General features: G+C 55.0%; 102 protein-coding genes, 4 tRNA genes and 1 other annotated feature (1 of these 107 running past the window's edge). Of the genes, 69 read left to right on the forward strand and 37 right to left on the reverse strand.

What is annotated here, in order from left to right; all coding sequences use genetic code 11:
* Positions 1-230: 230 nt before the first annotated feature.
* The 10 genes from yegS to yegD form a co-directional block, all read right to left on the reverse strand.
* Entirely contained in the window at positions 231-1133 is a 903-nt protein-coding gene (gene yegS / locus SOM48_RS06030) for a lipid kinase YegS (RefSeq protein ID WP_128482608.1), read from the reverse strand.
* Between the two features lie 252 nt (positions 1134-1385).
* Entirely contained in the window at positions 1386-2747 is a 1362-nt protein-coding gene (gene trhP, locus SOM48_RS06035) for a prephenate-dependent tRNA uridine(34) hydroxylase TrhP (RefSeq protein WP_320511605.1), read from the reverse strand.
* Between the two features lie 117 nt (positions 2748-2864).
* A complete protein-coding gene (locus SOM48_RS06040; RefSeq protein ID WP_023479124.1) occupies positions 2865-3596 on the reverse strand; it encodes a tetratricopeptide repeat protein in 732 nt (243 codons plus the stop codon).
* 18 nt (positions 3597-3614) lie between these two features.
* A complete protein-coding gene (gene baeR / locus SOM48_RS06045) occupies positions 3615-4337 on the reverse strand; it encodes an envelope stress response regulator BaeR (RefSeq protein WP_054804665.1) in 723 nt (240 codons plus the stop codon).
* Positions 4334-5806, reverse strand: coding sequence for an envelope stress sensor histidine kinase BaeS (gene baeS, locus SOM48_RS06050; protein WP_312479909.1), 1473 nt, complete (start codon positions 5804-5806; stop codon positions 4334-4336). The genes baeR and baeS overlap by 4 nt, the downstream gene beginning before the upstream one ends.
* Positions 5803-7218 (reverse strand): MFS transporter, encoded by a 1416-nt coding sequence (gene mdtD / locus SOM48_RS06055; protein ID WP_305208092.1) that lies wholly within the window; start codon positions 7216-7218, stop codon positions 5803-5805. Before mdtD ends, baeS begins: the two co-directional genes overlap by 4 nt.
* Entirely contained in the window at positions 7215-10292 is a 3078-nt protein-coding gene (gene mdtC / locus SOM48_RS06060; protein WP_076770138.1) for a multidrug efflux RND transporter permease subunit MdtC, read from the reverse strand. The genes mdtD and mdtC overlap by 4 nt, the downstream gene beginning before the upstream one ends.
* A complete protein-coding gene (locus SOM48_RS06065) occupies positions 10293-13415 on the reverse strand; it encodes an MdtB/MuxB family multidrug efflux RND transporter permease subunit (protein ID WP_320511607.1) in 3123 nt (1040 codons plus the stop codon).
* Positions 13415-14638, reverse strand: a complete 1224-nt coding sequence (locus SOM48_RS06070) for an MdtA/MuxA family multidrug efflux RND transporter periplasmic adaptor subunit (protein WP_320511608.1) — start codon at positions 14636-14638, stop codon at positions 13415-13417. Before SOM48_RS06070 ends, SOM48_RS06065 begins: the two co-directional genes overlap by 1 nt.
* 175 nt (positions 14639-14813) lie before the next feature.
* Positions 14814-16166: a molecular chaperone gene (gene yegD, locus SOM48_RS06075; protein WP_320511609.1), complete on the reverse strand. Its 1353-nt coding sequence runs from the start codon at positions 16164-16166 to the stop codon at positions 14814-14816.
* A 133-nt stretch (positions 16167-16299) separates the two neighbouring features.
* Here yegD and alkA point away from each other — a divergent pair, with 133 nt between their 5' ends.
* On the forward strand, positions 16300-17145 hold the full coding sequence (gene alkA, locus SOM48_RS06080; RefSeq protein ID WP_320511610.1) for a DNA-3-methyladenine glycosylase 2: 846 nt from the start codon (positions 16300-16302) through the stop codon (positions 17143-17145).
* Positions 17146-17248: 103 nt separating this feature from the next.
* Here alkA and SOM48_RS06085 read toward each other — a convergent pair whose 3' ends face one another.
* Complete coding sequence (locus SOM48_RS06085; protein ID WP_320511611.1) at positions 17249-20578, reverse strand: diguanylate cyclase; 3330 nt, start codon at positions 20576-20578, stop codon at positions 17249-17251.
* A gap of 353 nt (positions 20579-20931) precedes the next feature.
* On the opposite strand from SOM48_RS06085, the gene udk reads away from it, so the two are divergent.
* From udk to asmA, 3 genes are all read left to right on the forward strand, one after another.
* A complete protein-coding gene (gene udk / locus SOM48_RS06090) occupies positions 20932-21573 on the forward strand; it encodes a uridine kinase (protein WP_023479149.1) in 642 nt (213 codons plus the stop codon).
* 85 nt (positions 21574-21658) lie between these two features.
* The gene (gene dcd, locus SOM48_RS06095; RefSeq protein WP_023479188.1) at positions 21659-22240 is read left to right on the forward strand and encodes a dCTP deaminase; all 582 of its coding nucleotides are present in this window, start codon (positions 21659-21661) and stop codon (positions 22238-22240) included.
* Between the two features lie 25 nt (positions 22241-22265).
* The gene (gene asmA / locus SOM48_RS06100) at positions 22266-24116 is read left to right on the forward strand and encodes an outer membrane assembly protein AsmA (protein WP_320511612.1); all 1851 of its coding nucleotides are present in this window, start codon (positions 22266-22268) and stop codon (positions 24114-24116) included.
* A 335-nt stretch (positions 24117-24451) separates the two neighbouring features.
* Here the strand turns inward: asmA and SOM48_RS06105 are convergent, their stop codons facing one another.
* Together SOM48_RS06105 and SOM48_RS06110 are read right to left on the reverse strand one after the other, a co-directional pair.
* Positions 24452-25036, reverse strand: a complete 585-nt coding sequence (locus tag SOM48_RS06105) for an NUDIX domain-containing protein (RefSeq protein WP_320511613.1) — start codon at positions 25034-25036, stop codon at positions 24452-24454.
* A gap of 156 nt (positions 25037-25192) precedes the next feature.
* The gene (locus SOM48_RS06110) at positions 25193-26776 is read right to left on the reverse strand and encodes a TerC family protein (RefSeq protein WP_320511614.1); all 1584 of its coding nucleotides are present in this window, start codon (positions 26774-26776) and stop codon (positions 25193-25195) included.
* Positions 26777-27462: 686 nt separating this feature from the next.
* Between SOM48_RS06110 and SOM48_RS06115 the strand changes: the two genes are divergently transcribed.
* The 39 genes from SOM48_RS06115 (at position 27463) to wzzB (ending at position 71925) form a co-directional block, all read left to right on the forward strand.
* On the forward strand, positions 27463-28605 hold the full coding sequence (locus SOM48_RS06115) for a polysaccharide export protein (RefSeq protein WP_023479113.1): 1143 nt from the start codon (positions 27463-27465) through the stop codon (positions 28603-28605).
* A gap of 5 nt (positions 28606-28610) precedes the next feature.
* Positions 28611-29054 carry a low molecular weight protein-tyrosine-phosphatase Wzb gene (gene wzb, locus SOM48_RS06120; protein WP_023479231.1) on the forward strand — a complete coding sequence of 148 codons (444 nt, stop codon included), beginning with the start codon at positions 28611-28613 and terminating at the stop codon, positions 29052-29054.
* 2 nt (positions 29055-29056) lie between these two features.
* On the forward strand, positions 29057-31225 hold the full coding sequence (gene wzc, locus SOM48_RS06125; protein WP_076770132.1) for a tyrosine-protein kinase Wzc: 2169 nt from the start codon (positions 29057-29059) through the stop codon (positions 31223-31225).
* A gap of 106 nt (positions 31226-31331) precedes the next feature.
* Positions 31332-32177: a colanic acid biosynthesis glycosyltransferase WcaA gene (gene wcaA / locus SOM48_RS06130; RefSeq protein ID WP_054803228.1), complete on the forward strand. Its 846-nt coding sequence runs from the start codon at positions 31332-31334 to the stop codon at positions 32175-32177.
* Positions 32177-32668, forward strand: a complete 492-nt coding sequence (wcaB, locus tag SOM48_RS06135) for a colanic acid biosynthesis acetyltransferase WcaB (protein WP_023479173.1) — start codon at positions 32177-32179, stop codon at positions 32666-32668. The genes wcaA and wcaB overlap by 1 nt, the downstream gene beginning before the upstream one ends.
* Entirely contained in the window at positions 32665-33882 is a 1218-nt protein-coding gene (gene wcaC / locus SOM48_RS06140; RefSeq protein WP_054803227.1) for a colanic acid biosynthesis glycosyltransferase WcaC, read from the forward strand. Before wcaB ends, wcaC begins: the two co-directional genes overlap by 4 nt.
* Positions 33857-35077 (forward strand): colanic acid polymerase WcaD, encoded by a 1221-nt coding sequence (wcaD, locus tag SOM48_RS06145; RefSeq protein WP_076770131.1) that lies wholly within the window; start codon positions 33857-33859, stop codon positions 35075-35077. The genes wcaC and wcaD overlap by 26 nt, the downstream gene beginning before the upstream one ends.
* A 13-nt stretch (positions 35078-35090) precedes the next feature.
* Positions 35091-35837, forward strand: a complete 747-nt coding sequence (gene wcaE / locus SOM48_RS06150; protein WP_023479138.1) for a colanic acid biosynthesis glycosyltransferase WcaE — start codon at positions 35091-35093, stop codon at positions 35835-35837.
* Positions 35838-35859: 22 nt separating this feature from the next.
* Positions 35860-36414 carry a colanic acid biosynthesis acetyltransferase WcaF gene (wcaF, locus tag SOM48_RS06155; RefSeq protein WP_042712841.1) on the forward strand — a complete coding sequence of 185 codons (555 nt, stop codon included), beginning with the start codon at positions 35860-35862 and terminating at the stop codon, positions 36412-36414.
* A gap of 25 nt (positions 36415-36439) precedes the next feature.
* The gene (gene gmd / locus SOM48_RS06160; protein WP_023479093.1) at positions 36440-37561 is read left to right on the forward strand and encodes a GDP-mannose 4,6-dehydratase; all 1122 of its coding nucleotides are present in this window, start codon (positions 36440-36442) and stop codon (positions 37559-37561) included.
* Positions 37562-37563: 2 nt separating this feature from the next.
* The gene (fcl, locus tag SOM48_RS06165; RefSeq protein ID WP_023479152.1) at positions 37564-38529 is read left to right on the forward strand and encodes a GDP-L-fucose synthase; all 966 of its coding nucleotides are present in this window, start codon (positions 37564-37566) and stop codon (positions 38527-38529) included.
* Positions 38530-38531: 2 nt separating this feature from the next.
* Positions 38532-39005, forward strand: a complete 474-nt coding sequence (locus SOM48_RS06170) for a GDP-mannose mannosyl hydrolase (protein WP_023479130.1) — start codon at positions 38532-38534, stop codon at positions 39003-39005.
* On the forward strand, positions 39002-40309 hold the full coding sequence (gene wcaI / locus SOM48_RS06175; protein WP_312201310.1) for a colanic acid biosynthesis fucosyltransferase WcaI: 1308 nt from the start codon (positions 39002-39004) through the stop codon (positions 40307-40309). Before SOM48_RS06170 ends, wcaI begins: the two co-directional genes overlap by 4 nt.
* Positions 40306-41742: a mannose-1-phosphate guanyltransferase gene (gene cpsB, locus SOM48_RS06180; RefSeq protein WP_054803225.1), complete on the forward strand. Its 1437-nt coding sequence runs from the start codon at positions 40306-40308 to the stop codon at positions 41740-41742. Before wcaI ends, cpsB begins: the two co-directional genes overlap by 4 nt.
* 107 nt (positions 41743-41849) lie before the next feature.
* A complete protein-coding gene (gene cpsG, locus SOM48_RS06185) occupies positions 41850-43220 on the forward strand; it encodes a colanic acid biosynthesis phosphomannomutase CpsG (protein ID WP_139568106.1) in 1371 nt (456 codons plus the stop codon).
* Positions 43221-43275: 55 nt separating this feature from the next.
* Complete coding sequence (gene wcaJ, locus SOM48_RS06190; protein WP_312277938.1) at positions 43276-44670, forward strand: undecaprenyl-phosphate glucose phosphotransferase; 1395 nt, start codon at positions 43276-43278, stop codon at positions 44668-44670.
* Positions 44671-44679: 9 nt separating this feature from the next.
* On the forward strand, positions 44680-46158 hold the full coding sequence (gene wzxC, locus SOM48_RS06195; RefSeq protein ID WP_124967870.1) for a colanic acid undecaprenyl disphosphate flippase WzxC: 1479 nt from the start codon (positions 44680-44682) through the stop codon (positions 46156-46158).
* Between the two features lie 32 nt (positions 46159-46190).
* Positions 46191-47471: a colanic acid biosynthesis pyruvyl transferase WcaK gene (wcaK, locus tag SOM48_RS06200; RefSeq protein WP_320511615.1), complete on the forward strand. Its 1281-nt coding sequence runs from the start codon at positions 46191-46193 to the stop codon at positions 47469-47471.
* Complete coding sequence (gene wcaL, locus SOM48_RS06205) at positions 47468-48688, forward strand: colanic acid biosynthesis glycosyltransferase WcaL (protein WP_054803223.1); 1221 nt, start codon at positions 47468-47470, stop codon at positions 48686-48688. The genes wcaK and wcaL overlap by 4 nt, the downstream gene beginning before the upstream one ends.
* Positions 48689-48699: 11 nt before the next feature.
* Positions 48700-50115, forward strand: a complete 1416-nt coding sequence (gene wcaM / locus SOM48_RS06210) for a colanic acid biosynthesis protein WcaM (RefSeq protein WP_128482625.1) — start codon at positions 48700-48702, stop codon at positions 50113-50115.
* Positions 50116-50292: 177 nt separating this feature from the next.
* Positions 50293-51186 (forward strand): GalU regulator GalF, encoded by an 894-nt coding sequence (galF, locus tag SOM48_RS06215; protein WP_128482626.1) that lies wholly within the window; start codon positions 50293-50295, stop codon positions 51184-51186.
* A gap of 397 nt (positions 51187-51583) precedes the next feature.
* Entirely contained in the window at positions 51584-52666 is a 1083-nt protein-coding gene (gene rfbB / locus SOM48_RS06220; RefSeq protein ID WP_320511671.1) for a dTDP-glucose 4,6-dehydratase, read from the forward strand.
* Positions 52667-52668: 2 nt separating this feature from the next.
* Positions 52669-53568 carry a dTDP-4-dehydrorhamnose reductase gene (gene rfbD, locus SOM48_RS06225; RefSeq protein WP_320511672.1) on the forward strand — a complete coding sequence of 300 codons (900 nt, stop codon included), beginning with the start codon at positions 52669-52671 and terminating at the stop codon, positions 53566-53568.
* Between the two features lie 47 nt (positions 53569-53615).
* Positions 53616-54494, forward strand: coding sequence for a glucose-1-phosphate thymidylyltransferase RfbA (gene rfbA, locus SOM48_RS06230; RefSeq protein ID WP_320511616.1), 879 nt, complete (start codon positions 53616-53618; stop codon positions 54492-54494).
* Between the two features lie 2 nt (positions 54495-54496).
* Positions 54497-55045 (forward strand): dTDP-4-dehydrorhamnose 3,5-epimerase, encoded by a 549-nt coding sequence (rfbC, locus tag SOM48_RS06235; protein WP_320511617.1) that lies wholly within the window; start codon positions 54497-54499, stop codon positions 55043-55045.
* Positions 55046-55089: 44 nt separating this feature from the next.
* Positions 55090-56088 (forward strand): UDP-N-acetylglucosamine 4,6-dehydratase (inverting), encoded by a 999-nt coding sequence (pseB, locus tag SOM48_RS06240; RefSeq protein WP_320511618.1) that lies wholly within the window; start codon positions 55090-55092, stop codon positions 56086-56088.
* A complete protein-coding gene (gene pseC, locus SOM48_RS06245) occupies positions 56088-57239 on the forward strand; it encodes a UDP-4-amino-4,6-dideoxy-N-acetyl-beta-L-altrosamine transaminase (RefSeq protein ID WP_320511619.1) in 1152 nt (383 codons plus the stop codon). The genes pseB and pseC overlap by 1 nt, the downstream gene beginning before the upstream one ends.
* Positions 57240-57950 (forward strand): pseudaminic acid cytidylyltransferase, encoded by a 711-nt coding sequence (gene pseF, locus SOM48_RS06250; protein WP_320511620.1) that lies wholly within the window; start codon positions 57240-57242, stop codon positions 57948-57950. It abuts the gene before it with no gap.
* Positions 57928-59454: a UDP-2,4-diacetamido-2,4,6-trideoxy-beta-L-altropyranose hydrolase gene (gene pseG / locus SOM48_RS06255; RefSeq protein ID WP_320511621.1), complete on the forward strand. Its 1527-nt coding sequence runs from the start codon at positions 57928-57930 to the stop codon at positions 59452-59454. Before pseF ends, pseG begins: the two co-directional genes overlap by 23 nt.
* Positions 59455-59457: 3 nt before the next feature.
* Positions 59458-60507 (forward strand): pseudaminic acid synthase, encoded by a 1050-nt coding sequence (gene pseI / locus SOM48_RS06260; protein ID WP_320511622.1) that lies wholly within the window; start codon positions 59458-59460, stop codon positions 60505-60507.
* A gap of 16 nt (positions 60508-60523) precedes the next feature.
* Positions 60524-61684 (forward strand): hypothetical protein, encoded by a 1161-nt coding sequence (locus SOM48_RS06265; protein WP_320511623.1) that lies wholly within the window; start codon positions 60524-60526, stop codon positions 61682-61684.
* Positions 61681-63087 carry a DUF6418 domain-containing protein gene (locus SOM48_RS06270; RefSeq protein ID WP_320511624.1) on the forward strand — a complete coding sequence of 469 codons (1407 nt, stop codon included), beginning with the start codon at positions 61681-61683 and terminating at the stop codon, positions 63085-63087. The genes SOM48_RS06265 and SOM48_RS06270 overlap by 4 nt, the downstream gene beginning before the upstream one ends.
* Entirely contained in the window at positions 63032-64144 is a 1113-nt protein-coding gene (locus SOM48_RS06275) for a glycosyltransferase WbsX family protein (RefSeq protein WP_320511625.1), read from the forward strand. Before SOM48_RS06270 ends, SOM48_RS06275 begins: the two co-directional genes overlap by 56 nt.
* 2 nt (positions 64145-64146) lie before the next feature.
* A complete protein-coding gene (locus SOM48_RS06280; protein ID WP_320511626.1) occupies positions 64147-65370 on the forward strand; it encodes a lipopolysaccharide biosynthesis protein in 1224 nt (407 codons plus the stop codon).
* Positions 65363-66292 carry a glycosyltransferase family 2 protein gene (locus SOM48_RS06285; RefSeq protein ID WP_320511627.1) on the forward strand — a complete coding sequence of 310 codons (930 nt, stop codon included), beginning with the start codon at positions 65363-65365 and terminating at the stop codon, positions 66290-66292. The genes SOM48_RS06280 and SOM48_RS06285 overlap by 8 nt, the downstream gene beginning before the upstream one ends.
* 59 nt (positions 66293-66351) lie before the next feature.
* Entirely contained in the window at positions 66352-67737 is a 1386-nt protein-coding gene (gene wbaP, locus SOM48_RS06290; RefSeq protein WP_320511628.1) for an undecaprenyl-phosphate galactose phosphotransferase WbaP, read from the forward strand.
* Positions 67738-67880: 143 nt separating this feature from the next.
* Positions 67881-69287: an NADP-dependent phosphogluconate dehydrogenase gene (gndA, locus tag SOM48_RS06295; protein WP_076770117.1), complete on the forward strand. Its 1407-nt coding sequence runs from the start codon at positions 67881-67883 to the stop codon at positions 69285-69287.
* A gap of 266 nt (positions 69288-69553) precedes the next feature.
* Positions 69554-70720 (forward strand): UDP-glucose 6-dehydrogenase, encoded by a 1167-nt coding sequence (gene ugd, locus SOM48_RS06300; protein ID WP_320511629.1) that lies wholly within the window; start codon positions 69554-69556, stop codon positions 70718-70720.
* A gap of 221 nt (positions 70721-70941) precedes the next feature.
* Entirely contained in the window at positions 70942-71925 is a 984-nt protein-coding gene (gene wzzB, locus SOM48_RS06305; RefSeq protein WP_320511630.1) for an LPS O-antigen chain length determinant protein WzzB, read from the forward strand.
* Between the two features lie 42 nt (positions 71926-71967).
* Here wzzB and hisIE read toward each other — a convergent pair whose 3' ends face one another.
* From hisIE to hisL, 9 genes are all read right to left on the reverse strand, one after another.
* Entirely contained in the window at positions 71968-72579 is a 612-nt protein-coding gene (gene hisIE / locus SOM48_RS06310; protein WP_279793101.1) for a bifunctional phosphoribosyl-AMP cyclohydrolase/phosphoribosyl-ATP diphosphatase HisIE, read from the reverse strand.
* Positions 72573-73349, reverse strand: a complete 777-nt coding sequence (gene hisF / locus SOM48_RS06315) for an imidazole glycerol phosphate synthase subunit HisF (protein WP_042711632.1) — start codon at positions 73347-73349, stop codon at positions 72573-72575. Before hisF ends, hisIE begins: the two co-directional genes overlap by 7 nt.
* Positions 73331-74068 carry a 1-(5-phosphoribosyl)-5-[(5-phosphoribosylamino)methylideneamino]imidazole-4-carboxamide isomerase gene (gene hisA, locus SOM48_RS06320; RefSeq protein ID WP_054803235.1) on the reverse strand — a complete coding sequence of 246 codons (738 nt, stop codon included), beginning with the start codon at positions 74066-74068 and terminating at the stop codon, positions 73331-73333. The genes hisF and hisA overlap by 19 nt, the downstream gene beginning before the upstream one ends.
* Positions 74068-74658 (reverse strand): imidazole glycerol phosphate synthase subunit HisH, encoded by a 591-nt coding sequence (hisH, locus tag SOM48_RS06325; protein ID WP_023479202.1) that lies wholly within the window; start codon positions 74656-74658, stop codon positions 74068-74070. The genes hisA and hisH overlap by 1 nt, the downstream gene beginning before the upstream one ends.
* Positions 74658-75725: a bifunctional histidinol-phosphatase/imidazoleglycerol-phosphate dehydratase HisB gene (gene hisB, locus SOM48_RS06330; protein WP_320511631.1), complete on the reverse strand. Its 1068-nt coding sequence runs from the start codon at positions 75723-75725 to the stop codon at positions 74658-74660. Before hisB ends, hisH begins: the two co-directional genes overlap by 1 nt.
* Positions 75722-76783, reverse strand: coding sequence for a histidinol-phosphate transaminase (gene hisC, locus SOM48_RS06335; RefSeq protein WP_128482647.1), 1062 nt, complete (start codon positions 76781-76783; stop codon positions 75722-75724). The genes hisB and hisC overlap by 4 nt, the downstream gene beginning before the upstream one ends.
* Positions 76780-78084: a histidinol dehydrogenase gene (gene hisD / locus SOM48_RS06340; protein ID WP_320511633.1), complete on the reverse strand. Its 1305-nt coding sequence runs from the start codon at positions 78082-78084 to the stop codon at positions 76780-76782. The genes hisC and hisD overlap by 4 nt, the downstream gene beginning before the upstream one ends.
* A 52-nt stretch (positions 78085-78136) precedes the next feature.
* Complete coding sequence (hisG, locus tag SOM48_RS06345; protein ID WP_023479108.1) at positions 78137-79036, reverse strand: ATP phosphoribosyltransferase; 900 nt, start codon at positions 79034-79036, stop codon at positions 78137-78139.
* 35 nt (positions 79037-79071) lie between these two features.
* Positions 79072-79194 (reverse strand) — a sequence feature (His leader region).
* Entirely contained in the window at positions 79170-79220 is a 51-nt protein-coding gene (gene hisL / locus SOM48_RS06350) for a his operon leader peptide (RefSeq protein ID WP_128484015.1), read from the reverse strand. (Overlaps the previous feature by 25 nt.)
* 175 nt (positions 79221-79395) lie before the next feature.
* Between hisL and SOM48_RS06355 the strand changes: the two genes are divergently transcribed.
* The 4 genes from SOM48_RS06355 (at position 79396) to tsuB (ending at position 83396) form a co-directional block, all read left to right on the forward strand.
* A complete protein-coding gene (locus SOM48_RS06355) occupies positions 79396-80220 on the forward strand; it encodes an SDR family oxidoreductase (protein ID WP_320511634.1) in 825 nt (274 codons plus the stop codon).
* Between the two features lie 339 nt (positions 80221-80559).
* Positions 80560-81921, forward strand: coding sequence for an APC family permease (locus tag SOM48_RS06360; protein ID WP_023479165.1), 1362 nt, complete (start codon positions 80560-80562; stop codon positions 81919-81921).
* A 175-nt stretch (positions 81922-82096) separates the two neighbouring features.
* Positions 82097-83152 carry a thiosulfate utilization transporter TsuA/YeeE gene (tsuA, locus tag SOM48_RS06365; RefSeq protein WP_054803206.1) on the forward strand — a complete coding sequence of 352 codons (1056 nt, stop codon included), beginning with the start codon at positions 82097-82099 and terminating at the stop codon, positions 83150-83152.
* 16 nt (positions 83153-83168) lie between these two features.
* Positions 83169-83396 (forward strand): thiosulfate utilization sulfurtransferase TsuB/YeeD, encoded by a 228-nt coding sequence (tsuB, locus tag SOM48_RS06370; protein ID WP_023479141.1) that lies wholly within the window; start codon positions 83169-83171, stop codon positions 83394-83396.
* A gap of 34 nt (positions 83397-83430) precedes the next feature.
* Here the strand turns inward: tsuB and sbcB are convergent, their stop codons facing one another.
* Entirely contained in the window at positions 83431-84855 is a 1425-nt protein-coding gene (sbcB, locus tag SOM48_RS06375; protein WP_320511635.1) for an exodeoxyribonuclease I, read from the reverse strand.
* A 209-nt stretch (positions 84856-85064) separates the two neighbouring features.
* Here sbcB and dacD point away from each other — a divergent pair, with 209 nt between their 5' ends.
* The 7 genes from dacD (at position 85065) to cobT (ending at position 91045) form a co-directional block, all read left to right on the forward strand.
* Positions 85065-86225 (forward strand): serine-type D-Ala-D-Ala carboxypeptidase DacD, encoded by a 1161-nt coding sequence (dacD, locus tag SOM48_RS06380; RefSeq protein WP_320511636.1) that lies wholly within the window; start codon positions 85065-85067, stop codon positions 86223-86225.
* Positions 86226-86346: 121 nt separating this feature from the next.
* Positions 86347-86820 carry a DNA gyrase inhibitor SbmC gene (gene sbmC / locus SOM48_RS06385; RefSeq protein ID WP_320511637.1) on the forward strand — a complete coding sequence of 158 codons (474 nt, stop codon included), beginning with the start codon at positions 86347-86349 and terminating at the stop codon, positions 86818-86820.
* Between the two features lie 124 nt (positions 86821-86944).
* Positions 86945-88003, forward strand: coding sequence for an FUSC family protein (locus tag SOM48_RS06390; RefSeq protein ID WP_023479166.1), 1059 nt, complete (start codon positions 86945-86947; stop codon positions 88001-88003).
* 166 nt (positions 88004-88169) lie between these two features.
* Positions 88170-88505 (forward strand): DUF496 family protein, encoded by a 336-nt coding sequence (locus tag SOM48_RS06395; protein ID WP_054803203.1) that lies wholly within the window; start codon positions 88170-88172, stop codon positions 88503-88505.
* A 179-nt stretch (positions 88506-88684) separates the two neighbouring features.
* Positions 88685-89230, forward strand: coding sequence for a bifunctional adenosylcobinamide kinase/adenosylcobinamide-phosphate guanylyltransferase (gene cobU, locus SOM48_RS06400; RefSeq protein ID WP_312479934.1), 546 nt, complete (start codon positions 88685-88687; stop codon positions 89228-89230).
* Positions 89227-89967 (forward strand): adenosylcobinamide-GDP ribazoletransferase, encoded by a 741-nt coding sequence (gene cobS, locus SOM48_RS06405; protein ID WP_042717286.1) that lies wholly within the window; start codon positions 89227-89229, stop codon positions 89965-89967. The genes cobU and cobS overlap by 4 nt, the downstream gene beginning before the upstream one ends.
* A gap of 19 nt (positions 89968-89986) precedes the next feature.
* A complete protein-coding gene (cobT, locus tag SOM48_RS06410) occupies positions 89987-91045 on the forward strand; it encodes a nicotinate-nucleotide--dimethylbenzimidazole phosphoribosyltransferase (protein WP_320511638.1) in 1059 nt (352 codons plus the stop codon).
* A gap of 100 nt (positions 91046-91145) precedes the next feature.
* Here cobT and SOM48_RS06415 read toward each other — a convergent pair whose 3' ends face one another.
* The gene (locus SOM48_RS06415) at positions 91146-91457 is read right to left on the reverse strand and encodes an ArsR/SmtB family transcription factor (RefSeq protein ID WP_054803200.1); all 312 of its coding nucleotides are present in this window, start codon (positions 91455-91457) and stop codon (positions 91146-91148) included.
* 218 nt (positions 91458-91675) lie between these two features.
* Here SOM48_RS06415 and fusA point away from each other — a divergent pair, with 218 nt between their 5' ends.
* The 6 genes from fusA (at position 91676) to SOM48_RS06445 (ending at position 98729) form a co-directional block, all read left to right on the forward strand.
* On the forward strand, positions 91676-93778 hold the full coding sequence (fusA, locus tag SOM48_RS06420; RefSeq protein WP_320511639.1) for an elongation factor G: 2103 nt from the start codon (positions 91676-91678) through the stop codon (positions 93776-93778).
* A 180-nt stretch (positions 93779-93958) separates the two neighbouring features.
* On the forward strand, positions 93959-94261 hold the full coding sequence (locus tag SOM48_RS06425; protein ID WP_076770110.1) for a helix-turn-helix domain-containing protein: 303 nt from the start codon (positions 93959-93961) through the stop codon (positions 94259-94261).
* A gap of 63 nt (positions 94262-94324) precedes the next feature.
* Entirely contained in the window at positions 94325-95281 is a 957-nt protein-coding gene (gene ldtA, locus SOM48_RS06430; protein WP_320511673.1) for a L,D-transpeptidase, read from the forward strand.
* A gap of 121 nt (positions 95282-95402) precedes the next feature.
* Positions 95403-96428 (forward strand): LLM class flavin-dependent oxidoreductase, encoded by a 1026-nt coding sequence (locus SOM48_RS06435; RefSeq protein ID WP_054803199.1) that lies wholly within the window; start codon positions 95403-95405, stop codon positions 96426-96428.
* 362 nt (positions 96429-96790) lie between these two features.
* On the forward strand, positions 96791-97648 hold the full coding sequence (locus SOM48_RS06440) for a glucose 1-dehydrogenase (RefSeq protein WP_320511640.1): 858 nt from the start codon (positions 96791-96793) through the stop codon (positions 97646-97648).
* Between the two features lie 16 nt (positions 97649-97664).
* A complete protein-coding gene (locus tag SOM48_RS06445) occupies positions 97665-98729 on the forward strand; it encodes a class I mannose-6-phosphate isomerase (RefSeq protein ID WP_320511641.1) in 1065 nt (354 codons plus the stop codon).
* A gap of 59 nt (positions 98730-98788) precedes the next feature.
* On the opposite strand, the gene SOM48_RS06450 is transcribed toward SOM48_RS06445, so the two are convergent.
* Positions 98789-98864, reverse strand: a tRNA-Asn gene (locus SOM48_RS06450).
* Positions 98865-98869: 5 nt separating this feature from the next.
* Between SOM48_RS06450 and SOM48_RS22660 the strand changes: the two genes are divergently transcribed.
* The 3 genes from SOM48_RS22660 to SOM48_RS06460 all read left to right on the forward strand — a co-directional run bounded on the left by SOM48_RS22660 (position 98870) and on the right by SOM48_RS06460 (position 100671).
* Positions 98870-99028: a DUF5951 family protein gene (locus SOM48_RS22660; protein ID WP_219846320.1), complete on the forward strand. Its 159-nt coding sequence runs from the start codon at positions 98870-98872 to the stop codon at positions 99026-99028.
* The gene (locus SOM48_RS06455; RefSeq protein WP_288882835.1) at positions 99028-100515 is read left to right on the forward strand and encodes an EmmdR/YeeO family multidrug/toxin efflux MATE transporter; all 1488 of its coding nucleotides are present in this window, start codon (positions 99028-99030) and stop codon (positions 100513-100515) included. The genes SOM48_RS22660 and SOM48_RS06455 overlap by 1 nt, the downstream gene beginning before the upstream one ends.
* 80 nt (positions 100516-100595) lie before the next feature.
* Positions 100596-100671: transfer RNA gene (locus SOM48_RS06460), tRNA-Asn, on the forward strand.
* 211 nt (positions 100672-100882) lie between these two features.
* On the opposite strand, the gene SOM48_RS06465 is transcribed toward SOM48_RS06460, so the two are convergent.
* From SOM48_RS06465 to SOM48_RS06495, 7 genes are all read right to left on the reverse strand, one after another.
* On the reverse strand, positions 100883-102337 hold the full coding sequence (locus SOM48_RS06465) for an AMP nucleosidase (protein WP_320511642.1): 1455 nt from the start codon (positions 102335-102337) through the stop codon (positions 100883-100885).
* 133 nt (positions 102338-102470) lie between these two features.
* Positions 102471-103448 carry an acrylyl-CoA reductase (NADPH) gene (acuI, locus tag SOM48_RS06470; RefSeq protein ID WP_320511643.1) on the reverse strand — a complete coding sequence of 326 codons (978 nt, stop codon included), beginning with the start codon at positions 103446-103448 and terminating at the stop codon, positions 102471-102473.
* Entirely contained in the window at positions 103445-104146 is a 702-nt protein-coding gene (gene acuR / locus SOM48_RS06475) for an acrylate utilization transcriptional regulator AcuR (RefSeq protein WP_139965325.1), read from the reverse strand. The genes acuI and acuR overlap by 4 nt, the downstream gene beginning before the upstream one ends.
* A 104-nt stretch (positions 104147-104250) precedes the next feature.
* Complete coding sequence (locus SOM48_RS06480; RefSeq protein ID WP_054803193.1) at positions 104251-104439, reverse strand: YjfB family protein; 189 nt, start codon at positions 104437-104439, stop codon at positions 104251-104253.
* Positions 104440-104544: 105 nt separating this feature from the next.
* Entirely contained in the window at positions 104545-104853 is a 309-nt protein-coding gene (locus SOM48_RS06485) for a YciI family protein (protein ID WP_320511644.1), read from the reverse strand.
* Positions 104854-104863: 10 nt separating this feature from the next.
* On the reverse strand, positions 104864-105478 hold the full coding sequence (locus SOM48_RS06490) for an FMN-dependent NADH-azoreductase (protein ID WP_289745580.1): 615 nt from the start codon (positions 105476-105478) through the stop codon (positions 104864-104866).
* Between the two features lie 16 nt (positions 105479-105494).
* A complete protein-coding gene (locus SOM48_RS06495; protein WP_139569368.1) occupies positions 105495-106259 on the reverse strand; it encodes an alpha/beta fold hydrolase in 765 nt (254 codons plus the stop codon).
* 118 nt (positions 106260-106377) lie between these two features.
* On the opposite strand from SOM48_RS06495, the gene SOM48_RS06500 reads away from it, so the two are divergent.
* Positions 106378-107370 carry a GlxA family transcriptional regulator gene (locus tag SOM48_RS06500; RefSeq protein WP_320511645.1) on the forward strand — a complete coding sequence of 331 codons (993 nt, stop codon included), beginning with the start codon at positions 106378-106380 and terminating at the stop codon, positions 107368-107370.
* Between the two features lie 45 nt (positions 107371-107415).
* Here SOM48_RS06500 and SOM48_RS06505 read toward each other — a convergent pair.
* Positions 107416-107491 (reverse strand) — tRNA-Asn (locus SOM48_RS06505).
* Positions 107492-107832: 341 nt separating this feature from the next.
* Here SOM48_RS06505 and nac point away from each other — a divergent pair.
* The gene (gene nac, locus SOM48_RS06510) at positions 107833-108750 is read left to right on the forward strand and encodes a nitrogen assimilation transcriptional regulator NAC (RefSeq protein WP_054803190.1); all 918 of its coding nucleotides are present in this window, start codon (positions 107833-107835) and stop codon (positions 108748-108750) included.
* 101 nt (positions 108751-108851) lie between these two features.
* The gene (gene cbl / locus SOM48_RS06515; protein ID WP_054803189.1) at positions 108852-109802 is read left to right on the forward strand and encodes an HTH-type transcriptional regulator Cbl; all 951 of its coding nucleotides are present in this window, start codon (positions 108852-108854) and stop codon (positions 109800-109802) included.
* A gap of 50 nt (positions 109803-109852) precedes the next feature.
* On the opposite strand, the gene shiA is transcribed toward cbl, so the two are convergent.
* Entirely contained in the window at positions 109853-111160 is a 1308-nt protein-coding gene (shiA, locus tag SOM48_RS06520; RefSeq protein WP_320511646.1) for a shikimate transporter, read from the reverse strand.
* Positions 111161-111403: 243 nt separating this feature from the next.
* Between shiA and SOM48_RS06525 the strand changes: the two genes are divergently transcribed.
* The 3 genes from SOM48_RS06525 (at position 111404) to SOM48_RS06535 (ending at position 112802) form a co-directional block, all read left to right on the forward strand.
* On the forward strand, positions 111404-111943 hold the full coding sequence (locus SOM48_RS06525; protein ID WP_139965332.1) for a DUF2058 domain-containing protein: 540 nt from the start codon (positions 111404-111406) through the stop codon (positions 111941-111943).
* Positions 111944-112051: 108 nt separating this feature from the next.
* Positions 112052-112528, forward strand: a complete 477-nt coding sequence (locus tag SOM48_RS06530) for a cold-shock protein (protein ID WP_023479132.1) — start codon at positions 112052-112054, stop codon at positions 112526-112528.
* 28 nt (positions 112529-112556) lie between these two features.
* Positions 112557-112802: a DUF2543 family protein gene (locus SOM48_RS06535; RefSeq protein ID WP_289745586.1), complete on the forward strand. Its 246-nt coding sequence runs from the start codon at positions 112557-112559 to the stop codon at positions 112800-112802.
* A 75-nt stretch (positions 112803-112877) separates the two neighbouring features.
* Here SOM48_RS06535 and SOM48_RS06540 read toward each other — a convergent pair whose 3' ends face one another.
* The 3 genes from SOM48_RS06540 to mtfA form a co-directional block, all read right to left on the reverse strand.
* Complete coding sequence (locus SOM48_RS06540) at positions 112878-114851, reverse strand: PhoX family protein (protein ID WP_320511647.1); 1974 nt, start codon at positions 114849-114851, stop codon at positions 112878-112880.
* A 171-nt stretch (positions 114852-115022) separates the two neighbouring features.
* Positions 115023-115098 (reverse strand) — tRNA-Asn (locus SOM48_RS06545).
* A 99-nt stretch (positions 115099-115197) separates the two neighbouring features.
* Positions 115198-115343: the 3' end of a DgsA anti-repressor MtfA gene (gene mtfA, locus SOM48_RS06550; RefSeq protein WP_128482674.1), read on the reverse strand. It continues 652 nt past the right edge of the window; the window shows 146 of its 798 coding nt (coding positions 653-798); the start codon falls outside the window, past its right edge; it ends in the stop codon at positions 115198-115200.

The raw sequence follows: 115343 nt of genomic DNA on the forward strand, positions 1-115343 counted from the left end.
ATGTCGAGTCGAGCCGGCCGCAGTCAGGCACGCGGGAGGTGAGCGCAGTGCGTAGCACCGATTTCCTCGCGGGGCCGCGGGGATTGACAAGGGGAGCGCGGCCGCTTCCCTTGTCCCGTTCACCGCATAAGAGATGAATGAAACTCCCGAACGCATGGTGAACGGAACCATTCCACCAATCCAGCCCCATTGCCGGATGGCGCGTAAACGCTTATGCGGCCTACGAGATGCTATCGCAGCAACGGGCAATCCGGTGGCAGGCGGCACTGCAATGCGTTAGGCAGCACTTCCATGCGGAAATGCTCACCGCGCAGCGGTTCGCCGTCGAGGTTAAAGGTCATTTCATGGGGCGCGCTGATCTCAAACCACGCCGAGTGACCGTCGATAATATGCGGATTATCCTCCTCCTGCTGCGTCAGCGTAGTGAAGAGGGCGGGGATAATCTCTTCGCCGGTAAAAATCCGCAGCTGCAACTGACCATCATTAATCAGCGCTTCCGGGCAGAGCTGCTGACCGCCGCCAGCCTGGCGACCATTGCCAATGCCGATCACCAGCGCGTCACCCTCCCAGTGGAAATCCTCGCCGCGAATCACGCAATGGTCAGATTTCAGCATATCCATACGCATCAGGCCGTGAATCAGATAGGAGACGCCGCCGAGCGCGGCTTTCAGTTTTTCCGGCGTTTCGCTGGTGATGCGCGTACCGAAACCGCCCGTCGCCATATTGATAAAGCAGGTCTCGTTGTTCACTTTCGCAATATCGATCGGTACCGCTTTACCGACAATCGCCAGTTGCAAGGCTTTATCCAGCGCTTCCGGGATGGCGGTACTGGTGGCGAAATCATTGGCGGTGCCAAGGGGCAGAATACCCAGCACCGGTTTATGCTCTCCCGGACAATTTACCAGCGCGGTAGCCACTTCATTGATGGTGCCATCACCGCCGCCAGCAATCACCGTCGCGACGCCAAGCTGCTGTGCTTCTGCAACATAGCGTGCGGCATCGCCTTTTTCCCAGGTGACGCGCACCTGAATATCCATACCCTCATCGCGCAGCAAATTTATCGCTTCGCGCAGCGGCTCGTCACCGGCGCTTTTGCCGTTAAGGATCAATAAGCTTGTGGGAAATGTACTCATTCTCTTCGTCCTGACAAAAAATCCATGACGAAAGTGTATCTCAGGAAAAGCGAAGGCGTGGAAAAAGCAGATAAAGGGAGAAAAAAATAAGCCTGCGTAAGGGAGATTACGCAGGCTAAGGAGGTGGTTCCTGGTACAGCCAGCATTTATGGGTTATGTTTTTTTCAGCGGAGTGCATAATAACCGCATTAAACGTGGCGGTGTGTGATCCGATTCTAAGAATCTTCGCACCGTAAGAATAACCCTGCTAAATTACTTTCCGTGCGGGTTTCTGGTTGTCTGACCAGTGAAATTACGCATCAAAAGCGCGTACTCCAGAGGCATATCCTGGGGAACCGGCAGCCATACGGTATAACCATCTCCTGGTGCCACAGACATCGCTTCGCCTTTGCCGCTCTCCATCTGCTCCAGCGTAAAGTTGACGTTGCCCTGCGGCGTCATCAATTCGAGGCTGTCGCCAACGGAGAACTTATTTTTCACCCGCACCGCCGCGAGATCGCCTTTGCGCTCGCCGGTAAATTCGCCGACAAACTGCTGGCGCTCAGAGAGCGAGTAGCCGTAGTCGTAATTCTGGTAATCATCATGAGTATGACGACGCAGGAAGCCTTCGGTATAGCCGCGGTGCGCCAGCCCTTCCAGCGTCTCCAGCAGTGAGGTGTCGAACGGTTTACCCGCTGCGGCATCGTCAATCGCTTTGCGGTAGACCTGCGCGGTGCGCGCGCAGTAGTAGAAGGATTTGGTGCGGCCTTCGATTTTCAGCGAGTGCACGCCCATCTGCGTCAGACGTTCAACGTGGGCAATCGCGCGCAGATCTTTGGAGTTCATGATGTAGGTGCCGTGCTCATCTTCAAAGGCGGTCATGTACTCGCCCGGCCGCTGCGCCTCCTCAATCATAAATACCTTATCGGTCGGCGCGCCAACGCCGAGAGTCGGCTCAACGTTCTGTACCGGGATTGGCTCGTGAACGTGCACGATATTACCGACCGCGTCCTCTTTCCCTTCCTGGACGTTATACTCCCAGCGGCAGGCGTTGGTGCAGGTGCCCTGGTTCGGATCGCGTTTATTGATATAGCCCGACAGCAGGCAGCGGCCGGAGTAGGCCATGCACAGCGCGCCGTGGACAAAGATCTCCAGCTCCATCTCCGGCACCTGGGCGCGGATTTCGGCAATCTCTTCCAGCGACAGCTCGCGGGAGAGGATCACGCGCGTCAGCCCCATCTGTTGCCAGAACTTCACCGTCGCCCAGTTGACGGCATTCGCCTGCACCGAGAGGTGGATCGGCATCTGCGGGAATTGTTCACGGACCATCATGATAAGCCCCGGATCGGACATAATCAGCGCATCCGGCCCCATCTCTACCACCGGTTGCAGATCGCGGATAAAAGTTTTCAGCTTGGCGTTATGCGGCGCGATATTCACCACCACGTAGAACTGCTTACCCAGCGCGTGGGCTTCGTTAATGCCGATCTGCAGATTTTCGTGATTGAATTCGTTATTACGTACGCGCAGCGAGTAGCGTGGCTGGCCTGCGTAAACGGCGTCCGCGCCGTAAGCGAAAGCGTAACGCATATTTTTCAGCGTTCCCGCCGGGGAGAGAAGTTCCGGTTTAAACATGATGATCTCATTCTGATGACAGGTCAGATCGCCCCATTCTCATGGGGCGGCAGGGGAGTTCCCCTGAATTTAGGGCGGGAATTGTAGCGCTGCGCGCCGGGGGAGTAAACCGGCGTCTCAGTTGACGCGCAGATAGGTGCCGTCGGCGCTAACGTTATGACCAAAAGCGCAGTTGTCGATGTTGTCGGTTTTCATGGCGAGACTTTTACCATCCGGCGAAAGCGCCAGCGAAATCTTACAGGTGGTGCCTAAATCCGAAATGACGATATCGCCTTTACCCTCTTTCAGCGTCACTTTTTCACTGAACTCGCCGATATTCGGCCCGGAGTAGAGCCCCATCAGACCGTAGTAGGCACCTTCCCAGTCAGCTTTATAGGTGTCGTTGCCCTGCGATGTCAGTTTGAGGGTCTGGAAACCACTGCGACCGGAGTATTGCCAGTATTCACCGGCAGGGGAGGTCGGCTTGGGCAGCGCGTCCAGCTTGTCCTGAATGCGCGACAGGTTATATTTCGACTTCTCGTCATCTGGCATGATGGTCAGCCACGCCTGCGCTTTGCGATACTCGCCCTGGCGGATCCAGGTCAGCGCGACGTTATTGTAGGCGGTAGCGATCAGCACATCATTGGGATCATTCTTGCCAAACTCGCACTGCTCAAGCCACGCCGCCTGCTGCTCAAAGGCCTCCCGCGCTTTCGGATAGTTTTTCGCGCTGTAGAAGGTCTCGCCCTGTTTTGCGTAGCTGCTGATTTTGGCGCAGTCAGCCTTAATTTGCGCTTCGGTAATCTCTGCCTGGCAACCGAAGGCCGCGAACATCAGCGCCAGCGCGCCGTAGGTATATTTCCTCACCATCCCATCCTTATAAAAAAGTTACGCCAGTTTGCAGGCGTCCGCCTCCCAGCGATAGCCCACGCCGTAGACCGCGCGAATAAAGGATTGCTCCTCGTCCAGCGCTTCCAGTTTGCGACGCAGGTTTTTGATATGACTATCGATAGTGCGGTCGGTCACCACGCGGTAGTCATCATACAGATGATTGAGTAATTGTTCGCGCGAGAAAACTTTACCCGGTTCGCTGGAGAGGGTTTTCAGCAGGCGGAATTCGGCAGGCGTTAAATCGAGCAGCTTGCTGTGCCAGCTTGCCTGGAAGCGGCCTTCATCGACAATCAACGGGCTTTCGGCGTCAAGCTGCTGCAATTCGCGCTGCGGTTTGCAGCGGCGCAAAATGGTCTTCACCCGCGCTACCACTTCACGCGGGCTGTAGGGTTTGCAGATATAATCGTCGGCACCGATCTCCAGCCCCAGCAGGCGGTCGATCTCTTCGATCTTGGCGGTCACCATCACAATCGGCACATTGGAGAAACGGCGAATTTCGCGACAGAGCGTCAAGCCATCGACGCCAGGCAGCATCAAGTCGAGCAGGATCAGATCCGGCGGCGTCTGGCGCACGTAACTGAGCACCTGATCGCCATGGCTAATCAGCGAAGGCGCATAACTTGCCGCGCGCAGATAGTCGATCAGCAGTTGTCCAAGCTTCGGTTCATCTTCGACGATCAGGATGCGCGGCGTGTTTTCATCAATGGGTAACTCTGTCATACATCTCTCGATTTTTCGCGTTCAAGCGGAAGTTCAACTGTAATGCTAACCCCGCCAAATGGCGAGTGCGCCGCATGGATAGCGCCACCGTGCGCCTCCACAATATTCAGACAGATTGCCAGCCCCAGCCCGGAGCCACCGCTGGCGCGGTTGCGCGAGCCTTCCGTGCGGTAGAAGCGCTCAAACAGGCGCTGCAACTGCTCGTCGCTCACCCCAGGGCCGCTGTCGGCAAAGCGCAGTAGCAGGGTGTTATCGCGCGGGATAAGCTGGATAAGCGTTCGCCCGCCGCTGTCGGTGTAGCGCAGGCTGTTTTCCAGCAGGTTATTAAATAGCTGCATCAGACGATCGGGATCGCCAAACACCGTCGCGCTCTCCGGCAACTCCAGCGACAGCGTCAGATTGCGGCTGACGAAGCGTTCACGAAACGCGCCAGCGGCTATCTCCACCAGTGAGACGGCATCCACCGATTTTTTCTGATAGGCCAGCGCGCCCTCATCGGACATAGAGAGCTGATGCAGATCGTCCACCAGCTTGGTCAGCGTGGCGACCTCGGCCTGCAACGACGTGACCGACTCGGGGGTGAACTGGCGCACGCCATCCTGAATCGCCTCCAGTTCGCCGCGCAGCACCGCCAGCGGCGTGCGCAGTTCATGGGAGATATCGGCCATAAAGTCGCGGCGCATCTGCTGGTTCTTCTCAAGGGTGCTGGCGAGCTGGTTAAAGTCCTGCGCCAGCCTGCCAATCTCATCCTGGCTGCCCGGTTTGACGCGGGTAGAAAAGTCGCCCGAGGCGAGTTTATGCGTACCGTCCACCAGCCGTTTCACCGGGGCCAGCAGCCCGCGCGCCAGCGGGAAGGTGGCAATAGCGGCCAGCAGGGTGGCGAGACCGACGATCACCCAACTGGTGCGCCGCTGCTGGCGGTCAAAGTTGATATCGGTGTTGCGCGTCAGCTTCTTCACCGGCGAGGCGATCACCCAGCCGACGGTGGCGTTATTCACTTTGATTTCGCGCTGCGTGCCATCCACCGGCACCGGCGAGTGCGGGCCAACCAGCACCCGTTTTTGCTGATCCAGCACCCAGAAGCGGGTGCGCCAGCCGTGGGGCGGCATATCCGGGCGATCCGGCGGGCCTGCGTCCTCTTGCGGACCAGGGCCGCGCCCGCGATCGGGGCCGCCGGGGCCGGGACGCCCGTCATCATGCTCATTCTCCCGGTCAAAGGAGCGCAGGATCTGGAAAATCATCCGGTCGTTGTGGCGCAGAAATTGCCAGTCGCCGTGCTGGGTGTACTGCTCGGCAAGGGTATCCGTCAGCATCTGCAAGCGCAGATCGTTGCCGCGCTTGATGTAGTTCATAAAGTCATGCTCAAAGCTGATGCGCACCGCCCAGTGGGTAGCGAACAGCAGCAGAATGCAGGTGGTGAGAATGGCGAGAAAGAGTTTGGCCGTGATCCCCGGCCGCCAGAACCTCATGATGTTCTCCTGTTGCGACGGGCAATCACCGCATTTTGGCTGGCGTCATCGGGCACGCGGGCAAAAAGGGCCGCCGGCAGTGCAATAATCACCGCCATCGTCAGATAGGTATAAAGAAAGACCTCGTGCGCCACGCCGCTGTCCGCCGAGAGATGCTGCTGACCGAAGAGGCCGAGCAGCAGACCGGCGACGCTGACGCCAATACTCATCGAGAGCTGCATAATCATCGACAGCATACTGTTGCCGCCGCTTGCCAGTTCATCGGGCAGATCCTTCAGCGTCAGGGTATTCATCGACGAGAAGCGCATCGAGTTAATCATCCCCTGGCAGAAGAGCACCACCGGCAGCAGGTAATACCAGCCAAGCAGCGCCGTCGCCATAAACAGCAGGCTCACCAGCGCGAGGCCAATGGTTGAGGCGACCAGTACGCGGCGATAGCCAAAGCGGTTAACCACCTGCACAACGATCCGCTTCATCCCCATGCTACCAAGCACCATCGGGATCATCATCAGCCCGGCGTGAAACGGCGAAAAGCCGAGGCCAATCTGCAAAAAGACGGGGGTCATAAAGGGCAACATGCCGCTGCCGATCCGCCCGGCGAAACTCCCCGCCAGCCCCAGCGAAAAGCTGCGGGTGCGGAACAGGCGCAAATTAAACAGCGCCCGGTCATTGCCCCTCGCGTGCAGCAGGTAAAAGAGGATCGCCGCCGCACCTATTGCCACCAGACCGCCCAGTTGCCAGAGCGTCAGGCCAAGGCCGCGGCTGCCGTCGAGTGCCAGCGTCAGGGTTGCCATGCCGCCCGCCAGCAGTACGAAACCGGAGAAATCGAAGCGGCGGGTTTGCAGGGTGTAGTTCGGCATCAGGCTAAGAGTGGCAATCGCGCCAATAATGCCCACCGGCAGGTTAATCAGGAAGATCCAGTGCCAGGAGGCGTACTCCACCAGAATGCCGCCGAGCGCCGGGCCAAGCAGCGGGCCGACCTGGCCTGGCAGCGTCACAAAGGTCATCGCCGCCATATAGTGGGTGCGCGGCACGATCTTCATCACCGTTAAGCGCCCGACCGGCACCATCATCGCGCCGCCAAAGCCTTGCAGCACGCGCGCCAGGATCAGCTGATCGAGCGTGGCGGCCAGCGCGCAGAACAGCGACCCGGCGGTAAAGAGCACAATCGCCACGCAGAAGATATTGCGCACGCCAACCCGGTCAGCCAGCCAGCCGCTGGCGGGCAGCATCACGGCAACGGTCAGCACATAGGAGACCACCACCATATGCATATGCAGCGGGCTTTCGCCGAGGCTTGCCGCCATTGAGGGGAGGGCAGTGTTAACAATGGTGGTATCCAGCGACTGCATAAAGAAGCCAAAGGCGACTATCCATAACTGCCAGCGGATCTGTTTCGGTAACTCATTCATTCACTTACGGGCTCTCTCACTTTGCGACTAAACCGCGCGCGCAGACGATCAAAGAAGAGGTAGACCACCGGCGTGGTATAGAGCGTCAGCAGCTGGCTCATCACCAGCCCGCCAACGATGGTAATACCGAGCGGCTGGCGCAACTCTGAGCCATCACCACTGGAGATCACCAGCGGCAGGGCACCAAACAGCGCCGCCAGGGTGGTCATCATAATCGGGCGAAAACGCAGCAGGCAGGCCTGGAAAATCGCCTCTTCGGCGCTCAGTTGCCCCTTGCGCTGCGCCTCGAGGGCGAAGTCGACCATCATAATGGCGTTTTTCTTCACAATCCCGATAAGCAGCATAATACCAATCAGCGCAATCAGGCTAAACGGCGCGCCAAACAGCTCCAGCGCCAGCAGTGCACCAACGCCCGCCGACGGCAGGGTCGACAGAATGGTCAGCGGGTGGACATAGCTCTCATAGAGAATGCCAAGCACGATATAGACCGTGGCGATGGCGGCAAGGATCAGGATCACCTGTGAGTTCATCGTCTCCTGGAACACCTGCGCGGTACCGGCAAAACTGCCGCGCACGCTGTTCGGCACGCCAAGCTGCGTCATGGTGCGGTCAATCGCCTCGCTGGCCTGCGAAAGTGAAACGCCTGCCGGCAGGTTAAAGGCAATGGTTGAGGCCGCCGACAACCCCTGGTGGTTGACCGACAGCGGCGCATTGGCCGGTTGCCAGTGGGCAAAGTAGGAGAGGGGAATCGACGCGCCCGCATCGTTGATGATGTACATCTTATCCAGCGCGCTGACATCCTGGGTGTAGCGCGGGTCGACCTCCATCACCACTTTGTACTGGTTAAGCGGCTGGTAGATGGTGGAGATCTGCCGCTGGCCAAAAGCGTTATTCAGCAGGCTGTTCGCCGCCTGCACGCTGATGCCAAGGCGGGTCATGGTTTCCCGGTCGTAGACCAGGTTCATCTCTGCGCCATTATCCTGCTGATCCGAGTTGACATCCGCCAACTCCGGCAGCGCCGCAAATGCTTTGCGGATCTTCGGCTCCCATTCACGCAGGTCACTTAAGGAATCTGACAGCAGCGCAAACTGGTAGCTGGCATTGGCCTGGCGGCCGCCGACGCGAATATCCTGCACCGCCATCAAAAAGAGGCTCGCGCCCGGCTCTTTTGCCAGCTTACTGCGCAGGCGGTCAATCACCTCCTGCGCGGTGGCGTGGCGCTGGTCGCGCGATTTGAGGGTGATAAACATCATCCCGCTATTAACCCGCGAGCCGCCGGTAAAGCCGGTAACGTTATCTACTGCCGGATCCTCGCGGATGATCTGCATAAAGTCCTGCAACTTGCCGCGCATCGCCTGGAAGGAGATGCTCTGATCCGCCTGAATACCGCCCATCAGCACGCCGGTATCCTGCTCCGGGAAGAAGGTTTTCGGAATCGAGATATAGAGCCAGATATTGAGCGCGATGGTGCCAAGCAGCACCACGCCAACCAGCCGGGCGTGGTTAAGCACCCATTTCAGCGAGCGGGCATACTGCTGCTGGATGCGGGTCAGCAGGCGGCCAACGCCTCTCTCCCGCGTACGGCTATGCGGCTTATGGGCTTTGAGCAACCAGCCGCACATCATTGGCGTCAAAGTGAGTGAGATCAGCAGCGAAATGCCAATCGCCACTGAGAGCGTGACGGCAAATTCGCGTAGCAACCGCCCCGGCAGCCCGGCCATCAGCAGCAGCGGCAGGAACACCGCCACCAGCGACAGGCTCATCGACAGCACCGTAAAGCCCACTTCCCGTGTCCCTTGCAGCGCCGCCTGCAACGGCTTCATCCCCGCTTCGAGATGGCGGGAGATATTCTCCAGCACCACAATCGCATCATCGACCACAAAGCCAGTGGCGATGGTCAGCGCCATCAGCGACAGGTTGTTGAGGCTAAAACCGCACAGATACATAGCGGCAAAGGTGCCAACCAGCGACACCGGCACGGCCACCGCCGGGATAAAGGTCGCACGACCTGAACGCAGAAAGAGGAACACCACCAGGATCACCAGCGCGACGGAGATCACCAGCGTCTGCTCCACCTCCTCCAGCGAGGCGCGGATGGTCGGCGAGCGATCCTGAGCGATTTGCAAATCAATGGCGGCGGGAATGGTCTTTTGCAGCTCCGGCAGGCGGGCACGAATGCTGTCCACCGTCTGGATAATATTGGCTTCCGGCAGCTTACGGACCATCAGCAAAATCGCCGGTTTGGCGTTGGTCATCCCGGCGTTGCGCACATCCTGCACCGAGTCGGTGACCGTGGCGACATCGCTTAAGCGTACCGCAGCACCATTTTTATGGTGAATAATCAGCGGCTGATACTCCGCCGCGGTTTTTAACTCATCATTGGTCTGCACCTGCCAGCGGTGCGTGCCATCCTCCAGCGCGCCCTGCGGTTTGCGTACGTTGGCATTGCTGATGGCCGTACGCACCGCATCAAGAGAGACACCCTGGTTAAACAGCGCCTGCGGATTGAGATCGACCCGCACGGCGGGCAGCGAGCTACCGCCGACATCGACATCGCCGACACCGTCGATTTGCGACAGGGTTTGCGCCAGCTGCGTTGAGGCAAAGTCATACAGCTCACCCTGAGAGTAGGTATCTGAGGTGAGGGTCAGGATCATGATCGGCGCAGCGGAGGGGTTCGCTTTGCGATAGGTCGGGCGGCTCGGCATGCCGCTCGGCAGCAGGCTCTGCGCGGCGTTGATTGCCGCCTGCACATCGCGCGCCGCGCCGTTGATATCGCGGTCGAAATTGAACTCAAGAATAATGCGCGTACTGCCAAGCGAGCTGGAGGAGGTCATCTCGCTCACTCCGGCAATGCGCCCCAGCGAGCGCTCAAGCGGCGTAGCGACCGACGAGGCCATGGTCTCCGGCGAAGCACCGGGCAGCGAAGCGCTGACCATGATCACCGGAAAATCAACTTGCGGTAGCGGGGCGACCGGCAGCAGCCGGAAGCCGAGAATGCCGCACAGGGTGATGGCGAGCGAAATCAGGATCGTCGCCACCGGGCGGTAAATGAAGAGGGCGAAGAACTTCACTTACGCCTCCTCTTCACGCTGCGGAAAACGCTTTTTCGCCGCCAGTGCCAGGCGGTCGAAGAGCAGATAGATCACCGGCGTGGTAAACAGCGTCAGCACCTGGCTCACCAGCAGGCCGCCGACCATGCCGATCCCCAGCGGGCGACGCAGCTCTGCGCCAACGCCGGTGCTGAGCATCAGCGGCAGCGCGCCGAGCAGCGCGGCCAGCGTGGTCATCAGGATCGGGCGAAAACGCAGCAGGCAGGCCTGGAAGATGGCATCGCGCGGCGACATGCCCGCTTCGCGCTCGGCGGCGAGGGCGAAGTCGATCATCATGATGGCGTTCTTCTTCACAATGCCGATCAGCAGGATGATGCCGATAATGGCGATCACATCCAGCTCGCTGCCGGAGATCATCAGCGCCAGCAGCGCGCCGACGCCCGCCGTTGGCAGCGTCGAGAGGATGGTTATCGGGTGGATAAAGCTCTCATACAGCACACCGAGCACGATATACATCGCCGCTATCGCCGCAACAATCAGCCAGATGGTGCTGCCGAGCGCCGCCTGGAACGCCAGCGTGCTGCCCTGGAATTCGGTGCGGATATCGGTCGGGAAGTGGAGGGTTTTCTCGCTCTCCTGAACCGCGTCAACCGCATCGCCCAGCGAGTAACCGTCGGCAACGTTAAAGGAGATGGTGGTCGACGGGAACTGATCGAGATGGTTGATGCTTAACGGTGCATAGCGCTGCTCGATTTTGGCAATCGACGACAGCGGCACCACGCCGCCTTCGCTGCTGGTCAGGCGAATATTATCCAGCCCTGCGAGGCCCGGCGTCTGCGTAGTGTCATGCTCCAGCACCACCCGGTACTGGTTCGCGTGAGTGTAGATGGTGGAGATCAGGCGCTGACCAAAGGCGTTGTAGAGGGCGTTATCAACATCCGCCATGCTGATACCGAGGCGGCTGGCGCTGTCGCGATCCACATTGACATACGCCACCAGCCCTTTGTCCTGCCAGTCGCTGCTGACATCCGCCAGCTGCGGCATCGCCTGCAGTTTACTCACCAGCTGCGGTACCCAAGTGCTGAGCGCCTCAAGGGAGTTTGCCTGCAGGGTGAACTGGTACTGGGTGCGGCTGACGGTCGTATCAATGGTCAGATCCTGCGTCGGTTGCAGGTAGAGCGACATACCCGGCACATTGCCCGCCGCCTGCTGCAACCGCTCGATCACCGGCTGGACGCGATCGTCGCGCTCATCAAGTGGTTTGAGGTTGATCTGCAACCGCGCGCTGTTCAGGGACGGGTTAGTACCGTCGACGCCGACGAAAGCGGTGAGGCTCTCAACGGCCGGATCGCGCAGGATAATATCCGCCACCTGGCGCTGGCGCTCCGCCATGCTGGCAAAGGAGGCGGATTGCGGCGCCTGCAGTGTGCCCTGAATGATGCCGTTGTCCTGGATCGGGAAGAAGCCTTTCGGAATAAAGATCCACAGCATTACCGACAGCAGCAGCGTGCCGAGGGCGACGCCAAGCGTCAGCCACGGGTGATTAAGCACCCGGCTCAGAAGGCGGCCGTAACCGGCAATCACCCGCTCAAAAAAGCGCTCCGAGGCGCGGGAGAAGCGGTTCTGCTTGCGCAGGGATTCCGCGCTCAGCATGCGCGCACACATCATCGGCGTTAAGGTCAGCGACACTACGGCGGAGATAAGGATGGCAATTGCCAGCGTGACAGCAAACTCGCGGAACAGCCGCCCGACGATATCGCCCATAAACAGCAGCGGGATCAGCACCGCAATCAGCGAGAAGGTGAGCGAGATGATGGTAAAGCCGATCTCGCCTGCGCCTTTCAGCGCCGCATTCAGCGGTTTTTCACCCTTCTCGATATAGCGCGAGATGTTTTCGATCACCACAATCGCATCATCGACGACAAAGCCGGTGGCGATGGTCAGCGCCATTAGCGTCAGGTTATTGATGGAGAAATCGAGAAACACCATCGCCGCAAAGGTGCCAATCAGCGACAGCGGCACCGCAACGGCGGGGATAATCGTCGCCGGAATATTGCGCAGGAAGAGGTAGATAATCATCACCACCAGCGCAATCGCCAGCATCAGCTCAAACTGCGTGTCGCTTACCGAGGCGCGGATATTGTTGGTGCGATCCGAGAGCACCTTCACGGTGACGGATTTCGGCAGGCTCTCGGTAAGCTGCGGCAGCAGGGCATGGATGTTATCGGCGGTATCGATAATATTAGCGCCCGGCTGGCGCTGCACATTCATCACGATCGCCTGCTGTTTGTTCGCCCACGCGCCGAGCCAGCTGTTCTCAGCACCCTGTTCAACGGTGGCGATGTCGCCGAGGCGGATCGGCGCGCCGTTCTGGTAAGCGATAATCAGCTTGCGGTACTCCTCGGCGGACTGCATCTGGTCATTGGCCGAGAGGGTGACGGCGCGGGTCGGGCCATCAAGGCTACCCTTCGCCGAGTTGACGTTAGCGTTACTGATGGCGGTGCGCACGGTTTCACTGGTTAATCCCAGCCCGGCAATCGCCTGCGCGTTGAGTTTGACGCGCACCGCCGGACGCTGACCGCCGGAGAGCGTCACCAGCCCGACGCCGGAGACCTGGGAGATCTTCTGCGCCACGCGCGTTTCCACCATATCCTCTACCCGCGTCATCGGCATGGCGGAGGAGGTGACCGCCAGTGTCATAATTGGCGGGTCGGCGGGGTTCACTTTGTTGTAGACCGGCGGGTTAGGTAAGTCCGAAGGCAGCAGGCTGTTGGCGGCGTTCATTGCCGCCTGCACTTCTTGTTCGGCGACATCCAGCGGCAGGCTCAGCTGGAATTGCAGCGTGACGACCGACGCGCCGCCGGAACTCTGCGAGGACATCTGCTTTAAGCCCGACATCTGGCCGAACTGGCGCTCAAGCGGCGCGGTAATGGCAGAAGTCACCACATCCGGGCTGGCGCCAGGGTAGAGCGTCACCACCTGAATGGTTGGATAATCCACTTCCGGCAGCGCCGAAACGGGCAGAAAGCGGTAGCCGATGATTCCGGCCAGCAGGATCGCCACCATCAACAGCGTGGTGGCGACCGGACGCAGAATAAAGAGACGCGAAGGGCCACCCGTCCGGCCCGGCGGTAACAGCTGCATCAGCCTTGTGCTCCTTTCGCCGGACGTTCACGCTTCGCGGGCAGGGTTTCTGTGTTGCTGGCGTCAACCACTTCCACCTGCGCACCCTCTGTCAGGCGGTCGATACCGTCTGTGACGACGCGATCGCCTGCCGATAACCCGGCGCTAATCACCACTTTCTGGCTGTCCTGAATGCCTGGCGTTACCGTGTGTTTGCTGACCTTGTTCTTATCGTTCAGCACCCAGACGAAGTTGCCTTCATTACCCATTTGCAGCGCCGCAGCGGGGATCACCACCGCATCCTGCTGGGTGGCGACCAGCATCCGGGCGTTAACAAATTGATTCGGGAAGAGGGCGTCGTCCTGATTGTCGAAACGCGCTTTCAGCTTGATGGTGCCGGTGGTGGCGTCGATCTGGTTATCCAGGCTTAACAACGTACCGCTGCTGAGCTTCTGCTTATTGGTGCGATCCCAGGCTTCCACCACCAGTTTCTGCGCACTTTTCTGCGCCTGCACTACGGTCGCGATGTCGCTCTCCGGCAGGGTAAAGATGAGATCGATAGGGTGGGTTTGCGTTAGCACCACAATACCGGTGGTGTCGCTGCTGCTTATCTGGTTGCCGACATCGACCTGCTTCAGGCCGACGCGTCCGCTAACCGGCGCGGTGATGCGGCTCCACTCCAGCTGCAACTGGGCGCTGGCGACGGAGGCTTCATCCGCTTTCACCGTGCCTTCGGATTCGCTGACCAGCGCCTGCTGGGCATCGAGATCCTGGCGAGAGACGAGGCTGGTTTTCGCCAGCTGCTGGTAGCGGGCAAGATCGCGGCGAGCGTTGGCAAGGGTGGCTTTATCTTTCGCCAGCTGGCCCTGCGCCTGCGCCAGCGCGACGTTGAATTCGCTGGGGTCAATCTCCGCCAGCAGATCGCCAGCGTTAACCTGTTGCCCCTCCTGGAAATGGATCGCCTTAAGCTGACCCGAGACGCGGCTGCGCACGGTAACGGTATTCGCCGCGGTGATGGTGCCGAGGCCGGAGAGATAGCGCGGAACGGATTCGCTGGTGGCGGTGGCCGCCTGCACCGGCGGCAGTGCGCCGCGCATGCCGTGACGTCCGCCGCCTGAAGGCGCTTGTTGTCCGCTTGCCGTGGTGGTTGAGGCGCTGTGCGCAAAATAGTACCAGGCCGCACCAGCCAGTGCGATGACCAGTGCCGCGACAACGGTGCGGCGAAAAGTGACTCGTCCTTTCATCGTTATAGGTATCTCTTTAAATCGAATGGCGAAGTAATAGTAGTGTAGTCACCCTGAAGCGCAGAATAATGGAGGAAAAATGAAACACTGTCTGGAAACGTAGTCACGACAGATAATTTGCGTTAGGGAGATTTTGTAGCAGAAAGCGTGCCGGGTGAAGCCACCCGGCAGATAATCAACGGAAGACGACCTGCGCCCAGCGGGCCAGCCCGGCGGTCACCGAGCCGAAGTCATCACCGCCAGCAATGGTGATGCCGGGCAGCGTCTCCGCCAGCGCTTTTTTGATAATCGGCGAACGGGCGCTGCCGCCGGTTAAGTAGATCACGTCCGGCGTCTCATTACTGGTTGCCAGTGCCAGCTGCACCTGCTCAATAATACGCTGTAACGGCTGGTTAAGGGCGTTTTCCAGCCCCTGCTGATCGATGGCAGTGGCGAGGCTGTCGCTGATAAAGGGCAGTGAAGCGGTCACCTGCTGCGTGTCGGAGAGGGCGATTTTGCTCTCTTCCGCGCTGCGTACCAGCCGGTAGCCGAGGCGCTGCTTCCACACTTTCACCAGCAGAGCGACCTTTTCTGCGTCGCGCGCATCGCGCAGCAAGTCGTTTAACAGGCGGCCGTTTGCCGTGCTGTAGAACTCCGTCTGTGCCGGAACATCGTTGATCGCCACCGCGTTCCACCACGGCAGGATCGGCAGCGCAATGCCTTTTTCCGTCTGTCCGCCCATGCCGAGCAGCGGCATCAGGTTTTTGAACGCCAGCGCGATATCAAGATCGTTCCCGCCAACGCGGCAGCCGCTGTGGCCGAGCAGGCTGGCGCTGCGATCCGCTTTCTCGCGCCACTGCGGACCCATCAGGATCAGCGAGCAGTCGGTGGTACCGCCGCCGATGTCGACCACCAGCACGCGCTTCTCTTCATCTAATGTCGCTTCAAAATCGAGGCCAGCGGCAACCGGTTCGAACTGGAACACCACCTCTTCGAAGCCTGCACGCGTTGCGGCGCGCTCAAGGATGCCCTGTGCCTGGGCGTTAGCCTCATCGCCGCCGAGCCCCTGGAAGTTGATCGGCCGGCCAATCACCGCCTGGCGAATCGCCTCCGGCAGCTGGCTCTCTGCCTGCTTGCGGATATGCAGCATCATGGCGCAGACCAGATCCTCAAACAGCGCGATCTGCTGCGGTTTCAGGCCGCTGGCACCAAGAAACGACTTCGGGGATTTGACGAAGTAGACCTCCTCCGGATCGCTCACATATTGGCGCAGTGAGGCGAGACCGAACTGGACGCTGGTAGCGTTGACCTCAATGTCCTCTTCGCGGTTGAAGCTCACCGCCCGGCGCAGCAGCGCCTGGGTTTCACTCCCCGTTGCCGGGACCTGATGGTGACGATAGAGCCACTCGCTCACCGCTTCGCGCGTCGGCGCGCAGAGCATCGACGGCAGCAAGGTGCTGTTATTTTCCATGGTCAGCAGCTGTGGCGCGTTATCGCGCATCACCGCTACCGAGCAGTTTGCCGTACCGTAGTCAAAACCAATAAACACCGTGCAATCCCCATGCCTGTGAAGAAGGGGGGCGACTTTAGCGGAATGCGTGCAGGGCGACAACCGGAATATGAAAGCAAGGCGAAAATTCCCTGAGTTGTTATGCTTTTAGCATTATCAGCGGGGAGATGGTATGTACACACTGCACTGGCAGCCGCCCTATGACTGGGCGTGGATGTTGAGTTTCTTAGGCGCGCGCGCCGTCGCGGGCGTGGAAGTGGTGAGCGAGTCGCGCTATGTGCGCTCCTGTGCCTTTGGCGGCCATCGCGGGATTATTACCGCCGAGCCGGATGAGACAAGCGCGACGCTGAAGGTCACTTTAAGTGAGGGGCTTGAACCGGTTGCTGAACACTGTTTGCAGCGGCTGGAGAGGTTATTTGATCTCTCCTGCGAGCCGGAGCGTATCAATACGCGGCTTGGCGATCTCGCCGCCGCGCGCCCTGGCCTGCGGCTGCCCGGCTCGATCGATCCCTTCGAACAGGCGGTGCGTGCGGTGCTTGGGCAACTGGTGAGCGTGGCGATGGCGGCAAAGCTGACGGCGAAAGTCGCGCATCGTTATGGCGAAGTGATGGAGGAGGCACCGGGCTTTATCACCTTTCCCACTGCACAGCAGATTGCCGCCGCCGATGCACAGGTGCTGAAAAGTCTCGGGATGCCGCTAAAGCGCGCCCAGGCACTGATTACGGTTGCCGAGGCTGCCTGCGACGGCACCTTTCCACTCCAGAGGCCAGATGATGTGGAGCAGGGGGTGAAAGCGCTGATGAACTATCCGGGGATTGGGCGCTGGACGGCGAACTACTTTGCGCTGCGCGGCTGGCAGGCGAAAGATATCTTCTTAGCGGATGATTATGCGATTAAGCAGCGTTTCGCCGGGATGACGCCCGCGCAGACGCGGCGTTATGCCGAGCGCTGGCAGCCGTTTCGCTCTTACGCCCTGTTGCATATCTGGTTTACGCAGGCGTGGTCGCCCGAGCCATAACGCAATGCCCGATGGCGCTGGGCTTATCGGGCCTACGGGAAGTGTGCATACGGTTGCGGGGCGGGTTTTGTAGGCCGGATAAGGCGTAGCCGCCATCCGGCAGTTAGTTGATGGCGAAATAACTGGTATTGAGCATCAAATCGAGCGGGTGCGCCTGGGAGATGGTATCGCCATAAATCAGATCAATGCCAATCCCGGAGAGCGTATCCATTATCATTGGCTGATGCGTCGGCCCGGCAATGCTCTTCAGCCCAAGGCGCTGCGCATGCCCCTGAATAATGGTCACCATCATCTCATCCATCAAATTGCCGTGCACGTTAGAGACCAGCTCCGGCTCCAGCAGCAGATAATCAGCCATATGCGGTGTGATGTGCTCGAAAACATCGAGATCGTGCCCGACACGGCTGAGGATAATGCGACACCCCGCATGACGCAGACGTCTGAGGTTTTCAATCCGGGCATGGCCTTCGCGCACCAGCGCATCTGCCGGGATCACCAGATGCAGCAGACGCCCCGGCATCGGGCCGCTCTCAAGCAGAGATAACAGTTCATCCACCAGGCTACTGCTTGCCAGACCGTGCACGGAGAGGGGCAGGGCGACGCCCAACCCTTTGGCGGTGATGGCGGCCGCATGCTTACTGAAAAACTCATGGAAGACGCGTTGGTCGAGGGCGCGAATCAGCTCCGGCTCATGGAGCCCGGCGCGAAACGCATGCTCCTCCATCACTTCCCCTTCGCTGGTCCACAAGCGCAGGGAGAGCAGCCAGAAGTTGCACGCTTCCGGCACCCGCGGCGAAGCGACGCCGCGCGCAATCATTAACAGATGGTTCTCTTTGATGATGCGCCACTGCTCCTCCAGCGACATCATCGAGCGCTCATGCTGCATCAGCCCCTGTTTCGGTTCATAGACCGTCACCCGACCACGACCGCTGTGCTTCGAGGCATAACAGGCGATATCGGCCTGCGACATCACCTCGGAAGCCTGATGGTTATACTCATCGATAATCGTTATCCCGGCGCTGGCACCGATACGGTGCTCGCGACCCTCCCAGCTAAAGCGATAATCATTGATCGCTTCAATCATACGACCGGCGATATAACGCGCGCTTTCGACATTACACTCCGGCAGCAGCAGGCCAAACTCATCGCCGCCCAGACGGGCAAGAATATCCGTTGAGCGCAGCAGGCTGAGCATCAGCGTTGAGATCTCGCGCAGCAGCGTATCGCCAGCGGCATGCCCGGCGCTATCGTTAACCGCTTTAAAGCGGTCGAGATCGATAAACACCAGCGCATGGCGTTGATGGTACTCCTGTACCGTCGACAGGAGGCGTTTAAGGTTCGCCTCGAAACTGACGCGGTTCGCCAGATGGGTAAGGGCATCGTGCGAGGCGCTGTAGCTCAGCTGGCGCAGCATTTTGCGCGACTCGGTCACATCCTGGATAACCAGCACCGAGCCGATATTTTGCCCGTCGAGGGTGCTGAGCGGGGTAATGGTGTAGTGAATGTCGAAGCTACCGCCCGCGCGGCAGTGCAGCACCACGTCCTGTTCTATATCCGTGCGTGACATATCCCCGCTGTGAATATTTTCCAGTACCGGGCCGCTATCGCCAAAAGTGATGTGCAGCACCTTCAGCAGAGGCTGACCCATAGCGCTCTCTTGCGACCAGCCGCTCATCTTCTCGGCGACCGGGTTCATAAAGGTGACTTTCATTTCGACATCGGTACAGAGCACCGCTTCGCCGATGGAGTCGAGAGTGATATGCAGCCGCTCCTTCTCCTGGTAAAGCGCTTCGTTAAGCTGTTTTACCTCCGTCATATCCATACTGACGCCGAGCAGCCGTTCGACCTCGCCCTGTTTATTAAGGACGCGGTTGGCCAGCGAGCGAATATGGCGGATACCGTCTGTCACGGCAATGCGGAACTCAAGCTTGAACGCGATGCGCGATGCCAGCGCGTCACGGATCACCCGCTCGGTTTCCGGGCGGTCTTCCGGCACAATCCTTTCGTACCACAGCTGCCAGGTCGGTTTGAGATGCGCAGGCACTTCATACATCTCGAACATCCGTTTATCCCAACTGATGATGTCCGGCTCCAGCTCCCACTCCCAGATGCCGATGCCGCCCGCTTCGTTAGCGAGGGTAATGCGCTCCATCAGCCGTTTGTTGACCCATTCGGTCTGCTTGAGATCGTTAATATCTTCAACCTGGGCAATAAAGTAGAGCGGAGTGCCGTTGGCGTGACGCACCACCGAGACCGCCAGCAGGCCCCACACCAGATCGCCGTTGCGCGTGTAGTAGCGTTTTTCCATCGAATAGCTGGCAATTTCGCCGCGCGTCAGCTGCTGCAACTGCGCCATATCCCGCGCCAGATCTTCCGGCCAGGTGAGCTGCTGGAAGGTCATCAGACGCAGCTCCTCCTGGCTGTAGCCAAGAAACTGGCACAGGGCTTTGTTAGCCTGTAACCACTGGCCGTCGGTACCGACCAGCGCCATACCGATGGCTGAATACTCCATGGCGTTACGAAAACGCGCTTCGCTCTCGATGATGTGCTTGCGCTCGGTGCGAAAGGCGTACATCACCATGGTCATGACATGCACCGGCAAAAGAATCATCAAAAAGGGCAGCCACGGCGCATTCATCATCACGCCGCTCTTCGGCATACTCACGACATTAGGATCGATAGCCAGCACCAGCGAGGCCACCATCACCGTCGCGAGATAAATTAAGAAGGCTTCCATGCGCGGCAGGCGTACCGCGCTCCACATCAGCAGCACAATCACGGCGGTAAAGGGCCACGGCAGATAGTGCAGCGCCAGCCAGCTCAACAGCAGCGTCAGGGTCAGGGTAACCAGGCTTTCCAGCAGGAGTTTGGGGTTACGATGGCGTAGCAGATAGTGGGGTTTGAAGAGCAGGCCGAGTGGCACCAGCGCCAGCGCGCCGATCGCTTCCGACAACACCCAGATAATAAAGGTGCGCAGCAGATTATCCGTCGGCACCAGCAAGCAAATCAGCACGCCGCCAATCAGCGGCGGTATCAGCACGCTGCCAATGGCAAGGCGTATCCAGTCGGTAAGATTTTTAAGCGGATTATAGGAAGGCAGCAGTTTGCGCAGCAGGATCGCGCCTGCAACGGCTTCAACAATATTGACCAGCGCATAACGCAAATCGAGAAACGACGGCGAAAAGAGCGCAATGGTGGCAGCGACATTACCCAGCGCGCAGGCAAGGGCGATGCCCGGCCACATCTTGCCGGCATGGCGGTAAAACGCAACGGTCATGATGGCGGTGGGGAACCAGAGCGGCGCAATAATGGTGCCAAATCGAATCAGCTCAAGAGAGAAGAGCGTGAAGAAAAAAGAGAGCAGTCCAAGACTTATTAGCCGCAGCACGGGATGTGGTGTGGTAACCAAAACGTGTTGGTATTGTTTTTTCATTACCGCTTTATCCGCAACCCTGTGCCGTCCGACACGGCGGCCGACGAATGAAATGAGAATTTCGGATTATGCTAGTACAAACAATTTACAATTCCTATGGCGTGCGCTCATAAATTGACATCATAGGGTTATTAATTACTTAGTGAATGCATAAAACGCGCCCGGTGCGTCATTTTTACCCACCTTGCTGAGAAAAAAAGCGCGCAGATTGGCGAAAAATGCCGCCATTTTTGCTTATCGCCCGGAGCCGCGCTTTCGACTGGTATCGCGGCGGTGAAATCCCTATAATTGCCGCGTTTGACGCCAAGGCGTCTTCCTTCCTTTACATCCAGGTTAATCAGGTCCCTAAATTTATGACTGATCAGTCACATCAGTGCGTCATCATCGGCATCGCCGGCGCATCTGCTTCAGGTAAAAGTCTTATTGCCAGTACGCTTTACCGCGAGTTACGCGAGCAGGTGGGTGATGAACACATTGGCGTTATTCCCGAAGACAGCTACTACAAAGATCAAAGCCATCTGTCGATGGAAGAGCGTGTTAAAACCAACTATGACCATCCAAGCGCGATGGATCACAGTCTGTTATTCCAGCATCTTCAGTCGCTTAAACGCGGCGAATCCATTGAATTACCGGTCTACAGCTATGTTGAGCATACCCGCACCGCCGAGACCATTCGTATCGAAGCCAAAAAAGTCATCATTCTGGAAGGGATCCTGCTGCTGACCGACTCTCGCCTGCGCGATGAGATGAACTTCTCTATTTTTGTCGATACGCCGCTGGATATCTGCCTGATGCGCCGCATCAAGCGTGACGTGAATGAGCGCGGGCGTTCGATGGATTCGGTGATGGCGCAGTACCAGAAAACTGTGCGTCCGATGTTCCTGCAATTTATCGAACCCTCCAAGCAGTATGCCGACATCATCGTGCCGCGCGGCGGCAAGAACCGTATCGCCATCGACATTCTGAAAGCCAAAATCAGCCAATTTTTTGAATAATACATGTTAGGCTGTCAAACTCAGTGTTAACTACCCGTCCCCTGAGGCTTTTTCAGGGGCGTGTCGCACCAAAGGAGAATGTGCCATGCGTCTTTGTGACCGCGATATCGAAGCCTGGATGAATGAGGGCCGACTCGCAATTAACCCGCGTCCGCCGGTAGAACGAATTAATGGCGCGACGGTGGATGTCCGTCTGGGCAACAAATTCCGCACATTCAGTGGTCATACCGCAGCATTTATCGATCTGAGCGGGCCGAAACAGGAAGTGACCGCCGCCCTCGATCGCGTGATGAGCGATGAGATTGTCCTCGCCGATGGCGAAGCCTTTTTCCTCCATCCGGGCGAGCTGGCGCTGGCAGTGACCTATGAGTCCGTTACCCTGCCTGCGGATCTGGTTGGCTGGCTCGATGGTCGCTCGTCGCTGGCGCGATTAGGCCTGATGGTGCACGTCACCGCACACCGTATCGATCCCGGCTGGTCTGGCTGCATCGTGCTGGAGTTCTATAATTCAGGCAAACTGCCGCTGGCCCTGCGCCCCGGCATGCTGATCGGCGCGCTGAGCTTCGAGCCGCTCTCCGGCCCGGCCGAGCGCCCTTACAACCGCCGCGAAGATGCGAAGTATCGCGATCAGCAGGGCGCGGTTGCCAGCCGTATCGATAAAGACTGAGCAAGTTATCTCTGCAGAGGACGCCATGAGAAGAGTGTTAACCACGCTGATGATCCTGTTGGTCGTGCTGATTGCCGGCCTGTCAGCGTTGGTGTTGCTGGTCAACCCCAACGATTTCCGTGCTTATATGGTGCGTCAGGTTGAAGCGCGCAGCGGCTATCACTTACAGCTTGATGGCCCCTTGCGCTGGCACGTCTGGCCGCAGCTCAGCATTCTCTCAGGGCGCATGACGTTAACCGCGCCGGGCGCGCAGACGCCCGTGGTTAAAGCAGACAATATGCGTCTCGACGTCAATCTCATACCTCTGCTCTCCCACCAGTTGCATGTTAAGCAGGTGATGTTAAAAGGCGCGGTGATCCAACTGACGCCTGAAACCCAGGCCAGGGTGGATAAAGACGCACCTGTCGCACCGCGTGAAAACACGCTGCCGCAGGCGGAAGAGGATCGCGGCTGGTCCTGGGATATCGGCAGTCTGCAGGTAGCGGACAGCGTGCTGGTGTTACAGCATGAGAACGATGAGCAGATGACGGTGCGCGATATCCGGCTGCAGATGGAGCAGGACGATCAGCACCAGGCGGCGCTGGAGTTCTCCGGGCGCATCAACCGTAATCAACGTGATTTAACCCTGGCGCTGCGCGCGAATCTCGACGCGCGCGACTATCCACATAACCTCTCTGCGGTGGTGGATAGCGTCAAGTGGCAGCTGCGCGGCGGCGATGTGCCATCACAAGGTATCGAAGGTGAGGGCGAGTTGCAGGCGCAGTGGCAGGGCGACCAGCAACGCCTGGCGCTAAGCGCGCTGAAGCTGCGCGCCAATGACAGCGTCCTGACCGGACACGGTAGCGTGACTTTTGGCACCCTGCCGGTATGGGCACTGGATTTGCAGTTCGATAATCTCAATCTCGATAATCTGCTGCCGCCGCAAAATAGCGCAGCGGATAGCAGCGCACCGGATCAACAGGGCCAGGCGCAAAGCCGTCCGCCGCGTCCGGTAATCGCTAACAGCGCCGATGTGCCGCATTTTAATGGCCTGCGTGATTTCACCGCCCAGGTGGGGATAACCGCAAAAGCCGTGCGCTGGCGCGGGATGCAGTTTGCCGATGTCAGCGGCCAGTTCAACAATGACGCTGGCCTGCTCTCCATTCCGACCCTGCAGGGCAAAATGGGCGCCGGGCAGATCTCTCTTCCGGGGCAGCTGGATGTGCGCCGCGATGCATCGCGGGCGGTGTTCCAGCCGCGCCTCGACAATGTTGAGATTGGCGACATTCTGAAAGCCTTTAATTATCCCATCGCGCTTACCGGTAGCCTGTCGATGGCGGGTGATTTCTCCGGCCCAAGTATTGATGCAGAAGAGTTTCGCCGTCTGTGGCAGGGCGAGGCGCACGTTGAGCTGAAAAATAGCCGCATGGAAGGGCTCAACTTCCAGCAGCTGGTGCAGCAGGCGGTGGCGCGCAGCACTGATGTGCAGACGCAGGAAAAATATGACACGGCGACGCGGCTCGACAGCTTCAGCAGCGATCTGGCGCTGAAAGCGGGGCAGATGACGCTGAGTAATATGCAGGGCAGCTCGCCGCTTATTGCCCTCACCGGTGAAGGCAAAATGGATCTGGTGAAAGAGCAGGCGGATACCCGCTTTAATATTCAGGTGCTGGGCGGCTGGCAAGGGGAGAGCGAGCTTATCGACTTCCTGAAAACCACGCCGATTCCGCTGCGTGTTTATGGACCGTGGCAGGCGCTCAACTACACCCTGCAGGTAGATCAGCTGCTGCGTAAGCATCTGCAGGATGAGGCGAAACGCCGCCTGAGCGACTGGGCCGATCGCAACAAGGATAAGCAGAGCAGCAAAGATGTGAAGAAGCTGCTCGATAAGATGTGAGTGTAGCGCCATCGGGCGAAATGCCTGATGGCGGCTGCGCCTTATCAGGCCTACGGCGATGATGCAGGGCGAAATGCCTGATGGCGGCTGCGCCTTATCAGGCCTACGGCGATAGTGCAGGGCGACATGCCTGATGGCGGCTGCGCCTTATCAGGCCTACGGTGATGGTGCAGGGCGACATGCCTGATGGCGGCTGCGCCTTATCAGGCCTACGGCGATAGTGCAGGGCGACATGCCTGATGGCGGCTGCGCCTTATCAGGCCTACGGCGATAGTGCAGGGCGACATGCCTGATGGCGGCTGCGCCTTATCAGGACTACGGGCGTTATGAGGGGATTAAAGCATGCCTTCTAAGGCCAGGTGCTGGAGCAGCATAATCGTTTTGCCATCGGCAATCTCTCCGCTGCGGATAGCGGCCAGCGCATCGGTAAAGGTCATCTCCACTACTTCAATATCTTCTCCTTCCTCGATCAGACCGCCGCCGTTGCCGGTACGGCGGCTCTCGTCATACTCGGCGATAAAAAAGTGCAGCTTTTCACTAACCGAGCCGGGGCTCATCCAGGCTTCGAATACCTTTTCGACCCGCTCAAGACGGTATCCGGTCTCCTCTTCAGCTTCCTGCTTTATGCGCGTCTCCGCATCCAGCTCATCCAGCAGCCCGGCGGCGGCCTCCAGTAAAAAACCGGCATGATCGTTCACGAACAGCGGTAAGCGAAACTGCCGGGTAAGGATCACGCTGCGTTTACTGCGGTTGTATAACAGGATTGTTGCGCCATTGCCGCGGTCGTATACCTCCCGGCTTTGACGCTGCCACTCCCCGTCGCGGCGGCGAAAATCGAAGGTGTATTTCGTCAGCTTTCCCCAATCCTGCGACAGCGGGATTGCCGTAATAATGCGTGCTTGTGCCTGTTCTGTTTGCATAGATGCTCCTTTGTACGTTTTCAGGCATCATATCGCGCGTATTCGTGCGTAAACAAGAGATTTCGTGCAGCGCATCGCCAGCGAAGGCCTGCGCGATCCATGTTAAAGCGAGGAAGAAAAGAGGGGAGGAGTGAGCCGGGGCGAACCCCGGCTGGTTTACACTTCGTAGTCGGAAGAAACGTCGCTTGCTATGGGGATAAGCTGCACTTTCTGCACCCGGTGGCTCTCAACCTCCAGGGTTTTCAGGCGGAAATCGCCAATCGTCACCTCTTCGCCAGGAGCGGGAATACGCTGCAGATGCTCCATCAACAGCCCGGCGATGGTGTGGTAATCGCGTTTATCATCCAGCGGCAACGGCACATACTGCACCAGATCTTCCAGCGGCATATGACCGTTGGCGGTCCAACTGCCGTCGCTGTTTTTCTGGATATCATGGCGGGCGTCAATCTCCTCCACCTCGTTGGGCAGATTACCGGCGATGGTCTCCATCACATCACTTAATGTCACCACCCCTTCGACCGAGCCGAACTCATCGACCACGAAAGCGAAGTGGGTACGGGCATTACGGAACTGTTCCAGCGCCTGCAACAGCGGTAACCCCTCAGGGAAGACCAGCGGCTGGCGCACCAGCACGCGCAGATCCAGCGGTTCGCCATGCAGGGACTGCTGCAACAGATCGAGAATATGCACCACGCCGAGCAGCGACTCCTCCTGCTCGCCGCCGGTCACCACAATGCGGGTGTGCTGGTTTTTATCCAGCAGGGCACGCACCTCTGCTTCCGGCGCGTTGAGATCGATATGTTCGATATCGTGACGCGAGGTCATGATGCTGCTCACCGTGCGCTGATTGAGGTTCAGCACGCGCTCAATCATCCGCCGCTCCTGCGGATTAAAAATCTGCGCATCGTCGCTGTCGCGCAGCATTGAGGCGGTTTGCGCATCCAGCTCCGCATCCTCTTTCCGCCCGCTGAGCAGGCGCATCACCGCTTCGGTGGTGCGCTGGCGCAGTGTATGGTTGGCAAACAGGAAACGGCGGCGGTTAAAGATGGCCAGCTGATTGAGGGACTCAATCATCACCGAGAAGCCAATCGCTGCATAGAGATAGCCTTTCGGGATATGGAAGCCAAAGCCTTCCGCCACCAGGCTAAAGCCGATCATCAGCAGGAAGCTGAGACAGAGGATGACAATTGTCGGGTGATTATTGACGAAGCGGGTGAGGGCTTTGCTCGCCAGCAGCATCAGCGAGATGGCGATAATGACCGCGGCCATCATCACCGCAAGATGATCGACCATGCCGACGGCGGTGATCACCGAGTCGAGAGAGAAGACCGCGTCGAGCACTACGATTTGCGCGACCACCGCCCAGAATTTTGCCCCGCGCCGCTGGCTGGGGTTGTCACTGTCTTTCCCTTCAAGCCGCTCGTTCAGCTCTACCGTGGCTTTAAACAGCAGGAACAGGCCGCCGAACAGCATGATGAGATCGCGGGCGCTAAAGCTTAAACCGCGCAAGGTGAACAGCGGTTGCGTGAGCGTCACCAGCCACGAAATGGAGGCCAGCAGCACCAGGCGCATCAGCATAGCAAGGATTAAACCCGTCACGCGGGCGCGGTCGCGCTCTGCAGGGGGGAGTTTTTCCGCCAGGATGGCGATAAAGACCAGGTTATCGATACCGAGCACTAACTCAATGACCACCAGTGTGATCAGCCCGGCCCAGATTGATGGATCAGCAATCCACTCCATTGTTAGCGTAAAACCTTATATAAGTTGAGCATTGTGATGAGGAGATCATGGGTAACTTTCAGCACGAATGCAATGCCGCCTGCGATTAATCTTATTTAATAAGATATTTAAGAGTTATTTAATTACATTCCCGCACGGTGATTATGTTTATTTGTTGCTGTTTAAGGTGCGAATTTAGGAACTATCGTATGGGGCGGGCTGCATCCCTAAGTTGTCAATATAAGTTAATTCCTAAAAACCTGAAAACCCGACGTTAATATTATTCTTAAAAAAGCTTCTGTCAGGAGATGCCGCCTTGCCTGCCTTAGGCTTAGCTGCAACAATTCCATCGGCATCTTTCAAATATACCTGCGATGTTAATTTCCGCGTTGTTATTCGATGTGGAAAAGGATACCCGCCGTATTTAGTGCGCGCCGCAGCTGGCGCCCTGACGAGGATGTAAAGGATGACTATCAACGACATATCGATGATCAGTGCATTGGTAACTGGAAGCCAGGGGCGGTAGCATGCCTGTAGGCATGACTGCAGCCGGATTATTCTGTAATGTCATGGGGTTGGATAAATGCTTTTTAGGACTGATGCTAGTTATATTCCTGGTGAATTAACTGCATTCTGATTCTGTGTACTGCTTGAGCGCTTATTTAAATCGCACAGGATAATTACTCTGCCATAGTGATAATTAATCAATGATGAAATCTAAAATGAAATTGATGCCATTATTGGTGTCCATAAGCTTAATGAGTGGCTGCACCGTATTCCCGGGTAGCAATATGTCGACATCGGGAAAGGACGTGATTAAACAGCAGGATGCTGACTTTGATTTAGACAGTATGGTGAACGTTTATCCATTGACCCCGCGTCTGATTGAGCAGTTACGCCCACGCGTAAACGTTGCTCAACCTAACATGTCGCTGGATCAAGAGATCTCCTCTTATGAATACCGCGTTGGTCCAGGCGACGTCCTGAGCGTCACTGTGTGGGATCACCCGGAATTAACCACCCCTGCCGGTCAGTATCGCAGCTCCAGCGATACCGGCAACTGGGTGCAGCCGGATGGCACCATGTTCTACCCCTATATCGGCAAAGTCCGCGTGGTGGGTAAAACCCTGGCCGAAATACGTAGTGATATTACCAGCCGCTTAGCGACCTATATTGCCGACCCGCAGGTGGACGTTAATATCGCCGCGTTCCGCTCGCAAAAAGCCTATGTCTCTGGCCAGGTGAATAAATCAGGCCAGCAGGCGATCACCAACGTGCCGCTGACCGTGCTTGACGCGATCAACGCCGCAGGCGGTCTGACCGATCTTGCCGACTGGCGCAACGTCGTGCTGACCCACAAAGGCAAAGAGGAGCGCATCTCTCTGCAGGCGCTGATGCAAAACGGCGACCTCAGCCAGAACCGCCTGCTCTACCCGGGCGACATTCTGTTTGTTCCGCGCAATGACGATCTGAAAGTGTTCGTGATGGGCGAAGTGAAAAAACAGAGCACCCTCAAAATGGACTTCAGTGGCATGACGCTGACCGAAGCGCTTGGCCAGGCAGAAGGTCTCGACCTGACCTCCTCCAACGCCAGCGGTATCTTCGTCATCCGTCCGATCAAGAACGGCGAGGGCGGTCGCGGCAACAAGATTGCCAACATCTACCAGCTTGATATGTCGGATGCCACGTCGCTGGTGATGGCCACCAACTTCCGCCTCCAGCCTTATGACGTTGTTTATGTCACCACCGCACCGGTATCGCGTTGGAACCGTCTTATCAACCAGTTGCTGCCAACCATCAGTGGCGTTCGCTACATGACGGATACGGCCAAAGATATTCATACGTGGTAACAGGCATGTTCAACAAAATTCTGGTGGTTTGTGTGGGGAACATTTGTCGTTCCCCGACAGCGGAACGGCTACTGAAAAAATACCACCCCGGGCTCACGGTTGAGTCCGCCGGGTTGGGCGCACTGGTCGGGCATAGCGCAGATGCCAACGCCACGGCCGTGGCGGCAGATAACCAACTCTCGCTGGATGGGCATGTCGCACGCCAGATCTCCGGGAAATTGTGTCGTGAATTCGATCTGATTCTGGTCATGGAGAAGCGACACATCTCCCGCTTGTGCGAACTTACCCCCGAGATGCGTGGAAAGGTCATGTTGTTTGGCCACTGGGATAACGAACGGGAGATCCCCGATCCGTATCGCAAAAGTCGCGAAGCTTTTGAAGCCGTTTACACCTTACTTGACCAGTCTGCCCGCCTTTGGGCGCAGGCATTGCAAGCTCAGCAGGGATAATAATGACAGAGAAAACACACCATTCGCATTCTGCTACGTCGGCAGTGGGCAATGACGAAATCGATATTGGCCGTCTACTCGGCACAATCATTGAGGCTCGCTGGTGGGTGCTGGGCATTACCGCGCTATTTGCCCTCGCCGCGCTCGTTTACTGCATGTTCGCCACGCCCATTTACAGCGCCGATGCGCTGGTGCAGATCGAGCAGAATACCGGCAGTTCGCTGGTGCAGGATATTAACAGCGCGTTGAGTAACAAACCGCCGGCGTCGGAAGCGGAAATCCAGCTGATCCAGTCCCGCCTGGTGCTGGGCAAAACCGTTGACGATCTCGACCTCGACATCTCGGTGGTGAAAAACACCTTCCCACTGTTCGGCGCCGGTTGGGATCGCCTGATGGGGCGGCAGAATGAGACTGTTAAGGTCACCTCATTCGAACTGCCGAAAGGGTGGGCGGATCAAACCTTTACTCTTAAAGTGCTGAGCCCGAAAACTTATCTGCTGAGCAGCGACGGCGGGTTTGAAGCGCGCGGTGAAGTGGGCAAACCGTTGAGCAAAGAGGGCGTCACCATGATGGTGAGCGCGATTCAGGCCTCTGACGACAGCGAGTTTACCGTCACCAAGTTCTCGACCCTTGGCATGATCAACAATCTGCAAAACAACCTGACGGTTGTGGAGAACGGTAAAGACACCGGCGTGCTGAGCCTCAGCTACACCGGCGAAGATCGCGACCAGATCCGTGCCATTCTCAACAGCATCACCCGCAACTATCTTGAGCAGAATATTGAGCGCAAATCGGAAGAAGCGGCAAAAAGCCTGATCTTCCTCGATAAGCAGCTGCCGGAAGTGCGTCATAACCTCGACGTCGCGGAAGATAAGCTCAACGCCTATCGCCAGACGAAAGACTCCGTCGACCTGCCGCTCGAAGCCAAATCGGTGCTCGACTCGGTGGTCAACATTGATGCGCAGTTGAACGAACTGACCTTCAAAGAAGCGGAGATCTCCAAGCTCTACACCAAAGCGCACCCGGCGTACCGCACGCTGCTGGAGAAACGCCAGGCGCTGGAAGATGAGAAGGCCAAGCTCAATAAACGCATTACGGCCATGCCGCAGACGCAGCAGGAAATTGTGCGCCTGACCCGCGACGTTGAATCTGGTCAGCAGGTCTATATGCAGTTGCTGAATAAACAGCAGGAGCTGCGTATCACTCAGGCGAGCACCGTGGGCGATGTGCGCATCGTTGACCCGGCAATCACTCAGCCTGGCGTGCTGAAGCCGAAAAAAGCGCTGATTATTCTCGGCAGCATTATTTTCGGTCTGATTATCTCCGTCGTTGGCGTGTTGCTGCGTTCCCTCTTCAACCGCGGTATCGAAAGCCCGCAGGTGCTGGAAGAGCACGGTATCAGCGTCTATGCCAGCATCCCGCTCTCCGAGTGGCAGAAGGAGCGTGATAACGCGCAAGTCGCCAAAGGGGCACGCCGCTTCAAGCAGAGCCAGTTGCTGGCGGTGGGTAACCCGACCGACCTGGCGATTGAAGCGGTTCGCAGCCTGCGTACCAGTCTCCACTTCGCCATGATGCAGGCCAACAACAATGTGTTGATGATGACCGGGGTCAGCCCCTCCATCGGTAAAACCTTTGTCTGTGCCAACCTTGCGGCGGTTATCAGCCAGACCAACAAGCGCGTGCTGCTGATCGACTGTGATATGCGTAAAGGCTACACCCACGAACTGCTGGGTACCGACAATATCAACGGTCTGTCAGATGTGCTGGCAGGGAAGGGCACCATCGAGAGCTGCGCGAAGCCGACCTCTATCAGCAACTTCGACCTGGTTCCGCGCGGTCAGGTGCCGCCTAACCCATCTGAGCTGCTGATGAGCGAACGCTTTACCCAGCTGATTGAGTGGGCGAGCAAAAACTACGATCTGGTGCTGATCGATACCCCGCCAATCCTCGCGGTGACCGATGCGGCTGTAGTAGGTCGCCACGCGGGCACCACGCTGATGGTGGCGCGTTACGCGGTCAACACCCTGAAAGAGATCCAGACCAGCCTGAGCCGCTTCGAGCAGAACGGCATCCAGGTGAAAGGCGTCATCCTGAACTCCATCTTCCGCCGCGCAACCGGCTATCAGGATTACGGCTACTACGAGTACGAATACAAGTCCGACTCGAAATAACAAGACTTATACCTCTACCCTCAGCGTGCTTCGCCCTTCCCCTTAACGGGGGGAGGGCGTAAGCGAGGGCGAAAAGCGGCATGTTGAACGCATTAGGGATCGCATCATGAGCACAACAGCAAACCCATTAATTTCAATTTATATGCCTACCTGGAACCGTCAGCAGCTGGCCATCCGCGCCATTAAATCGGTGCTGCGCCAGGATTACCCGCACTGGGAAATGATCATCGTTGATGACTGCTCCGCGTCGTTCGATCAGCTGCAGCAGTTTGTTGACGAACTGGGCGACCCGCGCGTCAGCTATACGCGCAACGACTTCAACTCCGGAGCCTGCGCCGTGCGCAACCAGGCCATTCTGCAGGCGCGTGGTCAATACATTACCGGTATCGATGATGATGATGAGTGGACGCCAAACCGCTTATCGGTCTTCCTTGCCCATAAACATCTGCTTAACACCCGCGCGTTTCTCTACGCCAATGATTATGTGTGTCAGGGCGAAGTCTACGCGCAGCCGGCGAGCCTACCGCTCTACCCGAAATCGCCGTTCTCCCGCAAACTCTTCTACAAACGCAATATCGTCGGCAACCAGGTTTTCACCTGGGCGTGGCGGTTTAAAGAGTCGCTGTTTGATACCCAACTGAAAGCCGCCCAGGATTACGACATCTTCCTGCGCATGGTGACCGAGTATGGCGAGCCGTTCAAAATTGAAGAGGCGACGCAGATCCTCCATATCAACCACGGTGAAATGCAGATCACCTCTTCACCGAAGAAGTTCTCCGGCTACTTCCACTTCTATCGCAAGCACAAAGATAAGTTCGACCGTGCCAGCAAGAAGTACCAACTCTTCACCCTCTACCAGATCCGCAATAAGCGGATGAACTGGCGCACGCTGCTGACGCTCTTTTCCGTGCGCAACGGCAAACGTCTGGCTGATGGGCTGCGGGGTAAATAATGCGACTGGAAGATTTTCGCGCAAACCACTGGAACTTGCGCCCGTGTTGCATGGTTGCAGCCTACCGTATCGCACACTTCTGCTCGGTGTGGCGCAAAAAGCATGTGATTAACAATATCTGGGCCGCGCCGGTCATTCTGCTCTACCGCTTTATCACCGAATGTCTGTTTGGCTATGAGATCCAGGCGGCGGCGACTATTGGTCGGCGTTTCACTATTCACCACGGTTATGCGGTGGTGATTAATAAAAATGTCGTAGCGGGTGATGATTTTACCATTCGCCATGGTGTGACCATCGGCAACCGCGGCGCCGACAGCCTGGCCTGCCCGGTGATTGGCAACGGCGTTGAGCTGGGTGCGAATGTGGTGATGATTGGCGATATCACCATTGGCAACAATGTCACCATTGGCGCAGGCAGCGTGGTGCTCGACAGTGTGCCGGACAACGCGCTGGTGGTGGGTGAAAAAGCGCGCGTGAAGGTGATTAAATGAATATTTTGCAGTTTAACGTACGCCTCGCAGAGGGCGGTGCTGCCGGTGTTGCGCTGGATCTCCACCAGCGAGCGCTGCAGCAGGGTTATCAGTCGCGCTTTATTTATGGCTACGGTAAAGGCGGCAAAAAGAGTGTCAGCCATGACAACTATCAGAACGTCTATAAACAGACGCCGCGTCTGACCTCGATTGCCAACCTGGCGCTGTTCCGCCTCTTTAACCGCGATGTTTTCGGCAATCTCAATAATCTTTATCGCAACGTAACCCGCAGCGAAGGGCCGCTGGTGCTCCATTTCCATGTGATGCACAGCTACTGGCTCAACCTTGAGGATCTGGTAGCGTTTTGCCAGCGCGTAAAAGCCCACAAACCGGACGTCACCTTCGTCTGGACGCTGCACGACCACTGGAGCGTCACCGGCCGCTGCGCCTTTACCGATGGCTGCGAAGGGTGGAAGAGCAACTGCCAGAAGTGCCCGACGCTGAGTAACTATCCGCCGGTCAAAATCGATCGCGCGCATCAGTTAGTGGGCCGCAAGCGCCAGCTGTTTAACACCATGCTGTCACTGGGTTGCCAGTTTATCTCCCCAAGCCAGCACGTGGCTGATGCCTTTAATAGTCTGTATGGCGCTGGCCGTTGCCAGATTATCAACAACGGTATTGATGTCGCGACAGAAGAGATCCTCGCCCAGCTCGCGCCGGTAAAAGTGACGCAGGGAAAACCGAAGATCGCTATCGTCGCCCACGATTTACGCTACGACGGGAAAACCAACCAAAAGCTGGTGCGCGACATTATGGCCCTTGAAGATCGCGTCGAGTTACACACCTTCGGCAAATTTTCCCCGTTTGAGGGGCCGCAGGTGGTTAACCACGGTTTTCTTACTGATAAGCGTAAATTGATGAGCGAGCTCAATGAGATGGATGCGCTGGTCTTTAGTTCGCGCGTCGATAACTACCCGCTTATCCTCTGCGAAGCCCTCTCCATCGGCGTGCCGGTGATCGCCACCCACAGCGATGCGGCGCGCGAAGTACTGCAAAAGTCAGGCGGGAAAACCTTCAGTGAAGAGGAGGTGCTGCCGCTGGTGCAGTGCCATAAAGCAGAAATTGCCCAGGCGGTGTTTGGCGAGAGCCTCGACGCGTTTCGCGCGCGCAGCCGCCAGGCCTATAGCGGTCATCAGATGCTGGAGGAGTATGTCTCGTTCTATCAGAGTCTGTAGCTATCTGCTGCTGCCGTTGATCTACCTGCTGGTCAACGTGAAATTATTCCAGCTCGGTGAGAGCTTCCCGATCACGATTGTGACGTTTTTACCGGTGATGCTGCTGCTCTACGTTGAGCGCATCAACCTGAAAAAATTGATGTTAGCGCTGATGCTCGGTGCAGGATTAACGCTCTTCAACTTTATTTTCGGTAAGTCACTGGATGCCAGCAAATATGTCACGTCGACAATGCTGTTTGTTTACATCGTGATCATTATTGGCATGGTGTGGAGTATTCGCTTCAAAACGATCTCGCCGCATAACTACCGAAAGATTTTGAGATTTTTCTATATGGTGGTGGCGTTAATTGTCACGCTGGCCGCAATGGAGATGGCTCAGATCATTCTTACTGGCGGCAGTAGTTTGATGGAAATAATTTCGAAATATCTTATTTACAGCAACAGTTACGTGCTGAATTTTATCAAGTTCGGCGGTAAGCGAACCACGGCGCTCTATTTCGAACCGGCATTCTTCGCTCTGGCGTTAATCTCAATTTGGCTCAGCATCAAACAGTTTGGTATCAAAACGCCGAAGACCGATGCTATGATTCTGGCAGGGATAGTTCTCTCAGGATCGTTCTCCGGGGTAATGACATTTATCATGTTTTACCTGCTGGAATGGGCGTTCCAGTATCTCAATAAAGAGGCGATTCAGAAGAAATTACCGCTGGCAATTATTTCACTTGCGGTGTTTGTTGTGGGCCTCGTATTTGCTTTTCCTTATATTGCAACGCGTATTGGCGATTTGGGAACGGAAGGCTCCTCCTCTTATTACCGAATTATCGGTCCGCTTGTGATGGTTGGATATTCGCTGACCAATATTGATGGCGTAGTAAGATTCGGCTCACTTTATGAATATGTCGCATCATTCGGAATCTTTAACGGTGCAGACGTCGGGAAAACAATAGACAATGGGTTGTATCTGCTGATCATTTATTTTTCATGGTTAGCGGTAATACTGACCGGATGGTACATGTTTAAAGTCGCTAAAATGACGATGAATGCTTTTGGCAACAATCAGAATTTTCGCGTTCAACTTTTCTTGTTTACCCCGATCTCGTTGTTTTTTACGGGGTCAATTTTTAGTCCGGAATATGCATTTTTAATTGTTTGTCCATTTATTCTTCGTAAAGCGTTGAATATTGTCAGTTCATGAGAAGGTGGGTCACATGCTGCTAAGTGTTATTACTGTCGCGTTTCGCAATTATGAAGGTGTGATGAAGACCTGGCAGTCGCTGGCTCACCTGGCGAAAGCGCAAGATATTGAGTTCGAGTGGATCGTGGTTGACGGCGGTTCACAGGACGGCACTGAGGATTTTCTGAAAAGCCTCAATGGACAATATAATTTACGTTTCATAAGCGAACGCGATAAAGGTATTTACGATGCCATGAATAAAGGCATCGATATGGCCTCAGGACGTTTTGCGATATTTCTTAATTCTGGCGATATTTTCCATGAAGAGATCGTCGACGTTGTTCGCCAGTTAAGCGAAGCGAAAGAGACCGCGATGTATATCGGCGATGCGCTGCTTGATTTCGGCGACGGCAGCAAGCTGCGTCGCAATGCGAAAAGCGGCTGGTATATTTATCACAGCCTGCCGGCCAGCCACCAGGCCATCTTTTTCCCGGTGCACGGGTTAAAAACGTACCCCTACGATCTGCAATTTAAAGTCTCATCCGATTACGCGTTAGCGGCCAGAATGTTTAAAGCGGGCTTTCCGTTTAAGCGTCTGAAAGGGCTGGTATCTGAATTTTCGATGGGCGGTGTATCCACTTCTAATAATCTCGAATTATGTCAAGACGCCCGTAAAGTTCAGCGCATGATATTACACGTCCCGGGCTTCTGGGCAGAATTATCCTATATGTTGCGTTTACGGACGACGGGTAAAGCAAAGGCTTTATATAACAAAGCTTAACGCCCGGACATAAGGAAAGAATATGCAAGATTTAAACGGATTCTCCGTGCCGAAAGGCTTTCGGGGCGGGAACGCTATTAAGGTTCAACTGTGGTGGGCGGTGCAGGCGACATTATTTGCCTGGTCTCCGCAGGTGCTTTATCGCTGGCGCGCCTTCTTATTACGCCTGTTCGGCGCGAAGGTGGGAAAAGGCGTAGTGATTCGACCATCAGTCAAAATTACCTACCCATGGAAATTAACCCTGGGTGATTACAGCTGGGTGGGGGACGACGCGGTGTTATATACGCTCGGCGACATCACCATCGGCGCAAATTCTGTGGTGTCACAGAAGTGTTATTTGTGCACCGGCAGTCACGACTATATGAGCGCGCATTTCGATATTAACGCGACGCCTATCGTGATTGGCGAGAAGTGCTGGCTGGCGACGGATGTGTTTGTTGCTCCCGGCGTTTCTATCGGCGACGGCACGGTCGTCGGTGCGCGCAGCAGTGTTTTTAAATCGCTACCGGCAAATGCGATTTGTCGGGGCAATCCCGCAGTGGTAACGCGCGAACGCGTTGAAAAGGTAACTCCCTAACAGGGAACATTGAGGAAAATAAATTATGTCTAAAGTCGCTCTCATCACCGGCGTTACCGGGCAAGATGGCTCTTATCTGGCAGAACTGCTTCTGGAAAAGGGTTACGAAGTTCACGGCATCAAACGCCGCGCTTCCTCTTTCAATACTGAGCGTGTTGATCACATTTATCAGGATCCGCACACAAGCAACCCGAAATTCCACCTGCACTACGGCGATCTGACCGATACGTCCAACCTGACCCGTATCCTGCAGGAAGTGCAGCCGGATGAAGTGTACAACCTGGGCGCGATGAGCCACGTTGCGGTCTCCTTCGAATCCCCGGAATACACCGCTGATGTCGACGCTATGGGTACGCTGCGTCTGCTGGAAGCGATCCGCTTCCTGGGTCTGGAGAAGAAAACCCGTTTCTATCAGGCATCCACCTCTGAGCTGTATGGCCTGGTGCAGGAAACCCCGCAGAAAGAGACCACGCCGTTCTACCCGCGCTCTCCGTATGCCGTTGCCAAACTGTACGCTTACTGGATCACCGTGAACTACCGTGAATCCTACGGCATGTACGCCTGTAACGGCATCCTGTTCAACCACGAATCCCCGCGTCGCGGCGAAACCTTCGTGACCCGTAAAATCACCCGCGCGATCGCCAACATCGCTCAGGGCCTGGAATCCTGCCTCTATCTCGGCAACATGGACTCCCTGCGTGACTGGGGCCATGCCAAAGACTACGTGAAAATGCAGTGGATGATGCTGCAGCAGGAACAGCCGGAAGACTTCGTTATCGCCACCGGCGTGCAGTACTCCGTACGTCAGTTCGTGGAAATGGCTGCCGCTCAGCTCGGTATCAAACTGCGCTTCGAAGGCACTGGCGTAGAAGAGAAGGGTATCGTTGTTTCCGTAACTGGCCACGATGCGCCGGGCGTGAAACCGGGTGATGTGATTGTTGCCGTTGACCCGCGTTACTTCCGTCCTGCTGAAGTGGAAACCCTGCTGGGCGACCCGACCAAAGCGCACGAAAAACTGGGCTGGAAACCGGAAACTACCCTGCAGGAGATGGTCTCCGAAATGGTGGCAAAAGATCTGGAAGCAGCGAAAAAACACTCACTGCTTAAGGCCCACGGTTACGAGGTTGCCATCGCGCTGGAGTCCTGAGCATGACCAAACAACGTGTTTTTGTGGCTGGCCATCGCGGGATGGTGGGGTCAGCCATCGTACGGCAGCTCGAACAGCGTGCGGATATCGAACTGGTGCTGCGCTCCCGCGAAGAGCTGAACCTGTTGGATGCCGCGGCGGTAGACGCGTTTTTCGCCAGCGAACGTATTGACCAGGTCTACCTGGCGGCAGCGAAAGTGGGCGGTATTGTGGCGAACAATACCTACCCGGCGGACTTCATCTACGAAAATATGATGATTGAGAGCAACATCATTCACTCGGCGCACAAGCACGACGTGAACAAGCTGTTGTTCCTCGGTTCGTCCTGCATCTACCCGAAACTGGCGAAGCAGCCGATTGCTGAAAGCGAGCTGCTGCAAGGGACGCTGGAGCCGACGAACGAGCCGTACGCGATTGCCAAAATCGCCGGGATCAAACTGTGCGAATCGTACAACCGCCAGTATGACCGCGATTACCGCTCGGTGATGCCGACCAACCTGTATGGTCCGCACGACAACTTCCACCCGAGCAACTCGCACGTTATTCCTGCGCTGCTGCGTCGTTTCCACGAAGCGACCCAGGAGAATGCGGCAGACGTGGTGGTGTGGGGCAGCGGTACGCCGATGCGTGAATTCCTCCATGTGGATGATATGGCAGCAGCCAGCATCCATGTGCAGGAGCTGGCGCGCGAAGTGTGGCAGGAGAATACCGAACCGATGCTGTCGCACATCAACGTCGGTACCGGCGTTGATTGCACCATTCGCGAACTGGCGCAGACGGTTGCAAGCGTTGTGGGCTACAAAGGCCGCGTGGTGTTTGATGCCACCAAGCCGGACGGCACGCCGCGTAAGCTGCTGGACGTGACCCGTTTGCATCAACTGGGCTGGTATCACGAGATCTCACTGGAAGCGGGGCTGGCAAGCACCTACCAGTGGTTCCTTGAAAACCAGCACCGGTTCCGGGGGTAAGCATGTTTTTAAGTCATGAAGATTTTGCCACGGTGGTGCGTTCCACCCCGCTGATCTCCATCGATCTGATCGTGGAGAACTCACGCGGCGAGTTTTTACTCGGCAAACGCACTAACCGTCCGGCCCAGGGATACTGGTTCGTGCCGGGCGGACGCGTGCAAAAGGACGAGCCGCTGGCAGCCGCTTTCGAGCGGCTGACTCAGGCGGAACTGGGACTGCGCCTGCCGATGTCGGCAGGTGAGTTTTACGGCGTCTGGCAGCACTTCTATGACGATAACTTCTCCGGCCCCGATTTTACGACCCACTACATCGTGCTTGGCTTCCGTCTGCGCGTGGACGAGGAGACCCTCGCCCTGCCAACGGAGCAGCACGATGACTATCGCTGGGTTTCGCCGGAGGCGTTGATTGCCGACCCGCTGGTGCATGACAACAGCCGCGCCTATTTCCTCGACGCGCAGGGAGTGCCGGGCTTATGAAAATCCTGGTTTATGGCATCAACTATTCGCCGGAACTGACCGGGATCGGTAAGTACACCGGCGAAATGGTGGAGTGGATGGCCCGTCAGGGCCATGACGTTCGCGTCATCACTGCGCCGCCGTACTACCCGGAGTGGAAAGTCGGGCACCCTTACAGTGCCTGGCGCTGGCGTAAAGAGCAGGGCGCCGCCACGGTGTGGCGCTGCCCGCTCTACGTGCCGAAGCAGCCGTCGACCATCAAGCGTCTGCTGCACTTAGGCAGCTTTGCCGTCAGCAGCTTTTTCCCGCTGATGGCCCAGCGCAGCTGGAAGCCGGATCGCATCATCGGTGTGGTGCCGACGCTGTTTTGCACGCCGGGCATGCGCCTGCTGGCAAAACTGAGCGGCGCGCGCACGCTGCTGCATATCCAGGATTATGAAGTGGACGCCATGCTCGGGTTAGGCATGGCGGGCAAAGGTAAAGGCGGCCTGGTGGCAAAACTGGCGGCCGCGTTTGAACGCAGCAATCTGCATAACGTTGACAACGTCTCCACCATCTCCCGCTCGATGATGAACAAAGCGCGTGAGAAGGGCGTGTCAGCCGACAAGATTATCTTCTTCCCGAACTGGTCCGAAGTGGCGCGTTTTCGTGATGTCGACGCGGCAAGCGTTGCGCAGTTACGCCGCGACCTCGGTCTGCCGGATGACAAAAAAATCATTCTTTACTCCGGCAATATTGGTGAGAAGCAGGGATTAGAAAATGTGATTGAAGCCGCTGCGCGACTGAAGGGCCATCCGTGGCTGTTCGCCATCGTCGGGCAGGGCGGGGGCAAAGCGCGGCTGGAGAAAATGGTCAGCGAGCGCGGCCTCGACAATGTGAAATTCTTCCCGTTGCAGCCTTATGAAGCGCTGCCTGCCTTGCTCGCGCTCGGCGATTGCCATCTGGTTATCCAGAAGCGCGGCGCGGCGGATGCGGTATTGCCCTCCAAGCTGACCAACATTCTGGCGGTGGGCGGTAATGCGGTGATCACCGCCGAAGAGAGTACCGAACTTGGCCAGCTCTGCCTGAATGAGCCTGGCATTGCGGTCTGCGTCGAACCGGAATCGGTCGATGCGCTGACCTCGGGCATTGAACGCGCGTTAGCGCTGCCCACAAACAACACGGTGGCACGTGAATATGCCGAACGCACGCTCGAAAAAGAGAACGTGTTAAGCCAGTTTATTGCAGATATTAGCCCGGAGAAATCCGCGACGCCCGCAGCCGCCCACGATGGCGCGGCGCATGAGGCGCGCCTCAATTTCGACGGCAATGGGGATAAATCATGAGTCAAACGCAACTCTATCCGGTCGTAATGGCCGGTGGCTCCGGCAGCCGTCTGTGGCCGCTTTCCCGCGTGCTTTACCCTAAACAGTTTCTCTGCCTGAAGGGCGATCTCACCATGTTGCAGACCACCGTCTGCCGCCTGAACGGCGTTGAGTGCGAAAGCCCGGTGGTGATTTGTAACGAGCAGCACCGTTTTATCGTCGCAGAACAGCTGCGCCAGCTTAACAAGCTGACGGAGAACATCATTCTTGAACCGGCAGGCCGCAACACCGCACCGGCGATTGCGCTGGCGGCGCTGGCGGTCAAACGCCACAACCCGGATAGCGATCCGCTGATGCTGGTGCTGGCAGCGGACCACGTTATTCAGGATGAAGAGGCGTTCCGTACTTCAGTACGTAATGCCATGCCGTATGCCGAGGCGGGCAAACTGGTCACCTTCGGCATCGTGCCGGATATGCCCGAAACCGGTTACGGCTACATCCGCCGCGGCGAAGTCAGCCCAGGACAGGTTGATACTGTGGCGTTTGAAGTGGCGCAGTTTGTTGAAAAACCGAACCTGGAAACCGCGCAGGGGTATGTCGCCAGCGGCGAATACTACTGGAACAGCGGCATGTTCCTGTTCAGCGCCGGTCGCTACCTGGAAGAGCTGCAAAAATATCGTCCGGACATTCTTGAAGCCTGTGAAAAGGCGATGGATGCCACCGACCCCGATATGGACTTTATCCGCGTCGATGAAGAGGCGTTCCTCGCCTGCCCGGAAGAGTCTATCGACTACGCGGTGATGGAGCGCACTGCCGATGCGGTGGTGGTGCCGATGGACGCAGGCTGGAGCGATGTTGGCTCCTGGTCTTCGCTGTGGGAGATCAGCCAGCAGACGCCGGAAGGCAACGTGCACCACGGCGATGTGATCAGCCACAAAACCGAAAACAGCTACGTCTATGCCGAATCCGGTCTCGTGACCACCGTTGGCGTAAAAGATTTAGTGGTGGTGCAGACCAAAGATGCGGTGCTGATCGCCGACCGTAATGCCGTGCAGGACGTGAAAAAGGTGGTCGAGAAGATCAAAGCCGAAGGGCGTCACGAGCACCATATTCACCGCGAAGTTTACCGCCCGTGGGGTAAATATGACTCCATCGACGCAGGCGATCGCTATCAGGTGAAACGCATCACCGTGAAACCGGGCGAGGGGCTGTCGGTACAGATGCACCACCACCGCGCCGAGCACTGGGTGGTGGTTGCCGGTACGGCAAAAGTCACCATCGATGATGAAGTCAAACTGCTGGGCGAAAACGAATCTATCTACATTCCGCTCGGCGCGCGCCACTGCCTGGAAAACCCGGGCAAGATCCCTCTCGACCTGATTGAGGTACGCTCCGGTTCGTACCTGGAAGAGGATGATATTGTGCGCTTCGCCGATCGTTACGGGCGGATTTAACGCCCATTGCCGGCCCGCCGCGCGCGGGTTCGGCCAGAACAACTATTGATAACATTTATGTGGCCAGTTGCGGTCAAGGCTGACTGTTGCCTGAAGAAGAGGTAATGATGGAAAAATTAACCTGTTTTAAAGCTTACGATATTCGCGGAAAGCTGGGCGAAGAACTCAATGAAGATATAGCCTGGCGTATTGGCCGCGCCTACGGGGAGTACCTGAAGCCGCAGACCATTGTGCTCGGCGGTGATGTGCGTCAGACCAGCGAAGCGCTGAAGCTGGCGTTAGCCAAAGGCTTGCAGGACGCCGGCGTTGATGTGCTGGATATCGGTCTGTCAGGTACCGAAGAGATCTATTTCGCCACCTTCCATCTCGGCGTTGACGGCGGTATCGAAGTGACCGCCAGCCACAACCCGATGGACTACAACGGCATGAAACTGGTGCGCAAAGGCGCGCGCCCCATCAGCGGCGACACCGGCCTGCGCGACGTACAGCGCCTGGCAGAAGCCAACGACTTCCCGCCGGTTAACCCGGATAAACGCGGCAGCTACAAGCAAATCTCCCTGCGCGATGACTATATCGACCATCTGCTCGGCTACATCAACACCGCTAACCTCAAACCGCTGAAACTGGTGATCAACTCCGGTAACGGCGCCGCAGGCCCGGTGATCGACGCCATTGAAGCGCGCTTCAAGGCGCTGAATGTGCCGGTGAGCTTTATCAAAGTGCACAACGAGCCGGATGGCACCTTCCCGCACGGTATTCCTAACCCGCTGCTGCCGGAGTGCCGCGACGATACCCGCAACGCGGTGATTGAGCATCAGGCGGATATGGGCATCGCCTTTGATGGCGACTTCGACCGCTGCTTCCTGTTCGACGACAAGGGCCAGTTTATTGAGGGCTACTACATCGTTGGCCTGCTGGCAGAAGCGTTCCTCGAAAAACACCCGGGCGCGAAAATCATTCACGATCCGCGTCTCTCCTGGAACACCGTTGATGTAGTAGGCCGCGCAGGCGGTACGCCGGTGATGTCAAAAACTGGCCACGCTTTTATCAAAGAGCGCATGCGCGAAGAGGACGCCATTTACGGCGGCGAGATGAGCGCGCACCACTACTTCCGCGATTTCGCCTACTGCGACAGCGGCATGATCCCGTGGCTGCTGGTTACTGAGCTGCTGTGCCTGAAAGGCAAAACCCTGGCCGAGCTGGTGGGCGATCGCATGGTGGCCTTCCCGGCGAGCGGCGAGATCAACAGCAAGCTGGCCGATCCGGTTAGCGCCATCAAACGCGTTGAAGATCGCTACGCGCCGGACGCGCTGGAGGTGGATTACACCGACGGCATCAGCATCGCCTTTGCCGATTGGCGCTTTAACCTGCGCTCCTCCAATACCGAGCCGGTGGTGCGTCTGAATGTCGAATCCCGACACGACGTGGCGTTGATGGAGGCGCGAACGCAGGAAATTCTGGCGCTGTTGAATCAGTAACTCTTAGTCGTTCTCCTCCCCATGAGGGGAGGAGGGCAAACAGGCAGGTACAACGATGACAAATCTAAAAAAGCGCGACCGGGCCAAAACGAATGCATCGTTAATCTCTATCGTGCAGCGATTCTCAGACATCACCATTATGTTCGCTGGGTTGTGGCTGGTGTGCAAAGTTAATGCGTTGCCATTTTTCTACATGCATCTGCTGATGGCGCTGACCACGCTGGTAGTATTCCAGATGATCGGCGGCATGACCGATTTCTACCGCTCCTGGCGCGGCGTCAGAATGATGACCGAACTGACGCTGCTGTTGCAGAACTGGACGCTAAGTATCATCTTCAGCGCCGGTTTGATGTCGTTCAACTCGGACTTTGATGTCACCTTCTCGCTTTATCTTACCTGGTATCTGTTAACCAGCCTCGGCCTGATGTTTAGCCGGGCGGTGATCCGCTTCGGTGCTGGCTGGATGCGTAATCTTGGGTATAACACCCGTCGCGTTGCCGTGGCGGGTGATATGCCGATGGGGCAGGCGCTGCTCGACGGTTTTCGCAACGAGCCGTGGCTGGGCTTCGATGTGGTCGGGGTCTATTACGATCCAAAACCGGGTGGCATTGATACCGGCTGGGCGGGCAACCTCGAACAACTGGTTGAAGATGCCCGCAGCGGCAAGATCCATAACGTCTACATTGCAATGTCGATGAACGACGCCGTCTGCATCAAAAAACTGGTGCGCGATCTCGCGGACACCACCTGTTCGGTGATCCTGATCCCGGATGTATTCACCTTCAACATCCTGCATTCACGCATTGAAGAGGTGAACGGCGTGCCGATTGTGCCGCTGTATGACACGCCGCTCTCCGGGGTCAACCGCATCCTGAAACGCCTGGAAGATATTGTGCTCTCGTCGCTGATTCTGCTGCTGATTTCGCCGGTGCTGCTGGCCATCTCTGTAGCGGTGAAGATGAGTTCGCCGGGGCCGATCATTTTCCGCCAGACGCGCTACGGCATGGATGGTAAGCCGATCAAAGTGTGGAAGTTCCGCTCAATGAAGGTGATGGAGAATGACAAAGTGGTGACTCAGGCGACGCAGAACGACCCGCGAGTCACCAAAGTGGGCAGCTTCCTGCGCCGCACCTCCCTTGATGAGCTGCCGCAGTTTATTAATGTGCTCACCGGCGGGATGTCGATTGTTGGCCCGCGTCCTCACGCTGTGGCGCATAACGAGCAGTATCGTGCGCTGATTGAGGGCTACATGCTGCGTCATAAAGTGAAACCGGGCATTACCGGCTGGGCGCAGATTAACGGCTGGCGCGGCGAGACCGACACGCTGGAAAAAATGGAAAAACGCATTGAGTTCGATCTGGAGTACATCCGCGAATGGAGCCTGTGGTTCGATATCAAGATCGTTTTTCTGACCATCTTTAAAGGCTTTGTGAACAAAGCGGCGTATTAAGGAAAGGTCATGAGCCTGAGAGAAAAAACCATCAGCGGAGCAAAGTGGTCAGCCATGGCCACTCTGACCATTATCGGTCTGGGGCTGGTGCAGATGACGGTGCTGGCGCGCATTATCGATAATCACCAGTTCGGTCTGCTGACCGTCTCGCTGGTGATTATCGCGCTGGCGGATACGTTGTCGGATTTTGGTATTGCTAACTCGATTATTCAGCGCAAAGAGATCAGTCACCTCGAGCTGACCACGCTTTACTGGCTCAACGTCGGGCTGGGGATCGTGGTCTGCATCGCGGTCTTCTCGTTAAGCAACATGATTGCTGACGTGCTGAACAACCCGGATCTGGCACCGCTGATCAAAACCCTGTCGGTGGCGTTTGTGGTGATCCCGCACGGGCAGCAGTTCCGCGCGCTGATGCAAAAAGAGCTGGAGTTCAACAAGATTGGCGCGATTGAAACCCTGTCGGTGATGGCGGGCTTCAGCTTTACGGTGATCAGCGCCTTCTTCTGGCCGCTGGCGATGACCGCGATCCTCGGTTATCTGGTTAACAGCGCCGTGCGTACGCTGCTGTTCGGCTACTTTGGCCGCAAGATCTACCGCCCCGGTCTGCACTTCTCCCTTGCTTCCGTCAGCTCCAACCTGCGTTTTGGCGCATGGCTGACCGCAGACAGCATCATCAACTACGTGAACACTAACCTCTCCACGCTGGTGTTGGCGCGTATCCTCGGTGCGAGCGTCGCCGGGGGTTACAACCTCGCCTACAACGTGGCGGTAGTACCGCCGATGAAGCTCAACCCGATCATTACCCGCGTGCTCTTCCCGGCGTTCGCCAAGATCCAGGATGACACCGAGAAGCTGCGCCTGAACTTCTACAAGCTGCTGTCGGTGGTGGGGATTATCAACTTCCCAATCCTGCTCGGGCTGATGGTGGTGTCGAATAACTTTGTGCCGCTGGTGTTTGGCGAGAAGTGGAACAGCATCATTCCGATCCTGCAACTGCTGTGCATCGTTGGTCTGCTGCGCGCGGTCGGTAACCCGATCGGTTCGCTGCTGATGGCGAAAGCAAGAGTCGATATCAGCTTTAAATTCAACGTCTTTAAAACGTTTCTCTTTATTCCGGCGATCATTATTGGCGGCCATATGGCCGGTGCGCTGGGCGTTACGCTCGGCTTCCTGCTGGTGCAGATTATCAACACCATTCTGAGCTACTTCGTGATGATTAAACCGGTGCTCGGCTCGAGCTACCGCCAGTACATCCTCAGCCTGTGGCTGCCGTTCTACCTGTCGCTGCCGACGCTGGTGGTCAGTTATGGCCTCGGCCTGGCGCTCAACGGCCATCTGCCGCTTGCCGCCATGCTGGCGATTCAGGTTGCTGCGGGTGCCATCGCCTTCGCCATTATGCTGATTTTGTCGCGTAACGCGCTGGTGGTGGAGATGAAGCGTCAGTTTTGCCGCAACGAGAAATTGAAAACACTGCTTCGCGCAGGATAAGAAACCTTATTGAACCCCTTTATGAGGTCGTTATGAAATTATTGATCCTTGGCAATCACACATGCGGCAACCGTGGTGACAGCGCAATTTTACGTGGATTGTTGGACGCTATTGCCCGCCTGAATCCTGAGGCGGAAGTGGATGTGATGAGCCGCTATCCGGTCAGCTCCTCCTGGTTACTCAATCGCCCGGTGATGGGTGATCCGCTCTACAGCCAGATGAAAGCGCACAATAACGCTGCTGGCCTGATGGGGCGCGTGAAGAAAGTGCTGCGCCGTCGCTACCAGCACCAGGTGCTGCTCTCCCGCGTGACCGATACCGGCAAACTGCGCAATATCGCCATCGCTCAGGGGTTTACCGATTTTGTGCGCCGCCTGGCGGATTACGATGCGATTATTCAGGTCGGCGGCTCCTTCTTTGTCGATCTCTATGGTGTGCCGCAGTTTGAACATGCGCTCTGCACCTTTATGGCGAAAAAGCCGCTGTTTATGATTGGTCACAGTGTCGGGCCGTTCCAGAACGACGACTTCAACAAGCTGGCGAACTACGTCTTTGGCCATTGCGATGCGCTGATCCTGCGCGAGCATGTCAGCCTCAATCTGATGAAGCAGAGCGGCATCACCACCGATAAAGTGGAGCAGGGCGTCGATACCGCCTGGCTGGTGGATCACCATCAGGAGGATTTCACCGCCAGCTATTCCGTGCAGCATTGGCTGGACCTGGCGGCAAAAGAGAAGACCGTTGCCATTACCCTGCGTGAACTGGCGCCGTTTGATAAACGCCTTGGCACCACCCAGCAGGCGTATGAAAAGGCCTTTGCGGATGTCGTCAACCGCGTGATTGACGCCGGTTATCAGGTGATTGCGCTCTCTACCTGCACCGGCATCGACAGCTATAACAAAGATGACCGCATGGTGGCGCTCAACCTGCGCCAGCATATCCAGGATCCTTCCCGCTACCACGTAGTGATGGATGAACTGAACGATCTGGAGATGGGGAAAATTCTTGCGGGATGCGATTTAACCATCGGCACGCGCCTGCACTCAGCGATCATCTCCATGAACTTCGGCACGCCGGCGATTGCCATTAACTACGAACACAAGTCAGCCGGGATCATGCAGCAGCTCGGCATGCCGGAGATGGCGGTGGATATTCGCCATCTGCTGGACGGTTCGCTGGCGTCAATGGCGGCAGATACGCTGGGCCAACTACCGGCGATCAACGCACGGCTGGCAACGGCGGTGGCAGCCGAGCGAGAGCAGGGCATCAAGATGGTGCAATCGGTGCTCGAGCGCGTGCAGGGGGTGAAATGAAAGTCGGCTTCTTTTTGCTGAAATTTCCTCTCTCGTCCGAAACGTTTGTCCTCAACCAGATTGTCGCCTTTATCAATATGGGATTTGAGGTTGAGATCGTCGCCCTGCACAAGGGCGATATGAACAATACTCACGCCGCGTACAGTGAATATAAGCTGGCGGAGAAGACGCACTGGCTGCTGGCGGAGCCGGAAGGGAAACTGGCGAAGCTGGGCTATCGCGGGCAGGCCATCGCCCGCGGCATGTTCAAGTCGTCGACCTGGAAAGCGCTCAACCTCTCCCGTTACGGTGATGAGGCGCGCAACCTGATCCTGCCAGCGATTTGTGGTCTGGCACCGCAAACTTTTACCGCCGATGTTTTTATCGCCCACTTTGGCCCGGCGGGCGTCACCGCGGCGAAACTGCGCGAACTTGGCGTGCTGAAAGGCAAGATTGCCACCGTCTTTCACGGGATCGATATCTCGCACCGCGATGTGCTTACGCACTACACCCCGGAGTATCAGCAGCTCTTTAAGCGCGGCGATTTGATGCTGCCGATAAGCGATCTGTGGGCCGGGCGGCTGCTCACCATGGGCTGTCCGCAGAATAAGATTGCCGTCTCGCGTATGGGCGTCGATATGACGCGCTTTAGCCTGCGTGAAGTGAAATCGCCTGGCCGTCCGCTGCAAATTATCTCGGTTGCGCGTTTAACGGAGAAAAAAGGGCTGCATGTTGCCATTGAAGCCTGCCGCTTGTTGAAAGCGCGCGGTGTGGCGTTCAAATACCGCATTCTGGGCATCGGCCCCTGGGAGCGCCGTTTGCGCACCCTGATCGAGCAGTTCCAGCTTGAGGATGTGATTGAGATGCCCGGCTTTAAGCCAAGCCATGAAGTAAAAGCGCTGCTCGATGAGGCGGATGTCTTTCTACTCCCCTCCATTACCGGCACCGATGGCGATATGGAAGGTATCCCGGTCGCGCTGATGGAGGCGATGGCCGTTGGGATCCCCGTGGTCTCAACCGTTCACAGCGGTATTCCGGAACTGATCGACGCCGGACGTTCCGGCTGGCTGGTGCCGGAAAACGACGCCGAAGCGCTGGCTGAACGTCTCGCCTCCTTTGGTCAGATGGCGAGTGAGGAGCTTACGCCGGTGGTGACCCGCGCCCGGGAGAAAGTTGAAACGGACTTTAATCAAACGATTATCAACCAGCAACTGGCCAGTCTGCTGCAAACGCTTTGATGAGAGGCTTTATGACTGCGAAACGACGCTCAACCGCGCTGACGCGCCGATCCTTCCTGACCGCCGGCTCTGCGCTGGCGGCGCTTCCCCTGCTGCATATGCCCGCCGCGCGTGCCCTTGGGCGCAGTGACACGGTAAAGTTAAGCGATTACAACCACAATGACTGGCCGGCTGCGCTCAATAAGGCGTTTGCCGACGCGCAGACGGTGGAGGTTCCTGCCGGGCTGGTGTGCGAAAACATAAATACCGGTATTTTCATTCCCGCCGGGAAAACGCTGCTGGTGCGCGGGGCGTTAAAAGGCAGCGGACGCGGGCGTCTTGTCCTGCAGGACGGCAGCCGTGTAATCGGCGAGCAGGGCGGCAGCCTCTATAACGTTATGCTTGATGTGCGCGGCTCAGACTGCACCATTAAAGGTGTCAACATGAGCGGTTATGGCCCGGTAATGCAGATCTATATTGGCGGTAAAGAGAAGCGCGTGATGCGCAATCTGGTGATTGATAACATCAACATCAGCAAAGCTAACTACGGCATTTTACGCCAGGGCTTCCATAACCAGCTGGACGGCGCGCGCATTACCCATAGCCGCTTTAGCGATCTGCAGGGCGATGCCATCGAGTGGAACGTGGCAATCAACGATCGCAATATCCTTATCTCCGATCATGTGATCGACAATATCAACTGCACCAACGGCAAAATTAACTGGGGGATTGGCATCGGGTTAGCGGGCAGCACCTATGACAATAACTACCCGGAAGATCAGTCGGTGAAAAACTTTGTCGTAGCAAATATTACCGGCAGTAATTGCCGCCAGCTGGTGCATGTGGAAAACGGTAAACATTTTGTTATTCGCAATATCAAAGCGAAAAACATTACGCCGGACTTCAGTAAAAAAGCGGGGATTGATAACGCGACGGTGGCTATTTATGGCTGTGATAATTTCGTTATCGATAATGTCACGATGGAAAATAGTGCCGGCATGCTGATTGGTTACGGCGTGATCAAAGGCGATTATTTATCCATTCCGCAAAATTTCAAACTCAACGATATTCAGCAGGATAACAGCAGCAGTAAATATAAGCTGCGCGGTATCCAGGTCTCCTCCGGTAACGCGACCTCGTTTGTCGCCATCACCAACATCAAGATGCAGCAGGCTACCCTTGAGCTACACAATAAGCCGCAGCACCTCTTCCTGCGCAATATTCACATTACGCAGGATGCGTCCGTAGGCCCGGCGCTTAAGCTCAACTTTGACCTGCGCAAAGATGTGCGCGGCCGTTTTATGGCGAAAAATGAGACCCTGCTGTCGATGGCGAATATTCACGCAGTGAATGAGAACGGTCAAAGCTCCGTTGATATCGATCGTGTCGATCAGCACACCGTAAATGTCGAAAATTTAAACTTCCGCTTACCCGCTAAACGGTCTTAAGCCTCTTTTGAGGCTTTTGCGAGGAATCCTGGAGATTAAACCGGGGCGTTAGGATTACATCAGATGTCATGAGGGAGCATCACTCGTCGCCATTTTCATACCTGTTTGCCATGAACGTACTGGCGAAAACAGGTCAAGGGTTTATAATTCATCAATAAATTATAGGTGGAAGAAATAATGGTTAATTTAAAGGCAGTTATTCCGGTAGCCGGACTTGGGATGCATATGCTTCCCGCTACAAAAGCGATTCCAAAAGAGATGCTGCCGATTGTCGACAAGCCGATGATTCAATACATTGTCGACGAAATTGTCGCCGCGGGGATCAAAGAGATTGTTCTGGTCACCCACTCGTCAAAAAACGCGGTTGAAAACCACTTCGACACCTCCTACGAGCTTGAAGCGCTGCTTGAACAGCGCGTTAAGCGCCAGCTGCTGGCGGAAGTGCAGTCCATCTGCCCGCCGGGCGTTACTATCATGAACGTGCGTCAGGCACAGCCGCTGGGCCTGGGTCACTCCATCCTTTGCGCGCGACCGATTGTGGGTGACAATCCGTTTATCGTGGTCCTGCCAGATATCGTGCTGGACACGGCAACCGCCGATCCGCTGCGTTATAACCTCGCCGCAATGGTGGCGCGCTTTGACGAGACCGGCCGCAGCCAGGTGCTGGCAAAACGCATGAAGGGCGATCTCTCTGAGTACTCGGTTATCCAGACCAAAGAGCCGCTGGATAGCGAAGGTAAAGTAAGCCGCATCGTGCAGTTTATTGAGAAGCCGGATCAGCCGCAGACGCTGGATTCCGATCTGATGGCAGTAGGGCGCTATGTGCTCTCTGCGGATATCTGGGCAGAGCTGGAAAACACCGAGCCGGGTGCATGGGGACGTATTCAGCTGACTGATGCTATTGCGCGTCTGGCTGAAAAACAGTCCGTCGATGCCATGCTGATGACTGGCGACAGCTACGACTGCGGTAAGAAAATGGGCTACATGCAGGCATTTGTGAACTATGGCCTGCGCAACCTGAAAGAAGGTCAGAAATTCCGCGATAGCATCCAGAAATTGCTGGCACAATAATCAAATAGATACATCAAGTCCTGCAAATCTGATTACATGGGCAGTAAAGAGTGGCGCTGGGAGAAATTGCTCTCAGGTTATTCTTACTGCCCTTAATTTTTTTAACCTTGGAAATCAACAGTTAAAAAAGATAGTACGCTCATTTTTTGGGCTTAAGAGCAAAGGATTTTCCCTTGTTTCCGGGGCTATTTCAGCGGAGAATAGCCGCTTAGCCTTTCGTGCCTGTGTTAGCTGCAATACGCTACTGTCGGCGCGGGCAAAATTTATGTCAACTGTCTCACACAGCGTACGGGTAGCTGGAAAGCCTGGGGCGGTAGCGTGCCTTTTGTTTCTTACTCTTTTCCTTTTGCCCGTTGAGCGCGTTCTAAACATTGCCAAGCAAGTACGGATAATTCTCGTGAAAATACTGGTCACCGGTGGCGCAGGCTTTATTGGCTCTGCAGTCGTGCGTCATATTATTAATAACACCCAGGATTCTGTGGTTAACGTTGATAAATTAACCTATGCAGGAAATCTTGAGTCTCTTAGCGATGTCAGCGAAAGCCAACGTTATTTTTTCGAGCAGGCTGATATCTGTGACGCTGCTGCGATGGCGCGTATATTCGCAGAGCATAAACCGGACGCAGTAATGCACCTGGCAGCTGAAAGCCACGTTGACCGTTCAATCACCGGGCCTGCCGATTTTATTGAAACTAATATCGTCGGCACCTATGTTCTGCTTGAAGCGGCGCGCGCGTACTGGTCGATACTTGATGAAGACGCCAAACAGGCGTTTCGTTTCCACCATATTTCAACGGATGAAGTCTATGGCGATCTGCCTCATCCGGATGAAGCGCAACCCGGTGAGCCGCTTCCGCTCTTTACCGAAAACACCGCTTATGCTCCAAGCAGCCCTTATTCAGCGTCAAAAGCGTCGAGCGACCATCTAGTTCGCGCCTGGCTGCGTACCTACGGCATGCCGACTCTTGTGACCAATTGCTCCAATAATTACGGCCCTTATCATTTCCCGGAAAAATTGATTCCGCTGGTGATCCTCAATGCGCTTGAAGGTAAACCGCTGCCTATTTATGGTAAAGGCGATCAAATCCGTGACTGGCTCTATGTAGAAGATCACGCTCGCGCGCTTTACACCGTTGTGACGCAAGGCGTGGCTGGTGAAACCTATAACATTGGTGGCCATAACGAGAAACAAAACCTCGATGTTGTGCACACCATTTGCGATCTGCTTGATGAAATCGTGCCTAAAGAGGGCTCCTATCGCGATCAAATCACCTACGTAACTGACCGCCCGGGTCACGATCGCCGTTATGCCATTGATGCTGATAAGATTAGCCGCGAGCTGGGCTGGAAACCGCAAGAGACCTTTGAGTCCGGCATTCGTAAAACCGTGCAGTGGTACCTGGATAATCAGCGTTGGGTTGAGAACGTCAAAAGCGGTGCTTACAAAACCTGGATCGAGCAAAATTACGAGAAACGTTAATGATGAATATTCTGTTGTTCGGTAAAACCGGACAGGTAGGTTGGGAACTACAGCGTGCGCTGGCCCCCTTGGGTCATGTGATCGCTGTCGATGTTCACTCCACTGATTACTGTGGCGATTTCAGTAATCCGGAGGGCGTGGCAGAAACGGTTCGTCGCGTTCGCCCCGGCGTCATCGTCAATGCGGCTGCCCACACGGCGGTTGATAAAGCGGAATCAGAACGGGATTTTGCCCAGTTACTCAATGCGACCAGCGTTGAAGCCATTGCGCGCGAAGCGGCAGCGATAGATGCCTGGCTGGTGCACTACTCAACAGATTATGTTTTTCCGGGCAGCGGCGAAACGCCGTGGCGCGAAACCGACGAGCCTTCGCCGCTCAACGTCTATGGTGAAACCAAATTGGCAGGTGAAAAGGCTATTCAGCAATATTGCCCGAAGCATCTGATTTTCCGCACCAGTTGGGTCTTTGCTGCGAAGGGGAATAACTTTGCTAAAACGATGCTCAAATTGGCGAAAGAGCGCGAAACGCTCTCCATTATCGGCGACCAGTTTGGTGCCCCGACAGGGGCAGAACTGCTGGCTGACTGCACGGCCCATGCTATTCGCACTGCTCTGCACAAACCGGACGTCGCCGGACTTTATCATCTCGTAGCATCAGGTACGACCAACTGGCATGCGTTTGCCCAACTGGTGTTTGCTGAGGCGCGTGCTGCTGGCATCACGCTGGCGGTGCAAAATGTGAATGCTATCGCGACAGAAGCGTATCCTACCCCCGCAAAACGTCCTCATAATTCACGACTCAATACAGAAAAATTTTCCCGTGAATTTAACCTTGTACTTCCGCATTGGGAGAATGGGGTGAAACGTATGCTGGCGGAGTTATTTGCGATGGGCTCGGCTTAATTAATTTGAGATGCCTCTGGGGAGGTGTTTTAGCGTGAGAGAACGAAATGAAAACACGTAAAGGGATTATTCTCGCTGGTGGCTCTGGTACGCGCCTCTATCCGGTGACGATGGCCGTCAGTAAACAGTTGCTGCCTATCTTCGACAAGCCGATGATTTACTACCCGTTATCTACGCTAATGCTGGCGGGTATTCGCGATATTTTGATCATCAGTACGCCACAGGACACGCCGCGTTTTGAACAGTTGCTCGGCGATGGCAGCCAGTGGGGGCTTAAGCTGCACTATAAAGTGCAGTCAAGTCCGGATGGGCTTGCGCAGGCGTTTATTATCGGTGAAGAGTTCATTGGTAACGATGATTGCGCATTGGTCCTCGGCGATAACATTTTCTACGGCCATGATTTGCCGAAACTGCTGGATGGCGCGGTCAATCAGGAGGGCGGTGCAACGGTCTTTGCTTACCATGTCAACGACCCTGAACGTTATGGTGTTGTTGAGTTTGACAAGCAGGGTACTGCCATCAGTCTTGAAGAAAAACCGCTTGAGCCGAAGAGTAATTACGCTGTAACCGGGCTCTACTTCTATGACAACCGTGTGGTTGAGATGGCGAAAAGCCTGAAACCCTCCGCCCGAGGTGAGCTGGAAATTACGGATATTAACCGTTTGTATCTGGAGCAAGGTAATCTTTCAGTTGCGATGATGGGGCGTGGTTATGCCTGGCTGGATACAGGTACACACCAAAGCCTGATTGAAGCAAGTAACTTTATTGCCACTATTGAAGAGCGCCAGGGGTTAAAGGTCTCTTGCCCGGAAGAGATCGCGTTCCGTAAAGGCTTTATTGATGCCGAGCAGGTAAAAAAACTGGCTGAGCCTCTGAAAAAGAATGCCTATGGCCAGTATCTGCTAAAAATGATTAAAGGTTATTAAGCATGAATGTGATCAAGACTGATATCCCCGATGTATTGATTTTTGAGCCGAAAGTCTTCGGCGATGAGCGGGGCTTTTTCTTCGAAAGCTTTAGCCAAAAACTATTCGAGGAAGCTGTCGGACGGAAGGTTGAGTTTGTTCAAGACAACCACTCTAAGTCGGCAAAAGGGGTATTACGCGGATTGCATTATCAGCTTGATCCTTTTGCGCAGGGTAAGCTTGTGCGTTGCGCCGTCGGTGAAGTTTTTGATGTTGCGGTGGATATTCGCAAAAGCTCTCCAACTTTTGGTAAATGGGTTGGAGTCCATCTTTCAGCAGAAAATAAACGTCAACTTTGGCTCCCGGAAGGTTTTGCTCACGGCTTCCTTGTTCTCAGCGAGACGGCAGAGTTTCTCTACAAAACTACAAATTATTATGCGCCGGCATTCGACCGTGGCATCAAATGGGATGATCCTCATTTAGATATTAGTTGGCCGTACGCTGGCGAATTAAGCCTGTCTGAAAAAGATAAAGCGCAACCCCTCTGGAATAGCATTCAGTATTTTGACTGAAATTACTACAGACATGTCTAACATTTTCTTTAGAGTATATCCATATGTTTAATGATAAAGTAATTCTTGTAACTGGCGGTACTGGGTCGTTTGGTAATAAATTTGTTCGCATGACGCTTGAAAAATATAATCCGAAAAAAATTATCATTTACTCTCGTGACGAAATGAAGCAGTGGGAAATGGCTAAACATTTTAAAGATGAAAGCCGCATTCGCTTTTTCATTGGTGATGTTCGTGATAAAGAGCGCCTTTACCGCGCGCTGGATGGCGTCGATTTTGTCGTGCACGCCGCTGCGACTAAGATTGTCCCCACTGCCGAATATAATCCATTTGAGTGTGTCAAAACTAATATCAATGGTGCGATGAATGTTATTGATGCCTGTATTGATAAAGGCATTGAACGTGTGGTTGCCCTTTCAACAGATAAAGCAAGTAGCCCGGCCAATCTTTATGGCGCTACTAAACTAGCTTCCGACAAGCTGTTTGTTGCCGGAAACTCCTACTCTGGCGCGTATAAAACTCGCTTCGCCGTTGTACGTTACGGTAACGTAATGGGATCACGTGGTTCCGTAATTCCTTTCTTTCTCTCAATTAAAGAGAAAGGCGAATTACCTATCACTGACGATCGTATGACCCGCTTTATGATCACCCTCGAACAAGGGGTCGAGTTAGTGTGGCATGCCTTCCAGGACATGGTTGGCGGTGAGATCTATGTGAAAAAAATCCCATCCATGAAAGTTACGGATGTTGCGACAGCAGTAGCGCCAGAAGCGACGCAAAAAGTCGTTGGTATTCGTCCCGGCGAAAAGCTGCATGAGCAAATGATCAGCGCAGAAGATGCGCATTACACCTACGAATATCCGGAACATTTTAAAATCCTGCCTGCTATTCACAACTGGTGCGATTCACCTGAGCGTATTAAGGATGGTAAGCGCGTGCCGGAAGGCTTTGTCTATGAAAGCGACAGCAATACGGAATGGATGAGCGTTGAAGAGCTGCGCCAGTGGATCGATGTGAACCGCGATAAAGTAGGCAATATCTGATGAAATTTATTCCCTATGGACGTCAGGATATTTCTGGTGAAGATATCCAGGCCGTCGTTGATGTACTGCAATCTGACTTTTTAACGCAGGGACCGTGTGTTCCTCAGTTTGAGCAGGCAATCGCGAATTACGTAGGTGTGAAACACGCGCTGGCTGTTAATAGCGCAACCTCAGCGCTCCACATAGCTTGTATGGCGTTAGGAATGGAAGAGGGCGACTGGCTGTGGACGACGCCGAACACGTTTGTGGCGTCTGCAAACTGCGCGCGTTACTGCAATGGGAATGTTAGTTTCGTGGATATCGATCCTGCGACCTATAACATGAGCGTTGCTGCGCTCGAGACAAAACTCAGCTATGCAAAAGCAGAAGGCACCTTACCGAAAGTTGTGGTACCCGTTGCATTTGCTGGCCAGTCCTGCGAAATGGAAGCGATTCACAAACTTTCACGTGAATACGGCTTTGCCATTATCGAAGATGCTTCGCATGCCATTGGCGGCAAATATCAGGGCGAGCAAATCGGTAATTCAAAATATGCCGATGTCACTATTCTCAGTTTTCACCCGGTCAAAATCATCACTACCGCTGAAGGCGGAATGGCATTAACCAATAATGATGAGCTGGCGGAAAAACTGGCGTTGCTGCGTAGCCACGGTATCACCCGTGATGCGGACAAAATGACAAAAGAGGCAGAAGGCGGCTGGTATTATCAGCAGGTAGATCTGGGTCTTAATTACCGGATGACCGAACTGCAAGCTGCGCTCGGTGTGAGCCAATTAAAACGTATTGATGAGTTCGTTGCTGCACGCCACCGTTTAGCGAAGCGTTACGACGCGCAGCTTGCTGGCGTACCTCTGACACTTCCTCATCAGGCGGAGAGCGGTTATAGCGCACTGCACCTCTACCCGATAATGGTTAACGATTCTGCAAAACGTAAACCGCTTTTCGATTATCTGCGTGAGAAAGGCATCGGTGTGAATGTGCATTATATTCCTGTACATACACAGCCCTATTACCAGCAGTTAGGTCATAAAGTTGGCGATTATCCCGCAGCTGAAGAGTATTACTCGCGCGCGATCAGCATCCCGATGTATTCAACGTTATCGGAAGATGAACAGGATTTCGTCATAAATGCTATTCGGGAGTTTTTCTAAATGAACGTGGCAATCATCCCTGCGCGTGGTGGTAGCAAGCGCATACCGCGAAAAAATATTAAAGAGTTTTGTGGTAAACCTATGATTGCCTGGTCAATTGAAGCCGCTCTAAAGAGCGGCGTTTTTGACCACGTTATCGTGTCGACAGATGACGAAGAAATAGCTGACGTGGCGCAAAACTATGGTGCAGAAGTACCTTTTGTACGACCAGCAGAGCTGTCGAATGATTATGCTGGCACGATCCCCGTCATTCGGCATGCCACTGTTTGGCTTGTTGAGCAGGGGTATGACGTGCAGAACGTTTGTTGCATCTATGCTACCGCTCCTTTTATTACGCATGACGATATTATTCGTGGGCTTGAAATCCTTAAAAGCCATGAGGCTGATTACGCTTTTACGGTCACACGGTTTCCTTATCCTATCCAGCGAGCGCTGAAAATAAACCAGCATGACAAAATCGGCATGTTCAATCCCGAGATGTTCCATGTTCGCTCCCAGGATTTAGAAGAGTCATGGCACGATGCCGGGCAGTTGTATTGGGGTACTCGCGAAGCGTGGGAGCAGGAAAAACCGATTTTCACCTCTAACGCCTATCCAGTGATCCTTCCCGCGGAGCGTGTACAAGATATTGATACACCAGAGGACTGGCGAGTAGCGGAGTGGTTGTTCAAAGCCATGGAATTCAAGAATGAACATTTTTCTGCGAGTTGACTCCTCACTATCAATTGGTACGGGTCATATCGTCAGAAGCCTGAATCTGGCGAATGCGCTCCGTAATACTGGGGCTGAATGTCATTTTATTACCAAGCAGCATACCGGCCACATCATTCCCAAAATCGAGTCTCAGGATTTTAATGTCAGCATTATTCCGGGCGCACCAGAGTCTGAAGGTTATATTGTTGATGAAAAGTCCTGGCTTAACGGTACGCAAGCTCAAGACGCCTGCGAATTTATTGCACTGGTTGAGCAGGCGGCGGTAAAACCTGAGGTTATTATTGTTGATCACTACTCACTGGATTATGAGTGGGAATACGCTATCAAAAAGCAGTATCCCTCGGCCCGAATAGTGGTTATTGACGATCTGTGTAATCGGCAGCATTGGGCCGATATGATTATTGATCAAACATTTAAGCGCACACCTGAAGAGTATGGGGCGCTAAACAAAGCGAATGGGCAGATATATTCAGGCACATCATACGCACTCATCAATCCTGCTTTCGTTGCATTAAGCGCAAAATCGATTAAAAGAAAAAAAGCGCTACAAGAGCCGAAATCAGTGTTGATCACCATGGGAGGCGTCGACGCACAAAACGTGACTGAGACGATACTTACCTGGTTGAATGAAAATGAGACCACCTTTTTCGACAAAATCACCATCGTAATGGGACGCGCGTCACCGCATCAATCTGCGGTGCGAGAGGCTGCGAAACACGCACGTTTCCCTGTTGAGGTGCTTATCGATGTCGATACCATGCCTGAACTCATGCTTGAGCATGATCTTGCTATTGGAGCTCTGGGTGGAACGACATGGGAGCGTTGTGTGATGGGGTTGCCTGCAGTAAACATCGCGATAGCGGATAATCAAATGACCATCGCAGAATCGTTACGCAGCAGTGGCGCTATTGTTTTATACGCAGACTCGCTTCAATCTCAGACCTTTATGTCGGCACTGATCGACCTGATAACGCGTTACAAAGAACATATGCTGCTGGCTATGAATATTTGTGATGGGCATGGCATGTCGCGAGTCGTACAAAACATTCTTTCGCAACCTGCCAGAGAGGGGAAAAATGTGATTCTCAGACCTGCGACAGAAAGAGATATCGATTTTGTCTATAAATTACAGTGCGAGCCGCAAACCAGAGAGTTTGCCAGAAATCCTGAAATTCCCGCTTATGACGATCATGTTGCATGGATGAAGCGCAAACTCAACGACGAGCGGGTAAAGTTCTACATTATCGAGTGCGAAATTGCTTGCGGAGTATTACGACTCGATCCTATTGAGCATAGCGGTGCAGATTTTGAAATATCCATTTTCATGACTGAAAAAAGTCAGGGGAAGGGCATTGCAAGTGCCGCTATTAAGCGAGCCATGATGCTAAACAATGACGTCAAAATGCTTGCAACAGTGCTGGCAGCAAATACCGCGTCGCACCTGCTATTTCAACGATTAGGTTTTACTAAAATTTCCAATAGCGAATACTTAAGTGAGTAAGTAATGAATAATTTTATCACTATCAATGGACGCAAAATCGGCAAAGACTATTCGCCATATATCATCGCAGAACTTTCGGCCAACCATAATGGCGATATCAATCGTGCATATAAAATCATGGAAGAAGCCAAAGCCGCAGGCGCAGATGCAATCAAATTACAAACCTATCGCGCTGATACCATTACGATTGACCATGATAGTGAAGATTTCCAGATCCATGGTGGATTGTGGGATGGGCAAACGTTATTCAATCTCTATAAAGGCGCGCAAATGCCGTGGGAATGGCATGAGCCGCTTTTTGCAAAAGCGAAAGAACTGGGCATCACCATTTTTAGTAGCCCGTTTGATTTTACCGCTGTTGATCTCTTGGAAAAATTAGATGCACCGGCCTATAAAATCGCCTCATTTGAAGCTATTGACCTGCCATTAATTAAGTATGTCGCCAAAACAGGCAAGCCGATGATTATTTCGACCGGCATGGCCGATGAGGCAGAAATTCAGGAAGCTATCGACGCTGCTTATGAAGGCGGTTGTAGGGAATTGGTAGTTTTACATTGCGTAAGTGGCTATCCGGCTCCCGCGGCAGATTATAATCTCGCCACTATTCCGGATATGGCGCAGCGGTTTAATGTGATTCCTGGCCTGTCTGACCATACCATCGATAATACCACCGCTATTGCAGCTGTTGTATTAGGTGCCAGCGTGATTGAGAAACACGTTACTCTCGATCGTAATGGTGGGGGCCCTGACGATAGTTTTTCACTAGAGCCTTCAGAACTGCACGCTTTATGTCGCGATGCGAAAACTGCATGGCAAGCGCTTGGTCGTGTTAATTACGAGCGTAAGGAGAGCGAAAAGGGGAATGCGAAATTCCGTCGATCTCTCTATGTCGTCAAAGACATTAAAAAAGGTGAACTGTTCACTACAGAAAATATTAAAAGTATACGTCCAGGTTTCGGTGTTGCGCCTAAATTTTATGATCATTTTATTGGTAAAGTAGCAACTTGTGACATTAAACGTGGTGAGCCACTGAAATTCGATTTTATCGAATAGTTGAACAGAGAGCAGCATGTCGAACTTTGATGATCTTTATGCCTATGTTGAAGAAAGAGATTTAAGAGATAAAAATTTCAAAACTAATATTAGAAGTTTATATCTGAAAAACGCAAAATGGATATTTCCGTTTAATGATGTTCTTTCTTCAATATTTTTTTTCTGGTTACGTCCAGCTAAGAAAAAGAAATACTTCTTTCTTGGGACAAGATTTACGCATCTTATCTCTGCCCTTCCAGTAGAGGAAGTATGTATCATTGGCGGTCCAAAGCAGTTATTGTATTGCCTTAGAAATAATATCCACTATATTCCAAATGGAGTGTTTTGGAAATTATTGAGTAAAGGCTTTATTGTCAATAATTTCAGTAAAATAAAACAGACTGCATACAAACAGGGTAAACTGCTCGGGAAAATACGTCACGATACCCAGCAAGCACTAATGATCGTTGAAAATGACTCGCTTCCTATTCAACGCTTATATTGTAATATAGCAGCAGAATCAAATATTAAAACGGTTTGTATTCAGCATGGCCTCTTTCAGTCGAGAACAGACCCTAAAACCATCGATGGTTGGAAATGCGATTACTTCATTTGTTACGATGACAAACAAAAAGAAGTGCTTTCAGGTTTAGGTATAGATCGTCATAAAGTGATGATAGGTGGATTCTATGAACCTATTATTCAAGTGAAGACATATTCCAAAAAACCTCCGCTCAAAGTTTGTTTTTTAGGGCAGCCATGGTTTAAGTATGGGGATGTTTATAAAAATAAATATCAGCACATTGTTAATGTTCTTAGCACCTCTCTTCGCGAGCCTGAAAGTCATTTTTACTTTAAGCCTCATCCTTGGGAAAAGGATGCTGAGTATCTTAAAAATATGAGCAATGTCTTTATGGGAAGTATGCAAGAGGCTATCGAAAGCTACGATGTTTTTTTCTCTTTTACCTCAACTGCTTTGCTAGAAGTTACGATGGCGGGAAAAGTTGCAATACAAATTTATGACGACTTATTTGCTTGTGATAACTTTGAAACGCTCGGCTATGCTTACTCTGTCAAAAGTGATGAGTTGAAGGAAAATATTCCCGCTTTGCTACGACACACGCCGTATCCATTAGAATTACCGTCCTTTGACCACTTGGTTAACCAAATTAAATTATTAACTAAGGTGATACTGTGAGTGAAAATTCGGGAAAACAATTTAACTCGATATTCATAATAATATTATCTTTAACATGTGTTATAGCTGCAAGTGTAAGTTCAGATTTATTTATTGTTGCAGGTAGTATTAGTCTGGCTTTATTCTTTGCTTTTTGTATAACTATTTATAAAAAGCAGCAATACTTTTTCTTTTTGGTGCTACCTTTCCTTTTTCCACAATTTACAGCGATAGTGTCGAATTTTTCTCTCGAAACCGGCGCGTTTATTGAAGAGTTAAAGGTAACATCATACGCAACAGGTGGGGCAACAAGGCTGGTTTTCTTTGTGCTCTCCTTTTTCTTTGTTGCCCTGGTGGTCTTTCGGTTTATTAATAAGTACAGAGTAAATCGATTTTTCTTCGTTCTTCGTGGCGATTATTCAAAATTAGAGCGACAATTAATTTTTTTTGTAGCTGGGCTGATTTTTTTAGCGCTGACAATAAATGCATTGATATGGGGTAGTCCACTATTAAAAGGCGTTCAGCGTTTCGATTATTGGACGGCACATCCTTATCCATCTTTCAGGAATTTGCTTTATCAGGGGTACTTACTGTCATTTATTCTTGGGGTTTACATAACCAAATCAAAACTAACCACTCAACGTAAAAGTTGGAAATATATATTTTTAGTTTTATGTTTTTGCTTGTTTAATATTGTATATGGTGAGAAATTCACTGGCGTCTTCTTGACACTGCTCTATTTCTTTGTGGGCTTTTTTGGTGCGCTGGTACTCTATAAAAAAATTAACGTAGTAACTGGAAAAAACATTATCTTTGTTCTGATTGTTGGGTTGTTATTGTATGGTTTGATCTACTATCAATACAAGTACATCCACCAACTGCCAGGGAGTATATTTTCTTTCATAGAAAGTCGCGTGCTTAACTTGCAAGGCGAAGTTTGGTGGGCAATAGATCGCAAAGATTACGACGGCAGTGCTCTCTCATATCTTTATAAATATAGCAGTGATTGTACCGAGACTGGTGGCCTTTACTTTCTAATGTATCAAATTGCACCCGGAAGTATGGTTGATTCATATTGTCAACGTGGCATAACGTTTACTATGGGATATCCTGCGATCCTATTACCGACCGCTGGTTACTTTTTAGGGTATGTCCTTAATCTTCTATTTGCTGCACTGGTAGGCATAACCCTTTTTCTCATTAAAAAATCTATTGAGTACCCAAATGTTATTTCACTGTTCCTTTCGGCTAAAGTTCTGCTAATAGAAACGCATGCGCTTAATATGGGAAATATATATAACATTCTGGATGTAAAATTCTTTGCTTATTTCTTACTGTTGCTCTTCTTTTCTGAATTAAGGTTAAAAAATGCACAAATTGGTAGCCATGTACCTGCCTCAATTCCATCCGGTCAAGCGAAATAATGAATGGTGGGGTGAGGGTTTCACGGAGTGGCGTAATGTTGTTAAAGCAAAACCGCGTTTTCCCGGACACCATCAACCGCAGTTACCGGCCGATTTAGGCTATTATGATCTCCGCCTTGCAGAGACGCGCAATCATCAGGCAAAGATGGCCAAAGAGCATGGGATTCATGGTTTTTGCTATTATCACTATTGGTTCAATGGTGAATTATTGCTTGAGCAGCCTGTTGAAGCAATGCTGAATTCACAGGATCCCGATTTTCCTTTTTGCCTTTGCTGGGCAAACGAAAACTGGACCCGTGCGTGGGATGGGATGGAACGTGAAGTGTTAATCAAGCAGGATTATACTGCTGATGATGCAATGGCTCATATGAGATATCTCGCGCCGTATTTTAAAGATAAGCGCCACATTCGCGTTGGCGACAAGCCCGTCTTCTTGATTTATCGAGTAGATAATATTCCCGAGCCGAAAAACTACATTCAATCATTGCGCAATTATGCAGCAGAAAATGGTGTTCCCGCCCTTCACTTGGTGGCAGTCAAAAATGGCTTTGTAGAGTTGCCGGACGCAGAAATATTATCGCTTGGTTTTGATGCCATCATGGATTTTCAGCCAAATCGTGCTGATTTCCCTAAGCAAAATAAATCCTCATCCCAGCAACTCGTCGATATCGCGCGCAATGTGCTGCCAGCCTCGGTTTATCAGGCCCTTAAAGGTAACGTTTCAGCGGTCAATCGAATCGACTACAAACAGCTGGTAGCAGAAAAAACCGCACAGGTATGGCCAAAAGATTACGTGAAGTATCCTGCTGTATTCCCCTCATGGGACAATACCGCTCGCCGCAAAACGCCTACGGTTATACAAAACAACGATCCTGCCGATTATCAGAAATGGCTGGAGTACGCGATTGTGTCAACCAGCTCTTATGACGACGATCAGCAGTTCGTGTTCATTAACGCCTGGAACGAGTGGGCGGAAGGGTGCCATCTTGAACCAGATGAGAAGATGGGTAAAACATTCCTGGATGTCACCAAAAAAGTTATCGAAAGACACTCTTAATCGTGAAAATCCATAATCTCCTTATACGCGGCGCGACGTTAGCAAGCCGCTTTATATTGGTTATATTTATTGCCAAGTTCCTCTCTGCCGAAGAACTTGGCATTTATTCACTTTTTGCTGCTTCGATAAGCTATGCATTATTCTTTGTAGGGATGGATTTTTATACATTCTCCTCAAGGGAAATATTGTCGGTGGACAAAAGTAACTGGTTCGGAATAGTGAAAAACCAGTTCTCATTTTATTTTGCGTTTTATATTTTAAGCTTTCCGCTAACTTACTTACTATTCTATTTTGGTTTTCTTTCTCAAGAGTATATCGTTTGGTTTTATTTGATACTGGTGGCTGAGCACCTGTCTCAAGAATCCATGCGATTACTTGTGGTGCTAGACAAGGCATTTAAAGCCAACTTATCACTATTTATTCGTTCCGGGATATGGGTTTATATCGCGGTTGTTGTCATGTTCTTTGATATTGATTTGCGTCAGGTATCAGTAATTTTGATACTTTGGCTAATAGGATCAAGCGCCTCTGTAATACTTATTATACCTGATCTCATCCAGCTGAGGCGAAGTGCCATAGGATCACGTAATATTGATCTTGGCTGGATGTGGAAAGGTGTGAAAGTTGCTGTACCACTGCTAGTTGGGACTCTGGCCTTGCGCTCGCTCTATATCGTTGACCGCTATTCATTAAGTTATTTTAGTGATTATTCAGCCGTTGGTATTTATTCATTTTACTCGAGTTTTGCAAATGCTCTGCTAGCATTCGTTGATGCCGTTGTCGTTATGCAACTTTATCCGAAAATAGTGAGCGCGGTGAAGCAAAGTGATGCGGTAAATCTTAGGGTGTATAAAAAGAAATTCATTACATCAGTGGCGTTCTTGAGCTTGGTTCTTTTTATTACTTTGCCAGTTGGTGTATGCGTTTTATTAAAATGGATGAATAAACCTGAATATTTTTCCTATTTCTCAGTGCTGGCTATTTTAATGGCGGCATGTGTGATCTACTGTTTCGCCCTTTTACCACACTACGAGCTTTATGCGCGTAATGAAGATAGAAAAATAATTTTCTCTTCGCTGTGGGCTGCGGTCGTTGGCGCAATCGCAATGCCTGCTGGCGCATATTATTATGGCGTATATGGCGTCGCCGCAGGTCAATTATTGGCTGTGATTTTCTTATGTTTTTACAAAGTTATCCTGTTGAGGAAGAGTAAGCTGAATGTTTAAAAATATTTGCGTCATTGTTCCTACGTGCAATGGCGGAGCTATATGGAAACAAGCTGCATCAGAACTATCGAAACTGCAAAGTGAGCATGTAAAAGTTGTCGCTATCGATTCTGAATCTACTGATTCAACCCGGCAAATTGCGGTCGATTATGGCTTTGATGTTCTTGATGTGAAAAGAAGCAATTTTAATCATGGCGGCACACGCAATTTAGCAGCGCAATATTGCATTGAAAAACTCAATGCCGGCCTGCTTATCTTCCTGACGCAGGATGCTATTTTGCAATCTGCCGAAACAGTAATTGCAGAAATAACTAAAGCATTCTCAGCCGATCCAAAACTTTCAGCGCTGTATGGGCGTCAGTTACCACATGATAACGCGAATGCAATTGCACAGCACGCCAGATATTATAATTATAAAAACAGCGGATATAAAGCAACGCCTGAGAATCATAAAGCGATGGGCTTAAAAGCCGTCTTCTTATCTAATTCTTTCGCTGTCTATAGCGTTGATATTTTTATACAGCTTAACGGATTTCCTGAGAACACTATTCTCTGTGAGGATATGTTCTACGCTGCAAAATCCATTCAAAATGGTTTTGCTATTGCATACTGCCCAGATGTAGCTGTGAAGCACTCACATAATTACTCTCCTGTTGATGAGTTTAAACGCTATTTTGATATCGGTGTTTTCCATGCTGAAGAACCCTGGATTGGAAAATACTTCGGAGGGGCGAGTGGGGAAGGTAAAAATTTTCTAATCTCTGAATTTAAATTTTTGCTTAAGAATAAACCTTTGCTAATGCTGAACGCTTCGGTAAATAATGCCATGAAAATACTAGGTTATAAGATTGGTAAAAATTATAAAAAACTTCCTGCGTCACTGTGCAAAAAGCTTAGCATGCATAAAGCATATTGGAAATAAGGTATCATGTGAACAATAATATGACATCATTACGAACTTTTTTTGTCAGCAAATGCTCGATGGCAATTGTTGACACAATTAATGTGATATTACCTTTTTTCTTATCGTTAGGAATAATTGATTATATTACAAGTAACCTGCCAAGATTTATTCCTCAGCGAGAGTTTGACGACCGCGTAATTACGCATATCTCTCTTAGCTTGATTTGTACCGCATGGTTTTGGTTAAGACTAAGGCATTACTCATATCGCAAACCTTTTTGGTTTGAGCTAAAAGAAATCCTGCGCACACTGGCTATCTTTGCCATTATTGAGCTGTCCGTAATCGCCTTTTCAAAATGGCAATCTTCCCGCTATCTATGGGTTCTTACCTGGACACTGACGATGCTTATGGTGCCAATTGGACGCACCGTGGCTCGTCGTATTCTGGATCGCTTCGGCTACTGGAAAAAAACAACCATTATCGTCGGCACTGGTAAAAATGCAGTTGATGCATGCAGCGCATTACGCAGTGAAGAAAGCCTGGGTTTTGACGTCCAGTACATGTTCGGAACTTCACCTGGTTATGCCAATAAAACTGAAGGTGTGACCTTTATTACCGATGAAGCATGGCTCATTTCGCACTTCAAAGATAAAGTTGCGCAGTTTGTTATTGCCGTCGAGTCCGACGAGACCGATGTTCGAGACTATTGGTTAAAAACGCTTTCAATTAATGGTTTTCGCCATGTATCGGTGATTCCTACGACACGAGGCTTGCCCCTATATGGCACCGATATGGCATTTCTTTTCAGTCATGAGGTGATGATATTCCGGGTTAACAATAACCTGGCAAAACGCACCTCTCGTTTCGTTAAGCGCACATTCGACATTATCTGTTCTCTGCTCATCATTCTGATCAGCTCCCCGTTGATGATCTACCTATGGTACAAAGTGACACGCGACGGTGGGCCGGCGATCTATGGCCATATGCGGGTAGGGCGCCACGGCAAGCTTTTCCCATGCTATAAATTTCGTTCAATGGTAATGAATTCTCAGGAAGTGCTACAGCAACTGTTGAGTACCGACCCGGAAGCAAGGGCTGAGTGGGAACGGGATTTCAAACTAAAGAACGATCCGCGTATTACACCTGTTGGCCGTTTTATTCGCCGCACGAGCCTTGATGAATTACCACAATTATTCAATGTGCTTAGAGGTCAAATGAGCCTTGTAGGTCCACGACCAATCATCTCCGAAGAACTTAGTCGTTATGACGAAAATGTTGATTATTATTTGATGGCTAAGCCAGGTATGACCGGTTTGTGGCAGGTAAGCGGACGTAATGACGTCGATTACGATACGCGCGTCTATTTTGATTCCTGGTATGTAAAAAACTGGTCGCTGTGGAACGACATCGCTATTTTGTTTAAAACCATCAAAGTTGTTTTGCATCGTGATGGCGCTTACTAACCTTACTATTTATAGCAATTCAGGTTGGCTGAAAGCCGACATCAATTGCTACCTCTGGGTTTGCAACCTGAGTTAACATACGATTCACTTTTGCCTGCCAGTCCGATCTGCGGCAGGATATCCACATCTGACAGGAGTATGTAATGTCTAAGCAACAAATCGGCGTTGTTGGTATGGCCGTGATGGGGCGCAACCTGGCGCTGAACATCGAAAGCCGTGGCTATACCGTTTCTATCTTCAACCGCTCGCGCGAAAAAACCGAAGAAGTTGTTGCCGAGAACCCAGGCAAAAAGCTGGTTCCTTACTACACCGTACAAGAATTTGTCGAATCTCTGGAAACTCCCCGCCGTATTCTGCTGATGGTGAAAGCCGGCGCGGGTACCGATGCCGCGATTGACTCCCTGAAACCATACCTGGATAAAGGCGACATCATCATTGATGGTGGTAACACCTTCTTCCACGACACCATCCGCCGTAACCGTGAACTCTCAGCGGAAGGCTTCAACTTTATCGGCACCGGCGTTTCCGGCGGTGAAGAGGGCGCGCTGAAAGGGCCTTCTATCATGCCTGGCGGCCAGAAAGAGGCTTACGAGCTGGTTGCGCCGATCCTAACCAAGATTGCTGCGGTAGCTGAAGATGGCGAACCGTGCGTCACCTATATCGGTCCTGACGGCGCCGGTCACTATGTCAAAATGGTGCACAACGGTATCGAATATGGCGATATGCAGCTTATCGCAGAAGCCTACGCTCTGCTGAAAGGCGGCCTGAACCTCTCCAACGACGAGCTGGCGAAAACCTTCAGCGAGTGGAATGCAGGCGAGCTGAGCAGCTATCTGATCGACATCACCAAAGATATCTTCACTAAGAAAGATGAAGAGGGCACTTACCTGGTTGATGTGATCCTTGATGAAGCGGCTAACAAAGGTACCGGTAAATGGACCAGCCAGAGCTCGCTGGATCTCGGCGAACCGCTCTCGCTGATCACCGAATCAGTATTCGCTCGTTACATCTCCTCTCTGAAAGAGCAGCGCGTTGCGGCTTCCAAAGTCCTGTCCGGCCCGCAATCTAAACCGGCTGGTGATAAAGCGGAGTTCATTGAGAAAGTGCGTCGCGCCCTCTATCTGGGCAAAATCGTCTCCTACGCGCAGGGCTTCTCTCAGCTGCGTGCCGCCTCTGACGAGCACAACTGGGATCTGAACTACGGCGAAATCGCGAAGATCTTCCGCGCGGGCTGCATCATTCGCGCGCAGTTCCTGCAGAAAATCACCGATGCCTATGCAGAAAACCCGGCTATCGCTAACCTGCTGCTTGCCCCTTACTTCAAGCAGATCGCTGATGATTACCAGCAGGCGCTGCGTGATGTTGTCGCCTATGCGGTTCAGAACGGCATTCCTGTACCGACTTTCTCCGCCGCCGTCGCTTACTATGACAGCTACCGCTCTGCGGTGCTGCCGGCGAACCTGATTCAGGCGCAGCGTGACTACTTCGGCGCGCACACTTACAAGCGCACTGATAAAGACGGCGTATTCCATACGGAATGGCTGGATTAATCTGATAATCATCCATTAGTTGAATACAAGCCCGGTTGGTAAAACCGGGCTTTTTTTTCATCGAAACCGCGATAATTACGGGGAAGGGCATTTATTTTTAGGAATAAAGCCAGGCAAACTCAGGCAGGGCGGGCTTTGCAGCGACTGTTTGTCTTATTGACACTCTCTCAACGGAAGAGGTAAAAACCCCAACAGTTATTGATATAAAGCGGTGGCGATGGGATCGCCACCTCCGGTTTCATACACTGACAAAAGTTGCTTATCGAATGAAAATAACAATCTCCGGAACAGGTTACGTTGGGTTATCAAACGGCATCCTTATCGCGCAGAACCATGAAGTCGTCGCGCTCGATATTGTGCAGTCCAAAGTGGATATGCTTAATGAGAAAATTTCTCCCATTGCGGATAAAGAGATTGAGGAGTATTTACAGACTAAGCCACTCAATTTTCGCGCAACCACGGATAAGCATGACGCCTACCGCAACGCGGATTACGTGATCATCGCCACGCCGACCGATTACGATCCGAAATCCAACTACTTCAACACCAGCAGCGTAGAGTCGGTGATCCGCGACGTTCACGCCATCAATCCCCAGGCGGTGATGATTATCAAATCGACCATCCCGGTGGGCTTCACTCAGTCGATTAAAGAGAAGCTGGGCATTGATAATGTCATTTTCTCGCCAGAATTCCTGCGCGAAGGCAGAGCGCTGTACGACAACCTGCACCCGTCACGCATCGTGATTGGCGAGCGCTCGGAACGCGCCGAGCGCTTTGCGGCGCTGCTGCAGGAAGGCGCTATCAAACAAGATATTCCGGTGCTGTTTACGGACTCCACCGAAGCAGAAGCGATCAAGCTGTTTGCCAACACCTATCTGGCAATGCGCGTTGCCTACTTTAACGAGCTGGACAGCTATGCCGAGAGCCTTGGCCTGAACACGCGTCAAATCATTGAGGGCGTCTGCCTCGATCCGCGCATCGGAAACCACTATAACAACCCCTCATTTGGTTACGGCGGCTACTGCCTGCCGAAAGATACCAAGCAGTTGCTGGCGAACTATCAGTCGGTGCCGAACAACATTATTTCAGCCATTGTTGATGCCAACCGCACGCGTAAAGACTTTATTGCTGACTCCATCCTTGCGCGCAAACCGAAAGTTGTCGGTATCTATCGACTGGTGATGAAGAGCGGTTCAGACAATTTCCGCGCATCCTCAATTCAGGGCATCATGAAACGCATTAAAGCGAAAGGCGTGCAGGTAATCGTCTATGAGCCAGTGATGCAGGAAGATGAGTTCTTCCACTCGCGCGTGGTGCGCGATCTTGAAGCGTTTAAACAAGAGGCGGATGTGATTGTCTCTAACCGCATGGCGCGCGAACTGGCGGACGTAGAAGATAAAGTCTATACCCGTGACTTATTTAACAACGATTGAGTTAACGCATTGATGGAAAACGACCCATTAGGGCCGTTTTCCATGCTTCGTTTTAGCATAACGTTGCTTCGAAACCAGGAATACGTCTATTAGGCACGCACATCTGCTTAAAAAATACTCGATAACATTTATTTACACGGAATCCTATAGCAAAAAAAGGCTGAAAGGCTAAACTCGCGCTCTATGAATCTATTTTTTAGCGCTTCTTATTTAGGGTGGCTATGACAGACAACAAAAACAATCTGCCTTACAGGCAGGACAGCGATGCTGAGCAAGTTGATTTGATTGACCTTTTAATGCAAATCTGGCGTGGAAAATGGATTGTTGCCGTATTTATCGTATTTTGCTTAATTATTGCGGGCATCTATCTTGCATTCGTTAAGGAAAAATGGACTTCCGTTGCGGTTATTAGTTCGCCTGATGCGAGCCAAATCGTAGATTATACGAGCGCAATGAGTATTCTCACCAATGACGATCACTTCGATATCAGCGGCATTCAGCAGCGGGTTATTGGACGTTTCAACTCCGCCTTTGCCGCGCTCTCCGAAACGCTTGATAATCAGACACCCCCTGAAAAGCTGACTATTAATACTGCCGTACAAGGACAACCGCTACCGCTGAAAGTGACCTATCAAGGTTCTACGGCGAGAGAAGCCCAGCAGAAACTGGCAGAGTATATCCAACAAGTCGACGAGCTGATCGCTAAAGAGCTGGTTGATGATCTGAAGATCAACATTAAGTCACGCACCGACGATCTCGTTGAGTCTTTGACTACGCAAGAGAAAGTGGCTCAGGAGCAAAAAGATCTGCGTATCAAACAGATTATGCAGGCGCTCTCTGTGGCAAAAGAGGCAGAAGTGCGTTCACCGCAGGTACAACAAACGGAAAATGTGTCGCAAGACACAATGTTCCTGCTCGGTAGCGCCGCGCTGGAGTCGATGATTAAAAATGAATCGTCGCGCCCGTTAGTGTTCTCCGACGACTACTATAAAACGCGGCAAAACCTGCTGGACCTGAAGACAATCGAGATCAAACCGGACACTATTCACAGCTATCGTTATGTGATGAAGCCAACGCTGCCTATTAATCGTGATAGCCCACGCAGATCACTTACTATGATCCTCGCTGTGCTTATTGGTACCATCATTGGCTCAGCATTCGTTCTGATTAGAAACGCGGTGCGAAGCTACCAACCGAAAGCGTAAAATAGAAAAACCGGGCACTGCCCGGTTTTTTATGCCCACGGCTTATTGATGCCGCGCGCGCAGGTTCTCAATCACGGTGGTCAAATCGAGATTTTGATCCTGTAGCAGCACCAGCAGGTGGTACATCAGATCCGATGCTTCATTGGTCAACTCTTCGCGGTCGTTCACCGTTGCCGCCAGCGCCGTCTCTACGCCTTCTTCGCCAACCTTCTGCGCAATACGCTTGGTGCCGCTGGCATAAAGTTTGGCAGTATAGGAACTTGCCGGATCGGCGCTCTTACGCTCGGCCAGCAGCGTTTCCAGCTGATAGAGGAACAGCCACTGGTGGCTGGTGTCGCCAAAACAACTGGAGGTGCCTTTATGGCAGGTAGGGCCAATCGGGTTTACCAGCACCAGCAGCGTATCGTTGTCGCAATCTGGCGCAATCTTTACCACATTGAGGAAGTGCCCGGAGGTTTCGCCTTTGGTCCACAGGCGGCCTTTGGTGCGCGAGAAGAAGGTCACTTTGCCGCTCTCCAGCGTTTTTGCCAACGCCTCTTTGTTCATATAGCCCAGCATCAGTACTTCGCCGGAGACCGCGTGTTGCACCACGGCGGGCAGCAGTCCGTCGGTTTTTTCCCAGTCCAGTTGGGAGAGTTGTTGCTCTGTTAACATACCCTGATCTCCACGCCCTGGCCTGCCAGGTACGCTTTTAATTCACCAATATTGATAATCTGTTTGTGGAACACCGAGGCCGCCAGCGCGCCATCGACATCCGCATCGCGGAAGGCTTCAAGGAAGTGTTCCATTGTACCGGCCCCGCCGGAGGCGATCAGCGGCACGTTGCATACCTCGCGCACTTTTTTCAGTTGTTCCAGGTCGTAACCATTACGCACGCCATCCTGGTTCATCATATTCAGCACAATTTCACCGGCGCCGCGCTTCTGCACCTCTTGCACCCAGTCGAGGGTTTCCCACTGCGTCACACGCGTGCGGCTCTCATCGCCGGTATATTGATTCACGTGATACTTGCCGGTTGCGGCATCAAACCAGGTATCAATCCCGACCACAATGCACTGCACGCCAAAGCGGTCCGCCAGCCGCGTAATCAGCTCAGGATCGGCCAGTGCCGGTGAGTTGATGGAGATCTTGTCCGCGCCAAAGGAGAGGATCTGCGCCGCATCCTCAACCGATTTAATGCCGCCCGCCACGCAGAAGGGGATATCAATCACTTCCGCCACGCGTGTCACCCAGCTTTTATCCACCACGCGGCCATCGCTGGAGGCGGTAATATCGTAAAACACCAGCTCATCCGCGCCTTCCTCGGCGTAGCGTTTTGCCAGCGGCACAATGTCGCCGATGATCTCATGGTTGCGAAACTGCACGCCTTTCACCACCTGGCCATCACGCACATCGAGACAAGGGATTATCCGTTTTGCCAGCATTGAATGGCCTCCTTCACCGTAAATTTACCTTCCAGCAGCGCGCGGCCAACAATCACGCCGCCCACGCCTGTGCCGCGCAGCGCGGCGATATCATTAATGTCGCCAATGCCGCCGGAGGATTGAAACGCCACCTGCGGCCAGCGGGCGCAGATCTCTTCATACAGCGACACATTCGAGCCTGCCAGCGTGCCGTCGCGGGAGATATCCGTGCACAACACATGGCGCAGGCCGACGGCAAGATAGGTCTCAACCAGCGCTTCCAGCGTCACACCGGAGTTCTCCTGCCAGCCGCTGATCGCCACCTGTTTTGTGCCTTGCTCATCAATGCGCACATCCAGCGCCAGCACCAGCTTGTCGGCGCCGAAACGGGTGAACCAGCCTTTGACCATCTCGGGGGATTTCACCGCCGTCGAGCCAATCACCACCCGCGCCACGCCCGCGTCGAGCAGGGCGGCAACATCCTCTTCGCTGCGCACGCCACCGCCAACCTGCACCGGCACAGTGACGCCCGCCACCAGCGTTTTCAGCAAGGGGATCTGCCGACGCGCCGGATCTTTCGCACCGGTCAAATCGACGAGGTGTAACAGCTGCGCGCCCTGAGCGGCATACTCCTGCAAGCGCGGCAGCGGATCGCTGCCATAGTCGCGCTGCTGGGCGTAATCGCCCTGATGCAGGCGCACCACGCTGCCATCAATCAAATCTAAAGCGGGAATGATCATCACATCTCCAGGAAGTTTTTCAGCAGCTGCGCGCCCGCGCGCCCGGAACGCTCCGGGTGAAACTGCACGCCGTAGAAGTTGTCGCTCTGTACGGCGGCGGTAAACGGCTCGCCATAATCACAGCGAGCGATGGTGCTGGCATTCACCGGCATTGCATAGCTGTGAACAAAGTAGAAGTAGGCGCCATCCTCAATGCCCTGGAACAGGCGATGGCCCGCTTTCGGGTAGACCTGGTTCCAGCCCATATGCGGCAGCGGCAGCCCGACATCGTTCATTTTCGGTACCGCTTCATCAATAATGCCCAGCAGGTCGACGCCGCCGTTCTCTTCGCTGAAACGTCCGAGCAGCTGCATACCGAGGCAGATGCCCAGCACCGGCTGGGTGCAGGCTTTGACCAACTCAATCAGCTCGCGCTCGCGAAGCTGATCCATTGCCGCCTGCGCGGTGCCGACGCCCGGCAGAAACAGCTTGTCAGCGCGCAGCACCACGTCGGGATCGCGGCTGACCAGCGGCTCATAGCCGTGGCGCATAATGGCAGACTGCACCGAGTGCAGGTTGGCGCAGCCGGTATCGAGGATCACCACATTCATCACAGCACTCCTTTTGAAGAGGGAAGGGTATCGCCCTCAACGCGGATCGCCTGGCGCAACGTACGGCCAAAGGCTTTAAACAGGCTCTCGACGCGGTGGTGATCGTTTTTGCCCTTGGTCTTCAGGTGCAGGGTCAGCGCCATGGTGTAGGAGAGCGAGCGGAAGAAGTGCTCCACCATTTCGGTGCTCAGATCGCCGACGCGCTGATAGGTGAACTCCGCTTTATATTCCAGATGCGGGCGGCCGGAGATATCCATCGCGCAGCGGGCCAGGCACTCATCCATCGGCAGCACAAAGCCGAAACGGTTAATGCCGCGTTTGTCGCCAAGCGCCAGCTTCAGCGCTTCGCCCAGCGCCAGGCCGGTATCTTCAACGGTGTGGTGATCGTCGATATAGAGATCGCCTTTCACCGCAATCTCCATGCGAAAACCGCCGTGGGTGGCGATCTGATCGAGCATATGGTCGAAGAAGCCGACGCCGGTGTTGATCTTGCTGCCGCCTTCGCGGTCAAGCCACACCTTGACCTCGATCTGCGTCTCTTTGGTGTTACGCACAACGTGAGCGTAGCGGTCGCGGCGGGTCAGCTGCTCGCCAATCATCGCCCAGTTCAGGGTTTCACGGTTGTAGCGCAGGCCGCCAATCGCCATGTTGTCCGCCAGCTCGATGTCGGTGGCGCGATCGCCAATCACGTAGCTGTTGGCGCGATCCAGCGCGCCTTCTTCCAGCCAGCGCTCGACCAGTTTCACTTTCGGTTTGCGGCAGTCGCAGTTATCGGCGGGCAGATGCGGGCAGATCAACACCTCTTCGAACTCCACGCCCTGGGACTGGAAAATCTGCATCATCAGGTTGTGCGGGCCGTCAAAATCCGCCTGCGGCAAGCTGTTGGTGCCCAGACCATCCTGATTGGTGATCATCACCAGTTTATAGCCCGCCGCCTGCAGCTTGAGCAGCACCGGGATCGCCTGCGGCTCAAAGGCGAGCTTGTCAAATCGGTCCACCTGAAAATCGGTGGGCGGCTCGGAAATCAGTGTTCCGTCACGATCAATAAACAGGTACTTCTGGCTCATACTTGCTCCGCACGTAAAGCGTCAATGACGCGCTGGCTCTCTTCACGGGTACCAATAGTGATACGCAGACAGCCGCTTAAAGAGGGTTGCTTGTTCTGGTCTCTCAGGATAATGCCCTGATCCCACAGCGATTTAAACACCGCGCTCGAGGCGGTCATGCGCACAAGAATATAGTTGGTTTCGGAGTCGAACACCTGCTCAACGCAGGGAATATCGCGCAATGCATTCACTAAGTAGGCCCGCTCGGCGACGATCTGCGCCACGCGCTCACGCATCGCCGCCACACCCTGCGGGGTGAGCGCCTGCGCGGCGATATCGGCCACCGGCGTGGAGAGCGGGTAGGGGGCAATCACTTTCATCAGCAGGGCGATCACCTCTTCATTGGCGAGGGTAAAGCCGCAGCGCAGCCCCGCCAGCGCAAAGGCTTTGGATAAGGTGCGCAGAATAACCAGGTGCGGATACTCGCTCAGCCAGCCGGCGAGGGTCGCCTGCGGACAGAACTCAATATAGGCTTCATCGGCGATAACCAGCGCTTTACCGCGGGTCATCTCCAGCAGGCTGCGCAGATCCTGCGGGTTGATAATCTGCCCGGTCGGGTTGTTGGGGCTGCACACGTAGACCAGCTTCACGCCGTCCAGTTTATCGGCGATGCCCTGTAAATCCAGCTGCCAGTTTTCACGGGCCAGCACGGTGCGATACTCGACGCCAAAGGTTTCGGCACTGACGCTGTACATGCCGTAGGTCGGCGGGCAGAAGAGCACCGCATCCTGACCCGGCTCGCAGAAGGCGCGGATCAGCAACTCAATCCCTTCATCAGCCCCGCGGCTTACCAGCACCTGCTCCGGCTTCACGCCCGCATACTGGGCGTAGTTATCGATCACCGCTTTCGGCTGGCACTCCGGGTAGCGGTTGAGCGCGTTTTGCGACAAATCGAACGGCACTGCGGTCGGGAACTCGTTGGCGTTCAGCCAGACATCACCTTTGCCGCCAAGGCGGCGCGCCGACTGGTAAGGGGTCAGTTCGCGGACATTTTTACGCGCCAGCTCTTCAATGCTCATGCTTGCTCCTTAAGCGCCTTGACGCGCAGGGTAACGGCGTTTTTGTGCGCGGTCAGGCGTTCAGCCGCCGCCAGCGTTTCGATGGTGCTGGCAAGCTGCGCAAACCCTTCGCGCGAAAGCTCCTGCACCGTCATGCGTTTCTGGAAATCTGCCAGCCCGAGGCTGGAGCAGGTCGCGGTGTAGCCATAGGTCGGCAGCACGTGGTTAGTGCCGGAAGCGTAATCACCCGCCGACTCCGGCGACCAGTCTCCGAGGAACACCGAACCGGCGCTGGTAATGCTCTCCACCAGCGACCGCGCGTCGCGGGTCTGAATAATCAGGTGCTCCGGGCCGTACTGGTTTGAAATAGCCACGCACTGCGCCAGATCGCGCGCCACAATCAGCCGGCTGGCGGCAAGCGCCTGGCGTGCCGTCTCCGCGCGCGGCAGGTCGGCGAGCTGGCGCTCAACGGCCTGCGCCACGCGTGATGCCATTTCGCTATTGGGGGTCAGCAGGATCACCTGCGAATCAGGGCCGTGCTCCGCCTGCGACAGCAGATCCGAGGCGACAAAATCGGGTGTTGCACCGCTATCAGCAATCACCAGCACTTCGGAGGGACCTGCCGGCATATCGATTGCCGCGCCATCGAGGCGCTGGCTCACCTGGCGTTTAGCTTCGGTGACGAAGGCGTTGCCTGGGCCAAAAATTTTATCCACCTTCGGCACTGATTCAGTGCCAAGGGCGAGGGCGGCAATCGCCTGCGCGCCGCCGACCTGATAAACCGCCTGCACGCCACACAGCTGCGCGGCGTAGAGAATTTCATCAGCGATAGGCGGCGGTGAGCAGAGCACCACTTTGCGGCAGCCTGCAATACGCGCCGGGGTCGCCAGCATTAACACCGTCGAGAAGAGCGGTGCGGAGCCGCCGGGAATATAGAGCCCCACCGAGTCAATCGGGCGGGTTACCTGCTGGCAGCGCACGCCAGGCAGGGTTTCCACATCCACGGTTGGCAGAATTTGCGCGGTGTGGAAGGCGTCGATGTTCTTCACCGCCACCGCCATTGCCTGTTTGATCTCGTCACCCAGGCGCGCGCTGGCGTCTTCAATCTGTTGCGCGGTCACTTTCAGCGCGTCGACCTGGGTTTTGTCGAACTTGGCGCTAAAGGCGCGCAGGGCGTCATCCCCGCCTGTGCGCACCGCTTCAATAATCTCTGCGACCGTACGGGTAATGCTTTCGGAGGCGGAGATCGCCGGGCGCAGCAAGAGGGCGCGCTGCTCCTCTTCACTACAGCTGTTCCAGTCGATGATGGTGTTAAAGCTCATACTCTTTTTCCTTATCTGGCAAACGGGACCGCAGGCCGCACACAGCGAGGCCTTACTCCATCATCTTCTCAATCGGCAGCACCAGAATGGAGCTGGCGCCCAGCGCTTTCAGCTTCTCCATGGTCTCCCAGAAGAGCGTTTCGCTGCTGACCATGTGCATCGCCACGCGCTGCTGATCGCCTGCCAGCGGCAGAATGGTCGGGCGCTCAGCGCCCGGCAGCAGGGCGATCACCTCGTCCAGGCGCTCGCTCGGCGCGTGCATCATGATGTATTTCGACTCGCGCGCCTGAATCACGCCCTGAATACGGGTCAGCAGTTTGTCGATCAACTGCTGTTTGGCCTCTGGCATCTCGCCGTCGCGCTGGATCAGGCAGGCTTTCGAGCGGTAAATCACTTCGACTTCGCGCAGGCCGTTCGCTTCCAGCGTTGCGCCGGTGGAGACGAGATCGCAAATCGCATCCGCCAGACCAGCACGCGGGGCGACTTCAACCGAGCCATTCAGCAGACAGGATTTAAACGACACGCCTTTCTGATCGAGGTAGCGTTTCAGCAGGTGAGGGTAGGAGGTAGCGATGCGTTTGCCATTGAGCGACAGCGGGCCGTCCCAGGCTTCATCCACCGCCGTTGCCAGCGACAGTCGACAGCCGCCGAAATCGAGGCGGCGCAAAGTGAAGTAGCGCGGATCTTCACCCTGTGCGCGGCGGGTCAGCAGCTCTTCTTCTAAAACGTTTTCGCCAATAATGCCGAGGTCGACCACGCCATCCATCACCAGGCCCGGAATATCGTCATCGCGTACACGCAGAATATCGATCGGCATATTTTCCGCGAGGGCGATTAAGCGCTGAGTGTGCAGGTTGATCTTGATACCGCAGCGGGCCAGCAATTCGCGTGAATCGTCACTAAGACGGCCGGATTTCTGAATAGCTATGCGTAAACGCGAGTTATCTAACATTCTGTTGTCCTCTGTAATCCTGCTAAAAATTGTCCAAAAAAAAGCCCCCGGAAGGCGATCTTCCGGGGGCTCTCTTTGCGTTCATGCACCACTGGAAGATCTGACTCTCTTCCAGCACACATCGCCTGAAAGACTAGTCAGGGTGATGGTGATGATGGTGGTGTTTAAATGGAACGCGGTTCATAAAATTCTCGATGAATGCTTATTCATATGTTGGCAATTACCGTAAACCAGGTTGGTCGTTGAAGGCAAGGGCTTTTTTTTATGATTAAATCATTTCATATACGTTCTGTGAATTGTCACTGACAGAGCGCTGGCGTAGCCTAATAGTATTCGCAGGTTGTAAGCAGGGGAGAGGCATGAAAAAAGTCGCAATTGTCGGATTAGGCTGGTTGGGGATGCCGCTGGCGCTCTCATTAACTGCGCGGGGCTGGCACGTGACCGGCAGTAAGACCACGGAAGATGGCGTCGAGGCGGCGCGCATGTGCGGTATCGAAAGCTATCTGCTTAAGCTCGAACCTGAACTGGTTTGTGACCCGGACGATCTTGATGCGCTAATGAATGTCGACGCGCTGGTGATCACGCTACCCGCCCGGCGCAGCGGCCCCGGCGAGGAGTTCTATCTGCAGGCGATGCAGGAGATTGTCGACAGCGCGCTGGCGCACCGCATTCCACGCATCCTTTTTACCAGCTCAACCTCGGTCTACGGCGATGCGCCAGGCACCGTTAAAGAGAGCACGCCGCGCCAGCCGGTGACTGCCAGCGGGCGGGTGCTGAAGGAGCTTGAGGACTGGCTGCACAATTTACCGGGTACCCAGGTCGATATTCTGCGTCTGGCAGGATTAGTCGGACCATCCCGCCATCCGGGGCGCTTCTTCGCCGGTAAAACCGCGCCTGACGGTCAGCTTGGCGTTAACCTCGTGCATCTTGAAGATGTGGTTGCCGCTATTACGCTGTTGCTGCAGTCGCCGAAAGGGGGGCACATTTATAATATCTGCGCCCCTGCGCATCCGACGCGCGAAACCTTCTATCCGGCAATGGCGCGTAAGCTGGGTCTGCCAGCGCCAACCTTTACCGATTCGCCCGCGGAAAAGCGCGGCAAAGTGGTAGATGGCAGCCGCATCTGTTCTGAACTAGGCTTTGAATATCTCTACCCCGATCCGATGCAGATGCCTCTGGAGTAGGGTTTTTTAGCAAAAAATGCGATTAGCAGGATTAATGATCGAGCTGGCGTTTAAAAATCAAACGGTTAGACATCATTAATTTCTATAGCGGCCTGCATTGTATTGTCATTGTGCTTCAACCTGGTGCAGAATATGCCGCTGCAAAAAATAGAGAAGATTAACCGACGTTCAACGCGTCGGTTATTTTTTTGCAAGCAAAACGTCATTCAATAAAAGAGGCCGGGCTTCGTACCGGATAGATACACATTTAAAAACCGACAGTCGTTGTCGCTGAGGAAAGAACACAAATGGGGCAATATTTTGCATTTGCGACGGCCGCCGCCGTTCTGGGGGAAAGCCATGTCGCATAACGTTACTCCAAAAACCTCTCGCGTGGAATTGCGTAAGACCCTTACGCTGATTCCGGTTGTAATGATGGGCCTTGCCTATATGCAGCCGATGACGCTGTTCGATACGTTCGGTATCGTCTCCGGCCTGACCGATGGTCATGTGGCAACCGCCTACGCGTTTGCCCTGGTCGCTATTCTCTTTACTGCCCTGAGCTACGGTAAACTGGTTCGCCGTTTCCCGTCGGCAGGCTCCGCCTATACCTATGCGCAGAAATCCATCTCCCCGGCCGTGGGCTTTATGGTGGGTTGGTCATCGCTGCTGGACTACCTGTTCATGCCGATGATCAACATTCTGCTGGCGAAAATTTACTTTGAAGCGCTGGTGCCTTCTATTCCGTCGTGGCTGTTCGTGGTGGCGCTGGTGGCCTTTATGACCATCTCCAACCTGCGCAGCATTAAGACCGTGGCGAACTTCAACACCCTGATCGTGATCCTGCAGATGGGCATCGTTGCCGTCATTGTCGGGCTTATTATCTATGGTGTGTCGCACGGCGAAGGCGCAGGCACGCTGACCAGCACCCGTCCGTTTTGGTCTGAAGGCGCGCATGTGGTGCCGATGATCACCGGTGCGACGATCCTCTGCTTCTCGTTCCTCGGCTTCGACGGCATCTCCTCGCTTTCTGAAGAGACCAAAGACGCTGAGCGCGTCATTCCGCGCGCGATCTTCCTCACCGCACTGCTGGGCGGCGTGGTCTTTATCGTGGCCTCTTACTTCCTGCAGCTCTACTTCCCGGATATCTCGCGCTTTAAAGATCCGGACGCGTCGCAGCCGGAAATCATGCTCTACGTTGCGGGTAAAACCTTCCAGTGGGGCGTGCTGATTTTCTCAAGCGTTACCGTACTGGCATCCGGTATGGCGGCACACGCGGGCGTTTCCCGTCTGATGTACGTGATGGGCCGCGACGGCGTCTTCCCGACCCGTTTTTTCGGCTACGTACACCCGAAATGGCGTACTCCGGCATGGAACGTGCTGCTGGTTGGCGCGATTGCGCTGCTGGCGATTAACTTCGATCTGGTCACCGCTACGGCGCTGATCAACTTCGGTGCGCTGGTGGCCTTCACCTTCGTTAACCTGTCGGTGATCTCCCAGTTCTGGATCCGCGAGAAGCGCAACAAAACGCTGAAAGACCACTTCAACTACCTGGTGCTGCCGGTCTGCGGCGCGCTGACGGTCGGTGCGCTGTGGGTTAACCTCGAAGAGAGCTCGATGGTACTGGGCCTTATCTGGGGCGCAATTGGTCTGGTTTACCTGGCCTGCGTGACCCGCAGCTTCCGTAACCCGGTGCCGCAGTACGAAGATATCACTCAGTAAGATCTGCTCAGACAGATAATAAAACCGGAGGCCATGCCTCCGGTTTTTTTTCGCCTTCGCTCTTCCACCCGCCGCTAATAACAAAACACCCTATGCTAGACCATTTTGTTATTGGTTCCCGCCCGGCTGCTTGTGAATAATTTGCGATCTTGTTTTTCCGGACGCTATTACCGTTATGTTCTCAATGATTGTAAGTGGATTGATCTGCGGCGCGCTGCTCGGCTTTGTGATGCAGCGGGGCCGTTTCTGCCTCACCGGCGGCTTTCGCGACATGTATATCGCGAAAAATAACCGCATGTTTTATGCCCTGTTGATCGCGATTGCGATCCAGAGCGTGGGCGTTTTCGCCCTGATTCAGGCGGGTGTGGTGCAGTATGACGCTGGCGCTTTCCCGTGGCTTGGCACCGTGGTGGGCGGCTATATTTTTGGGCTTGGCATCGTTTACGCAGGCGGCTGTGCGACCGGGACCTGGTATCGTGCCGGGGAAGGGCTGATCGGCAGCTGGATTGCGCTCTTTACCTATATGGTGATGAGCGCGGTAATGCGCTCGCCGAACGCAGCGGGCCTCAACCAGCTGTTGAAAACCTACAGTACCGAGCACAACTCAATTGCCGAGACCTTTGGCTTCTCCGTCTGGCCGCTGATTGTGCTGCTGGTGGCGGTGACGCTGTGGGTGGTTGCCAAAGAGCTGCGCAAACCGAAGCTGAAAGTCGCCTCACTGCCGCCGCGCAGAACCGGTCTTGCACACATTCTGTTTGAGAAGCGCTGGCATCCGTTTGTTACCGCCGTGCTGATCGGCCTGATTGCACTGCTGGCGTGGCCGCTGAGCGAAGCCACCGGGCGTATGTTTGGTCTTGGCATCACCTCGCCGACCGCCAACATTCTGCAATTTTTGGTGGCAGGACAAAGCAAAGTACTGAACTGGGGCGTCTTCCTGGTGCTGGGGATCTTCCTGGGATCGCTGATTGCCGCGAAAGCCAGCCGCGAGTTCCGCGTGCGCGCCGCTGATGCGCAAACCACGCTGCGCAGCGGCTTTGGTGGGCTGTTAATGGGCGTCGGTGCCAGTATGGCGGGCGGTTGCTCCATCGGTAACGGTCTGGTAATGACGGCGATGATGACCTGGCAGGGGTGGATCGGTCTGGTATTTATGATCCTTGGCGTATGGACCGCGTCATGGTTTTTATATGTTCGTCCACAGCGCAAAGCGAAGCTTGCCGCGGCTGTGGCCTAAATAAACAGGAGCTGTTATGGCAGTTAAAAAACTCGATGTGGTAACGCAGGTATGCCCGTTCCCACTGATTGAAGCAAAAGCGGCGCTGGCAGAGATGCACAGCGGCGATGAACTGGTGATTGAGTTCGACTGCACCCAGGCGACGGAAGCGATTCCTCAGTGGGCGGCAGAAGAGGGGCACACCATTACGGATTACCAGCAGGTAGGTGATGCTGCCTGGAGCATCACCGTCCAGAAGGCGTAAGCCGCAGGCCCTCCCGCGCGCGGGAGGGCGACTTTCAGACAATCTCTTCGGCGTACTGCCACAGCGCTTTCAACAGCGCCTGTTTCTCACTGTCCCCATCATACTGCTGGAACAGCACCTGCAGCTCGTCGGCATAGTGTTGTAAAAACTCCGGGGTAAAGATCTCGCGGCGATGCGCCAGCCAGCGCTGCTGCTCCTCTTCATCGAGCGTGCCGGGGAAGTTGCGCGCCCGGTAGTTAAACAGCAGTTTCTCAATGCGCGCATCGGCAAAGGTGATATCCAGCGCCGGTAAGTTGCGCGGCTCGGTCTCAAGCAGGATTTTCATGGCGGCGCGGTCGGCATCGCTGAAAAAGCCGTTGTAGATCTGCGCGTCGACATTCTCTGACGGTACAAACGGCTCCGCTTCGGCGAAGATCGCCAGCACTTTTTCGCGTACCTGCGGATGGTCGCGCAGGATCTGTAAATTATCGAGACAGCGCTGGCGATCGATACCGAGCCGCTCGGCATCCTCTGGCCGCAGCGTGTTGGCCTGCGCCAGCACCGGGCACTTGTTCAGATGCACCAGCTTAACCGGCACCGCCGCGTCATCGCCCAGCTCGCTCTTCGGCGTATAGAGGCGCTCACGCAATGCATCGGTGTCCAGCTCCAGCAGCGGCGACATATCGCCCGCCAGATCGACCATAATCACCGCGTTGCGGTTTTCCGGATGCCACGCCAGCGGCGCAACCCAGCTGGTGTTGCCGCGCGCCGCGCCAAACATGCCAGAGACATGCACCAGCGGCTTCATCTGTGGCACATCAATCAAGGTCGCCAGCTTCTGCTTGCTGCGATGGCTATAGAGATAGGCAAACAGCTTCGGCTGCTTCGCTTTCACCAGCTGCGCCATGGCGATGGTGGCATAGACATCCGCCATCGCGTCGTGGGCGTTGCTGTGCTCAATGCCGTTCGCTTTGGTCAGGTGCTCAAGGCGGAAACTCGGCAGACCCTCTTCATTCTCCGGCCAGTTGATTCCCTCCGGGCGCAGGGCATAGCAGGCGCGCATCACATCCAGCAGATCCCAGCGGGAGTTATGGTTTTGCCAGCTCCAGGCGTAGGGATCGTAGAAGTTGCGGTAAAAAATATTGCGCGTCACTTCATCATCAAAACGGACGTTGTTGTAACCCACCACGCAGGTATTCGGCACGGTGAAGAGGTCGTGAATGCGTTTAGCAAACGCCGCTTCATTTTCACCTTTGGCGCGCGCCACCTGCGGGGTAATGCCGGTGATCAGCACCGCTTCAGGCTGTGGAAGATAGTCATCGGCGGGTTTGCAGTAGAAGACTTCCGGCTCGCCGATGGTCGTGAAATCGGCGTCGGTGCGCAGTGCGGCGAGCTGCGCCGGGCGATCCAGCGCGGGGCTGGTTCCGAAGGTCTCGTAATCATGAAAAAGAAATGTCGGGGTTGCCGGGGAATCAGACACCAGAAGCTCATCCTGTCAGAAAGTATGCCGACTATGGTAAACCATCGTCGCCCGTGTGCCGAAGAAAAACCGTGCCAGCTTACGGCGCAACTCGCAAAAACAGGGGCTTAAAAATGATTTATGTCACATTTCTTTGCAATTTTGCCAGGTAACGACACACGAAGTTCCGTACAAAGGACGCCCCTTTCCGATGTATTGAGGATATTTCATTGAAACGCCGTTTGTTTGCTGCTTCATTGTTGGCGGTGAGCGTCCATTGCGCTCAGGCCGACGACCTCCCATTTGCCCCTCAGCCCCCGGCAGTGCAGGCCGGATCATGGGTCTTGATGGACTACACCACCGGGCAGATCTTAACTGCGGGGCATGAGCATCAGCAGCGTAATCCGGCGAGTCTCACCAAATTGATGACCGGCTATGTCGTCGACCGCGCCATTGATAGCCATCGCATCAGTGCGGACGACGTAGTTACGGTTGGCAAAGATGCCTGGGCGCAGGGCAACCCGGTGTTTGCCGGATCGTCACTGATGTTCCTTAAGCCGGGCGATCGCCTGACGGTGCGCGATCTGAGCCGTGGGTTGATTGTCGATTCCGGGAACGACGCCTGTGTAGCGCTGGCGGATCACGTCGCCGGTGGGCAGCCGCAGTTCGTGGCGATGATGAACGACTATGTGCAGAAGCTGAATCTGCGTGATACCCATTTTGAAACGGTACATGGCCTGGATGCGCCGGGGCAGCACAGCTCGGCCTACGATCTGGCGGTGTTATCGCGCGCTATTATTCACGGCGAGCCGGACTTCTATCATATGTACAGCGAAAAGAGCCTGACGTGGAACGGCATCACCCAGCAGAACCGCAACGGGCTGCTGTGGGATAAAAGCCTGAATGTCGATGGGCTGAAGACCGGGCACACCTCCGGCGCGGGCTTTAACCTGATTGCCTCAAGCGTTGATGGTCAACGCCGTTTGATCGCGGTGATCATGGGCGCGGACAGCCCGAAAGGGCGCGAAGAGCAGGCGCGCAAGCTGCTGCACTGGGGTCAGCAGAACTTTGATACGGTTGAGATCCTGCGTAACGGCAAAAAAGTGGGCAGCGAGCGCGTCTGGTATGGCGATAAAGAGCAGATTGCTGTCGGCACCAATGAGGATCGCTGGCTGGTGCTGCCAAAAGCGGAGCTGCAAAACATCAAAGCGAAATATGTGCTGGACAGCAAAGAGCTGGAAGCGCCGCTTGCCGCCCATCAGCGCGTCGGTGAAATCCAGCTTTATGACCGTGATAAAGTGATTGCCAAAATGCCGCTGGTGACGCTGGAGAGCGTTGACAAAGGCGGGCTCTTCTCCCGACTGAGCGACTACCTGCACCACAAAGGGTGACCATCGTGCGGGCAGAGTGGCAGGCTTGCGAGTCTGCTCGCATAATTGACGCGTGCGGCAAGCCTGATGGTCGCCGGGTAGATATACTGTACAGACAAACAGTAACGCGCAGGAGGTCACGATGGGCTACAACGTTAAGCAATCAGAGCAGCGCCGTATCGCCGGGTTTCATCTGGTGGGGCCGTGGGAAGAGAAGGTGAAGCAGGGCTTCCAGCAGTTACTGCTGTGGGTCGAGCATAACCAGATCCAGCCGCTGGAGTGGGTCAGCGTCTATTACGATAACCCCGATGAAGTGCCGCCGGAGAAGCTGCGCTGTGATGTCGCCATCACAGTCGAGCGCGACTTCCAGGTGCCTGTTAACAGCGCAGGCGTTATCACCACCGACATTCCCGGCGGCCACTACGCGGTGATGAGCGCACGGGTCTACAACGAAGATTTTGAAGGCAGCTGGAATCTCTTTTTCGACGAGCTGTTGGGTGACACCTCGGTGCAGATTGGTGCCGGCCCCTGTTTTGAGATCTACCAGAACGACGGTAAGAGCGACGGTTTCTGGGACATTGAGATGTATATCCCCGTCGAGCCGAACGCCCACTAAAGCCGGGCAGGGCAAAAAAGGCCGCGAGAGTGATGCTGGCGGCCTCTTTTTTTGTCCTGACAGGGCATTGGCAGGAAAAAATACCGCTACAATTGCGCCTTTCTTTTTGACCCGGAGCCTGGCTGTGCGTCGCGACAAATCCCTCAGCCCGTTTGAAATTCGACTTTATCGCCACTACCGCGTGGTGCACGGCGTACGCATTGCGCTGGCGTTTATCCTCACCTTTTTGCTTATCCGCCTGCTCAATGTGCCGGAGGGTACCTGGCCGTTGATTACCCTGGTGGTGCTGATGGGACCGATCTCCTTCTGGGGCAACGTGGTGCCGCGCGCCTTTGAGCGCATCGGCGGTACCATTTTCGGCGCGGTGCTGGGGCTGGTGGCGTTAAAGCTGGAACTTTACTCTCTGCCGCTGATGCTGCTGTGGTGCGCCGCCGCCATGTTTCTCTGCGGCTGGCTGGCGCTCGGCAAAAAGCCTTACCAGGCGCTGCTGATTGGGATCACCCTTGCGGTCGTCGTGGGTGGGCCAAGCGGCGATATGCATACGGCGCTGTGGCGCGGTGGCGATGTGATTATCGGTTCGCTGCTCGCCATGCTCTTTACCGGCATCTGGCCGCAGCGCGCCTTTTTGCACTGGCGCATTCAGATGGCGAACTACGTCACGGCCTTTAACCGCGTCTATCAGGGCGGTTTCTCACGCAACCTGGTTGAGCGGCCACGGCTGGAGAAGCATCTGCAAAAAATCCTCAACGACGTGGTGAAGATGCGTGGGCTGATTACCCCCGCCTGCAAAGAGACCCATATCCAGAAAGCGATCTTCGAGGCGATCCAGACCGTCAGCCGCAATATGGTCTGCATGCTGGAGCTGCAAATCAACGCCCACTGGAGTTCGCGTGCCAGCCACTTCGTGATGATTAATGCCAGCACGCTGCAAGAGACGCAGCAAATGACCCAGCAGACGCTGCTCACCATCGCTCACGCGCTCTATGAGGGCAACCCGCAGCCGATCCTGGCGAACACGGAAAAGCTTAACGATATCGTCGCCGAGCTAAGGCAGTTGATTGGCGAACATCAGGGTGATGCGGTGACGGAAACCTCCATTCACGGCTATGTCTGGCTCAGCATGGAGCTGGCGCGCCAGCTGGAGTTGTTATCGCATTTGATCTGCCGGGCGCTGCGCAAATAAACGGCTAATAACACCCTCGGGATGCCAGGTTGTTTCGATTCAGCTATATTTGCGGTTATGATAGCCAGCAGGAAAACTTATTGTCATATGCCACTGCTTTGGGTAGGTTTGCCTCTCAGGTGATGGCCTTAACGAATCCGAATCTCAATTAATCAGGGGTGTCAAAATGGAAACAACCAAGCCTTCATTCCAGGACGTTCTGGAATTTGTGCGTCTGTTCCGTCGCAAAAACAAACTGCAGCGCGAAATTCAGGACGTTGAGAAAAAGATCCGTGATAACCAGAAACGCGTTCTGCTGCTGGACAACCTCAGCGACTACATCAAGCCGGGCATGAGCGTTGAAGCCATTCAGGGCATTATTGCCAGCATGCGTACCGACTACGAAGATCGCGTTGATGACTACATCATCAAAAACGCCGAGCTGTCGAAAGAGCGCCGCGAAATCTCTAAAAAACTGAAAACCATGGGCGAACTGAAGTCGGTTGAAAATAAAGCCGAGTAAGCGCCTGCGCGGTGAGAGCCTCGTCTCTCACCGTCTTCTCTTTTCTCCATCCCCTTCCACTTTTCTTCCTCCTTTTTTCTTTATCACCCATAAAAACCAGGCCTTTCTCTGTTTGCAGAGTGGTAAAATGCGCCGCGCAGAAAGCACATCAGGACGTTTAAACATCATCAGGAGCCCGCATGTTAACGCTTGTCACCGGCGGCGCGCGCAGCGGCAAAAGCCGTCACGCCGAATCGTTAGTCAGCCACGCGCCGCGAGTGTTATATATCGCCACCGCGCAAATTTTTGATGAAGAGATGGCCGCGCGCATTGATCATCATCGCCAGGGCCGCCCGGCACACTGGCGCACGGAGGAGCGCTGGCAGCAGATAAGCAATATCATCACTGCGCACAGCGATGCGGATGAAGCGATTGTGCTGGAGTGCATCACCACACTGGTGACTAATCTGCTCTTCGCCTTTGGCGGCAGCGACGATGCTGAAGGCTGGGATTACGCCGCGCTGGAGGCGCAGGTGCAGCAGGAGATCGACGCACTGATCGCTGCCTGCAACGCCTGTCCCTCGCCGGTGGTGATGGTAACCAATGAAGTTGGAATGGGGATCGTGCCGGAAAACCGTCTGGCGCGGCATTTTCGTGATATTGCCGGGCGCGTTAATCAGCGGCTTGCACAGGCCGCCGATGAGGTCTGGCTGGTGGTATCGGGAATTGGAGTGAAAATAAAATGATCAAGTTGTTCTTCGCCACATTGTCGTTTATCAGCCGCATTCCGGTGCCGGGCCGCTGGGTACAGGGGCTGGATGGCGCGGACTATGTGCGTGGGATCACCACTTTTCCGCTGGTCGGCCTGCTGCTCGGCGGCCTGAGCGGGCTACTTTTCATGGTCTTGCACACCTGGTGCGGTGCACCGCTGGCGGCACTGTTGAGCGTGCTGGCGCTGGCGCTGCTGACCGGCGGTTTCCATCTCGATGGTCTGGCAGATACCTGCGATGGCGTTTTCTCGGCCCGCCGACGCGAGCGCATGCTGGAGATTATGCGCGATAGCAGGCTCGGCACCCATGGCGGGCTGGCGCTGGTGTTTGTGCTGGTGGCAAAAATCCTCTTGCTCAGCGAGCTTCAGTTGCGCGATACGCCGATGATAGCGGCGCTGGCGGCGGCCTGTGCTGCCGGGCGCGGCTGCTCGGTGTTACTGATGTTCGGTCACCGCTACGCCCGCGACGAAGGGCTGGGCAATCTGTTTATTGGCAAAGTTTCCGGCAGGGATACCTTTGTCACCTTAATCATCACTGCACTGATAACCGTGGCGCTGCTTGGCGCGCAGGGCGTGCTGGCGCTGCTGGTCACTATGGTGGCGATTTACCTGCTCGGCTGGTTGCTCAAGCGCACCCTCGGCGGGCAGACCGGCGACACTCTCGGCGCGGCGATTGAGCTTGGCGAGGTTATCTTCCTGTTCGCACTACTCTGATCCCTTAACGAGAGACCTGATGCAGACATTAGCGAGGATATTAGCCGCCATTCCGGCTCCCGACGAAGGGGCGATGCGACGCGCGCAGCAGCACTTAAATGGGTTACTCAAACCGGTTGGCAGCCTCGGGCGGCTCGAGTCGCTGGCGGTGCAACTGGCCGGGATGCCCGGCCTTCAGGGCGAGCTGCGGGTAGATGAGAAAGCGCTCATTGTGCTGTGCGCCGATCACGGTGTCTGGCAGGAAGGCGTGACGGTCTCGCCGAAAGCGGTGACCGCTATTCAGGCGGCGAACATGGTGCAGGCTAACACTGGCGTATGTGTGCTGGCGGCGCAGGCTGGGGCGAAAGTTCATGTGCTGGATGTGGGGATTGACGCCGAGCCGATCCACGGGCTTATCAATATGAAAGTCGCGCGCGGTAGCGGGAATATTGCGACGGGTCCGGCAATGAGTGGCGAGCAGGCGGAAGCGGTGTTGTTCTCGACAGTGCGTTATACCCGTCAGCTTGCTGCGCAAGGGGTGAAGCTGTTTGGCGTCGGCGAACTGGGAATGGCGAACACTACGCCCGCCGCAGCGGTCGTCAGCGTATTGACGGGCAGTGCGCCGCAGGCGGTGGTCGGCCTCGGTGCCAATCTGCCTGAATCGCGACTCGATCATAAAGTGCAGGTGGTGAGCAGGGCGCTTGCCGTCAATCAACCGGATGCGGCTGATGGGCTGGACGTGCTGGCAAAAGTGGGCGGCTACGATCTGCTGGGGATGACCGGCGTGATAGTCGGAGCTGCGTCCTGCGGCTTACCGGTGGTGCTGGATGGTTTTCTCTCTTATGCCTCGGCGGTGGCGGCGTGCCGGATAGCCCCGCAGGTGAAACCCTATTTGATCCCCTCGCATCTCTCCGCGGAAAAAGGGGCGCGTATCGCCCTTGCGGCGCTCGGGCTTGAACCCTATTTGTTGATGGAGATGCGTTTAGGTGAGGGGAGCGGTGCGGCGCTGGCGATGCCGTTGATCGACGCCGCCTGTGCAATTTACAACCAGATGGGTACGCTGGCGGGCAGTAATATTGTGTTGCCGCCGGTGCAGTGAGGGTTGCCGGAGGCGGCTAACGCCTTATCCGGCCTACGCAAACCGAATGCATGCTGTTTTGTAGGCCGGATAAGCGCAGCGCCATCCGGCAAAACGCCGCTTACTCAGCCTGCTGCATTACCTGCAACAGCGTATCCAGCAAGCCGGGAAAACAGATATCCAGATCTTCACGGCGCAGTGAGATCATATTCTCCCGCCCCTGCGGGCGCTGCCACACCACGCCGCTGTCGCGCAGCACGCGCCAGTGATGGGTCATGGTCGATTTCGCCACCTCCTGTGGACGCAGCGTGTTGCAGCTCATTTCACTGCCGTCGGCCAGGCGCTTGATGATGGCCAGGCGCAGCGGGTTGCCGAGCGCAAAAAGCACATTTTCCAGGCGAAACTGCTCACGTTCAGGGTGGTTAGCGATCATACTTTTCCTGTATTAACGATGGGGCTGCGGCTGACTCAGCGGCGCTACTATACGCAAACTGCCTGCTTAACACCACGACCGCTACCCCGGATTCGCCAATCAAAGGAATAGTAAAAATAGTTCGAATATATACGTACAGTTGTACTATGCTAAACGCCGTTAAACCTCTGCGGCTTATTCGGGCCGCTAACTAACAGTCAACAGACTAAGGACGCATCATGCCCCGACCCATTCCTCTCGAACGTTATCGCAACATCGGTATCTCCGCGCATATCGATGCCGGTAAAACCACCACCACCGAGCGCATCCTGTTTTACACCGGGATGAGCCATAAGCTGGGGGAAGTACACGATGGCGCGGCAACCACCGACTGGATGGCGCAGGAGCAGGAGCGCGGCATTACCATTACCTCCGCGGCGGTAAGCTGCTTCTGGCCCGGTATGGATCGCAATTTTGAACCGCACCGTATCAACATTATCGATACCCCAGGGCACGTCGATTTCACCATCGAAGTGGAGCGCTCTATGCGCGTGCTGGACGGCGCGGTCATGGTTTACGACTCGGTGGGCGGCGTGCAGCCGCAGTCAGAAACCGTCTGGCGGCAGGCCAATAAGTATCACGTTCCGCGCCTCGCGTTCGTGAACAAAATGGACCGCCCCGGCGCAGACTTCTTCCGCGTGGTACAGATGATGATCGACCGCCTGAAAGCCAACCCGGTGCCGATTGTCATCCCGATTGGTGCTGAAGAGCACTTCACGGGCGTTATCGACCTGATCAAAATGCGCGAAATCATCTGGGATGATGCCACGCAGGGGATGTCCTTTAGCTATGCGCCGGTGCCTGAAGAGTTACTGGAAACTGCGCAAGAATGGCGCGAAAAAATGGTCTCTGCGGCAGCGGAAGCGAACGAGACACTGATGGATAAATACCTCGAAACCGGCGAGCTGGACGACGCTGAAATTATTGCCGGTCTGCGCCAGCGCACCATCGCCGGTGAAATCCAGCCGATGTTGTGCGGCAGCGCCTTCAAAAATAAAGGCGTGCAGCGCATGCTCGACGCGGTGGTGGAACTGATGCCCTCGCCGCTGGATATTCCGGCAATTCAGGGCGTAGATGAAAGAGGCCAGCCGGCGGAACGTCATGCGAATGATGACGAGCCCTTCTCGGCGCTCGCCTTCAAACTGATGACCGACCCCTATGTCGGCCAGCTGACGTTTATCCGCGTCTACTCGGGCGTGCTGAAAAAAGGCGATGCGGTCTACAACCCGGTGAAAGGCAAAAAAGAGCGCATCGGGCGTATTGTGCAGATGCATGCCAACGATCGTCACGAAGTGGATGAGCTGCGCGCGGGCGATATCGCTGCCTGTGTTGGGTTGAAAGATGTCACCACTGGCGACACGCTGAGCGATCCGGACAAGGTGATTACGCTTGAGCGCATGGAGTTCCCGGAGCCGGTGATCTCGCTCGCCATCGAGCCGAAGACTAAAGCGGACCAGGAGAAGATGGGCATCGCGCTACAGCGGCTGGCGGCGGAAGATCCGTCATTCCGTCTGCATACGGATGAAGAGTCCGGGCAAACCATCATCTCCGGAATGGGGGAGCTGCATCTGGAGATTATCGTTGACCGCATGAAGCGCGAATTCGGCGTGGAGGCGAATATTGGCCGTCCGCAGGTTAGTTATCGCGAAACGCTGCGCAAAACCGTTAAAGAGATTGAAGGCAAGTTTGTGCGCCAGTCCGGTGGTAAAGGGCAGTATGGCCATGTAGTGCTGACGCTGGAGCCACTGGCGGCGGGAAGCGGCTTTGTATTTGAAGACGCGACCAAAGGCGGCGTGGTGCCGCGCGAGTATATCCCCTCCGTTGAGAAGGGGCTGCGTGAAGCGATGAACAGCGGCGTGCTGGCGGGCTACCCGGTGGTGGATGTAAAAGCGACGCTAACCTTTGGCTCTTATCACGATGTCGACTCTTCGGAGATGGCTTTCCGCATGGCGGCGATCTTTGGCTTTAAAGAGGGCGCACGCAGAGCAGATCCGGCGATCCTTGAACCGGTAATGCATGTCGAAGTAGAGACGCCGGAGGAGTACGCCGGGAATATTATGGGCGATCTCTCTTCGCGTCGCGGCATGGTACAGGGGATGGAAGAGCGCTTCGGTAGCCAGATTATCCGTGCCGACGTACCGCTGGCGGAGATGTTTGGCTATGCCACCACGCTGCGTTCAATGTCGCAGGGGCGTGCAACCTACAGCATGGAGTTCCATCACTACGCGGAAGCGCCGCGCAATGTGGCCGAGGAGATTATCGCCAGCCGCAGTAAAGGATAGAGTTTAACTCGTCACTTCAAACCCCGCTTCGGCGGGGTTTTTTACGCTCAATTGTTGTCCAGCGCTGTTATTCATTGAGCGGCTTCGCAACCTTTTTTCCACTCTGCTGTTTTTCATCGAAAGTGTGGAAGCGCGCTTCCAGGCTGCATCTGCAGAAGATCGACAAAAGGAGTAAATGCAATGAGTAAAACACTCGAGCAATTAATTGCCGAACAGACACCTGAGGTTGTCGCGAAGGCGCAAACCCTGGTGCAGGAGATGCTGCTTAATATTCACCTTGCTGAGCTGCGCGAGCGCGTGCAAAAAACGCAGAACGAAATGGCGCAGGAGCTGGGGCTTAAGCAGCCCACCGTGGCCGTGATGGAGAAGCAGGGGAGAGATATTAAGTTATCGACGCTGAAACGCTACGTCGAGGCGACGGGCAGCAAGCTGCGGATCGATATCGAGTTACCCGACGGCTCCCATTATGGTTTCGCGCTCTGACGGCAGATCCCTGGAAGCCGACTATCATTAGCAGACATCCGCTTCGCCTGAGGAAAGGTTATGTTGCGTCCTGTCACACTGCTTTGCGCTTCTCTGCTGTCACTCTCGGTCCAGCCTGCGCTGGCGGTTACTTACCCGCTGCCGCCAGAGGGCAGCCGGCTGGTGGGTAGCCCGCAAACCATCACCGTGCCGCAGGGCAATACCTTTCCGCTGGAAGCCTTTGCCGCAAAATATGGGCAGGGTTTGAGCAATATGCTGGAAGCCAATCCCGATGCAGACCCCTATCTACCAAAAGCCGGTACACAGCTGGTTATCCCGCAGCAGATCATCCTCCCTGCGACTGTGCGGGAAGGCATTGTTGTTAACGTCGCGGAAATGCGGCTCTATTACTACCCAAAAGAGAGCAATACCGTTGAGATCCTGCCGATTGGTATCGGCCAGGCCGGACGCGAAACGCCGCGTAACTGGGTGACTGCCGTTGAGCGCAAACAGGCGGGTCCTACCTGGACACCGACGGCCAACACCCGCAAAGCCTACGCCGATGAGGGCAAAACCCTGCCGGCCTTTGTGCCAGCCGGGCCGGATAACCCGATGGGGCTATACGCCATCTATATTGGAAAGCTGTATGCCATTCATGGCACCAATGCGGATTTCGGCATCGGCCTGCGCGTTAGCCAGGGGTGCATCCGCCTGCGCAATCAGGATATTAAGTATCTGTTTGATAACGTGCCGGTCGGCACCCGCGTGCAGATTATCGATGAGCCGGTGAAAGTGAGCCGCGAGCCGGACGGCAGCAGCTGGGTCGAAGTGCACGAGCCGCTGTCGCGCAACCGCACAGAGTTTGAATCGACGGCAAAAGTGCCTCTGCCCTCCACGCCGGTACTCAACAGAATCGTAAAAGAGGCGGGCGCGGATGCAGGCCAGGTGGCGATGGTGCTGGAGAGACGTTCAGGGATGCCGGTAAAAATCGGCGTGCCAGCTGTGAACAACAGCGAAATGCGAGGTATTGAGCGGATGTAAAAGCGGGCAGCGCAATTGCTCAATTAATTTGAATGTTATTGTTAAATCAATGTTATTTCTTCTTATGGCGTAAAGCGTAGAGTAGGGGGCACTTACGCTTTACTGAACGAAGGACGACGCCATGAAGAAGATCGGCTTTTTATCATTTGGTCACTGGACCCCCTCGCCGCAGTCCGGCACCCGCTCCGCGGCTGACGCGCTGCTGCAATCTATCGATCTGGCGGTCGCCGCAGAAGAGCTGGGTGCAGATGGCGCTTACTTCCGGGTGCACCATTTCGCCCGTCAGCTCGCCTCGCCGTTCCCGCTGCTCGCCGCCGTTGGCGCCAAAACCAGCCGCATTGAGATTGGTACTGGCGTGATCGATATGCGTTATGAAAACCCGCTCTATATGGCGGAGAGTGCCAGCGCGGCGGATCTCATTTCCGGTGGTCGTTTGCAGCTTGGCATCAGCCGCGGCTCGCCGGAGCAGGTGATTGATGGCTGGCGCTATTTCGGCTACCAGCCCGCCGAGGGCGAAAACGAGTCCGATATGGCGCGACGTCACACCGAAGTGCTGCTCGATGCGCTGCGCGGTGAAGGGTTTGCTAAGCCCAACCCGCAACCGATGTTCCCCAATCCGCCGGGGTTGCTGCGCCTCGAGCCTTACGCAGAGGGTTTGCGCGAGCGCATCTGGTGGGGCGCGGGCTCCAATGCCACCGCGGTATGGGCGGCGAAACTGGGGATGAATCTGCAAAGTTCGACGCTGAAAGATGACGAAACGGGCGAGCCGTTCCACATTCAGCAGGCGCAGCAGATCCGCGCCTACCGGGAGGCGTGGAAAGCCGCAGGTCATACGCGCTCACCGCGCGTCTCCGTTAGCCGTAGCATCTTTGCCCTGATGAACGATCGCGACCGCGCCTACTTTGGCGGCAGCCGCGACGACGATGACAAAATTGGTTTTCTTGATGAGAAGACGCGGGCGATTTTCGGTCGCAGCTATGCCGCAGAGCCGGACAAATTGATTGAACAACTCAAGCGAGACGAAGCGATTGCCGAAGCGGACACGCTGTTACTGACAGTACCGAACCAGCTTGGCGTTGACTACAACGCCCACGTTATTGAGTCAATTTTGAAACACGTTGCGCCCGCAATGGGCTGGCGCAGCTAATCAGGACGCCCTGCCGCGCGTGCCGGCAGGACGTTTTTTACCGCGTATTCGAAAGACAGGAAGCGGTAAATTTTTTCACACCACGTTGATTTTAATAAAAATATCACCTTCATCCGCTCCTCGCTTTTCCTGCCAGTTAAAAAGCAGCGTATTACGCGATTTGTCGCCGGTAAGACGCCATATTCCTCCTCGCTTCGCTTGAAATCCTTTCCACTCAAACTGTTACTCGGAGTTATCTCCCTTGCGATTTTGTGACGGCTGCTACACTTATTGGCGTTAACGGTAACGACATAACGTCATTTCCGCGCGGTGAAACGCTTCGTTTTTGCAGGCGATTTCGCCCCCACACAAGGAGATAAGATATGACAGACCGTCCACAAAATCCTCAACACGCGCAACAACAACAGTGGCCCGGCAGTTTTTTAAAGATGGAGCCGAAACCCGATCACGGTGAAGCGGATTATCAGGGCTCGGGTCGCCTGAAAGGCAAAACCGCCATTATCACCGGCGGTGACTCTGGTATTGGCCGGGCTGTTGCCATCGCCTATGCCCGCGAAGGCGCAGACGTGGTGATCTCCTATCTTGATGAGCATGATGATGCGAAAGACACCGCACAGTGGGTTGAAAAGGCAGGGCAGAAAGCCGTCTTGATTGCGGGGGATATCACGAATGCTGAACATTGCCGCAATATTGTGGCGAAGACGGTGGAGCAATTCGGCAAGATCGACATCGTGGTGAATAACGCTGCCTACCAGATGACGCGCGAGTCGCTTGATGAGATCAGCGACGATGAATTCGACCGCACCATGAAAACCAATCTCTACGCCATGTTCTATATCTGCAAGGCGGCGGTACCGCATATGCCGGCCGGTGGGGCGATCATTAACACGGCCTCGGTGAATGCCGATCAGCCGAAGCCGAAACTGATTGCTTACTCGGCGACCAAAGCGGCGATTATCAACTTCTCCGGTAGCCTCGCTGCGCTGCTGGCTGAAAAAGGCATTCGTTCAAACGCCGTTGCGCCTGGCCCTATCTGGACGCCGCTTATCCCGGCGACCATGCCACCTGAGCAGGTTGAAAGCTTTGGTAGTGAAGTCCCGCTTGAGCGAATGGGGCAGCCCGCTGAACTCGCCTCATCCTACGTGATGTTAGCCAGCGACGAAGCGAGCTATATCTCTGGTGCGACCATTGCTGTTACCGGTGGCGTTGCAGTTATCTGACGGGCAAGGAGACGTGATGAAGGCTTATCCCCTGGCGCTCAGTGTGCCTGTTGCCACCCATATCTTCGGCGGGCAACGCATTAAGCAGCAGTTGGGCAAAGCGGATCTGCCCGATTCACGCATCGCGGAAACTTGGGAGATCAGCGACGTTGACGGCATGATCGCCTCGGTGGTTAACGGTGAATATGCAGGTTGCAGCCTGCGTGAGCTGGTGGAGCGCTATCCCGATGAGATGGTAGCGCCCAGTTGGCGCGGGCCGTACTTCCCGCTGCTGAGCAAATTCATCGACGGCAGCGGGATGCTCCCGGTGCACCTGCATGCCAACGATAAAGTCGCGCAGGCCCTTGAGCAGCAGCCCAATGGCAAAACCGAAGCCTGGTACATTCTGTGGGCGGCGGAAGACGCGACCTGTCTCCTCGGCGTGCGCGAGGGCGTTGATAATGCGCGGCTGAAAGCGGCACTGCTGGCCGAGGATTACGATGCGGTGATGTACCGCGTGCCGGTGAAAACGGGTGATACATTTTACGTGCCCGGCGGCATGTTGCACAGCTTCGGCCCCGACACGCTGATTTATGAAATCGAGCAGACCTCGGATATCCAGCAGCACGCCATGCCGTGGCGCATGGAGGATGGCTCGCGCCTGAGCCAGCAGGAGTGGGAGCGCAATATTGATGCGCTGTTACAGGAGCTGCGCCCGGAACTGCGCTGTGAGCCGCAGCCAGGCCTTGTGCTTGAAGCGCCAGACCTGAAGCGGTTCTTCTGCTGCGCCGGGCCCTATTTTGCGCTGGAGCGCTGGTCGTTCAGCCAGACGCAACGTTTTCATTTCAATAGCGCGCGTATTCTCACTAACCTCGGTGCGCCACTTACCGTTGAGGCAAACGGCGTCAGCGTACCGGTTGGCAGGGCGGCATCGCTGCTGCTGCCCGCGGCGCTGGGTGAGGTCACTCTGCATGATGCGGGAGATGTGCTAATCGGTTATGTGCCGGATCTGATGGCTGATGTGCTGCAACCGCTGCGCGATGCGGGCTACCGCGAAGATCAGATTGCGGCGCTCGGCGATATAGACGGGCACCTGCGTTAACCTGACTGCGCAGAATGCAAAAAGCCCGCTCGGGTTTCCCTGAGCGGGCTTTTTAAATGTGGCTCCTCTGACTGGACTCGAACCAGTGACATACGGATTAACAGTCCGCCGTTCTACCGACTGAACTACAGAGGAATCGTGTGGAGGCTTATCTTAGCGGCGAAAAATCTTTTGTCAAACCCCATTTCAGGGGAGGGGAGTCAACTGCTGATTCCATCAGCGATTTGCATGTATTGACACCAATTTATGCTGAATTGCTTTGCAGGATCACCATTTCTCCCCCATCATTTGAAATGTAATTTCATCTTTTACGGCAAGGACTATTTTGAACGTCGTCACCCCCCTTCGCCAGGCCGTCATGCGTACCCCCTGGTATAGAAAGCGTAAAAGCTATCGTGTGCTCTTCTGGCGGGAAATCACCCCGCTTGCGGTGCCGATCTTCCTCGAAAACACCTGTGTGCTGATGATGGGCGTGCTCAGCACCTTCCTCGTGAGCTGGCTGGGCAAAGAGGCGATGGCGGGCGTGGGCCTTGCCGACAGCTTTAACATGGTGGTGATGGCCTTTTTTGCCGCTATCGATCTCGGTACCACAGTAGTGGTGGCCTTCAGCCTTGGCAAACTCGACGCCGAGCGGGCGAGGTCAGCAACGCGGCAATCGCTGATGATCATGACGCTGTTCGCCATCGTGCTGGCAGCGGTGATCCACTACTTCGGCCGTGAAATTATTGATGTTATTGCCGGAGCGGCAACCCAGCCGGTGAAAGATCTGGCGCTTACCTACCTTGAGTTAACGGTGCTGAGCTATCCGGCGGCGGCGATTGCGCTGATTGGCAGCGGCGCGCTGCGCGGCGCAGGTAACACAAAAATCCCGCTGCTGATTAACGGCGGCATGAATATTCTCAATATCATCATCAGTAGCGCGCTGATCTACGGTGCTTTTGGCTGGCAGGGAATGGGCTTTGCGGGTGCGGGGCTCGGGTTGACCATTTCGCGTTATATCGGCGCGGTGGCGATTATCTGGGTACTGATGATTGGCTTTAACCCGTCGCTACGCATTCCGCTTAAAAGCTATTTCGAGAAGCTGAACTTCAACATTATCTGGGAAGTGATGGGCATCGGCATTCCCGCCAGTATCGAATCGGTACTGTTTAACGGCGGTAAACTGTTAACGCAGATGTTCGTCGCCGGGATGGGCACCAACGTGATTGCCGGGAATTTTATCGCTTTCTCCGTGGCGGCGTTGATTAACCTGCCCGGTAACGCGCTCGGCTCGGCCTCGACGATTATTACCGGTAAACGGCTTGGCAAAGGGCAGATAGCCCAGGCCGAACGCCAGCTGCGCCATGTATTCTGGCTCTCGACACTGTTACTGACAGCGATTGCCTGGGGAACCGCGCCGTTTGCCGGCTGGTTCGCGGCGTTTTACACCCATGAAGAGGATGTAAAAGAGGTCGTTAAGGTGCTTTTATGGCTTAACGCCGCGTTTATGCCAATCTGGGCTGCGTCGTGGGTGCTGCCCGCCGGGCTGAAAGGCGCGCGCGATGCGCGTTTCGCGATGTGGGTGTCGATGCTCGGCATGTGGGGCTGTCGCGTCGTGGCGGGTTATACGCTCGGTATCGTGTTAGGTATGGGCGTGGTCGGTGTCTGGCTGGGGATGTTCCTTGACTGGGCGGTGCGCGGTGCGCTTTTCTACTGGCGAATGGTCAGCGGCCGCTGGCTGTGGAAGTATCCGAAGCCGCAGAAAACGCCGACGGAACGGGCCATTTCTGCGCAAAATGGAGAATAATTCGGCAAACGCGTCAAAATGTGAAATCAGGCTTTGACATGGCGCAGGGGCACCGCTAATATTCGCCCCGTTCACACGATTCCTCTGTAGTTCAGTCGGTAGAACGGCGGACTGTTAATCCGTATGTCACTGGTTCGAGTCCAGTCAGAGGAGCCAAATTTAAGAAGCCTGCTTACGAGCAGGCTTTTTGCTTTTCATATTCCGGTCATCTCGCCGTCTCAGTTTTTGCCCTTCACCAATCACAACCCGCTTTATAGGCTCACTGTCAATATAACCTTTTGTCGCGCTCCGCGCGGGCGAATGGCTTGTGTATTCTCACAAACGAGCTGTTCACCGCCAGCCGAAACTGGCGGTGAGAGAGGCAGGTTTATCGGAAAGGGGGTTCGTTAAAGGTGCGCAGCTTACGCGAATGGAGGCGATCGCCTTCGGCGCGCAGCAGGTCGATGGCGCGAATACCGATTTGCAGATGCTCGGAGATCGCCCCTTCGTAGAAGCGGTTCGCCTGGCCGGGCAGCTTGATCTCGCCGTGCAGCGGCTTGTCAGAGACGCAGAGCAGCGTACCGTAAGGCACACGGAAGCGGTAACCCTGCGCGGCGATGGTGGCGCTCTCCATATCAATTGCTACCGCGCGGCTCAGGTTAAAGCGCAGCGCTGAAGCAGAGTAACGCAGCTCCCAGTTGCGATCGTCGGTGGTGACCACCGTGCCGGTGCGCAGCCGCTGTTTTACCTCTTCGCCAGGCATCTCGCTCACCTCTTTGGTGGCGTCATACAGCGCGCGCTGTACTTCGGCGATGCTCGGAATCGGGATATCCGGCGGCAGGACTGCATCAAGGACATGATCATCACGCAGGTAGGCGTGCGCCAGCACATAGTCGCCAATCTGCTGGCTTTCGCGCAGGCCGCCGCAGTGACCAATCATCAGCCAGACATCCGGGCGCAGCACCGCCAGGTGATCGCAGATGGTTTTCGCATTCGACGGGCCAACGCCAATATTGATAAGCGTAATGCCCTGGCCGTCTGCCGTGACTAAGTGCCAGGCGGGCATTTGGTGCTTCTTCCACGCCAGATCGGAGATCGCCTGCTCCGGCGCTTCGGTATCGGCGGTGATCCAGTGTCCGCCCGCGCAGGAGAGGGCGATATAGGGGCTATCGGGATCGAGGATCTGGCTGCAACCCCAGCGCACAAACTCATCCACATAGCGGGTGTAGTTGGTAAACAGCACAAACGGCTGGAAGTGTTCAACCTGCGTACCGGTGTAGTGGCGCAGGCGCGCCAGCGAGAAGTCGACGCGGCGGGCGTCAAAGTGCGACAGCGGGTAGAGTTCGGTCGGATGGAACAGGCCATCTGCCGTCTCATCGCCAATCTGCGCCAGTTCGGTAGTCGGGAAAAAGCGCGTCAGGCCAGCGCTCATTGAGCGATCCAGCGTCAGCTCTGAACCGTCTATCACATAAGGATAAGGGATCTCGTGGGCCGACAGGCCAACCTCGATCTGCGCGCCATAATCCTGGCACAGCAGCGTGAGCTGCTCGATAAGATAGGCGCGAAACAGCGACGGGCGGGTAATCGTGGTGGAGTAGCGGCCCGCATGGGTAAAGCGTGCATAAGCGCGGGTTTTCGACGGCTTGCTTGCGCTGCCGTTCCAGCTCACCGACAACTGCGGGTAGACGAACAGCCCTTTTTCACGCGCTTCAACGTCAGGAAGCTCACCTTTCTCAATATAGATACCAATCGCCTCGCGAAGGGCATTGACGGAGCGGTCATACAGCGCTTCCAGCTGATCCAGCGCCTGTTCCGGGGTCAGATTTGCACCCTCGTTGGTCATTTTTATCTCCTTATCTGCGTTACGGCTCTACCGATAATATGTCACGACTTTGTGAAACGAAAGTTGCCGGACAGTGATTCGGAAGAAACGGGGGGAGAAAAGATCCGGCGCGCCAGCGCACGCCGGAAGCGGGTTACGCGTGGATGTTGACCAGCGTACGGCCATGAATATTGTTGTTGAGGAATTCGGCGGCGGTAGCAGGGACCTGTTCGAGCGCGATCTCTGTTGCGGCTTGCTGGTAATAGCTCTCCGGCAGCGTGCTCGCCAGCTTCTCCCAGACGGCGCTGCGCTTTTCAGTTGGCACCATCACAGAGTCAACTCCTTGCAGACGCACATTGCGCAGAATAAACGGCATTACGCTGGTCGGCAGATCGAAACCGCCCGCCAGACCGCAGGCCGCCACGCAGCCGCCATAGTTGGTCTGCGCCAGCACTTTTGCCAGCACCTTGCTGCCAACCGTATCGACCGCGCCTGCCCAGAGCTGCTTCTCCAGCGGGCGCGTCTCATCAAACTCGCTTCTTGGCAGGATCTCATCGGCGCCCAGCTGGCGCAGGAACGCATGGGTTGATTCGCGACCCGTCACCGCCGCAACGCTGTAGCCCAGCGTTTTCAGCAAGACAACCGCCGTGCTGCCGACGCCACCGCTGGCACCGGTAACCAGCACCGTGCCATCCTGCGGTTTTACGCCCGCCTCTTGCAGGGCGTTAACGCAGAGCATGGCGGTAAAACCGGCGGTGCCGATGATCATCGCATTGCGCGCGCTCAGGCTCTGCGGCAGCGGCACCAGCCAGTCGCCCTTCACGCAGGCCTGGGTTGCCAGGCCCCCCCAGTGGTTTTCCCCCACGCCCCAGCCGGTGAGGATCACCGCCTGGCCTGGCGTGTAGCGCGCATCGCGGCTTTCACTGACGCGACCGGCGAAATCGATGCCCGGCACCATCGGGAACTGACGCACGATTTTGCCTTTGCCGGTGATGGCCAGCGCATCTTTGTAGTTGAGGCAGGACCAGTCGATATCGACTTTCACCTCGCCCTCGGCAAGATCCGGCAGGGCGATCTCTTGCACCGCGGCGAGGGTCTGTTTCTCATGTTGTTCCAGAACTAATGCTTTCATAACTGCGTTTTCCTCGTCATGAGGGGTGGATTTCGGCGTAATGCCGGCTCTGCAGGTGTTATTTGAATATGTTGGCGGAAGAAGGCCCAGAAGTGGTCGAGCGGCTCTGCGCTGCGAAAGAGTTTGGCGCGCATCACCGCGCCCTCCCAGCCGGACCAGAAGAGGCTGGCCAGCGCCTCGGGCGACGCCTGTTGCGGCAGTTCGCCGCAAGCTTGCGCCTCGCGCAGACATGCTGCCACGCGGCGCTCCCAGTCGCTCAGAATGGTTTTCAGCTGCTTCGGAAAGGCATCGGGTAGCAGCGGCGTCTCTTGCAACAGGTTGCCGACAAGGCACCCGCGGCGGAAATCATACTTCGCCATTCCTTCACCGGCGTGATGGACAAAGGCGTCCAGCCGTTGAAGAGGCGTACGTGACGTATCGAGCAGAAAAGTGTCGAGTTTATGGGCGAAGAAGGCACCGTAGGCCTCAAGCACCGCCATACCAAACGCCTCTTTGCTCTTAAAGCAGTGGTAAAACGATCCCTTAGGCACGGCGATATTTTTGATTACCGCATCGATCCCGGCGGCGAGATAGCCGGTTTCTGTCAGCACCTCCAGACCCGAGCGGATCAGCGCCTGGCGGGTGTCGGTAAAGTCGCGTGCCTTTTGCGGCGGGCGGCCACGACGCGGCTTTTGCGTCAATGTATTATCGCCATCCATAATTTAGACCGATTGGTTTTAATTGGCTTAAGCCTACGCCGGACGGGGAGAAGAGGCAAGGGAGGAGGGGGGAGAAAAATGCCCGCACAAGGCGGGCAACTCCGTCAGGCAGTCGTATTAATGGTACGACCGATAGCCGGATTAGAAGGCAACTGCGGGATCTGTTTGATCAAATCCGTTGCAATAGTTTGTTGCGTATCCAGCGCCTTTTTCAGCACCAGGGTGTTCACCTGGTTATCGAGCTGATAAGAATCAAGGCTGCTGGCTAATGATGCGATCTGAATTGGATCCATGTCGATCATCCTTTTGTTGTCGAGCAACATCGCTCAGCACGGCGAAATAAACGCCGCACTGAGTTATCGGCAAAGTGGCGCAAAACTTTACGCTAAACCTGCCCGCTATACCGCCTTCGCTGCGGCTGCCCACTGCGCGGGAAAATCCACTGAGCGCAGCTCCGGCTCAACCGCTACCCGCTCTACCGAGACGAGGGCGTTGATAATAAAGGGATCGCGCTGGAGATAAGCCTCAATCTGTTGCTCATCTTGCGCCTGCAGAAGGATAAAGCCGCCGGAGTTGTCGCTCAGCGGGCCGGCGACAATCACCATCCCTTGCTGAAGCCCTTCCACCAGCCATGTTTTATGCCCCTCGCGCCACGGCTCCAGCCGCTCCGGCGAGGTTATCCAGCGTAATGTCACTGCGTATAACATCTGCGGCTCCTTACAGGTTAATGACATCTGCCACTGAGGCGATGGCGCGCTGAATTTCACGCTCTTTCACTGCATCTCCTTTCGAGATCCCCTCCGCGCGCACAAACGCGACGTTGGTGATGCCGAGGAAACCAAAAAAGGCATTGAGGTAGCGCTCCTGGAAATCCATCTCTGCCAGTGGCGTATCGTGGTAAAAGCCGCCGCGCGAAGAGGCGATAATCACCCGCTTATCACCGGCAAGCCCAACCGGGCCCTGCGCAGTGTAGCTGAAGGTTTTGCCCGGCTGGGCAAGGCGATCCAGCCACGCTTTCAGCTGGCTCGGAATGGAAAAGTTGTACATCGGCGCACCGATAACAATCAGATCGCTTGCCAGAAACTCTGCGACCAGCACCTCGGAGAGACGGTGCTCGACGGCGACATCGGCCGCGAGATCGGGCTCTGCCACCGGCCGGAAGCCAGCGGCGATGGGTGCGGTCAGATGGCTTATCTCGTCGTCAACAACATCACGATAAACCACCTCGTCATAGCGCCCGCTTTGCATCAGCCGGTCGACAATCTCCCGGGAGAGCAGGCGCGAGACGGAGTGCGCGTGATTAAAGCTCGAATCAATGTGCAGGATGTTCATACCAATAGCCTCTGGTTCAGGGAAGAGTGCGGGCAGCCCGATCGATAAACTCAGCCACGCGATCGGCATGGGAGATCATCGACAGATGGCTGGAGTAGAGTGAAACGCGCGTCGCGCCGATCGCCTTTGCCAGTGCGTTTTGCACGGTTGGGTTGAGGGCGGCGTCATTTTCGGTCACCAGATACCATGACGGTTTATCGTGCCAGGCAGCATGGGTGAGGGTGTCGGTAAAGGCACGTGCGGCAATTGGCTGCTGTGCGGCGGCCAGCAGCTGCGCCCGCTGGCGGGAGAGGTCGTTTGCCATCACCTTATGAAACAGAGCCGGGTCGTCGAGCCAGATCAACCCCTGTTCGTCGGCAGATAAGCCCGTCATCGGCGCGTGTAAACGCGTCAGCAAGCCCGCGACAGACTCGTGGCTGTCCGGCACCAGCGCCGAGAGATAGACCAGCCCTTTGACGCGCGGATCGTTACCCGCGTCTGTGATCACCGCACCACCCCACGAGTGGCCGACCAGCAAAACATCACCAGGCTGGCGGGCAATAACTGCGCGCGTGGCGTTGACATCATCCTGCAGCGAGGTGAGGGGGTTTTGCACCGCCGTCACGTGGTAGCCCATCGCCTGTAGCCGCGCCATCACCGCCGACCAGCTGGAGCCATCCGTAAACGCGCCGTGTACCAGAACGATATCAGGCATGGTCTGTTCCTTTGCCTGGGCGGCAAAAATGGTCATCAGTAGCAGGAGAAAAGCCCGCATGGTTAACATCATGAAGTTGCGCCACATTGCCAGCCCTTAATCAGTGGAAGAGAAGTTGGGAAGAGTGTGAAAGAATCTGCGGCTGGCGAGTAGTGTCTTATTTGACATCTATCATGCAAAATCGGACAGAGTGATGAGGTGAGGTATGCGCGTTGCGCTTCTGGCATTACCCGGCAGTATGCGTTCAGCGCTGGCGGGGTTAACGGATATGTTCTGGCTGGCAAACCAGGTTATCGGGCAAAATCATCCCGCCACGGCGCGTTTTGAAACACAGATCGTGACGGCAGAGGGCAAAGCCGTGCCGGATGCGCAGGGGCGAATGATTGAGAGCGATGGCGCATTTGATCAGCGCCCGGATCTGATTATCGCCAGCGGCATGAAGCTGAATGAGGATAAGCACCCCGTTGATGCAGAGGCGATTGCGCAGGCCGCGCAGTGGGTTAAAGGCTGCCATGCAAAAGGAAGCGTGGTGGCGGGTGCCTGTGCGGGCGGCTTTGTGCTAGGCGAGGCGGGGTTGTTGACCGACAGGATCTGCACTACCACCTGGTGGCTGTTTCATACGTTTCGTGAACGTTATCCGCGGGCAAAACCGGTGTGGGGAAAAGCGCTGGCCGAGGATCGCAATGTCATCACCACCGGCGGGCCACTGTCGTGGGTGGATTTGACGCTGCATATTGTCGCTAACCACGCCGGAAAAGAGATTGCCCGCCTGATGGCAGATATGGCCGTTGCCGACAGCCAGCCACTCTCCCAGCAGCTCTATGCACCCAAAGGCTTTCTCAACTCCGTCGATCCGCTATTAACCAAAGCCGAAAATCTGGTGCGCTACCAGAACCCGGCGATCACCGTTGAGCAACTTGCCGCCGCGCTCAATATGACGCCGCGCACGCTGCACCGGAAAATGCGCGACCTATTACAAGAAAGCCCAAAAGCGTTTATCACCCGGGTGCGGATTGAGAGCGCGATTACGCTGCTTGAGATGCCCGGCAACAGCGTTAGCCAGGTGGCCTTTGCCTGCGGATATCAGGATGAGACGGTCTTCCGACGGGCGTTCAGCGCGGTGACCGGTATGTCACCGGCGCGCTATAAGGCATGGAGCAGAAGCCGACAGAACCTGCCGATGGAGCAGGGAGGCTGATGCAGAAAAGCAAAAAGCCCGCTTAAAAGCGGGCTTTTCTAAATCTGGCTCCTCTGACTGGACTCGAACCAGTGACATACGGATTAACAGTCCGCCGTTCTACCGACTGAACTACAGAGGAATCGTGTGAACGGGGCGCATATTATCGATGACCATCGGGCTTGTCAAAGGGTGGATTGCAATGAGATGACCGTTTGCTGACAAATTGGGCAATCTGTTCATCCCACGCCCATTTGCGCTGCTTTATACGCCGTTTTGCACCGCGGTGGTGCAAATTACCCCTTATGGGGCATAAGCAAACCGCTGTTTCATGCTCTGTTTATCCCGTAGCGATTAGAAAGGCTTATTATCCAGCCGCTTAACTCTCCTTTTATTCATCTCAGGAAATGTGGCAAGCATATTGCAACTCCTCAAACATCATCACTCTTAGCGTTGGCATGGGTAATCCTTACAGGAGGCAAAATGAACTTAAGACGCCTGAAGTACTTCGTAAAAATCGTCGATATTGGCAGCCTGACGCAGGCCGCTGAAGTGTTACATATTGCGCAGCCTGCGCTGAGCCAGCAGGTCGCAACGCTGGAAGGCGAGATGGATCAACAATTGCTGATCCGCACCAAGCGCGGCGTCACGCCGACGGAAGCGGGCAAGATCCTCTATACCCATGCGCGCACCATTCTGCGCCAGTGTGAACAAGCGCAGCTGGCGGTGCATAACGTCGGCCAGACGCTGCGCGGCCAGGTATCGATTGGCCTCGCGCCTGGTACGGCTGCCTCCTCCGTAACGATGCCGCTGCTGCAAGCGGTGCGCGCTGAGTTGCCGGAAGTGACCGTTTATCTGCATGAAAACAGCGGCACGGTGCTGAACGACAAATTGTTAAACGGCCAGCTCGATATGGCAGTGCTCTACGAGCGCGCGCCGGGTGCCGGGATTAATAGCCTGCCGCTGCTGAAAGAGGATCTCTACCTGGTCGGCACACGGGATTGCCCGGGGCAGAGCGTCGATCTGGCAGCGGTTGCTGAACTCAATCTCTTCCTGCCGCGCGATTACAGCGCCGTGCGTTTGCGGGTGGATGAAGCCTTCTCTCTGCGCCGCCTGACGGCGAAGATCATCGGTGAGATTGAATCGATTGCCACCCTGACGGCGGCGATCGCCAGCGGAATGGGGGTGACGGTGCTGCCGGAATCCGCCGCGCGCTCGCTCTGTAGTGCCACAAACGGCTGGATGGCGCGCATCACCACGCCATCAATGAGCCTGCCATTGTCACTGAATGTCTCTGCACGCGGCAGCATGTCGCCACAGGCGCAAGCGGTGAAAGACATTCTGCTGTCGCTGGTCAGCCGTCCGACGATGGAGAACCGCGAACTGCAGCTGGCAAGCTAGTCTTTATTCCTTAAAAGTATAAGTTGCTGGTTTTTATTATTTGTTCTGCCTGGCCGCAGACTTTAACAATAACGTCATGATTGATGGGCCAGGAGCGAAGGGTGAACTTCCAGCAACTTAAAATTATCCGTGAGGCGGCGCGGCGGGATTACAACCTGACGGAAGTCGCCAACATGCTGTATACGTCGCAGTCCGGCGTAAGTCGACATATCCGCGAGCTTGAAGAGGAGCTGGGGATTGAGATCTTCATTCGCCGCGGCAAGCGGTTGCTGGGCATGACCGAGCCGGGCAAAGCGCTGCTGGTGATTGCCGAGCGCATTCTTAACGAGGCGAGCAACGTCCGCAGGCTCGCCGACCTCTTCACCAATGACACCTCCGGCGTTCTGACCATCGCGACCACCCATACGCAGGCGCGTTATAGCCTGCCGTCGGTAATCAAATCCTTCCGTGCGCTCTTTCCTGAGGTTCGCCTTGAGCTTATCCAGGGGACGCCGCAGGAGATCGAAACCCTGCTGCATAACGGCGGCGCAGATATCGGTATCGCCAGCGAGCGCTTAAGCAACGACAGCGCGCTGGTGGCGTTTCCGTGGTTCCGCTGGCATCACAGTCTGCTGGTGCCGCAGGATCATCCGCTGGCGCAGGCCTCACCGCTGACGCTGGAAGAGATCTGCCGCTGGCCGCTTATCACCTATCGTCAGGGCATCACCGGGCGCTCGCGCATTGATGAAGCGTTTGCCCGCAAAGGGTTAATTCCCGACGTGGTGCTGAGCGCGCAGGACTCCGATGTGATCAAAACCTATGTCGAGCTGGGTCTCGGCGTCGGGCTGGTGGCGGAGCAGTCCAGCGGTGAGCATGAAACGGGGAAACTGGTGCGCCTTGATACCCGGCACCTGTTCGATGCCAATACCGTCTGGCTGGGGTTAAAGCGCGGTCAGTTGCAGCGCAACTATGTCTGGCGTTTTATCGAACTCTGTAATGCCGGGTTGTCGGTCGATGAGATCAAACGCCAGGTGATGGAGCCGGATGAAGCGGCGATTGATTATCAGATTTAATGCCAAAAAAAGCCTGCGCAGATGCAGGCTTTTTTATCAGCTTAGTGTGGCTACGGCCTGATAAATATCGCTGTCACCGCCGAGAGCAAACAACCCGCCATCAGGTAGATCGCCACGCTGTGCCACTCGCCGCCGGAGAAGGTTAACAGTGCGGCAGCGATAAACGGCGTAAAGCCACCGCCGACCACGCTTGCAACCTGATACCCAACGCCCGCGCCGCTGTAGCGGTAACCTGCGCCAAACATCTCAGTAAACATCGGTTGCTGAACGCAGACCACCATATCGTGGGCGATATTCGCCAGCAAAATGGAGAAGATAACTACGCCAAGAATAGAGCGTGCTTCCAGCGCCATAAAGAAGGGGAATGCGCTCATGGCGCCGAGCAGCGCGCCGGTAATATAGATACGCCGACGCCCGAAGCGATCTGCCATCCAGGCGAAGAGCGGGATAGTAAAGCAGCTGACGCCGCCCACCAGCAGCCCGATATTGAGAAATAGCTCGCGCGGCATGCCCAGGTTTTGTGTGGAGTAGTTAAGCGCAAAGGCGGTAACGATATACATGGTCAGCAGTTCGCACAGCCGCAGGGCGATAATCTTAAGAAACGCGCCCGGATGGCGAACCAGCGCTTCAAACACTGGCGGGCGGGCTTTCGCCTCGGTGGGCTTGTCTGCCTGCGCGCGTTCGAACTCGACGGACTCTTCCATGCCATTACGTACCCACAGCGCGCCAAGCACCAGCACAATGCTGAACAGGAACGGCAGACGCCAGCCCCAGTTCAGGAACTGCTCATCAGTGGTCAGCGTGCTGATCAGCGAAACCAGCCCGGTAGAGAGCAGCAAACCGACGCCATAGCCCACCTGAATGCCGCTACTGTAAAAGGCTTTTTTACCAGCCGGGGCGCTCTCCACTGCCAGCAGCGCCGCGCCGCCCCATTCGCCGCCAACGGCGAAGCCCTGAATGGCGCGCAGGGTCACCAGCAATACCGGTGCCCACCAGCCAATGGTGGCGAAAGAGGGGAGAATACCGATGCAGGCGGTGGCGATGCCCATCATCCAGACGGTCATCATCAACATCCGTTTACGCCCTAAGCGGTCGCCGAAATGGCCGAAGACAATGCCGCCGAGCGGGCGAAACAGAAAGCCGACGCCAAAGGTGGCAAACGCGGCAAGCGTGCCCATTGCCGGGTCGATCTGCGGGAAAAACTCGCTGTTAAACACCAGCGCGGCGGTGATGCCGTAGAGTAAAAAATCGAACCAGTCGACCACGGCGCCCGCAAAGCTGCCCCATGCAGCGCGGCGTGCGCGGTGGGAGGATGGGGTCTGCTCATCGGGTCGGGGGGGAATGAGTGTGGAGTCCATAGCTGTCCTGTCTGTTCCTTACATCTTGCAATTTTTTATTATTAAAACCAGGGAAAGGATTACTCACATTGTATGCGGCAAAATTAAGGCCGCCCTTGAGACTACAGCGACAGCCCGCGCGAGAAAACCCTTTTACACAGATGTCGTACCTGACAGCGTTAAGCGGTCTGATTCTGCGCCTGGTATATCCTTAACAATTCCCGCTATAATCCGGGAAATTTGTTAACGGATTCAGAAGCGAAAATGGCAAAACTTACCTTACAAGAGCAGCTCCTGCAGGCAGGGCTGGTCAACAGCAAAAAGATGGCCAAAGTGCAGCGCACGGCGAAGAAGTCCCGCGTGCAGGCGCGCGAGGCGAGAGAAGCGGTAGAAGAGAATAAAAAGGCGCAGCTTGAGCGCGATAAGCAGCTTAACGAGCAGCAGAAGCAGGCGGCGCTCGCCAAAGAGTACAAAGCGCAGGTGAAGCAACTGATTGAGATGAACCGCATCACCATCAGCAGAGGCGATATCAACTTTAACTTCACCGATAACAACCTGATCAAAAAAATCGTCGTCGATAAGGTAACGCAGGCGCAGCTGATTAGTGGCCGTCTGGCAATTGCCCGTCTGATGACGGAAAACCGCAGCGAGCCGGAGTACGCAATTATTCCCGCAAGCGTGGCTGATAAAATCGCCCAGCGCGATGCCGACAGCATTGTGCTCAACAGCGCACTGAGCCAGGAAGCGCAGGATGAAGACGATCCGTATGCCGACTTCAAAGTGCCTGACGATCTGATGTGGTAAGGCGCGCAGAAGAATATCGGGCCAAAAGCGTGGTCTGCGCGGGCAATGTGCTTTACACTGCGCGCGGCAAAAATAGCACAGAACAACGAGTCAACAGGCGGTAAGGCGATGAACGGAAAAATCACAACCTGGTTTAAAGAGAAAGGTTTTGGATTTATCAAAGATGAGAACGGTGAGAACCGCTATTTCCATGTGATCAAGGTCGCCAACCCAGAGCTGATTAAAAAAGATGCGGCGGTGACGTTTGAACCCACCACCAACAATAAAGGCCTGTCGGCCTATGCGGTAAAAGTAGTGCCGGACAGCAAGTATATTTTTATCGCCGGCGAGCGCCTGAAGCTCACCTCGATCAAATCTTATGTTGTCTTCAACGAAGAAGTGCCTGCTGATACCCGTATCGATAAAGAGAGTCCGGTGCTCTCAGTCGGGGTGCTGATGAGCAGCATCCGGCCAAAATCTGATATCAAGCCAGGGGAGATGCGTACGCTGAAAAAGCTGGCGATCACCACCTTCCAGGGCTCAACGCTTATCTTTACGGAAGATGAGATCGATATCGACGCGACGGTGAAACTGCTTAAAGTTTGACGTTATCTGCTGCTTTTAAGGATCCCTTATGAACCACGAAATCCCGCTGAAGTTTTATGACATCGCCGATGAGTATTCGACGGAGTCCGCGACGCCGGTGAGCGAGTCCGAGCGTGACGCGGTGGCGCACTACTTCCAGCTGCTGCTGACCCGCTTGTCCAACAATGAAGAGATCAGCGAAGAGGCGCAGCAAGAGATGGCCCGCGAAGCCGGCCTCAAAGAGAGCCGCATTGATGAGATCGCTAACTTCCTCAATGAGTGGGGCAACGAATAACGCAGCATTATCCGTGCTTTTCACTGCACAGAAATGCAAAAAGCCCGCACAATGCGGGCTTTTTCTTTAACGGTATCAGGTACCGATAATGCCGCCGTCGGATTTGGTGATCACCACCGTGGAGGAGCGCGGTCGTCCATCGGCTTTGAAATCCGGCCAGTTGGAGATAGCGTGCGGATTATTGGGATCGGTGATGTCATCACCGCCTTCACCGGGATGCTGGATATTGATAAACAGCGTGCGGTTGTCCGGTGTAAAGGCAATACCGGTAATTTCACACCCGCGCGGCCCGGTCAGGAAGCGACGATAATCATTGCTCCCCGGAATGGTTGCCACCATCTGGTTATTGCCCATCCCTTCATAGGCTTTTTTATTGATGGTGCTGGAGGAGACATCGGTCTGGATCCAGAGTACGCCCCGGTGATCGAAGGAGAGCCCGTCCGGGCTGCCAAACTCTGCACCCTGCATAGAGCCTTTCACTTTCGGGTCGTCACTGCCCGTGCGCCCGGCGAGCACCAGGATATCCCATTTGAATTTCGCCGATGCCGGATCGGTGTTCTCTTCGCGCCAGTGCATGATATGGCCGAACTGGTTATTGGCGCGCGGGTTGGCCGCATCCACCGGCGCTTTACCCTCTTTACCGCGATCGGAGTTGTTGGTCAGCGTGCAGTAGACACTGCCTTTCGCGTGGGTATCGACCGCGATCCACTCCGGGCGATCCATTTTGGTTGCGCCCACCTTATCGGCAGCAAGGCGGGTTTTGATCAGCAGATCGCCCTGGTTGTCGAAGCCGTTACTTTGATCAAGCCCGTTTTCGCCGAAGATCAGCGGCAGCCAGTCGCCGGAGCCATCTTCATTAAATTTGGCGACGTAGAGCGTGCCCGATTCCAGAAGATTCATATTCGCCTTGCGATCGCTCGGGTCATATTTGTTCTCAGAGATGAATTTATAGATGTATTCAAACTTCTGGTCGTCGCCCATATAGACCACCACGCGGTTATCCGCCGCCAGCGTCACCGCAGCGCCTTCATGCTTGAAGCGGCCTAAAGCGGTATGTTTGCGCGGCGTCGAGGTGGGATCGTAAGGGTCAATTTCCACCACCCAGCCAAAGCGGTTTGGCTCGTTGGGGGTTTTGTCGACGCTAAAGCGCTCATCCACTTCGTTCCAGCGGTAGGACTCATCGCTGTCGCTGATGCCGTAGCGCTTCTCCAGCGCATTGAGCGGCGCTTTTTTGACAAAAATATCTGACCAGTTCTCTTCGCAGGTGAGATAGGTGCCCCAGGGAGTTCGGCCATTGGCGCAGTTTTGCATGGTGCCCAGCACCTGTTCACCCTGCGGATCGGCAGCGGTTTTCATCAGCGGCTGGTGACGCGCCGGGCCGCTCAGCTGCATCGGCGTATTGACGGTAATGCGGCGGGCAAAGCTGGAGGGGCGAACCACCTGCCAGCCCGCATCCGCTTTTTTCACCTCGATAACCGACACGCCCATCGCGTTTTGCCCCTTGCGCGCCTTATCGAGATCCCAGTTAGCGGTCCCGTCTTTAAACAGCATGCCGTTATCAATGTACTCATGGTTGAGCGCCAGCAGACCGTGCGCCGGGTTCTCTTCGCCCTGCGGCAGGCTAAACCACGCCATACCGTCATGGTGCATACCGGCCTGCGCCGCCTGCTCATCGGTGGTATTGCTGGCGTCGAATTTAAACTCCGGCAGATTGCCTTTTAATCCCACGGCGTCGCCCCAGCGATAGAAGGGACGGGCGATATAGCCTTCCGGCACCGTGACGTTATCGGCGGTCGAGACGGGAATGCTGGTGAAGCCGAGCGACATCGCTTTCGCTAAGGCGGACGGTTTCGGCATCGCCGCGAAGGCGTTTTCTGGCATCAGTAAAGAGGGGAATGAGGCCGCAGCGCCGGCGACCATCCCCATTTGCAGAAAGCGGCGGCGTGACATAAACGCGCTGACGACCTCTGAAAACGCGGCGTTGTGGCTTGGGTTACTGATCTCATCGCTGTGCTCTTGCTTGAACACCGATTTAAGGGGTCTGCTCATATCGTTTTCCTGTGATTTCCATAGGCTTGCGTCGCAATAGAGAGCAGTCTAAAAAACTTTTGTTACAAATTTATAACGTTAGAAGCAGAGCGGCTTAATAAGTCGTGTTTGGCTGGGGGAGGGTAAAGAATAAAAAGCAAAAAGCCCGCTAAAAAGCGGGCTTCTTAAATTTGGCTCCTCTGACTGGACTCGAACCAGTGACATACGGATTAACAGTCCGCCGTTCTACCGACTGAACTACAGAGGAATCGTGTGAACGGGGCGAATACTACTGACCCCGTACTTTAGTGTCAACACTAAATTTAACGTGCTGATTCAATTGGCTAATTAACATCCAGGCCTGTAATTAGTGCACCGGATTCGTCTCTTCGCCGTAGCTTCCTGGCTGACCGCGCAGGCGGCTTAAGGGATCCTGCTGATAGAAGTGGCAGAAGCGCTGCCACAGGGCAGGGAAACGCGGGGCAAACAGCTCTGGCGCGCTAAAGAAATACT

The organism is Kosakonia sp. CFBP8986, from assembly GCF_034044935.1.
In the GTDB taxonomy this organism is placed as follows: Bacteria; Pseudomonadota; Gammaproteobacteria; order Enterobacterales; family Enterobacteriaceae; genus Kosakonia; species Kosakonia cowanii.

Bases quoted from the DNA above. Each gene is read 5' to 3' on its own strand.
- yegS (WP_128482608.1), bottom strand. From the start codon at position 1,133: ATGAGTACATTTCCCACAAGCTTATTGATCCTTAACGGCAAAAGCGCC.
- trhP (WP_320511605.1), bottom strand. From the start codon at position 2,747: ATGTTTAAACCGGAACTTCTCTCCCCGGCGGGAACGCTGAAAAATATG.
- SOM48_RS06040 (WP_023479124.1), bottom strand. From the start codon at position 3,596: ATGGTGAGGAAATATACCTACGGCGCGCTGGCGCTGATGTTCGCGGCC.
- baeR (WP_054804665.1), bottom strand. From the start codon at position 4,337: ATGACAGAGTTACCCATTGATGAAAACACGCCGCGCATCCTGATCGTC.
- baeS (WP_312479909.1), bottom strand. From the start codon at position 5,806: ATGAGGTTCTGGCGGCCGGGGATCACGGCCAAACTCTTTCTCGCCATT.
- mdtD (WP_305208092.1), bottom strand. From the start codon at position 7,218: ATGAATGAGTTACCGAAACAGATCCGCTGGCAGTTATGGATAGTCGCC.
- SOM48_RS06065 (WP_320511607.1), bottom strand. From the start codon at position 13,415: ATGCAGCTGTTACCGCCGGGCCGGACGGGTGGCCCTTCGCGTCTCTTT.
- SOM48_RS06070 (WP_320511608.1), bottom strand. From the start codon at position 14,638: ATGAAAGGACGAGTCACTTTTCGCCGCACCGTTGTCGCGGCACTGGTC.
- alkA (WP_320511610.1), top strand. From the start codon at position 16,300: ATGTACACACTGCACTGGCAGCCGCCCTATGACTGGGCGTGGATGTTG.
- SOM48_RS06085 (WP_320511611.1), bottom strand. From the start codon at position 20,578: ATGAAAAAACAATACCAACACGTTTTGGTTACCACACCACATCCCGTG.
- udk (WP_023479149.1), top strand. From the start codon at position 20,932: ATGACTGATCAGTCACATCAGTGCGTCATCATCGGCATCGCCGGCGCA.
- dcd (WP_023479188.1), top strand. From the start codon at position 21,659: ATGCGTCTTTGTGACCGCGATATCGAAGCCTGGATGAATGAGGGCCGA.
- asmA (WP_320511612.1), top strand. From the start codon at position 22,266: ATGAGAAGAGTGTTAACCACGCTGATGATCCTGTTGGTCGTGCTGATT.
- SOM48_RS06105 (WP_320511613.1), bottom strand. From the start codon at position 25,036: ATGCAAACAGAACAGGCACAAGCACGCATTATTACGGCAATCCCGCTG.
- SOM48_RS06110 (WP_320511614.1), bottom strand. From the start codon at position 26,776: ATGGAGTGGATTGCTGATCCATCAATCTGGGCCGGGCTGATCACACTG.
- SOM48_RS06115 (WP_023479113.1), top strand. From the start codon at position 27,463: ATGATGAAATCTAAAATGAAATTGATGCCATTATTGGTGTCCATAAGC.
- wzb (WP_023479231.1), top strand. From the start codon at position 28,611: ATGTTCAACAAAATTCTGGTGGTTTGTGTGGGGAACATTTGTCGTTCC.
- wzc (WP_076770132.1), top strand. From the start codon at position 29,057: ATGACAGAGAAAACACACCATTCGCATTCTGCTACGTCGGCAGTGGGC.
- wcaA (WP_054803228.1), top strand. From the start codon at position 31,332: ATGAGCACAACAGCAAACCCATTAATTTCAATTTATATGCCTACCTGG.
- wcaB (WP_023479173.1), top strand. From the start codon at position 32,177: ATGCGACTGGAAGATTTTCGCGCAAACCACTGGAACTTGCGCCCGTGT.
- wcaC (WP_054803227.1), top strand. From the start codon at position 32,665: ATGAATATTTTGCAGTTTAACGTACGCCTCGCAGAGGGCGGTGCTGCC.
- wcaD (WP_076770131.1), top strand. From the start codon at position 33,857: ATGTCTCGTTCTATCAGAGTCTGTAGCTATCTGCTGCTGCCGTTGATC.
- wcaE (WP_023479138.1), top strand. From the start codon at position 35,091: ATGCTGCTAAGTGTTATTACTGTCGCGTTTCGCAATTATGAAGGTGTG.
- wcaF (WP_042712841.1), top strand. From the start codon at position 35,860: ATGCAAGATTTAAACGGATTCTCCGTGCCGAAAGGCTTTCGGGGCGGG.
- gmd (WP_023479093.1), top strand. From the start codon at position 36,440: ATGTCTAAAGTCGCTCTCATCACCGGCGTTACCGGGCAAGATGGCTCT.
- fcl (WP_023479152.1), top strand. From the start codon at position 37,564: ATGACCAAACAACGTGTTTTTGTGGCTGGCCATCGCGGGATGGTGGGG.
- SOM48_RS06170 (WP_023479130.1), top strand. From the start codon at position 38,532: ATGTTTTTAAGTCATGAAGATTTTGCCACGGTGGTGCGTTCCACCCCG.
- wcaI (WP_312201310.1), top strand. From the start codon at position 39,002: ATGAAAATCCTGGTTTATGGCATCAACTATTCGCCGGAACTGACCGGG.
- cpsB (WP_054803225.1), top strand. From the start codon at position 40,306: ATGAGTCAAACGCAACTCTATCCGGTCGTAATGGCCGGTGGCTCCGGC.
- cpsG (WP_139568106.1), top strand. From the start codon at position 41,850: ATGGAAAAATTAACCTGTTTTAAAGCTTACGATATTCGCGGAAAGCTG.
- wcaJ (WP_312277938.1), top strand. From the start codon at position 43,276: ATGACAAATCTAAAAAAGCGCGACCGGGCCAAAACGAATGCATCGTTA.
- wzxC (WP_124967870.1), top strand. From the start codon at position 44,680: ATGAGCCTGAGAGAAAAAACCATCAGCGGAGCAAAGTGGTCAGCCATG.
- wcaK (WP_320511615.1), top strand. From the start codon at position 46,191: ATGAAATTATTGATCCTTGGCAATCACACATGCGGCAACCGTGGTGAC.
- wcaL (WP_054803223.1), top strand. From the start codon at position 47,468: ATGAAAGTCGGCTTCTTTTTGCTGAAATTTCCTCTCTCGTCCGAAACG.
- wcaM (WP_128482625.1), top strand. From the start codon at position 48,700: ATGACTGCGAAACGACGCTCAACCGCGCTGACGCGCCGATCCTTCCTG.
- galF (WP_128482626.1), top strand. From the start codon at position 50,293: ATGGTTAATTTAAAGGCAGTTATTCCGGTAGCCGGACTTGGGATGCAT.
- rfbD (WP_320511672.1), top strand. From the start codon at position 52,669: ATGAATATTCTGTTGTTCGGTAAAACCGGACAGGTAGGTTGGGAACTA.
- rfbA (WP_320511616.1), top strand. From the start codon at position 53,616: ATGAAAACACGTAAAGGGATTATTCTCGCTGGTGGCTCTGGTACGCGC.
- rfbC (WP_320511617.1), top strand. From the start codon at position 54,497: ATGAATGTGATCAAGACTGATATCCCCGATGTATTGATTTTTGAGCCG.
- pseB (WP_320511618.1), top strand. From the start codon at position 55,090: ATGTTTAATGATAAAGTAATTCTTGTAACTGGCGGTACTGGGTCGTTT.
- pseC (WP_320511619.1), top strand. From the start codon at position 56,088: ATGAAATTTATTCCCTATGGACGTCAGGATATTTCTGGTGAAGATATC.
- pseF (WP_320511620.1), top strand. From the start codon at position 57,240: ATGAACGTGGCAATCATCCCTGCGCGTGGTGGTAGCAAGCGCATACCG.
- pseG (WP_320511621.1), top strand. From the start codon at position 57,928: ATGAACATTTTTCTGCGAGTTGACTCCTCACTATCAATTGGTACGGGT.
- pseI (WP_320511622.1), top strand. From the start codon at position 59,458: ATGAATAATTTTATCACTATCAATGGACGCAAAATCGGCAAAGACTAT.
- SOM48_RS06265 (WP_320511623.1), top strand. From the start codon at position 60,524: ATGTCGAACTTTGATGATCTTTATGCCTATGTTGAAGAAAGAGATTTA.
- SOM48_RS06275 (WP_320511625.1), top strand. From the start codon at position 63,032: ATGCACAAATTGGTAGCCATGTACCTGCCTCAATTCCATCCGGTCAAG.
- SOM48_RS06285 (WP_320511627.1), top strand. From the start codon at position 65,363: ATGTTTAAAAATATTTGCGTCATTGTTCCTACGTGCAATGGCGGAGCT.
- wbaP (WP_320511628.1), top strand. From the start codon at position 66,352: ATGGCAATTGTTGACACAATTAATGTGATATTACCTTTTTTCTTATCG.
- gndA (WP_076770117.1), top strand. From the start codon at position 67,881: ATGTCTAAGCAACAAATCGGCGTTGTTGGTATGGCCGTGATGGGGCGC.
- ugd (WP_320511629.1), top strand. From the start codon at position 69,554: ATGAAAATAACAATCTCCGGAACAGGTTACGTTGGGTTATCAAACGGC.
- wzzB (WP_320511630.1), top strand. From the start codon at position 70,942: ATGACAGACAACAAAAACAATCTGCCTTACAGGCAGGACAGCGATGCT.
- hisIE (WP_279793101.1), bottom strand. From the start codon at position 72,579: ATGTTAACAGAGCAACAACTCTCCCAACTGGACTGGGAAAAAACCGAC.
- hisF (WP_042711632.1), bottom strand. From the start codon at position 73,349: ATGCTGGCAAAACGGATAATCCCTTGTCTCGATGTGCGTGATGGCCAG.
- hisA (WP_054803235.1), bottom strand. From the start codon at position 74,068: ATGATCATTCCCGCTTTAGATTTGATTGATGGCAGCGTGGTGCGCCTG.
- hisH (WP_023479202.1), bottom strand. From the start codon at position 74,658: ATGAATGTGGTGATCCTCGATACCGGCTGCGCCAACCTGCACTCGGTG.
- hisB (WP_320511631.1), bottom strand. From the start codon at position 75,725: ATGAGCCAGAAGTACCTGTTTATTGATCGTGACGGAACACTGATTTCC.
- hisC (WP_128482647.1), bottom strand. From the start codon at position 76,783: ATGAGCATTGAAGAGCTGGCGCGTAAAAATGTCCGCGAACTGACCCCT.
- hisD (WP_320511633.1), bottom strand. From the start codon at position 78,084: ATGAGCTTTAACACCATCATCGACTGGAACAGCTGTAGTGAAGAGGAG.
- hisG (WP_023479108.1), bottom strand. From the start codon at position 79,036: ATGTTAGATAACTCGCGTTTACGCATAGCTATTCAGAAATCCGGCCGT.
- SOM48_RS06355 (WP_320511634.1), top strand. From the start codon at position 79,396: ATGAAAAAAGTCGCAATTGTCGGATTAGGCTGGTTGGGGATGCCGCTG.
- SOM48_RS06360 (WP_023479165.1), top strand. From the start codon at position 80,560: ATGTCGCATAACGTTACTCCAAAAACCTCTCGCGTGGAATTGCGTAAG.
- tsuA (WP_054803206.1), top strand. From the start codon at position 82,097: ATGTTCTCAATGATTGTAAGTGGATTGATCTGCGGCGCGCTGCTCGGC.
- tsuB (WP_023479141.1), top strand. From the start codon at position 83,169: ATGGCAGTTAAAAAACTCGATGTGGTAACGCAGGTATGCCCGTTCCCA.
- sbmC (WP_320511637.1), top strand. From the start codon at position 86,347: ATGGGCTACAACGTTAAGCAATCAGAGCAGCGCCGTATCGCCGGGTTT.
- SOM48_RS06395 (WP_054803203.1), top strand. From the start codon at position 88,170: ATGGAAACAACCAAGCCTTCATTCCAGGACGTTCTGGAATTTGTGCGT.
- cobU (WP_312479934.1), top strand. From the start codon at position 88,685: ATGTTAACGCTTGTCACCGGCGGCGCGCGCAGCGGCAAAAGCCGTCAC.
- cobS (WP_042717286.1), top strand. From the start codon at position 89,227: ATGATCAAGTTGTTCTTCGCCACATTGTCGTTTATCAGCCGCATTCCG.
- cobT (WP_320511638.1), top strand. From the start codon at position 89,987: ATGCAGACATTAGCGAGGATATTAGCCGCCATTCCGGCTCCCGACGAA.
- SOM48_RS06415 (WP_054803200.1), bottom strand. From the start codon at position 91,457: ATGATCGCTAACCACCCTGAACGTGAGCAGTTTCGCCTGGAAAATGTG.
- fusA (WP_320511639.1), top strand. From the start codon at position 91,676: ATGCCCCGACCCATTCCTCTCGAACGTTATCGCAACATCGGTATCTCC.
- SOM48_RS06425 (WP_076770110.1), top strand. From the start codon at position 93,959: ATGAGTAAAACACTCGAGCAATTAATTGCCGAACAGACACCTGAGGTT.
- SOM48_RS06435 (WP_054803199.1), top strand. From the start codon at position 95,403: ATGAAGAAGATCGGCTTTTTATCATTTGGTCACTGGACCCCCTCGCCG.
- SOM48_RS06440 (WP_320511640.1), top strand. From the start codon at position 96,791: ATGACAGACCGTCCACAAAATCCTCAACACGCGCAACAACAACAGTGG.
- SOM48_RS06445 (WP_320511641.1), top strand. From the start codon at position 97,665: ATGAAGGCTTATCCCCTGGCGCTCAGTGTGCCTGTTGCCACCCATATC.
- SOM48_RS06465 (WP_320511642.1), bottom strand. From the start codon at position 102,337: ATGACCAACGAGGGTGCAAATCTGACCCCGGAACAGGCGCTGGATCAG.
- acuI (WP_320511643.1), bottom strand. From the start codon at position 103,448: ATGAAAGCATTAGTTCTGGAACAACATGAGAAACAGACCCTCGCCGCG.
- acuR (WP_139965325.1), bottom strand. From the start codon at position 104,146: ATGGATGGCGATAATACATTGACGCAAAAGCCGCGTCGTGGCCGCCCG.
- SOM48_RS06480 (WP_054803193.1), bottom strand. From the start codon at position 104,439: ATGGATCCAATTCAGATCGCATCATTAGCCAGCAGCCTTGATTCTTAT.
- SOM48_RS06485 (WP_320511644.1), bottom strand. From the start codon at position 104,853: ATGTTATACGCAGTGACATTACGCTGGATAACCTCGCCGGAGCGGCTG.
- SOM48_RS06490 (WP_289745580.1), bottom strand. From the start codon at position 105,478: ATGAACATCCTGCACATTGATTCGAGCTTTAATCACGCGCACTCCGTC.
- SOM48_RS06495 (WP_139569368.1), bottom strand. From the start codon at position 106,259: ATGTGGCGCAACTTCATGATGTTAACCATGCGGGCTTTTCTCCTGCTA.
- SOM48_RS06500 (WP_320511645.1), top strand. From the start codon at position 106,378: ATGCGCGTTGCGCTTCTGGCATTACCCGGCAGTATGCGTTCAGCGCTG.
- nac (WP_054803190.1), top strand. From the start codon at position 107,833: ATGAACTTAAGACGCCTGAAGTACTTCGTAAAAATCGTCGATATTGGC.
- shiA (WP_320511646.1), bottom strand. From the start codon at position 111,160: ATGGACTCCACACTCATTCCCCCCCGACCCGATGAGCAGACCCCATCC.
- SOM48_RS06525 (WP_139965332.1), top strand. From the start codon at position 111,404: ATGGCAAAACTTACCTTACAAGAGCAGCTCCTGCAGGCAGGGCTGGTC.
- SOM48_RS06530 (WP_023479132.1), top strand. From the start codon at position 112,052: ATGAACGGAAAAATCACAACCTGGTTTAAAGAGAAAGGTTTTGGATTT.
- SOM48_RS06535 (WP_289745586.1), top strand. From the start codon at position 112,557: ATGAACCACGAAATCCCGCTGAAGTTTTATGACATCGCCGATGAGTAT.
- SOM48_RS06540 (WP_320511647.1), bottom strand. From the start codon at position 114,851: ATGAGCAGACCCCTTAAATCGGTGTTCAAGCAAGAGCACAGCGATGAG.